The organism is Streptomyces sp. NBC_01520, from assembly GCF_045040375.1.
GTDB lineage: Bacteria > Actinomycetota > Actinomycetes > Streptomycetales > Streptomycetaceae > Streptomyces.
In genome coordinates this window covers 4,360,766-4,472,845 of the sequence record NZ_CP109404.1, presented here as the reverse complement: position 1 = coordinate 4,472,845, position 112,080 = coordinate 4,360,766, and the positions used below count along the sequence as shown (strand labels likewise).

Below are 112,080 nucleotides of genomic sequence, written 5' to 3'. Positions count from 1 at the left end.
GCGCCTGCGCGTACGCATCGGGGTCGTGCCCCGGGATCAGGAAGCCGCTGACCCCGTCGCGCACCGCGACGGGAAGGCCGCCCACCGCCGCCGCGACCACCGGGGTGCCGGACGCCTGGGCCTCTATGGCGACCAGCCCGAAGGACTCGCTGTACGACGGCATGACCAGCACGGACGCGGCGCGGAACCAGTCGGCGAGCTGGTCCTGCCCGACCGGCGGGTGGAACCGCACGACGTCGGCGATGCCCAGCCGCGCGGCCAGTTTCTGCAGGCCCTCCGGCTTGGCGAGGCCGCTGCCGCTGGGGCCTCCGACGACCGGTACGACGATGCGGGAGCGCAGCGAGGGGTCGCGCTCCAGCAGGACGGCGACGGCACGCAGCAGCACGTCGGGGGCCTTCAGCGGCTGGATGCGGCCGGCGAAGAGGGGGATCAGCGCGTCCTGCGGCAGTCCCAGGCGGGCCCGGGCGGCGGCCCGGCCGTCGGCCGGACGGAAGCGCTCCAGGTTGACGCCGGGGTGGACGACGGCGACCGCGGCCGGGTTGGCGTCGTAGAAGCGGACGAGCTCGTCCGCCTCTTCCGCGGTGTTCGCGATGAGCCGGTCGGAAGCGTTCACGATCTGCGTCTCGCCGATGACGCGGGCGGCGGGCTCGGGGGTGTCGCCCTCGGCGAGCGCGGCGTTCTTGACCTTCGCCATGGTGTGCATGGCGTGGACGAGGGGGACGCCCCACCGCTGGGCGGCGAGCCAGCCGACCTGGCCGGAGAGCCAGTAGTGGGAGTGGACGAGGTCGTAGTAGCCGGGGCGCTGGCCTGCCCACGCCTGCATCACGCCGTGCGTGAAGGCACAGAGCTGGGCGGGCAGCTCCTCCTTGGCCAGGCCCTCGTACGGACCCGCGTCGACATGGCGGACCAGGACACCGGGCGCCAGTTCGACCGAGGGGGGCAGGGCGCCGGTAGTGGCCCGGGTGAAGATCTCGACCTCGACGTTGATCGCGGCGAGGCGCCTGGCCAGCTCCACGATGTAGACGTTCATACCGCCCGCGTCGCCGGTGCCCGGCTGGTGCAGGGGGGAGGTGTGCACGGAGAGCATCGCGACACGGCGCGGCTTGCGGTGACCGCCCGCGAAACCGCCCGGGAAGCGGATGCGGGGTGCCACACGACCGCTGCCGAGCCGAGAGACGTACTGGCTCACGTGGTCCGCTCCTCCTCCGCTCGGGCACGACGCGTCAGGGACACACGGCCCCTTGCAAGGGGAAAAACAGTGGAACCCAGCCTTTCATTTCCACTTTGCCAAATCATTGCGATCGCCTCGGCGTGCCGGGACGCCCCCGGCCGCCCCCCGCCCGCTGCGCATCGCCTCCTCCGGCGCTTCGCATACGCTCGCTGTCATGCACCAGCGCCCCATCGGCACCGTGACCCGCGGGACCACCAACCCCAACCGGCTGCGCCGCATGGACCGCTGGATCGCCGCCACCCACGGCCCCGCCCTGCGGCGTGCGGGCTCCCCCGTCGCGGTCGACCTCGGGTACGGGGCGGCCCCCTGGACCGCCGTCGAGCTGCTGCAACGACTGCGGGCCGCCGAACCGCGCACACAGGTCGTCGGCATCGAGATCGACCCGGCCCGGGTCGCCGCGGCGAAGCCGTACGAGCGCGAGGGCCTCACCTTCGTCCACGGCGGGTTCGAGATCCCGCTCGCCGGCCGCCCCTCCCTGATCCGGGCGGCGAACGTCCTGCGCCAGTACGACGAGGCCGAGGTCGCCGCGGTCTGGCAGCGGCTGTGCGCACGACTGGCCCCCGGAGGCCTTCTGGTGGAGGGCACCTGCGACGAGATCGGGCGCCGGCACGTCTGGGTGGCGCTCGGCCCCGAGGGTCCGCGCACGGTCACCTTCGCCACCCGGCTCGGCTCGCTGGAGCGTCCGTCGGACCTCGCGGAACGCCTCCCCAAGGCCCTGATCCACCGCAATGTCCCGGGCGAGCCCGTCCATGCCTTCCTGCGCGACCTCGACCGGGCGTGGGCCGCGGCCTCCCCCTACGCGTCGCTGGGGGCGCGGCAGCGCTGGATCACGACGGTGCGGGCGGTGTCCGCCGACTGGCCGCTGACGGACGACGTACGACGGTGGCGGCAGGGCGAGATCACGGTGCGGTGGTCCGCGCTGCGGCCGGCCGCGCACTGAGCGGGACCGGACGGGCGGCCTTCGACACGCATCGGCCGCCCCCCACGCGCATCTGCCGCCCGCTCGGCCGCCCCCCACGCGCTTCGGGCGCCCGCTCGGCCGCCCCCCACGCGCTTCGGGCGCCGGCGCTTTCGAACGCCGGCTGAACGCCGGACGTCGACCGGACTTCGGGCCCGGGAGCGGGAACACCGGCGGATCACCGTTCGTCCCCTGTGTGATGTGCCAGGTGGCGCGTGCCTCTGTTGTTTTACGGGGCGGCATGGCACGATCGCGTCGTCACCTGAAAGTTACTGACGGTAAGTCACATGTCCGCGATACGGCTTTCATTGCCTTTCGCCCGGAGGGGGAGCTTGTGAACCGACGCCACTGTGCCAGTGCCGCGATCACTCTGGTCTGCGCACTGGCCCTGCTGACCGCGCCGGTCCAGGCCATGGCCGCTCCGATTCCCGAGCCCTCCCCCACCTCCGCCGCGCCCGCCTCTCCTTCCGCTCCCGGGAAGAAGAGCCTCGCCGAGGTGCGCGAGGAGATCGACCTGCTCTACCGCAAGGCCGGGGCGGCCACGGACGCGTACAACCTCGCCGAGGAGCAGACGAAGAAGCAGTCCGGCGAGATCGTCCGGCTGGCCGAGTCGATCGCCGAGGGACAGGCACGGATCGCCGAGCTGAAGAGCAGGGCGGGCGCCGAGGCCCGCGAGCAGTACCGCAACGGCGGGCTCCCGCCGGGCGCGCAGCTGGTGCTCAGCGGCGACCCGGACCTCTTCCTGGACGGCGTGAACCAGTTCAGGCAGGGCCAGCAGGCGAGCAAGGGGATGCTCGTCGAACTCGAACAGGCCCAGGAGGACTTGGAGACGTACACCAAGGACGCCAGCCTCAACTGGGCGAAGCTCGAAGCCAATCGCGTCAAGCAGGCGAAGGCCAGGAAGAGCATCAACGCGCAGATCGCGACGGCGAAGAAGCTCGAATCGCAGCTGGAGAAGACGGAGCTGGCCCGGCTCCTCCAGATGGAGAAGGACGCGGCGTCCACCGCGCAGAGCGCCTGGCTCTCCTCCGGAGCACTCCAGGACATCAACCGCGAGGCGAGCGCGAGCGGCAAGCAGGCGGTGGCCTTCGCGACCGCCCAGATCGGCAAGCCGTATGTCTGGGGCGCCGAAGGTCCCGGCTCGTACGACTGCTCGGGGCTGACCTCGCAGGCCTGGGCCGCGGCGAAGCGGCCGATCCCCCGGACCTCCCAGGAGCAGTGGCGGCAGCTGTCACGCATCCAGATCCAGGACATGCGCCCCGGCGACCTGATCATCTACCACGACGACGCCAGCCACGTCGGGATGTACGTCGGCGACGGCATGATCGTGCACGCGCCCCGGCCCGGCCGCCACGTCACACTGGCGGGCGCGGGCTCGATGGAGATCCTCGGAGTCGTCCGCCCGGACAAGTAGTCCCCGCGGACCGTCGCCCACGAGCGGCCCCGCAAGCCCGGCCGCCCCTCGCCCGCTCCGATGGCGGAGGGGCGGGGGCCGCGGCGGACGATCCGGGAGCCGCCTACACGTGCGGAGCGGGCTGCGGGGAGACGACGTACCGGGCGGCGGGCTCGTCGGCCACGGCGGCGGCGATCCGGCCGCGCATGTCGTCGGACATGGGAGGCAGGTCGTCCAGCGGGAACCAGCGGGTGTCCGTGTTCTCACCGTCGGCCGGATACGGGTCACCGGACTGCCAGCGGAACCGGAAGACGAGGTCGAGGTACTGCGCCTGGTCCCCGTTCCCGTAGACGACCGGACCCGTGACGTGCACCAGGACCAGGCGCTCGGGAACCGCGTCGACGCCCGTCTCCTCCAGGACCTCCCGGGCCGCGGCGTCCGCCGGCTGTTCCCCGGGGTCGATGATCCCGGTCACGGACGTCCACGCGCCGTTGTCCGCACGCTTCACCAGGAGGACGCGTCCCTCCCTGAGGACGACCGCAGTCACCCCCGACAGCCACAGCGGGTCGTTCCCGATCTTCTCTCGCAGCGCGAGGATGAAATCTGGTGTCGCCATCGGGCCAGGATAGGAACCCGCCACGGCACACGCACCGCTCCCCGCCGCCCGCCCCGGGGCCGCGTGATGTTTGTCATGGCTCCCCTGTCCGCTTCGTCCGCGCACATCGGTCCGGATCCGTGACAGGAAGCGGCTTTTGGCCACGCATATGCCAGGTGCCGATCTTCGAACACCATTCCGCTCCCCCGCTCCGGCCGCTATCGTCCCCGTCTGGCAGGTCGTCGATCGTCGCCCCGCCGCGCCCTCGGGGGGAGGGAAGGAACCCGAACCGATGCCCGTACCCGTACCGCAGCAACGCGCTGTCCCCGCTGCGGAGACCACTCATGGCGCCGACCTCACCCTCCTGGTGATCGAGGACGACCCTGCGGGCACCTTCACCGTCCCCGAGCTGCCGTCCGCCGCCGGGACCCGGATCCGTGTCCGTACCGCGCGCAATCTCACCGAGGCCGGCCGGCTGCTCACCGACGACGTCGACTGCATCCTGCTCGACCTCGACCTGGCCCTGCCCACCGGCGCCCGCGCCGACGGCACGGCGGACGCCCCCGCCCACGACGAGCTCGCCACCCTCGAACACGTCCTGCGCATCGCACCTCGCCACGCCGTCCTCGCCCTCACGGCGGAGGACGACGCCGAGCGGGCCGCCGAAGCGGTACGGGTCGGCGCACAGGACTACCTCTTCCGCGGGGAACTCGACGGACGCCTCCTCAGCCGCGCCATCCGGTACGCCGTGGAGCGCAAGCGCGCGGACATCGCCCAGCACCAGCTGACCGAGTCCCGGCTGCGCGCCCAGGAGAACGCCCGGCTGGAACGCGGACTGCTGCCCACACCGCTCCTCGACGGCTCCGACCTGGCCTTCGCCGCCCGCTACCGGCCGGGCCGCAGCCGCGCCCTGCTCGGCGGGGATTTCTACGACACGGTCCGCACACCCGACGGCACGGTCCACGCGATGATCGGCGACGTCTGCGGGCACGGCCCCGACGAGGCGGCGCTCGGCGTCGAACTGCGCATCGCCTGGCGGGCACTGACCCTGGCCGGGCTCTGCGGCGACGCCCTGCTCTCGACGCTGCAACAGGTCCTGGAGCACGAACGGCAGAGCGAGGAGATCTTCGCGACGCTCTGCACCGTCGACATCGCCCCCGACGGCCGCCGCGCCGGACTCTGCATCGCGGGCCACCCCGCACCGCTGATCGCCCGCCGGGGAAGGGCTGCGCAACTGCTCCCGCACGAGGACGGCGGCCCGGCGCTCGGTCTGCTCCCGCACGCCCGCTGGCCGCGCAGGCAGGTCCAGCTGGGCGGCTCCTGGAGCCTGATGATGTACACCGACGGGCTGATCGAGGGGCGTGTCGGGCCGGTCGGGACGCAGCGGCTCGGCCAGGACGGCATGGTCGCCATGGTCAACGGCCAGCTGGACCGGGGGCTCGGCGGCGAGGCACTGCTGGAGGCCGCGGTCGCCCAGGCGCAGGAGCTGAACGGCGGCGAGCTGACCGACGACGTGGCGGTCCTGCTGCTCGAACGCGACGAGGCCCGGATACGACGACGGGACGGGAGCGCGATGCGCTCCCGTCCCGTCTCGGCCCCACCGGCAGGCGCTCAGCGCCCGCCGTTGTAGGGACCGTAGGGTCCGTCGCTGCTGGAACCGCCCCGGCTGCCGCCGCCACCGCCCGATACCGCCTTGAGCGCCGGCCGGACGTCCACCATGAAGACGATGGACGCGATGACGCCCGCGATCTGCAGGAACAGGATCGGAATGACGAGGTTCACCACGACGGTCACGCCGAGGATGATCAGCCAGAACGACTTCTTCTGCTTGTCCGCGGCCAGGTAGGCGTCCTCGCGCGCTGTCGCCGCGAAGACCAGCGCGACCACGGCCAGGACGAGCATGGCCAGGAACAGCAGCTGGAGGAACGAGCCGAATGCTGCGAGCAACATGGTGAGCACCGCCTAGTCAGTGGATGAGCGCCTCGCGGCCAAGGTACCGGGACAACGACCCGGCCACCCCCAAGGTGCCCGGACCGTTCCTCCCGTTCCCGCCCGTCCCGCTACTTCGCGGACGGCGGGGTCGTCTTCTTCGCCGCGGGCTTGCGGACCGGCGTGGGCTTCTTGGCGGGCGCGGCGGGCGTGGGCTTCTTCGCCGTCGCGGTCGGCGCGGGCTTCACGGCCGGCGCGGGCTTCGCCGGGGACGGAGCCGCGTCGGACTTCTGCTTCGGCACGGACTTCGGCTCCGCCTCGACGACGGCGGCGACCTCGACGATCTCCTCGGCCGTCTCGCCGCGCCACGTCCGTACGCTCTGCTCGCCGCGCTCGGCGACCTTCTCGTACGTCTCCCGGGCACGGACCGCGTACTCGGCGGCCACACCGACGCTCCGCAGCGCCAGGTCCTGGGCGGTCTCGCCCCACTTCTTCAGGTCGGTGTCCAGCGACCCGAAGACCTCGCTCACCTTCGCCTGCACGGTGGCCTGGGCCTCCTTGGCCTGCGTGGTCACCCGCTCCTGCACGGCCTTGGGGTCGGTGTTGCGCACGGCTTCGATCCGCTCGGGCGCCTCGGCCCGCAGCTGGTCGATCAGCGCCGGGAACTTGCGCGCCTGCTCCACGGCAAGATCGGCCGTGCCGGCGGCGAAGTAGAGGGGGGTCGGGTCGGTGAGGGTCTTGCGCAGGTCATCGGTGATGGCCATGACTGTGGTCCTCCCGGATCATCAGAAATCAGTTCAGGGGTGTGTCTGCATCACTGCCGCCGGCCGTGCGGGGGCCGCGGGCATCCGTGCCGGCACCGTTCTCGTCACCGGCACCGCTTTCCACGTCGGCATCGATTGTGCTCTCCGCATCCGGCGCACCGTGGACCTCGGCGCCGGTGTCGGGCACGACGTCGAAACCGTTCTCCTTGCGGAAGGAGTCGTAGATCTGCAGCAGTACGTTCTTCTGCCGCTCGTTGATCGACGGATCGGCCAATATGACCGCCCGCGTCTCCAGTTCCTCCCGCTCCCGCTCGTCAAGGATCCCGGCGCGCACGTACAGCGTCTCGGCCGAGATCCGCAGGGCCTTGGCGACCTGCTGCAGCACCTCGGCGCTCGGCTTGCGCAGACCGCGTTCGATCTGGCTCAGATACGGGTTGGACACTCCGGCGGCGTCGGCGAGCTGCCGCAGGGAGAGCTGCGCGGTACGCCGCTGCTCTCGCAGGTACTCACCGAGATTGCCGACGTTGAGTGATGCCATGCCTCGATACTGCATCACCCTTGCTAACTATTGCAAGCGCCCGCTTGCAAAAGTGTTCCGCGCCATGCGGGAGGCGGGCTTCGCGCGCGGCGGCGACCGGTCCTCCCGGCCGGGTCGTCCGATCCTCCTGACCCGGCGAACCCGTCGTCCTATGGTTGGCCGATGCGCGCACACCGTATCGACCGCCCAGCCGATCTCGACGTGGTCCGTGAGTCCTACGACCGGGTGGCCGACAACTACGCCCACATGGTGACGACGACGGGATTCGGCGACATCCGCAGGCATCCATGGCTCAAGGCGTCGGTCGACGCCTTCGCCGACACGGTGGGGGAGCTCGGGCCCGTCCTCGACGTCGGGTGCGGGCCCGGGACGGTGACCGCCTACCTCGACGAACGCGGGCTCGACGTGTCCGGGGTCGACCTCTCGCCCCGCATGATCGAGAACGCGCGCCGCCTCCATCCGCAATGCCGCTTCGGTGTGGCCTCCGCAACCGACCTCGCCTTGGAGGAAGCGTCCCTCGGCGGCGTGCTCGGCTGGTGGTCGCTGTTCAACCTCCCCCGTGACGTCCTTCCCCAGGTCCTCGCACAGTTCGCGCGCGCCCTGAAGCCGGGCGGTCACTTCATCACCGCGACGCACGTCGGGGACGAGGACGCGGTGCGGACCGAGGCCTACGGAGGGGTGCCCGTCCGCTGGACGACGCACAAATGGCGGCCGGAACAGCTCGTGGACCTGATCGAGCGGGCCGGGCTGCGCCCGGTCGCCGAACTCCGGCTCCCCGCGGACGAGCGGACCGGGCCGGGGCTGGTCGTCATGGCCGAGCGCCCCGCCTGAGCGGCGAATGCCGGAGGCGGGGTGAGGGGCCCGCGCGGGCCCCTCACCCCGCCGCATCACCGACCGGCGGGGCTGCCGGATTTCCGCTGTGCCCGTTCCGACGGCCCGTACGGGCGTTAGCGTTGGTCCCATGATCGTATGGCTCAACGGCACCCACGGAGCGGGCAAGACCACGACCAGCGCACTCGTGCAGCAACTGATCCCGGACTCACGGGTGTTCGACGCCGAGAAGGTCGGCGAGACACTCATGGACATCACGCCGGGGCTGCCCTGGACGGGCAACTTCCAGCACTGGCCGCCGTGGCGGCCGCTCGTGGTCGAGACCGCCCGCCACGTACTCGACTACACCGGCGGCACCCTGGTGATGCCCATGACCGTCCTGGTCGAGCAGTACTGGCGTGAGATCAGCACCGGCCTCGACCGGCACGGGATTCCCGTACGGCACTTCGTGCTCCACGCCGACCAGGACACGCTCCGCGGGCGCATCGAGGGGGACGCCCATCTCGGCCCCTCCACCTTCCGTCTCGAATACCTCGAGCCCTACGCCGAGGCGGCCCGCACCTGGCTGCACGACGAGGCCGAGGTCGTCGACACCACCCACCTCACGCCCGCACAGGCCGCCCTGCGGATCGCGGAGGCGGTCAAGGGCTGAGGCGGGCCCTCCCGTCCTGGGCGGCGGATCGCCGATCCCGGATGCCGGATGCCGGATATCCCCGGTCCCGGGTCGCCGTCGGCCGCAGGGGATCACCGCACCGACGGGCGCTCGTGCGTGGCCCAGTACTCGGCGGCGGTGATACCGAGGAGCACGACGTCGTGGTAGCCGCCGGCGAAGAACTCGTGCTGGCGGAGCCGCCCCTCCTCGACGAAGCCCAGCCTGCGGTAGAGGGCGAGGGACGCGTCGTTGAAGGCGTAGACCTCCACCTCGCACTTGTTGTGGCGCTGCTCGGCGAACATGTAGGTGAGGACGAGTTCGGCCGCCTCGGCCGCGTACCCCCGGCGACGGTGTTCGCGGGCGATCTCGACACCGGTCCTGAACCGTCCCGCACGGCTGTCGGTCTCCCCGACGGTCACAGCACCCGCGAACGCGTGGTCGGCCAGCGTCTCGACCACCAGCCGGAACGCCTCACCTCCCGGCGGACGACCCGCCCGCTCGGCTGTCCAGGAACGGAAGCTCTCGGCGGAGCGCGGAGGCTCGACGTGGTCGGCGTCGCGGACGTCGGAGGTGTTCCGGGCCAGGTCGCGAAAGCCCGTCCAGTCCTCGGGCTCGACGCCTCGCAGGCGCACCTTCCCACCGGTCCACATGTCGCTCACGACGCCCCCACTTCCGTATCCACTGCAGGCGCTGACGGCCGTGCACGTCAAAACCGACACAGTAACGGCGGCAGGCGACGGGCAGGTGCGCAACTGTGCCGATTCCCCTCTGCCCTCGTCTGTGGCCAGGTGGAGGTGCACCCGTTGCCGTCGGGCCATCCGCGGTAGCCACTTTTTTGTGGGTACTTGGCGGCGTCCGGTGACGGACCGATCCTGGTGAAGGGGCAGAGATCCCCGGGTCCGGGAAGCGTGGAGGGCTGTGCGATACGTCAGGAGACCGGCCGGGCATCCGTGAGCGTCTCCAAGCGGCGGTGGCCCCAGTCGGAGAGGGGCGCCAGCAAGTCGGAGAGCTCCCGGCCGAACGGGGTCAGGGAGTACATGGTCTTCAGCGGACGTACGTCGTGCACCTCCCGGTGTACGAGACCGTCGGCCTCCATCTCGCGGAGTGCCTGAGTCAGCACCTTCTCGCTGAGACCCGGCAGCCTCCGCCGCAGCTCGCCAGGGCGCTGCGGACCGGACTCCAGCAGCCAGAGCAGAGCCGTCTTCCACTTCCCGTCGATCACGGCGATCGCGGCGGTGACCCCGCAGACATTCGGATCCTGGGCACGCCCGCGCGTCATCTTCACTCCATTCATCACATGTCGCCTGTATTTCGGAGGAGTTCAACCATGTCCCTGCACACCGAACAGTCTGCCGTGACCGTCCTCGGCCTGGGGCCGATGGGCAGATCCCTGGCGGGGGCGTTCCTGGACGGCGGTCTGCGGACCACGGTCTGGAACCGGACACCGGGCCGGGACCGGGAGCTGGTCGCCCGGGGCGCGGTCGGCGCCGGTTCGGTCGAGGAAGCCGTCGCCGCGAGCACGCTCACCGTGGTCTGCGTGGTGAACTACGACGCGGTGGACACCCTCCTGCGGCGGGAGGAGGTCACCGGCGCGCTCAAGGGACGCACGGTGGTCAACCTGACCGCGGACACTCCGGACCGGGCCCGGGACACCGCGGCATGGGCGGCCGGGCACGGAGTCCGCTACCTGGACGGTGCGATCATGACGCCGACCACGACCATCGGCACTCCGGCCGCGGTGTTCATCCACAGCGGCCCGGAGGATCTGTACCGCGAGCACCGGCCCGTGCTCGCGGCGCTGGGCGGCACCCACACCCATCTCGGCGAGGAGTTCGGCCGGGCAGCGGCGTACGACATCGCTCTGCTCGACATCTTCTGGACCGCCATGGCCGGTTACGCCCACGCCCTGGCCGTGGCGCGAGCGGAAGGGATCACCGCGCGGCAGCTGGCGCCGTTCGCCAAGGGGATCGGCGGCATTCTCCCGCCGCTCTTCGAGGAGCTCGCCGAGGAGGTGGACGGCGGGACCTTCTCCGGCGAGGGCAACCCGCTCACCTCGGCGGCATCGTCCATGGCCCACATCGTCCACACCTCGGAAGCCCATGGCATCGACGCGGGCGTGATGCGTGCGGCGGAAGGCATGGCGCGCCGGGCCGTCGAACAGGGCCACGGCACCGACGGGTTCATCCGGATCGCCGAGCTGCTGGGACGCCGCTGAGGCAGCCCCGTCGTCCCGCTTCCACCGGTACGGGCCACGTCCGGGCAGCCGTCGGGCGGAGCCGTGGAACCATCGGGTGCCGAAGGGGCACGGATCCGTGGGAAGGCGGTGGCGGGCGTGGTGGCCGGATGGGAGTGGGACGACACGTTGTTCGCGGGTACGGCGCCCTACTACCGGCGCGGGAGGCTTCCCTACGCTCCCGGGCTCGTGGACGTACTCGCCGGGGTGCTGAAGCCCGACGGGCAGGGGCGCCTCATCGACGTGGGCTGCGGACCCGGCACCCTCGCCCTGGACCTGGCGCCCCTCTTCGGCGAGACCGTCGGAGTGGACCCGGACGAGGGAATGATCGCCGAGGCCGGACGTGAGGCCGCGGAGCGCGCGGTGGCCGGGAGGACGCGGTGGGTACGGGCGCGGGCCGAGGATCTGCCCGCGGGGCTCGGCACGTTCACCGTCGCGACCTTCGGCCAGTCCTTCCACTGGATGGATCAAGTCCTGGTGGCGGCGGCCATCCGGGAGATGCTCCGGCCGGGAGGGGCGCTGGTGCACGTCGCCGACGTGAAGGCGCAGGACCCCGCCGGCGGCCTGCCGTATCCGGCGGTGCCCCATGCGGCCATGGAGGCCCTGGTGCGGCGCTACCTGGGACCGGTCCGACGCGCCGGCCGGGGTGTGCTGCCGCAGGGAACACCCGGTGGTGAGGCGAAGGTGCTCGCCCGGGCCGGTTTCTCCGGCCCGCAGCACCATGTCGTTCCCGGCGGACAGCCGTTGGTACGCACGGCCGACGATGTCGTCGCAGGGATGTTCTCGATGTCGTACTCCGCCCCGCACCTCTTCGGCCCACGCCGCGAGGCCTTCGAGGCGGACCTGCGGCGGTTGCTGCGGGAGGTCTCGGCGTCGGGCCGGTTCTCCGGACGTCAGCCGGGCACCGAGGTCTTCGTCTGGGGAAAGGGAAACGCCGACGCGACGCCGCCTGCCGTGTGAACCCCTCCCGCCCAGGCAGGCTCGCCCGGTGGTGCTTCCGGGCCGTACTGCTTCAGGTGTCAGGCCAGGGGGTAACCGATCGCTTCGGCTGCCGCCCGAGGACGACCAGCGCGCGATCGAGGTCATGTTCCAGCTGCTGGACGAGTTCACCGCAGAACGCGAAGCGGCACAGGATCCCTGACTTCCCCTTCGCCCCCGCCCCCGCCCCCGCCGAGCATCTGGCCGATGGGCGCTCCACCGGGAGCACCCGCCGACCGAAGCGACACGGAGTGAGCTGTTCCGTGCGCGGTCGATGTGACGGAACGGCCACGGGCCTGGGAAACAGCCGCCAAACCAGTCGTAGGGCGGCAACCATCGTGCGGTGAAAGCAACCCCCCGAACCGCCGCCGTGCTCGCCTGCGCCGGAGTCGTCCTCGTGCTGTCCGGCTGCACCAGGACCACGGACGCCGACCACGCTCCCGCCACGGCCGGACCCACGGCCACGACCACCGTCGCACCCGCCGACGCCGCCCGGACGGCCGGGCGCTACACGCGGTCCGGCGGCGCCCAGGAGGTGTACGGGATCCAGCAGGGCACCGGTCCCGGGGGCGTCCCGCTGCTGACCGTGTGGACGCGTGATCCGGATGGGAGCGCGGATACGTTCGACCGGCTGAAGGTGTCGGTCACGGGATTCCTGGAGCGCGAGGAAGGGATCCGCCTGAACCGGGGCTATCTGCTGGACGTCTTCGGCCCGGACGGTTCCCTGCAACACCGCCTCGACGCCCGCCTGTGAGCCCGTAGCCGGCCATGAGTGAGCTCGTACCGCTCCTGGTCCCCGCGGGGTGCCCTCGCGATCGTGCCGGCCTTCTTCGACGTGGCCGGCCTCCCGTGCCCGACGCCGCGGTGTGGCCGGCTCGGCGATACGCGCCGCCATGGCCTCGTACGACGAGGTGTTCCGCGTGGCCGCTCACGACGCCCACTACGAGATCCTGGCCCAGGCGTAGCGCCAGGTGCCGATGGTGTCGCCCGACGCCCCGTGGGGCGTGGGCGTCCGGGGACGCCGAGGCCTCCGGCCCCGCGTCGGTCGGCTGCAACCTGCCGCTGAGCCGGCCGTCCCCGCGGAAATCCGCTCGCAGAGGCCCGCCTCGACTCCTACGCTGACCTCCATGCCCCACGCGAAGACCGCCTACGTCTGCCTGCCGTGCCGGGCCTCGTACAAGCAGCCGTACGACCGGGACCGCGACCGCGTCTGCCCCCGGTGCGCCGGGGCGCTGATCCATGTGGGGTCCGCCTTCGCGCCGCCGCGGAGGCGTGACACCGCAGCCTGGCGCACGCTCTCGGTGCTGCTGCACGCGGGCGTGCGCTTCCACAAGGGCTGCTGTTCCGGCCCCGGCTACCGCCCGCGCACGCTGCACGAGGTGCGGGAGCGGATGGCGTACGCCGAGGCCACCGGTGAGCCGATCGCCCGTGCCCTCGTCCGGGCCGAGTTGCCATAACCGACCGGGAGCACGTGGGGGTTCGGCCGTGAGTGCGAACGGGCCAGGGCCATCGCCGTGTTCTCGTTCACCGGGGCGGCTCGTCACCGCCTTCGCGGTGGCCTTCCTCGTCCTTCGCCCCGCCCTCTCGGCCACCACCCGCTCCTGAAGGCCCGCCCCCATGAACACCACCGTCGAGACGAGGAGCGGTCCCGCGCCCGGCGGCCCGGCCGGCCGTGAACCGCTTTCCCTCACACCGGGTTTCGACGATCCGGCGGAGGAGCAGGCTTCCCTGGCACAGGCGGTGGCCGACCTGCACGGCCCTTCGCGCCCGCTCCCTCGAAGGCGTGAGCGGGGAGACACGCGAGCGGAAGGTCAGCGCCCGGCGGGTCCGGAGCGCTCCAGCCCGTTCCTCAGCTGTACGAAGGCGAGTTCGGCCGAGGTCACCGCGTCCCCGTACACCTGCCCGGCGCTCTCCCCCGCGTCGATCCGCCGCCAGTTCTCCTCGGCCAGGATCCGCAGGACGGCGACGATCTGCCCCGCCGCGAGTCGCGCCGGCACCGAGATCCCGGCGTCCGGACCCCCGTTGCCCCGGCTGCCGTCCGCCGTGGCCCCTCGGCTCAGGGCCAGGGCGAGCGCCGCCTCGGAGCGGCCCTGGTAGGCGTACAACCGGGCGACGAGGGACGGAGTCCCGTACAGCAGCCGGTGGAAGGCCAGCACGGCCGGGACGTCGCAGAGCCCGGTCACCGGGTCGCCCCGTTCCAGGCCGTCCAGGTGGTGCCGGTGCAGCGCGTCCAGCGGCGACGTTCCGTCCGGCCGGGCGGCGACCACCCGGGCGGGCTCTTCCTCGTGGTCGGCGAACCGGTGCAGCACCAGGTCCTCCTTGGCCGGGAAGTACCGGAACAGCGTCGGCTTGGAGATCTCGGCCGCCGCCGCCACCTCGGCCACCGAGACCTTGTCGAAGCCCCGTTCGAGGAACAACGAGATCGCGGCGTCGGAGACGGCCTGATAGGTCCGCCGCTTCTTGCGTTCCCGCAGTCCGGGCCGGGGCGCCACGGTCTGCCCGGGTCCGGCCTCCGCCCCGCTCATGACGGGGTGCCCTTCCGGATGAGCGCCTCGGTCCCGTCGAGGATCCGTTCGAGGCCGAACACGAACTCGTAGTCGGCCTCGTCCGGCTCGCTCATGTTCTCGGTCTCCAGCAGCCTGGTCAGCGCCGGATGCCGTACGGGGTCGGCGAGCCGTCTCAGCGTCCGCTCCCACCGCGCCATGACCTCCTGGGCGGGGACGCCCTTCGCCTCGACGGCCGCGGCGAGGTCGCTCATCAGCAGCGCCTCGTTCCTCACGAAGCCCGAGATCAGCAGGATGACGGAGATCTTGTCGCCCTCGCTCAGCCCGCTCCCCGCCAGGGACTGGAGGCCCTGCTCCCACCAGGCGACCGAATTCGGGCTGGCGGGCGGGCCGGAGATCGGGATGCGCAGCGCCCACAGATTGCGGTGGAACATCTCCCGCTGGGCCCACGCCCACTGGCTGATCGCCTCCCGCCAGCCGGCCCCGGTCTCCAGCGCGGGCAGCCGGTGCGGCTGCCCCATGGCCGCCTCCTGCATCAGGACGTACAGCTCCTCCTTGGCGGAGACGTAACGGTAGAGCGCCATCGTCGACGCGCCCAGGTCCTTGGCGACCCGTCCCATCGAGACGGCCGACAGCCCCTCGGACGCGGCCAGCGCCACGGCCGCCGCGACGATGCGGTCCAGCGTGAGCCCCGGCTTCGGACCCTTGACCGGACGGTCCCTCAGCCCCCAGGCGGCCTCGATGCTGGCCGGGAGGCCCGTACCGCCCGACGCGCCGTTCTTCTCCGTCACGCGAAGCCGCCTTCCGCAGGGGACCGTCTTGACCACCATCCTAGGTTTGCGTAACACTTACGCAGTAACGCGTATCCCATACGCAGAACGGGGAACCTCATGCCCGACGTGATGATCGAGGCACACGGCCTCACCAAGTCCTACGGAAAACCCTCCGCCCGGGTCCGCGTCCTGGACGGCATCGGCCTCCAGGTGGCCCGCGCGGGCGTCTTCGCCCTGCTCGGCCCCAACGGCGCGGGCAAGACCACCACGGTCCGCATCCTCGCCACCCTCACCACGGCCGACTCCGGCACGGCGCGCGTCGCCGGGTACGACGTCGTCGCCGACCGGCGCCGGGTGCGCCGCGCGATCAGCCTGACCGGCCAGTTCGCAGCCGTCGACGAGACCCTGACCGGCGAGGAGAACCTGCGGATGATGGCGCGGCTGACGGGCCTGAGCCGCGCCCGGGCACGGGAGCGGGCCGAGGAGCTCCTCGACCGCTTCGGCCTCACCGACGCCGCCCGCCGCCAGGCCCGCACCTACTCCGGAGGGATGCGGCGGCGCCTCGACCTCGCGGCGGGACTCGTCGGCTCACCCGAGCCCGGCGTCTTCTTCCTCGACGAACCCACCACCGGTCTCGACCCGCGCAGCCGCCGCGAACTCTGGCAGGTGGTCCGCGACCTCGCCGGCCGCGGCGCGACGGTGCTGCTCACCACGCAGTACCTGGAGGAGGCCGACCAGCTGGCCGACCGCATCGCCGTCCTGGACAAGGGCCGGATCGCCGCCGAAGGCACCCCGGCCGAACTGAAAGCCCGCGCCGCCGGCCATCGCCTGGACCTGGTCCTCACCACCCAAGAGGCCTACCTCCGCCTCGCCACCCGGGCCGTCCACCACTCCCCCGGGTCGCTCACCCTGGGCCTGCCCACGGACGGCACGGCGGCCCACGTCCGTGCCCTGCTCGACGAGATCGACCCGCGCCGCACCGACGTGGACCGCTTCTCACTGCACAGCGCGACCCTCGACGACGTGTTCCTGACCCTCACCGCGGAGACCGCGGAACCCGCAGACACCACAGAGGTACCCACCCATGTCTGACACCGCCACAACGACACCCGGATTCCTCACCCACGCCACGGTCATGACCGGCCGCAGCCTGCGCATCAGCCGCCGCAACATCGACGCCGTCATCACCTCGATGATGCTGCCGGTCATGCTGATGCTGATCTTCGTCTACTTCTTCGGCGGCGCGATCGAGACGGGACCCGCCTACGACTCCTACGTCATGTACGTCGTCCCGGGCGTCCTGCTGCTGTGCGCCGGATTCGGCTCGGCCACCACGGCGGTGGCAGTGAGCGAGGACATGAAGGGCGGCATCATCGACCGCTTCCGCTCCCTGGACATCGGCGGTACACCGGTCCTGGCCGGCCATGTCGCGGCGAGCGTCGTACGCAACCTGGTCTCCACCACCCTGGTCTTCGGCGTGGCCCTCCTCATCGGCTTCCGCCCCGCCGCCACCCCCGGCGGCTGGCTCGCCGTCACCGGAGTGCTCCTCGCCTACATCACGGCCCTGTCCTGGATCTCGGCCGCCATCGGTCTCCTCGCCCGCACCCCGGAGGCGGCCGGCGGGTTCACCTTCTTCATGTCGTTCCTGCCCTACCCGAGCAGCGCGTTCGTCCCGGTGGACTCGATGCCCGGCTGGCTCCACGGCTTCGCCGAACACCAGCCGGTCACCCCGGCCATCGAGTCGCTCCGCGGACTCCTGCTGGACCAGCCGGTGGGCGACACACCGTGGATCGCGCTCGCGTGGGCCGCGGGCATCCTGACCGTGGCGGTGGCGGCCTCGGGGGTGCTGTTCGGACTGCGGACACGGTGACGGCGGGGCCCGACCCGGACCACCGGCCACCCCAGGGAGCATCCGCCGGTGGGCCTCGCTCAGAACACGTCCGGGCACCAGGCCCGGCCACCGGCCCGGAACAGGGCGTCCGCCGAGGACGCGGCACCCGCCCGCAGCTCCTCGACCGGGCCGAGGGCGGCGAGCCGCACCGCCGACTCGTCGCCCATGTACAGCGATCCCAGCTCCCGGACGTCCAGGGCCAGGTCGGCGCTCCGCGTCGTCGGGGTGCAGGAGGCACCGTCCGGGGAGGCGTCCAGCAGGAAGCGGCCGGCCGTCAGGCCCGTCCCGTCGCGGACGTCCAGGACCAGGGACGCGGCAATCCCGTACGTGCGGGCCTCCAGGGCCCGGGGGATGTCCAGGACGCGCAGCCACAGCCAGTCCGCCTGCGTCACGATGTGCGCGGCACGGGGGTCCGGGAGGAAGAGGGGGAGCAGGTCGTCGGTGGACCGGTGTCCCGTACGGACCGTCGCGATCCAGTCGATCGAGCAGACGAACCGCCACAACGAGCGCTCCGCCGCCGGGGTCACGGCGATCATCCCCTGGACGGTCGCCTTGTCCAGCGGCTGCTTCGCGTCGCTCCACTTCGAGTCGGTCCGGTAGGGCATCAGCCCGTCGACCTGCCCGTCCGCCGAGCGGTACACCGCGTAGAACGGCTCCGTCCACTTCTCGTGCGCCGGTACGTCGACGCCGGTGTTCCGCTCCCACCAGCGGGTGTCCCGGCTGACCACACCGTGCTGCCGGGCCGCCAGGCGCGCGTGCAGCTCGGGTCCGATCTTCCGTACCTCCGCACCGTCCACCAGGTCGATCCGGCCCCCGTCCTCCTCGGAGGGGACGCGCCCGCGCGGGTCCAGGCCGGCCCGGGGGACGTCGATCTCCCACTCCGAGGTCCAGGTCGCCGGACCGAATCCGTACCGCCCGTAGATCGGGTACTCGGCCGCGATCAGCGAGGCGACCACGTCACCGCGCTCCTTCGCCGCCGCCAGGTCCGCGGCCATCATCCGGCTGAGCAGCCCGCGACGGCGGTGCGTGGCCGTCACCGTGACCGCGCTGATCGCGTCGGCCCGTACGGTGGCACCGCCCACGACGGTCAGTTCCTGGGGGAACGAACGGAAGGTCGCCACGCAGCGCCCGGCGTCGAACACGCCCTGGGTGCGGTCCAGGTCGATGTGGGCCAGGCGCACCGCGATCTCCTCGTCCGTCGCCTCGTACGGCATCAGGAACCCGGTGCACACGGCGCGCAGCCACTCGGGGTACTCGGAGGCGGTGACATGACGCAGATCAGAACTCATGTGCCCACGCTAGGCAGAGCCTCTCCGGAATGTCTCGCGGATATCGGCGGCAGCCCCGTTTCAGAACGCCGCACGGATCACACCCACCTCCCGGGTCCCGCCCAGCAGCGGCGCCCGGCCGATGCGGGACACCACCGGGGCGTCGATGCCCAGCAGTTCCAGGGAGCGGGCCAGCACCGGGCCCAGGGCGCGCGTCGAGCCGTCGTCGATCTTGAAGGCCAGCGCCCTGCCGTCCGCGAGCGCCACCGCCTGGACCGCCTCGGCACCCATCTTCGAGAGCGTGCCCGGCACCTCCCGCATCAGCCAGGTGTCCGGTCGGCGCGTGCCCGCCACGTACTCCGGGTGCGCCCGCATCGCGTCGGCGACCCGGCGCTCCGCGGTGCCCGGCTCCGCCAGCACGAACGAACGGAACGCCCGGGCCAGGCCCACCAGCCCGATCGCCATCAGCGGCGCCCCGCAGCCGTCCGTGCCCACCGCAGCGACCGGCTCCCCCGCCGCCTCCGCGACCACCTGGCCGACCAGCTGCTGCAACGGGTGAGCCGGGTCGAGGTACGTGGCCGTGTCCCAGCCGTTGCGCAGGCAGACGGCGAGCATCGCCGCGTGCTTCCCGGAGCAGTTCATGGTGAGCGGCTCCCGCACCCGCCCCGCGGCGAGATACGCCTCCGCCTCCACCGGGTCCATCGGGAGGTCCGGCGGGGTCTGCAGGTCGTCCGGCTTCAGCCCGTGCTCGGCGAGCATCGTGCGGACCAGGTCGAGGTGGAAGTCCTCCCCGGAATGGCTCGCGGCGGCCAGGGCCAGCCGCTCCCCCGAGAGGTCCAGCCCGGCCCGCAGCACCGCCGCCGCCTGCATCGGCTTGTTGGACGAGCGCGGGAAGACCGGGGCCGCCGGGTCGCCGAGCGCGTGTTCCACGCTGCCGTCGGCGGCCAGGACGACCAGCGACCCCCGGTGGTGTCCCTCGGTGAAACCGGACCGTACGACCTCGGCCAGGACCGGGTGCGCGGGGGACGCGGAGGGGGATATGGAGGTCATGGCGGTCGGCCTTCCGGGGACGGGCGGAACCCGCCCCCGGAAGGATCGCTTCAGGCGAGCAGGTCGTCTACTTGTGCTTCCCCGTCACGGTACCTGCGGGCGATCTCCGCACTGCAATCGTCGACGGTCCGCTGGAGCCGGTGACGACGCCGCGACACCTGCTGCTCGTAGCGCACCAGCCGCCCCATGGCCGTCAGCAGCTCCTCGTCCGTCCGGGCGTCGAGGTCGGAGAGCTCGACCTCGGCGAGCGTGTCCGCGGCCAGCTGTCGGTACTCGTCGCTGCGCGGCGTGGTGAGGGTGACGTGCCGCACCGAGGAACGGTGGACGGAGGGGGTGTCGGTGAGGATCTCCGAGAGCCGGTCCACGACCGGTGACGCCGGTCTCGCACGGCCGGCGAGCTCCGCCCGCAGGATGTCGATCCGGCCCTGCACCAGCCGGCGTACGTAGCTGAGGTCCGCCTCGTCGCGTCGCGCGTCCCGGCGCAGTGTGCGCAGCTCCGGCAGCCGCAGTCCGCGGAATCCGGCCTGCGGACGCACCGCGGCCAGCGCCTCCCCTGCCCCGGCGGCGCCCGTCTGCCCCGGCACGGACAACGGGCCGGACGACGGGCCGGACGACGTCCCCGGCAGCGACGCGGGCAGCGGCCCCTGCGGCGAGGCACCGGTCCGTTGCACGGGCGGTCGCAGCGCACCGGCTGTACGCGTCACCGGTACGGCACCGGGTGATGGCCCGGTTCCATGTGTACTCATGATGTTCCGTCCCCTCGACCGGTGCGTCGGCACACCGACATCGTGCATGGTGCCACTACGCACGGTGTTCACGCAGGTGCTCTGTACCCGTTCAGCCCAAGATAGGTTGGTCTGTATGCGTGCAGTGATACAGAGAGTGGACGGCGCGAGCGTCACCGTGGCAGGCGCCGCGGACGACCCGTCGGGGACCGGAATCGTCGGCGAGATCGTCAGCGAAGGACTGTGTGTGCTGGTGGGGGTCACTCACGGGGACACCGCGGAGAAGGCGGCACAGCTCGCCCGCAAGCTGTGGACCCTGCGGATCCTGGAGGGTGAGAAGTCCTGCTCGGACGTGAATGCACCGCTTTTGGTCATTTCGCAGTTCACCCTCTACGGGGACGCGAGGAAGGGCCGCAGGCCCACCTGGAACGCCGCCGCGCCGGGCGACGTCGCCGAGCCGCTGGTCGACGAGGTCGTGGCACAACTGCGCGCGCTCGGCGCGCAGGTGGGGACGGGCCGGTTCGGGGCGGACATGCGCGTATCACTCACGAACCACGGCCCGTTCACCGTACTGATCGAGGTATAGCGGGGCGTCCGGTCCGGGTGGACGGCCGCGCGCAGGTGATCCGGGCCCGCTTCTGTGGTGCGGAACCGGATCCGGACCGCAGGCCCGGCACGGAGGCCGCACTACGGCTCGACGACCGTCTCCTGGGCCGCCGCCGTGTCCCCGGCGATCAGTTCCGCGTCCACGGCCACGTTCCGCTTGACCAGCGCCAGGGCGATCGGGCCCAGCTCGTGGTGGCGGGCCGACGTGGTGATGAAACCGAGCTGGCGGCCCTCCTCACCGTCGGCGGCGAGCCGTACCGGCGTCCCGTGGCCGGGCAGGTGCACCTCGCTGCCGTCCAGGTGGAGGAAGACGAGCCGGCGCGGCGGCTTCCCCAGGTTGTGGACACGGGCGACCGTCTCCTGCCCCCGGTAGCAGCCCTTCTGGAGGTGGACGGCGGTGCCGATCCAGCCCAGCTCGTGCGGGATGGTGCGGTGGTCGGTCTCGAAGCCGACACGCGGCCGGTGCGTCTCGACGCGCAGCGCCTCGTACGCCAGGATGCCGACCGCCGGCCCGTGCCCGGCGGCATACGCCTCCAGGTCCGCGCGGGGCAGGAAGAGGTCACGGCCGTGCGCCGTCTCCCGTACGACGACACCGTCCGGCACCTCGGCGATGGAACCGGCCGGCAGGTGCACGACGGCGATGTCCTCCGTGCGGTCGGCGACCTCCACCCGGTAGAAGAACTTCATCGACTCCAGGTAAGCGATCAGCTCGCCCTGCGTCTCCGGCTCGACGTGCATCCAGACCGTCGTGCCGTCGTCGACCAGATAGAGGGCGTGCTCGATGTGCCCGTTGGAGGAGAGGATCAGCGCTTCGGTCGCCTGGTTCGGCGCCAGGTCGCTGACGTGCTGGGTGAGCAGCAGGTGCAGCCAGGCCAGCCGGTCGTCGCCGGTGACCGCGACGACGCCGCGGTGCGAGAGGTCGACGAGGCCGTTGCCGTCGGCGAGTGCGCGCTGCTCGCGGAACAGGTCACCGTAGTGCGCGGCGACGCCTTCGTCGCGCCCTTCGGCGGGAACGGCGCCGGGCAGGGACAGCAGGGGGCTCTTCATGCGACCAGCGTACGACTCGGCCCGGGGCCTCTAACGTTCGCTACCGGCAGCCCGGTCCGGACCGGACTTCTCCGCGGCCTTCGCCGTGCAGTCGGCACACCGGCCGAAGATCGCGAAGTGCTTCATGTCGGTCTCGAAGCCGAACGTACCGCGCAGCTTGTCGGTGAAGTCGGCGACCATGTCGACATCCGCCTCTATGACGTTCGTGCAGTCCCGGCAGACGAGGTGGATGTGGTGGTGGCGGTCCGCCAGGTGGTACGTCGGTGCGCCGTGCCCCAGATGGGCATGACTGACGAGTCCGAGCTCCTCCAGGAGCTCCAGGGTCCGGTAGACGGTGGAGATGTTCACCCCCGACGCGGTCCTGCGCACCTCGCAGAGGATGTCGTCGGGCGTCGCGTGCTCCAGCGTGTCGACGGCCTCCAGGACAAGCTGTCGCTGAGGCGTCAGCCGGTAGCCGCGCTGCCGAAGATCGGTCTTCCAGTCGGTGCTCACCACAGCCCCAGTGTAGGGCGGAGCGAGCACCGGTACGCCGGTCCGACGGCGAAGGTCCGCCTTGTCCGGACAGGGCGGACCGCCCCTCGGGGGCCGGACCGCCCGGAAGCGGACTACTTGAAGAACGCGATGCCGTCGTCCGGCATGTCACCGAGGCTCTTCGCCATCTCGGCGACCTCTTCGGGCGTGACGACCTTCTTGAGGTGCGCGGACATGTACGGCCGCAGCTCCACGTCGGGGGTGGCCTTCTCGCCGACCCACATCAGGTCGCTGTTCACATAGCCGTAGAGGCGCTTGCCCCCGCTGTACGGGCCGGAGGCCGCGGTGCGCGCCACCGCGTCGGTGACCACGTCGATCTGCGGCTTCTGCTTCGCCAGCTCGCCGTACCAGACCTCGACGATGCCCTGGTCACGGACCATGACGATCTCGACCTTGCGGTCCTTGTCGATGCGCCAGTAGCCGGACTCGGACTCCAGGGGCTTGACCTGGTTGCCCTCGGCGTCGAGCACCCAGGAGTGCGAGACGTACTCGAGGAAGTCCCGGCCGTCGTGGCTGAAGGTGACTTCCTGGCCGAAGTTGCACTTCTCGGCGCCGGGGAAGTCGGAAACGCCCGCACCCGCCCAGTTGCCGAGGAGGAAGGCCAGCGGCACGAGGTCCGGGTGGAGGTCGGACGGAATCTCGATCATGAACGGCTCAGACGATCTGTGAGGGTGTGCGGGCAGGAGTTCGGCGAGGGTCAGCGCTGGCCCTGGTACAGCTTCTTCACGGCCACGGCCGCGAAGGCGAGCACGCCGACGCAGACCAGGACCAGCAGGGCGGAGAAGAATGCCTCAAGCACGGGTGCTCCTCGGGACGAACGACATGACGGCAGTACAGGGCCGGGGCCCCAGCCTAATGGGTGGGGCCCCGGCCCGCGGGCCCGGGGTTTCCCCCGGGCCCGGTCAGCCCAGCAGCTGGTTCTGCAGAACCACCGTCTGGTGGAACGGAACGGTTTCCGTGCCCGCCGCGCCCTTCCGCGACTGGACGATCAGGGCCACGGTGTCCCCGGCCAGCACGTACGCGTGGCGGACCTGCTCCGCCCCGTAGGGCTTCGCCTCGGTGTAGACGCGGGTCGTCGTGTACTCCGGCCCGCCCGTGCCCGGCCAGTCGTCGTCGGACGCGGGCTCGGCCGCACCGACCAGCGGTGTCGGGAACGACTCCAGCCCGAAGAGCTCGTCCTGGAACGCGGTGGCGTACGCCACCGAGTTGAACCGGAGCAGATAGACCCGGGACGACGTGCCGTCCGGCATGGTCCAGCCGCGGGCCGCGATGTGCCGCAGGGCGGAGTCGTCCAGCCGTTGGGTGAGCTCGGCGCGCTCGGACTTCCCGTACTCGGTGGCGTACCGCGCTCCGGTCACCCAGCCGCCGTCGAGCTCCTTGTCCGGGCTCGCTCCGGCCGGGGCCGGCAGCAGCAGGCGCCGCAGGTCGGCGTGGTGGACCTCCGCCTCGTTGGCGTCGGCGAACGGGCGGGGCGCGCCGGCCGGGAGCGCGGGCAGCGACAGCTGGGGGTAGTCCCAGCGCCCGTCGTCCTCGGTGGCCAGGCCAGGCACGTCGGTGCGCTCCATCGACGCGATGCCGACGGCGGTGCCCGCGCCGAGCCCACCGAGGACGAGCACGGCGACCGTCCAGCGGGCGACGGCCCGCAGTACGCGGCGCGGCGGGGTCGGCGGGGTCGGCGGCCAGGGCTCCACCGGCGCACCGGGATCGCCTGTCGCGGCCTCCCCTGCCGTGGACTCCCCGGCCGCCAGGGGCAAAAGGAGCGGGACCGGCGGGACGGCAGGCGGCGCGAACGGGTTGGGGGCGGCGACGACCTCGCCGGCCGGCTCCACCGTCTTCTCGGTCATACGTACTCCCCCGGGGACGTGATGTGGTCCAGCTGGTCCTTCAGGAGGCCGGCCACGGCCGCCCCGTCGAAGGGCTTGGCGCCGAACGCCGTGTAGGTGATGCTCAGTTCGCCGTCGTACGCGCTGCACACCAGGGTCTCGAGCTTGCTCTTGCTGTCCTTGGGCGGCAGGTGGCAGGTGGCCTTCCGGGTGTAGCCGGTGACCTTCGGACCGTCGCGGAAGACACCGATGGCGTCGAACAGCTCGGTCCGGAAGGTGTAGAAGTCCCGGACCGCCTTCTTGTCCTTCATCCGCATGACCTCGGCGTTCACCACGAGATCGTTCTCCTGCGAGACGTACGAACGGACGGCGAGACCCTGCACCCGGAGCTTATCGATCCGCTTGTCGTACTCGCGGCGCTCCTTGCCCGCGAGCCCGCGGTTGGACTCCTTCATCGTCGCGGTGGCCTGCTTGCCGCTGACCTCGCCGTCGTTGCCCAGTTCCCTGATGTCCGGGCCGAGCCGGTAGTCGTCGGGCACGGGCAGCAGCAGTTCGGCGAGCGGGGTGTCGGCCCGGCCCGCGCCGGTGTCCCCGGCGGGGTCCTTGCCGGGCTCGCTCCCGGAGAACGACCAGACGGTCGTCGTGACCGTGCGGTCGGCGTCGTCCACCGTGATCTTCGTGTACGCGGCCGCGCCGCCGATGGCACCGATCACCAGGACGGCGGGGAGCGCGGTGAGGAGGATCCGGCGGACCTTCCCGGAGCGCGCCGGGGCGGGCGCGTCCGGGAGCACGGCCGACGGCTCCGGGGTGGGGTCGACCGCGGGCGGCTCCGGGGCGGGGGCGGCCGGCTCGGGGACCACGGCGCTCGATTCCGGGGCGGACCCGGCCTCCGGGGCCGGGGCGGACGGCTCCGAGGCCGGACCGGACGGTTCCGAGGCCGGACCGGACGGTTCCGAGGCGGACGGTTCCGAGGCCGGACCGGACAGTTCCGAGGCGGACGGTTCCGAGGCCGGACCGGACAGTTCCGGGGCGGACGGTTCCGAGGCCGGACCGGACAGTTCCGGGGCGGACGGTTCCGGGGCGGACGGTTCCGGGGCGGACGGGATGACGTCGTTCACAGTCGCTCCAGCTGTCGCTCGGCCATCGTCCGGATGTCCTTCTTGCTGATCGGCTCGGTGTCGAACATGTTGACCTCGATCATGATGTCGCCACGCTGAACGACCGCCCTGGCCCGGTACGAGGGCATGTAGCCGGGCTCCCGGACGACGTCGTAGACGTAGTAACGGCCGTTCCCGCTGCCCGCGACCGGGTCGCCCTCGTTGCCGGCACCGTCCTTCGTCCCCGGCATGTACGAGAGCTGGCCCTCGGCGTGTTCCACGGCCCCCGCGCCCGCCCCGGAGCCGAACTGGACGAGCCAGACGTTGGCCTCGCGGTACTGGCCCTTCTTCCAGGCGGCACCCGCGACGCGGCGCACGTCGGTCTCCAGGAGGTACGTGAGCATGGAGTCTTCGCTCTTGAAGTCCCGCGCGTAGTCGTCCAGGCCGATCCACCCGTCGCTCAGCCAGGTCACCGACTTGTTGTCGCTCCAGCCCGCCGGCCGGTCCATGAGCAGCTTGCGCAGATCCCCGTCCGTCCGTACCTGGCGGTCCTGCGAGGCGGGCAGCGGGTCCGGCGCCCTGTCCGCGGGAAGCGCCTTCGCCGGGTACACCAGATCCGCCTGCGACAGCGCGGGCAGCGGCGTCGGCGGTCGCTCCGCCTGGATGCCGTAGCCGACGGCCGTACCGCCCGCGATGCCGAGCAGCGCGGCGGCGGCGACGATCAGCGCCGTACGGCCACGCGGTCGCGCGCGTACCGGGGACGGCGTGACGGCAGGCGGCGCGACGGCAGGCGGTATGACCGGAGGCGGCGTGACCGGCGGCTCCGCCGGAACACCAGGAATGGTGTCGTTCGGTTCCAAAAGGGGTCCCCCCAAAGAGACCTGAGGCGCAGGTTCCATTACCTGTGCACACAACTGACCCACAGGTCACAGGGGAGGTTGTTCACCGGAGGATTACAGTTCGGTACATGTCTAAGAAGCTCGTGATCAAGGTGACCGCCGGTGCCGATTCCGCCGAGCGCTGCTCACAGGCGTTCACCGTGGCCGCCGTGGCCGTGGCGAGCGGGGTCGAGGTCTCCCTCTGGCTGACCGGCGAATCCGCCTGGTTCGCGCTGCCGGGGCGCGCCGCCGAATTCGAACTGCCGCACTCCGCGCCCCTGCCCGACCTGATCGAGTCGATCCAGGCGGGCGGCCGGATCACGCTCTGCACCCAGTGCGCGGCACGGCGCGGCATCACGGAGAAGGACGTCCTGGAAGGCGTACGGATCGCCGGCGCCCAGGTGTTCGTGCAGGAGGCCATGGCGGACGGCGCACAGGCACTCGTCTACTGATCCGTCCGGCACACAGGGCGGCGGCTACCTGCGGCGCCGCTTGCCGTCGAGCTCGTCCCACCACTCGTCGGACTTCGGATCGCCGGAGGGGTCGTCCCACCAGCGGTCCTCCGGCCCCCGCCGGTTGGCGACGATCGCCGCTATCGGCGGGATGACCATGGCGACCACACACATCGCCACCGCCGCGGGGACCGACCACAGGCGCACGAAGGCCCAGGCGGACACGAAGAGTACGAGGCATCCGCCCATCAGCAGGAAATAGGCGCGTCTGCGCCGGGCGTACATACCCCCAGCGTAGAACCGGACTGCCCGTCGTGTCCGCGTGGAACGGCACGGAGGGCCGCACCCTGCTCAGGTGGCGTCCAACCCCCTGGGGTGCGGCCCTCCGGCCGAATCCGCGTGGAACTACACGGCGATGGCGACCTCGGCGAGACCACCGGTCTGCGCCACGACCGTACGGTCGGCGGTGCCGCCCGGGACCAGGGCGCGGAGCGTCCAGGTGCCCTCGGCCGCGTAGAAGCGGAACTGTCCGGTCGCCGAGGTCGGGACCTCGGCGGTGAACTCACCGGTCGAATCCAGCAGACGGACGTAGCCGGTGACGGGCTCGCCGTTGCGGGTCACGCTGCCCTGGATGGTCGTCTCGCCCGGCTTGATCGTCGAAGCGTCGGGGCCGCCGGCCTGTGCTCCACACATGGTTCTGTCCTTCTGGTCGGGGTCCTGCTGATGTGTGCTGATCGGGTCGTACGGGGTTACTTGTTGGCGCCGAGCTCGATCGGCACACCCACGAGGGAGCCGTACTCGGTCCACGAACCGTCGTAGTTCTTGACGTTGTCGACACCGAGCAGCTCGTGCAGCACGAACCAGGTCAGGGCCGAACGCTCACCGATGCGGCAGAGCGCGATGGTGTCCTTCGACAGGTCGACCTGCTCGTCCTCGTAGAGGGCCTTGAGCTCGTCGTCCGACTTGAAGGTGCCGTCGTCGTTGGCGTTCTTCGACCACGGGATGTTGCGCGAGCTCGGCACGTGGCCGGGGCGCTGCGACTGCTCCTGCGGGAGGTGCGCCGGGGCGAGCAGCTTGCCGCTGAACTCGTCGGGCGAACGCACGTCGACGATGTTCTGGTTGCCGATCGCGGCGACGACGTCGTCACGGAAGGCGCGGAGCGACGCGTCCTGCGGCTGGGCCTTGTACGCGGTGGCCGGGCGGGACGGGATCTGGTCGCCGTCCACCAGGTCGCGGGAGTCGAGCTCCCACTTCTTGCGGCCGCCGTCGAGCAGGCGGACGTCCTGGTGGCCGTAGAGCTTGAAGTACCAGAAGGCGTAGGACGCGAACCAGTTGTTGTTGCCGCCATAGAGGACGACCGTGGTGTCGTTCCCGATGCCCTTGTCGGACAGGAGCTTCTCGAAGCCGACCTGGTCGATGAAGTCACGACGGACCGGGTCCTGGAGGTCCTTCGTCCAGTCGATCCGGATCGCGTTCTTGATGTGGTTCTTCTCGTACGCCGAGGTGTCCTCGTCGACCTCGACGATGGCGACCTGCGGGTCGTCGATGCGGGCCTCGACCCAGTCGGCGTCGACCAGAACGTCTGCGCGGCTCATGTTGTTTCTCCTCCGGGGCAGTCTGCGGCGGGGTGGTGCGAGGTGCGGGATGTACGCGCAGGTGCTTGAGCGGAACGCGTACGGGCGGCACGGTTCGGCCCTGACTTCGTCGAAGGGCCGGGGAAACGGGAGAAGGTCCCGCTCAGAAGGTGCGACAGAGCATGGCGGCGACGCGGCACAGGTCTACTGCCCGCCGCTTCGTGAGGTCCGCCTGTCGCTTCATGTGTCCGATCGTAGGGAGGTACGGGCGGAGATGTCACCGTCGTGTCGAATGATGAGACACGATCGTCCGACATGCGAGACGCGCATCAGGTCACCCCGTGCCGGACCTCGGGATCCGGGGGGTCGGCGCCTCGGAACCATCTACAGGCCGGACCGACCCGTCTCACTATCTGGATCAGGCGTCCGGACCGCCTCCGCGCACCCCTGCCCCGCCGCGCGGGAGATCAGCCGCCGCCGCACCAGGTGCCTCGGTCACCCGGCGAGTTCGATGCCCGAGCCCGTCATCGAGATCTCCAGGCCGCCCGGAGTCACCTCGATCTTCTCCATCTTCAGGCCTTCCGGCAGGCCGCCGATCTCACGCCGGAAGTCGGTCTTCTTGCGGACCAGGTCCTCCAGGCCGGGGATGCCCTCACCCGGTACCTCGTCCGCGCGCACCTTCACCGTGTCGCCGTCGACCAGGGTGACCGTGGAGAGCACGCTCCGCGTGACCGCCTTGCCCAGCAGCGGGATCGCGACCGAACCGGTGACCTTGACCTTGCCGTCGCCGCCGTAGGCGACCGTGACGCCGTCGTCCGCCACCTCGGTGAGGTCCGCGTACGAGATGACGGCCGTCCCGGTGGCCCGGGAGGCCGTCGCGCTCGTGTATCCGGCACCGAGCGTCACCTGCTCCAGCCGCGCCCGCACCTCGCTGATCCGGATCGAACGGCCGGCCGCGCTCGCCTCGATGTCCTTGACCGTGACATCGACCTGGTCGAGCTCGGATCCGGCGACCTGGGTCAGGAAGGGGAAGCCCTTGATCGAGACTTCGGTCGAACCGGTCTCGGCGCCGCCGAAGCGGACCCGGCCCTCGGCCTCGGACTCCGCGAAATACACGGCAGCGCGGTCGACGGCGACGAAGACACCGCCCAGAACCACAGCGATGATCAGCAGTATTCGCAGTGCACGCATGCCTGTTGCTCCCCCACTCCCACTGACTGGACCTCTGGTGCCCGTGAGCCTAGTGCCGCCGCGCGGCGCGCCCTGAGTGATCGACGAGCAGGAGGTCCTGCCGGTTCCCTCCGCGGAGGAGGAATGCGGGACGGGGGCGGCGGGACGGGGTGCCGGGCGTCAGGCGATCGCCCGGCCGATGAGATAGACGGCGGGGGCCGCGGCGGTGAGCGGCAGGGCCACCCCGGCCGTCATGTGCACGAAGCGGGACGGGTAGTCGTAGCTCGCCACCCGGAGCCCGATCAGCGCGCAGCCGCCGGCCGCGATGCCGAGGAACGCCGCCTGAGCGCCGAAGTCCGTGAATCCGCCCGCCAGCGCACCCGCGCCCGCCGAGGCGAGCAGGGCCAGGACGACCGAGACGGCACCGGGCAGCGGAAGCGCCCGGACGAGCACGGCCACCGCGACCGCGATCCCGCCGACCGTCACCGCGTCCGGGACCGCCGCCAGATGTCCGGCGGCCAGTACCGCGAGCGCGGCCGACGCGACGGTGGCCGTCAGGCCGTACAGCCGCTCGTCGGCCCCGGCGTGGCTGCGCAGCTGCAGTACGACGGTGAGCAGCACCCAGATCCCGAGCGTGCCGAGGATGGCCGCCGGGGCGTTGCCGCGGCCGGCCACGAGCAGGACGACGTCGGCGACGAATCCACCGGCGAAGGCGAGGGCGATGCCCTGCCTGGCCGGCCACATGCCGTTGAGCCGGAACCAGCCGGCGGCCGTCACGGCCTGGAGCAGGACCAGCGGCACGAGCAGGGCGTACTGCCCGAGTGCGGCACCGAGCGCGAGGAGCAGGCCGAGGCCCGCCGTGATCGCGGCCGGCTGCATCCCGGGCGCGATGATCGGCGAGCGGCCCTCGGCGCGGGCCCGCTGGGCATCGGTGATCCGGCTGTTGCCCACGGTCGTGGGCGAGCTGTACCCGGAGTCGGCCGCGGCCGGGCCTCCCGGGGCGGCGGGGGCCACCGTCGCGACAGGCGCCTCGGGCGGCAGCGGGTACGAGCCGGAGGCGGCGTACGGGGCGGCCCGGTGCTGCGGGGCCTGGTGAGCCTGCGGGGCCGCCCGGTGCTGCGGGGCCTGCTGGTACGCGGGCTGGTGCTCGTGCTGCGGAGTCTGTCGGTACGCGGGCTGCTGGTACGCCTCCTGCGGGTTCTGCTGGTACGCGGCCTGCTGCGGCTGCTGGGCCTGCTGCGGCTGGATCGTCGGCTGGTACTGGGTGTCCCAGGTCTGGCCCTGCCACGTCTGGGTAGCACCCTGATCGGCCTGCCCCCGACCGTGGCCCTGCCGCTGGTACGCGGCCTCCGGGGCTGCCTGCCCGTCGGCCGGCCAGGCAGCCGCGTCGGGGGCGGCGGGGTACGCGTCGTACGGCGCGTCGGGGGCGGCGTACGGGGCCTGGTCACCGTAGGGCGGCTGCGGCTGCCCGTACGGCTGCTGCCCCGCCCCGTGCCCGTACTGCTGCCCGTGCCCGTGGTCGTCGTACGGATACCGCTGCTCGTTGTCGCTCATGGTCTCGTCACCCTCCTGCGAACGGCGGGAGCACCTCGACCGTGCCGCCCTCGGCAAGCCGTACGGTCTCATGTCCGCGGGTGCCCACGGGATCGCCGTCGATCAGGAACGAACATCTCTTCAGTACCCGCGTCAGCTCACCGGGGTGCCTCTCGCGCACCTCGTCGAGCGCCTCGGCGAGCGTCGCCGCCGCGTACGGCTCCTCCGCGGTCCCGGCGGCGGCCTTGGCCGCGGCCCAGTAGCGGATCGTCCCCGCTGCCATGGCGGGACCCCTTTCGTCGTGCGTCAGCTGTCCATCATGAGTCACGCCGACGCCGTCCAGTCGGCGATGCGGGTCAGCAGGGCCTCGTCCGCCGCGTTCTCGGCGTGCCCCATCCCGCGCTCCAGCCACAGCTCGGCCCCGCCCCCGGCCGCACCGGCCAGCATCCGCGGGTGGTCGAGCGGGAAGTACGGGTCCCGGTCGCCGTGCACGATCAGCAGCGGCGCAGTGATCAGCGGGACCGCCTCGACCGGGGACAGCGGGACGGGGTTCCAGTCCTCGCGGTCGATGCGGGTACGGAAGCCGTAGCGGCCGACGAGCCGCCCGGCCGGCCGGGTGACGACCCAGTGCAGGCGCCGCATCGGGGCCGTCCCCCGGTAGTACCAGCGGGCCGGCGCGCTGACGGCGACCACCACATCCGTATGCGCGTCCGTGCGCCCCTCGTGCGCCCCGATGCGCTCACCCACCCGTTCGTCGGCGAATTTCCGTGGGTCCGGCGCCGTATACAGAGCCGCGTGCCGGAGCACCACGGAACCGCCCATCGAGAAGCCGACCGTAACGATGCGGCGGTGTCCCAGCGACCGTGCCCAGGCCACCGCGGCGGCCAGATCCAGCACCTCACGATCGCCCACCGTGGACCGCCCGCCGGACCGTCCGTGGCCCCGGAACGAGAACGTGATCACCGCCGCACGCTGGGCGAACACCCCGGCGGCGCGCCTGACGGCCGGCCGGTCGACGGCGCCGGTGAAGCCGTGTGCGAGGACGACGGCCGTACCGCCGGACGCCCCGTCACCGCCGGCCTCCGAACCCGCCGTACACGGGGTGTACACCGCCTCGATACGGACCCCGTCACCGGCCGGCAATGTGGTGCGGCGGGGGATCGGCGTGATCGAGGGAACAAAAGAACTCAGGAAACAACCCTCGGACACAGAACTCATGTGGGCTATTCTCCTGTGAAGAGGATCCGGGCAACGCAGCCCCCGGGTCCTTTTGTGCTTTCCGCGCGTTGTTACGACGACGTTTCGACAAGCTCAGCGACCCCCCGGAGTGGGGCCGCACAGTAAAAACCGTATGACGGCCGCCCAGGCGGACGGCCGTACGGGAGTACGAGGCACTGCCGCACTACTCCCCCGGGTCCGACCCGGGAGTGCCCCTCTCGCAGGGAACGAGGAGGACCGACGTAATGGGCGAGCGAACCGTGCACGATCGACCGACGACCCAGACAGGTGGGCGGCGATGAGTTCACTGCTGCTTCTGACCAATGCCCTTCAACCGTCGACGGAGGTGCTCCCCGCCCTCGGCCTCCTGCTGCACAGCGTGCGGGTGGCCCCCGCCGAGGGACCCGCGCTCGTCGACACCCCAGGTGCCGACGTCATTCTCATCGACGGCCGCCGCGACCTGCCCCAGGTGCGCTCGCTGTGCCAGCTGCTGCGGTCCACCGGACCCGGCTGTCCGCTGATCCTCGTCGTGACCGAGGGCGGCCTCGCGGCCGTCACCGCCGACTGGGGCATCGACGACGTCCTGCTGGACACCGCGGGCCCCGCCGAGGTCGAGGCCCGGCTGCGACTGGCCACCGGCCGCCAGCAGATCACCGCCGACGACTCCCCCATGGAGATCCGCAACGGCGACCTGTCGGTGGACGAGGCGACCTACAGCGCCAAGCTGAAGGGCCGGGTCCTGGACCTGACCTTCAAGGAGTTCGAACTGCTCAAGTACCTCGCGCAGCACCCCGGCCGGGTCTTCACCCGCGCCCAGCTGCTGCAGGAGGTCTGGGGCTACGACTACTTCGGCGGTACCCGGACGGTCGACGTCCACGTACGGCGGCTGCGCGCCAAGCTCGGCCCCGAGCACGAGTCGCTGATCGGGACCGTGCGCAACGTCGGCTACCGGTTCGTCACCCCCGAGAAGGTGGAGCGGGCTGCCGAGGAGGCCAAGGCCAAGGCGGCGCCGAAGCCCGTCGAGGAGGCCGTCACCCGTTCGGAGCAGCCCGCGGAAGCCGAGATCCCGGAAGAAGCCCCGGTCCGACCTGCCACGAGGTAGGTCGATCCGCGTAGACTGCCGCGCGTGGCCAAGGTGACGCGGGACGATGTGGCGAGACTGGCGGGGACCTCGACAGCGGTCGTCAGCTACGTCATCAACAACGGACCCAGGCCGGTTGCCCCGGCCACGCGCGAGCGGGTGCTCGCCGCGATCAAGGAGCTGGGCTACCGGCCCGACCGGGTCGCCCAGGCCATGGCCTCACGGCGTACCGATCTCATAGGCATGATCGTGCCGGACGCCCGTCAGCCCTTCTTCGCGGAAATGGCGCACGCGGTCGAACAGGCCGCAGCCGAGCGCGGAAAGATGGTGCTCGTCGGCAACTCCGACTACCGCGACGAGCGCGAGGTCCACTACCTGCGGGCCTTCCTCGGCATGCGGGTCTCCGGGCTGATCCTGGTCAGCCAGGGCCCCAGCGAGCGGGCGGCGGCCGAGATAGAGGCCTGGGACGCCCGGGTCGTCCTGCTGCACGAGCGGCCCGAGGCGATCGACGACGTCGCGGTCGTCACGGACGACATCGGCGGCGCGCAGCTCGCCACCCGTCACCTCCTGGAGCACGGCAACGCCTACGTGGCGTGCCTCGGCGGCACGGAGTCCACCCCGGTGGTCGGTGACCCGGTCGCCGACCACATCGAGGGCTGGCGCCGGGCGATGCACGAGGCGGGACGGTCGACGGACGGCCGGCTCTTCCACGCCCCGTACAACCGCTACGACGCCTACCAGGTCGCCCTGAAGCTGCTGGCCGGGCCGGACAGGCCCCCGGCGATCTTCTGCTCGACGGACGACCAGGCCATCGGGGTGCTGCGGGCCGCGCGTGAGCTGCGGATCGACGTGCCCCAGGAGCTCGCGGTCGCGGGCTTCGACGACGTGAAGGAAGCGGGCCTCACCGATCCGCCGCTGACGACGGTCTTCTCGGACCGTCCGGCGATGGCACGGGCGGCCGTGGACCTGGTCCTCGACGACTCGCTGCGGGTCTCGGGGTCGCGGCGCGAGCGTCTGAAGCAGTTCCCGTCCGCGCTCGTGGTGCGGCGTTCGTGCGGCTGCGGGGCACCGAACGTCACCGGACGGTAGCCCTCCGTCCTTATATGGGGCATACACGGTTCTGTCGGGCTTCTCAGGGACCGCTCAGGTCCTTCTCATGTTGGTCGCCCACTCTCGTAGACATGACCGACAGCCACCGCCCGAGCGGCGAGTACCCGATGTACCCCTCGTACGGCAACGGCGAGGCGGCCTACCCGCCGCCGCCGGCGTACGAACCCGCACCGCAGACCGGCGTGGCGGCCGGCGCCCCCGCCTGGCCCGCACCCGAGCCCGCCCCCGAACCGGCCGCGGCCCCGGCCCGGGAGCGCCGGGCCCGGCGTCCCGTCGCCCTGCTGGCCGCCGTGGCGATCGCCGCGGCAGTGATCGGCGGCGGCACCGCCACCCTCCTCGGTGAGCTCACCGACGGCGGCTCGAACAGCACCGGCTCCGGCAGCGTCGTCAGCGGCACCACCGTCTCGCAGAGCAGCGCGGGCACCGTCTCCGGCGTGGCGGCGGCGGTGGCCCCGGCGATCGTGGAGATCAGCGCGACGTCCTCGGCGGGGGACGCCACCGGTTCCGGTGTCGTCATCACCTCGGACGGCGAGATCGTCACCAACAACCACGTGATCGCGGGGGCCACGCAGATCGAGGTGGCCCTGAGCACCGGCAAGACGTACACCGCCGACGTCGTGGGCACCGACGCCGACAAGGACCTGGCCCTCATCAAGCTCCAGGACGCGAGCGGACTGAAGACGGCCTCCCTCGGCGACTCCTCCGCGGTCGAGGTCGGGGACCAGGTCGTGGCGATCGGCTCGCCCGAGGGCCTCACCGGCACCGTCACCAGCGGCATCGTCTCGGCGCTGGACCGCGACGTCACGATCGCCAAGAACGACGACAGCTCCGGCTCCGGACAGGGACAGCAGCAACAGGGCGGCGGGAACTGGCCGTTCGAGTTCGGCGGACAGCAGTTCAACGGCGACACGGGCACGTCCAAGACCACCTACAAGGCCATCCAGACCGACGCCTCGCTCAACCCCGGCAACTCCGGCGGCGCGCTCATCAACATGAACGGCGAGATCATCGGCATCAACTCCGCGATGTACTCGCCCAGTTCGTCCAGCGCCTCCGGCAGCTCCACAGCGGGCAGCGTGGGCCTCGGATTCGCCATCCCGGTCGACACCGTCAAGGCCGACCTGGACACCCTGCGCGCCGGCAACGGCTCCTGACGAGAAGGTCACGATGCACGACGAGGAGGTCACGATGAACCACACCCCCGACACCGCCGGCCCGTCCGGCCTGGCCCTCCCGCTCGCCCTGGCAGCCGAACTGGCCGGCCCCGCCCCCACCGCGGCCGGCCCACGCCCCCCGGAGGTCCGCACCACAGCCACCGGCCGCAGGCGCCGTGCCGCGCGACGCCGCGCGACGGCCGTGCGAGGCTGAGGGCACAGCACGCAGCACCTGTCGCACGAAGGAAGAGGACGAAGCGATGAGCCCCGCCGAAGACGATCCGCAGCGCGTACTGATCGTCGACGACGAGCCCGCCGTGCGCGAGGCCCTCCAGCGCAGTCTCGCCTTCGAGGGCTACGGCACCGAAGTGGCCGTAGACGGCTACGACGCCCTCACCAGGGCGGAGTCGTACGCCCCCGACCTGATCGTCCTGGACATCCAGATGCCCCGCATGGACGGCCTCACCGCCGCCCGCCGCATCCGGTCCACCGGCTCCACCACCCCCATCCTGATGCTCACCGCCCGCGACACCGTCGGCGACCGGGTCACCGGTCTCGACGCGGGCGCCGACGACTACCTCGTCAAGCCCTTCGAGCTGGACGAGCTCTTCGCCCGCATCCGGGCCCTGCTGCGCCGCAGCTCGTACGCGGTCGGGGCGGGCGGGGCCGTCCCCGACGACGTCCTGTCCTTCGCCGACCTCCGCATGGACCTGAACACCCGCGATGTCACCCGCGGCACGCGCCGCGTCGAGCTGACGCGCACGGAGTTCACCCTTCTGGAGATGTTCCTGGCCCACCCCCGGCAGGTGCTGACCCGCGAGCAGATCCTCAAGGCCGTCTGGGGCTTCGACTTCGAACCCAGCTCCAACTCCCTGGACGTGTACGTGATGTACCTGCGCCGCAAGACCGAGGCGGGCGGCGAGCCGCGGCTCGTCCACACGGTGCGGGGCGTGGGGTACGCGCTGCGTTCCGGGGGCGGTGACGGGTGACCGGACTGCCGCGCCGGCTGCGCGCCCTGCCGATCCGCTCCCGGCTCGCCCTGCTGGTCGCCACAGCTGTGGCGATCGCGGTGGCGGTGGTGGCCGCGGCCTGCTGGTTCGTGACGCGTGATCAGCTGGAGAGCCAGCTGGACGAGACGCTGAGCGGTTCCAAGGTCGACCAGCGCTACCTGACGGATCTGTACACGTACTGCAAGGGCAACACCGCGCAGACGCCCCCGCGCTTCGTCGGACTGACGGTCCAGCTCGTCGACTCCCAGGGCACGGTCTGCATCGCTCCCGACGCCGCGTCGTCCAAGGTTCCGGTGAGCGACAAGGACCTGGAGGTGGCGAAGCGGGAGCGGCACTACGCCCTGCACTCCACGACGGCCGAGAACGGCACGGACGTGCGGGTCTACACCTACCCGCTGGGCGTCTTCGGGGCCCCCGGCTCGGAGTCGGGGAACCTCGCCGTCTCCATCGCCCGCCCGATGAGCGAGATCACCGACTCCCTGTCCACCCTCGCCTGGGTCCTGCTCCTCGTCTCCGGCATCGGTGTCGTCGGCGCCGGAGTGGCCGGACTCTGGGTCGCCCGTACCGGTCTGCGTCCCGTCGACGAACTCACCGACGCCGTCGAGCACGTCGCCCGCACCGAGGACCTCACCGTCCGGATCCCGGTCGAGGGCGAGGACGAGATCGCCCGCCTCTCCCGCTCCTTCAACTCGATGACCGGCTCGCTGGCCACCTCGCGCGACCGCCAGTCCCAGCTCATCGCGGACGCCGGGCACGAGCTGCGCACCCCGCTCACCTCACTCCGTACGAACATCGAGCTGCTCGCCCGCAGCGACGAGACGGGCCGGGCCATCCCGCCCGACGACCGCAGGGCCCTGATGACGTCGGTCAAGGCCCAGATGACCGAGCTGGCCGCCCTCATCGGCGACCTCCAGGAGCTCTCCCGCCCCGACGCCGCCCAGCCGGGCCCGCTGCGGGTCGTCGCCCTGCACGACATCACCCGTACCGCTCTGCAGCGCGCGAGGCTGCGCGGCCCCGAGCTGACCATCACGGCCGAGCTGGCCCCGTGGTACGTACGCGCCGAGCCGGCCGCGCTGGAGCGGGCCGTGGTCAACGTGCTGGACAACGCGGTGAAGTTCAGCCCGTCCGGCGGCTCGATCGAGGTGAACCTGCACCGCGGCGAGCTGACGGTCCAGGACCACGGCCCCGGCATCCCGGCCGAGGAGCTCCCGCACGTCTTCGAACGCTTCTGGCGCTCCCCCTCGGCCCGCCAGCTCCCCGGCTCCGGCCTCGGACTGTCCATCGTGGCCCGCACGGTCCAGCAGGCGGGCGGCGAGATCGCCCTGCGCCCGGCTTCCGGCGGCGAGGGCACGGTGGCCTCGATCCGTCTGCCGGGCGCACCGCAGCCGCCGCCGGAGCTGTGAGCGCGCCTCAGGCCGCGGGGTTGTGCCGGATCAGCGACTCGACCAGGCCGGAGCGGGTCGCCGGGTAGTCCAGCGGGACGATGCCGAGCCCGCTCCAGCCCGCCGCCTCCGCCCCGTCGAGGAACGAGTGGACCTGCGGGTTGAGCCGGTCGGAGTTCCAGCGCGGCGGCATCAGTGCGGCGGTGCTGACGTAGTTCATGAACAGTTTGCCGGGCTGCTGGGCGGCCTTGCGGAACTGCGCCTCGATCTTGGGGTACTTGCCGAACGGTTCGGCCATGTAGTCGTCCTGGATGTCGAAGACCGCCGGGTCGGCGTACCGGACCCCCGGCAGCCCGCCGTTGTCGGCGAGCACCACGACCTTGCCCCGGGCCCCGCCGAGGTCCGGGAGCGCGGGGTCCAGGCGCAGGAGCGGGCGCCAGCCCTTGCCGTCGAGGTAGAGGTCGAAGATCCGCCGGAACGCGGCGTCGCTCTCCTCCGAGTACTCCTGCTTGACCCTCATCAGTACGGTCTCCGAGGGCCGCTGGGCCAGGAAGTCCCGGCAGGCGCCGAGCACGTCGTCGAAGTTCAGGTTCTGGTACGAGGCCCCGTGATGGATGGCGTACGCGTCGCCGCTGATCCGGCAGCGTATGTCGAGGAAGCGGATGCCGCTGTTGAGCTGCTCGGCGACCGTGGTGTTCTGGCAGGCCGTCCAGGGGCCGCCGTAGCGCGCCCCGGAGTTGTGCGTTCCCGGGATCGTGAGGCGTTGCAGCGGGGTGGCGTCGGCGATGCCGGCCATCCAGTCCTGGGTACCGAGGGCCCGCTCGGCGGCTGCGCCGGCGGGCGTCGCTCCGACGAGGACACCGGCGGTGGCGGCGAGGGCACCGGTGAGGAAGGTCCGGCGGCTGGCGGTGTACGGGCTCATGCGGGGAGGCCTCCGTCGGCTGTGGGGGGAGGCCTGAAATTATGTCGGGTACACCTCAATTCGGGAACAGGGCCCACCCTCAGAGCCGCCGCCGGAACTCCGCCGCGAACTGCGGAGCACCCCCCGCATCCAGCCGGTCCAGCAATCCATGCAGATCACGTGGCTCGCGACGGTACCTCTCGGTCTGGCTGCGCAGGACTGCGTGCACATCCACCGGAGCTAGATCGAGCATGTCCAGGAGGAAGTCATCCGGCCTCAGCACCTCGATCTCGTACGGATTCGCCGCCTCCGGCGGGAAGTCCTTCACATTGAGTGTGACGACGGCATGCGCTTGACCACGAACGGCCGCCGCCAGCACATGGCGGTCCTTCTCGTCGTTCGTCATCGCCGGTACGAGTGCGGCGTAACCCGCCACCGCACTGTCGGGAAACGCCCCCGCCATGGCCTCGACGAGCTGCTTCGCCCTGGCAGGGTCCAGCCGCGCCGAGATATTGCGCCTCAGCTCCTCAAGGATGTCCGCCGACCACAGCGGCTCATAGAGCTCCGCCTCGGCCAGGCGCAGCAACGTGTCCCTGAGGTAGTTCGGAAAGAGAACGCAGGTGTCCAGGACCACGCGCTGCACATCGCTCCAAGTGCCTTGGCTGTCATGGGGTCTCAGGCGTCGTAGAGGCCGGAATCCTCGGTCAGCTCGACCAGCTCATCCAGGCCTTGACGCCTTCGGGTGCGGCGCTGCTCCTTGTAGGCGAGCACATCCGCCAGCAGCACTCTGCGATGCCGTCCGGGGCGGGAGAAAGAGATCCCGCCCTCGTCCAGAATCTTGACCAGGGTGGGCCGGCTGACACCGAGCAGATCTGCGGCTTCCTGGGTCGTCAGTGTTGTGTTCACCGGGGCGACTGTGACGGCCTTGCCCTCGGACAGGGCGCGCACGACCACCATCAGGGCTTCGTAGACCTCGGAGGGCAGTGTTCTCGTCGTACCGTCCGGTCCGCGGAGCAGTGCAGGCTCCACGGCCTGCGGGGTCCGGTCGAGGAACTCGCAGAGCTCAGCGATCTCCGCACGGTGCTCGGGTAGCAGAGTCCGGTCTTCAGCGGTGCCGTGCATAGCTCTGTCTCCTTTGAGAGTCAGCCCAGCATCGCACAATTCGAAAGAAACGCAAGCCGCGAAAACGGCAGGAGCGGGGCGGTAGGCCCTTCCGGCCCGCCTCCCCGCTCCCGTTCGCCGCTGCCGCTGACTACTGGATGACCGTGATCCGGTCCGTGGCCGGGGGGGCCAGGGGGGCGGCGGCCGTGGAGTGGGCTGCCAGGTAGGTGTTGAACAGGTCCAGGTCGGACGCGCCGACCAGCTTGTTCGTGCCCTGTCCGAGGGCCGCGAAGCCGTCGCCGCCGCCCGCGAGGAACTCGTTCATCGCGACGCGGTACGTCTTCGCCGGGTCGATCGCCTCACCGTTCAGCAGGATCGAGGCGGCGACCACCCGGTCGGCGCCCGACTTCGTGAGGTCGAGCGTGTAGGTCAGGCCCTTCGAGACCTGGAGGATCTTCGGGCTGGCCTCGTTGGAACCGCTGACCTGCTGCTGGAGCGCGGCGACGAGCTGCGCGCCGGTCAGGTCGACGACGTTCATCATGTTGGTGAACGGCTGGACGGTGAACGCCTCGCCGTACGTCACCACTCCGGCGCCCTCGCTGCCGGACGCGGCGTACACGAGGTCGGAGCGGATGCCGCCCGGGTTCATGAACGCGACGACCGCACCGCCCTTGTCCGCCGGGGCCAGACCCTCCAGCTGGGCGTCGGCGATCAGGTTGCCGAGCGGCTTCTCGGGGGCCGTGGAGCCCCGGCCGTTGATGTCGGCGGAGATGAAGCCCTGCGGCCGGTTGGAGATCGGCGCAGCGAGGGTGTTCCAACGGGCGATCAGGGCCGTCATGTCGGTGGCCTTGGCCTGGTCGCGGCGGACGACGTGATTCTCCGACGTCACGGACTTCACCGACGTACGGACGATGTCCTTGGTACGGCGGTCGTAGGTGAGGGTCGTGTCCGTGTAGATCTTGCCGAACGACGAGGCCGAGGTGACCATGCGCGGCTTGCCGGACGGGTCCGGGACCGTGCACACGTACGCCTGGTGGGTGTGACCCGTGACCAGGGCGTCGACCTTCGGCGTGATGCCCTTGGCGATGTCGGCGATCGGCCCGGAGATGCCGTCACCGGCGCCGGGGCTGTCGCAGTCGTAGTTGTACGAGGTGGAGGCCGGGGCCCCGCCCTCGTGGATCAGGGCCACGATGGACTTGACGCCCTTGCGGTCCAGCTCCTTGGCGTACTTGTTGACCGTCTCGATCTCGTCGTGGAACTTCAGGCCCTTGACGCCGTTGGCGGTGACGATGTTCGGCGTGCCCTCCAGGGTCACCCCGATGAAGCCGATCTTGACGCCGTTCTTCTTCCACACCGTGTACGGCTTGAGGATCGGCTTGCCGGTCTTCTCGTTCGTCACGTTGGCCGCGAGGTACGGGAAGTCGGCGCCCTCGAACGTCTTGCCCTGCTCGTAACAGCCCTCGACCGCGTGGCAGCCGCCGTTCTGGAGGCGGCCCAGCTCCGTGGCGCCCTCGTCGAACTCGTGGTTGCCGACGGCCGTCACATCGAGGTCGAGCCCGTTGAGCGCCTCGATGGTGGGCTCGTCGTGGAAGAGCCCGGAAAGCAGCGGGCTCGCGCCCACCATGTCTCCACCGGCCGCGGTGACGGAGTACGGGTGGCCCTGGCGCGCGGTGCGCAGCGAGGTCGCCAGGTACTCGACGCCACCGGCCGGAATCGACTTCACGGTGCCGTCGGCCTGGATCTCGCTCACCGAACCGGCGGAACCGGCCGGCGGCTCCAGGTTGCCGTGCAGGTCGTTGAAGGAGAGCAGCTGGACGTCGACCGTAGAGGGCTGGTGACCGTGCCCCCGGTCGTGGGCGCCAGCCGGCATCGCGGCGACGAGCGCGCCGACGGTGGCCAGTCCGGCCGCGGCGGCGAGCACCCGCCTGGACGCGCGGTTCTTCTGCGGAGTCGCTGACATCGTTCCCCTTGTGCGTTCAGCGGAGGGTGGTGAATTGGGATCACATGCGTGCCGCAGCCTAGAGTCAACGCGCGTAGCGCGACAGGGTGTCGGGGTTACGAGCTGGTTGCTTCCTTGCCGGAAAGTGGCATATCCGCCGATATGCCACCGTCACTGACGGTGCGTCACTGCTACGGTTGGTTCACAGCAGTGCCACAGGTCGAGAAGGGCGACTGCCCGATACGGCGGATCAGGCGCCGGATCGAGCCATTTCCGCCCTGACATGTCCCGTGATTCTCACCGAACACCTCTCGGGACCTGCCGCCCGCATTCGGCGTGTCAGTGGCGGCCGTTACTCTCTGCCCATGAGAAATTCAAAGGTTCTGATCGTCATGATCGCGGCCGGACTGCTCACCGCCGGCTGCGGCTCGGACGACAGCTCCTCCGGGTCCGGCGGAGACAAGGCGCAGAAGGCCCTTCCGGTCGCCATCGACGGCCCGCAGAAGGATGTGCGCCGACGCGGCGAGGACAACATCAAGGTCACCCCGGCGCCCAAGTTCGGCGCCCCGCTGGACGAGCAGGTGGTGCACCGGCTGCGCGAGGCGATCCTCCTCGACGCCAGGGTGCCGGGCGAGACCAGCGCGACGTGCCCTGACGGTGTGACGCAGAAGGCCGGCGCCGTCAGCCAGTGCGTCGTGACGTACGAAGGGGCGGAGGTCCCCTACGAGGTCAAGATCAGCGATTCGCACACCGAGGGCGACACGATCACCTCGTACACCATCACGCCCAAGAAGGCACTGCTGGTGGCGACGTCCGTGTACGACCTGCTGAACGAGCAGTACGGGAAGGACTCGGGACGCACCGACGCGAGCAAGCTCGCCTGCCAGGAACTGCCCGTCGCGAAGACCATCGAGTGGGATTCCGACAGCGGCTACACCTGCCAGTACTGGGGCGAGCACGCGATCGACGGTGGAGAGGGCTACAAGACCTTGAAGATCACACAGGGCTCGCAGGGCTACTCCCTCGGCTTCGAGGAAGTCGCCTGACACACTTGGGCCGGACAGCTGATCCCCTGTTCCCGGGTGGGGGCGCCCCTTCGTGACAAGGGAACGCCCCACCCCACGCCGTACGCTCGTACCCATGACGACTGACGTACCCCTCCCCGCCCCCGGCCGTGCGATCGAGACCCTCGACGCGCTCACCACCGAGCAGGCCGACGCCGTCCTCGCCCTCCTCGGCGAGGCCGCCGGGACCGACGGCAGGCAGGCGGTCTCCGAGCAGGGCCGGCTCCAGCTGCGGGGCGGGCACCGCGAGGGCGTCCGGCACTTCCTCCTCACCGCCGACGGCGTGCTGGCCGGCTACGCGCAACTGGAGGACACCGACCCCGTCGAGGCCCCCGCCGCCGAGCTCGTCGTGCATCCTGCCCACCGCGGCCACGGGCACGGCCGGGCCCTTGGCGCCGCGCTCCTCGCCGCGACCGGCAAGCGGCTGCGGGTCTGGGCGCACGGCGGCAAGTCGGCGGCCCGGCACCTCGCCCAGGTCCTCGGCCTCTCCCTCTTCCGTGAACTGCGCCAGCTCCGCCGCCCACTGGACTCGCTCGACATCGCCGAGCCGGTCCTGCCCCCGGGCGTCACCGTCCGGACCTTCGTACCCGGACAGGACGACGCGGCCTGGCTCGCGGTCAACAGCGCCGCCTTCGCCCACCACCCCGAGCAGGGCTCCCTCACCCAGCGGGACCTGGACGACCGCAAGGCCGAGCCGTGGTTCGACCCGAAGGGCTTCTTCCTGGCCGAGCGCGACGGCGCGCTCGTCGGCTTCCACTGGACGAAGGTGCACGCCGCGGAGCAGCTCGGCGAGGTGTACGTCGTCGGTGTCCTGCCCGAGGCCCAGGGAGGCGGCCTCGGCAAGGCCCTCACCGCGATCGGGCTGCGCCACCTGGCCGCCGGTGGCGTGCCCACCGCGATGCTCTACGTCGACGCGGACAACCCGGCCGCCCTGTCGGTGTACGAGCGGATGGGCTTCGCCACGCACGAGGTCGACCTGATGTACCGCACGGAGTCCTGACACCGGGTCAGCACAGGCCGGGGCGGCGTCGCTTGACGCCGCCCCTTCTTTGCGACACCCTTTCACTACTCAATTAGTGAAAGGGTGTCGGACATGGCAGAGTCCGCAGCGGTCGAGTTCCGCATCGACCGGCGCAGCGGCGTCGCCACCTACCTCCAGATCGTGCAGCAGACCAAGCAGGCGCTCCGCCTGGGTGTGCTGGAGCCGGGCGACCGGCTGCCCACGGCCCGCGAGGTCGTCGAGGCCACGGCCATCAATCCCAACACCGTGCTCAAGGCCTACCGCGAACTGGAGCGCGAAGGGCTCGTCGAGGCCCGCCGCGGCCTCGGCACCTTCGTCCGCCGCACCCTCGGCAGCGCGGCCGTCGCCACCGACGCACCGCTGCGCGCCGAACTCGCCGGGTGGACCCGCAGGGCACGCGCGGCCGGACTCGACAAGGACGACGTGAGCGCGCTCTTCACCGCCGTACTGGACAGCACATTCAAGGGGGACCAGGACTCATGACAGGCGCCGCGATCGAGGCGAACCGCCTCGGTATGAAGTACGGGCGAAGGGCCGGGTGGGCGCTGCGCGACTGCTCGTTCCGGCTGCCCGCAGGGCGGGTGTGCGCCCTCGTCGGGCCCAACGGTGCCGGGAAGTCCACCCTGCTCACCCTCGCGGCGGGCCTGCTCAGGCCCACCGAGGGCTCGGTGCGGGTCCTCGGCACGGACCCGGGTGAGGCACGGCACCGCATCGCGTACGTCTCCCAGGACAAGCCGCTGTACCCGCAGCTCACCGTGGCCGACACCCTGTGGGCCGGCCGGGAGCTCAACCCCGCCACCTGGGACACCGCGACCGCCGACCGGATAGCCGGACCGCTCCGGCAGGACGCGAAGGTCCGCACCCTCTCCGGTGGGCAGCGCACCCGGCTCGCCCTCGCCCTCGCCCTGGGCAAGCGGCCCGAACTGATGCTGCTGGACGAGCCGATGGCGGACCTCGACCCGCTTGCCAGGCATCAGCTGATGGGCGCCCTGATGGCCGAGGCCGCCGAGCACGCCACCACCATCGTGATGTCCTCGCACATCCTCACCGAGCTGGAGGGCTCCTGCGACTACCTCCTGCTCGTCGACGGCGGCTCGGTCCGGCTCGGCGGCGAGAGCGAGGACATCGTCACCGCGCACGCCGTGGTCACCGGCCAGGTCCGCGACCTCGCCCCGCACACCGTCGTCGAGTCCCGCACGACGGGACGTCAGCTCACCGCACTCGTACGGAAGGAAGGCCCGGTGGACCTCACCGCCTGGGACGTCACGGAGCCCTCGCTGGAGGAGCTCCTGCTGGCCCACCTCCGCTCACCGGAGGCTCCCCCGCTGCTCACACCGAGCGCGACCGGCCGACCCAGCACCACGGGCGGGCCGAGCCGGACGGAGGCCGCCGTATGAGCACCCTCACCACCCTGCGCGGCCCCGCCCGCGTGGCCGTACGCCAGCACCGCCGCACCCTGCAGATCGCGGGCCTCCTCGCCCTGGCGGGAGCCCTCGCCGTCATCGGCTTCGCACTGTGGACGACCCACCTCATCGACGGCTTCGAGGCGGGCCCCTGCCAGGCCTCGGGCGTCTCAGGACGCGCCTGCGACCAGCGGATCGTGGACTTCCAGGGGTCGATGCACCTGTACGGCAGCGTGCTCATGTACGCGGGACTGGCAGTGACGGCCCTTCCCGTGATCGTGAGCGCGTTCGTCGCCGGCCCCTTGATCGCCCGGGAGCTGGAGAGCGGTACCTACCGCGTGGCCTGGACCCAGTCCGTGACGCCCGCCCGCTGGCTGGCGGCCAAGCTCGCCGTACCCGCCGTGCTGCTCGTCGCCGGTGTGACCGTGCTGTCCGTCGTGCTCGCCTGGGCACAGACACGGACGGCCACCGGCCACACGGTCGACTGGTTCGACCCCCAGGTCTTCGGCACGACGATCCCCGTGGTCATCGGCTACACCCTGCTCGGCATCGCGGTGGGCGCGCTCACGGGCCTGCTGGTGCACCGCACCGTGGCCGCGATCTCGGTGGCCGCACTCGCCACCGGCACGGTGATGGTCGCTCTCGGCACCTTCCGGAGCGACCTCTGGCCCCTGCGGATCTCGACCAGCACGACGGACGGGCCCTCGGGCGTACCCCTGGATTCCTGGGTCGTCGACGTCGGGCGTGTCACCAGCAGCGGTGAACGGCTGCCGATGGACGTGTGCCGGCCGTCGGGCAGTGCGGCCGAGGAGGCCCGGTGCCTGGCCGGTCGCGACATCACCGGCATGTTCGTCGACCACCACCCCGCCTCGCACCTCTGGCCCCTCCAGCTCGTCGAGACCGGCATCGTGCTCGCCCTCGCCGCCCTGGCCCTCACCCTCACCTTCCGGGTGCTGCGCCGCCACCACGGCTGACCGACGTCCCCGTCCGGGCTCCGGGGGGAGCCCGGACAGGGACCGGGCGTACGGTGGAAGGGACCGGCGGACACCGAAGAGGTACCGGCCCGGCCGAAAAGGGACGTCGCCGCAGCCACACCGCTTCCTGCACGTCATGTCGTCGTTACCGGCCATTCAGACGCGCTTGCGACCCTCACGGGATGCAGCCAGCTGTGCCCACCCCCCGCAACGGGCGAAACCCCGGCAGAGACCAGGGTTCGCTGCCCGCTCCTTCCGCGATCTTTAACGGCTCCGACGCGCCTCAGGGCCCGGATGCGCGGAACAATAGGTCCATGAGCCAGCAGCCCAGCTCCGAGGTCCCGGTCCAGCCCGCCCAGCCGTCCGTCGGCTCGCTCGCCGCACACCGGCCGAAGGCCGTCGCCGGATCCCCGTCCGCGCCCGCCGGCCTCGCCACGGCCGCCGACCTGGACCCCGATCTGGACAACGACGCGGATGCGTACGAGCCCGAGCCGGACGGCGACGAACTGCCGCAGGGACGCTTCCTCGACCGGGAGCGCAGTTGGCTCGCGTTCAACGAACGGGTGCTGGAACTGGCCGAGGACCCCACCACCCCCCTCCTCGAACGGGCTAATTTCCTCGCCATCTTCGCGTCGAACCTGGACGAGTTCTTCATGGTCCGGGTGGCCGGACTCAAGCGCCGTATCGCGACCGGCGTCGCCACCCGGTCCGCGTCCGGGCTCCAGCCCCGCGAGGTCCTCGACCTGATCTGGACCCGCTCGCGCGAACTCATGGCCCGGCACGCCGCCTGCTACCAGCAGGACATCGCGCCCGCCCTGTCCGACGAGGGCATACAGCTGATCCGCTGGCCCGATCTGACCGAGAAGGAGCAGGCCCGCCTGTTCACCTTCTTCCGGCAGCGGGTCTTCCCCGTCCTGACCCCGCTGGCCGTCGACCCGGCGCACCCCTTCCCGTACATCTCCGGCCTCTCGCTGAACCTCGCCGTCGTCGTACGCAACCCGGTCAGCGGCCACCGCCACTTCGCCCGGGTCAAGGTGCCGCCACTGCTCACCCGCTTCCTGGAGGCGTCCCCGCAGCGCTACGTCCCGATAGAGGACATCATCGCGGCCCACCTCGAAGAGCTCTTCCCGGGCATGGAGGTCCTCGCCCACCACATGTTCCGCGTCACCAGGAACGAGGACCTGGAGGTCGAGGAGGACGACGCCGAGAACCTGCTCCAGGCCCTGGAGAAGGAGCTCATGCGGCGCCGCTTCGGCCCGCCGGTCCGCCTGGAGGTCGAGGAGTCCATCGACCCGTACGTGCTGGACCTGCTCGTACGCGAGCTGAAGATCTCCGAGACCGAGCTCTACCCGCTGCCCGGCCCGCTCGACCTCACCGGACTGTTCGGCATAGCGTCCCTGGACCGGCCGGAACTGAAGTTCCCCAAGTTCATCGCCGGCACCCACCGCGATCTGGCCGAGGTCGAGTCCGCGTCCGCGCCCGACATCTTCGCCGCGCTGCGCGAACGCGACGTACTGCTCCACCACCCGTACGACTCGTTCTCCACCTCCGTCCAGGCCTTCCTGGAACAGGCGGCGGGCGACCCGGACGTCCTCGCGATCAAGCAGACCCTGTACCGGACCTCGGGCGACTCCCCGATAGTGGACGCCCTGATCGACGCCGCCGAGTCCGGCAAGCAGGTCCTCGTCCTCGTCGAGATCAAGGCACGCTTCGACGAGCAGGCCAACATCAAGTGGGCCCGCAAGCTGGAGGAGGCCGGCTGCCACGTCGTCTACGGCCTCGTCGGCCTCAAGACCCACTGCAAGCTGTCGCTCGTCGTCCGCCAGGAGGGCGACACCCTGCGCCGCTACTCGCACGTCGGCACCGGCAACTACCACCCCAAGACGGCCCGGCTGTACGAGGACCTCGGCCTGCTCACCGCGGACCCGCAGGTCGGCGCGGACCTCTCCGACCTCTTCAACCGGCTCTCCGGCTATTCCCGCCGCGAGACCTACCGCCGGCTGCTGGTCGCCCCGAAGTCCCTGCGCGACGGACTGATCGCCCGGATCAACAAGGAGATCACCCACCACCGCGCGGGCCGCCCCGCCTACGTCCGCATCAAGGTCAACTCGATGGTCGACGAAGCGATCATCGACGCCTGCTACCGGGCCGGACAGGCAGGCGTACCCGTCGACATCTGGGTGCGCGGGATCTGCGCGATCCGCCCCGGTGTCAGCGGACTCTCCGAGAACGTCCGGGTCCGCTCGGTACTGGGCCGCTTCCTGGAACACTCCCGGGTCTTCTCCTTCGGCAACGGCGGCGAGCCCGAAGTGTGGTTCGGCAGCGCCGACATGATGCACCGCAACCTCGACCGGCGGATCGAAGCACTGGTCCGCGTCACCGACCCCGCCCATCGCGCCGCCCTCAGCAGGCTCCTGGAAACAGGGATGTCCGACACCACCTCCTCCTGGCACCTGGGTCCCGACGGGAACTGGACCCGGCACGCCACGGACGCGGACGGCCAGCCGCTGCGGCACGTGCAAGAGATGCTCATCGACGCCCGGAGGCGCAGGCGTGCGACGCCCTGACCATCAGACGACCACGCTCTCCGCGGAAGCGGTCCTCGCGCCCTACCTGCGCGACCAGGCCGCCGAATTCCTGCGCAGCCTTCGTCTGCACCGCGAGCACAGCACCCCGACGGACGCCGGGACCCAGCGGGCCGAGGAGGCCGCCGGCGCGCTACGGCACGCGGCGCGCCGGATCAGCGGCACGCTGCACACCTTCCGGGCCTCGCTCGAACCCGGCTGGGCCGACCAGCTCCGCACGGAACTGGCCTGGCTCTCCGGCACCCTGGCCCGCGAACAGGCGTACGCCACCCGGCTGGGCCGTCTGCTGGAGGCCCTGCACCAGCTCTCCGGCGCCCCGCTGCCCGCCGCCCGGACGCCTGCCGTCACCACCGCGTCCACCGTCGCCGCCGCCCTCTCGGGGACGGCCGCCGCCGACAAGGAACGGGCGGCGCTCGGGGTCGGCGCGGCCCGCGCCGGGGCGCTGCTCGAACGCCAGCTGACCCTCGCCCGGACCCGCGCCCACTCCGCCGCGCTCCAGGCGCTCGGCTCCTCCCGCTTCCACGCGGTCGCCGACGCCGTGGCCCTCCTCGCCTCCGAGGTCCCGCTGTCGCCCACGGACCCGGCCGCCGAGGTGCTGCACGCCCCGGCCGGCCTGGCCGAGCAGCGGATGCTGGCCGCGGTGGCCGCGCTGCCGCCCGACGAGGCGCTGGAGCCGTACAACGAGGCGCAGGACGCCCTGTGGCACCAGGCCCGCCTGCTGCTGCGGCTGCACCGGTACGCGCACGAGGTGGTCCACGGAGCCCCCGATCCGGTCCTGGCCGGGGCGGGGCACGCGCTCGACCTGCACCGGGACGCGGCCGAGGCCGCCGCCGCCGCGGCCTCGGCGGCCCGCACCCCGCGGATCGCCCCGGCGACGGCGTACGCCCTGGGCGTGCTCCACGCCGACCAGCGGCACGAGGTCGAGGCCGCGCGCAGCGTGTTCCGGGAGACCTGGCCGTACGCGGCGGCCGTGACCGCACCATGAAAGACCTCGTACGGGCGGCGGGCTGCGTGCTGTGGCGCCGCTCCCCGTACGACGGCGGCGTCGAGATCTGTCTGGTCCACCGACCGCGCTACGACGACTGGTCCTTCCCCAAGGGCAAGCTGAAGCGGGGCGAGACGGCGCTGGAGGGCGCCCTGCGCGAGGTCCTGGAGGAAACCGGCCACCACTGCGCCCCCGGCGCCGCCCTGCCCACGGCCCGCTACCTCGTGAACGGCCGCCCCAAAGAGGTCAGCTACTGGGCCGCCGAGGCGACGGACGGCGCGTTCGCCGCCAACGACGAGGTCGACCGGCTGGCCTGGCTCTCCCCGCCTGCCGCCAGGGCCCTTCTGACCCGCCCAGGCGACCGCCGCCAGCTGGACGCGTTCCTGGGAACGGCGCCTTCCGGCGCCTGAGGCAACGCCCCGCACCCACAGGAACCAGCCCGCCCGACACGGTTCACCTTCCGTTCACTCTGCCCCGTAGGCGGCTTCACCTGTTCTGCCTAATTTCGGACTTACACGGTGCACGGCGCCAAGCCACCGCACCATTCCTCATCGCACGCCGCCTCGCATCACCTGCCGCGGCGGCTCCTGGAAGGAACACCCCGAAAGTGAAGCTTCAGCGCAAGAACCGGCTTCGTGCCACCGCGCTCGGTGCCCTCGCCGTCTCCGGCGCCCTGGTCCTCACGGCGTGCGGTTCGGACGACAACACCGGCGCAGACGCCGACGGCGGCAAGACGAGCGCGGCCGCGTCGGACATCAAGTGTGACGGTGCCGAGGGCCAGCTGCTCGCCTCCGGGTCCAGTGCGCAGAAGAACGCCATGGACCTGTGGGTCAAGAACTACATGGCCGCCTGCTCCGGCGTGGAGATCAACTACAAGTCCTCCTCCTCCGGTGAGGGCATCATCGCCTTCAACCAGGGCACCGTCGGCTTCGCCGGCTCCGACTCGGCGCTGAAGCCCGAAGAGGTCGCCGACTCGAAGAAGATCTGCAAGACCGGCCAGGGCATCAACCTCCCGATGGTCGGCGGCCCCATCGCGATCGGCTTCCACCTCGAGGGTGTCGACAGCCTGACGCTGGACGCCTCCACGCTCGCCAAGATCTTCGACAACAAGATCAAGAAGTGGAACGACCCGGCGATCGCCGCGCTCAACGACGGCGCGAAGCTCCCGGACAAGGCCATCCAGGCCTTCCACCGCTCCGAGGACTCCGGCACCACCCAGAACCTGGGCAAGTACCTCGGCGCCGCGGCCGCGAAGGACTGGAAGTACGAAGCCGAGAAGAAGTGGCCGGCCCCCGGTGGCCAGGCCGCGTCCGGTTCCTCCGGCGTCGCCGCCCAGGTGAAGCAGGTCGACGGCTCCATCGGTTACTTCGAGCTGTCCTACGCCTCCTCGCAGTCCATCACCACCGTCGACATCAACACCGGTGGCGCCGCCCCGGTCAAGGCCACCTCGGAGAACGCCTCCAAGGCGATCGCCGCGGCCAAGGTCGTGGGCACCGGCAAGGACCTGGCCCTGGAGCTCGACTACACCACCAAGGCCGAGGGCGCCTACCCGCTCGTCCTGGTGACGTACGAGGTCGCCTGCGACACCGGCAACAAGGCCGACTCCCTCGGCACGGTCAAGTCCTTCCTGACCTACACCGCTTCCGAGGAGGGCCAGAAGGTCCTCACGGACGCCGGCTACGCGCCGATCCCCGCGGAGATCAACGCCAAGGTCCGCGAGACGATCGCCGGCCTCTCGTAACCCGCACCACTCACACGCACAAGGCGGGCCGGTCCGGCGCACCCCTCCGGACCGGCCCTGCCACCGTCCCCATCCGGTGCACCGCCGCCAGGGGAGCCGCCGCGCTCCCCCACACAGACCGGAAAGACCATGGCTTCCACCACACCCATTGACATCCCACCGGCACCGCCGGCCCAACGACAGCGCGCCAGGTCGACCGGGCGCGCGGGCGACAAGATCTTCATCGGTCTGTCCCGCGGCTCGGGCATCCTGCTGCTCGTGATCATGGCGTCGATCGCCGTGTTCCTCAGCTACCGCGCCGCGCTCGCCCTCTCCGACAACGAGGGCAACTTCTTCACCACGTTCGACTGGAACCCGGCGGGCGACCCGCCGGTCTTCGGCATCGCGGTCCTGCTCTTCGGCACCGTCGTCAGCTCGATCATCGCGATGGCCATCGCGGTTCCGATCGCTGTCGGCATCGCCCTCTTCATCTCGCACTACGCGCCGCGCAAGCTCGCCGCGCCCCTCGCGTACGTCGTCGACCTGCTCGCCGCGGTACCGAGCATCATCTACGGCATCTGGGGCGCACTCGTCCTCGTGCCGTACCTGGAGGGCCTGAACCTCTGGCTCGACCAGTTCTTCGGCTGGACGTACATCTTCGAGAAGACCGAGGTCGGCGTCGCCCGCTCGCTCTTCACCGTCGGCATCCTGCTCGCGATCATGATCCTGCCGATCGTGACGAGCGTCAGCCGCGAGGTCTTCCTCCAGGTCCCGAAGATGAACGAGGAAGCCGCCCTGGCCCTCGGCGCCACCCGGTGGGAGGTCGTACGCCTCTCGGTCCTGCCGTTCGGACGCTCCGGCGTGATCTCCGCCTCGATGCTGGGCCTGGGCCGTGCGCTCGGCGAGACGATGGCCGTCGCCACGGTCCTGTCGCCGAGCTTCCTCATCTCGTTCCACGTGCTCAACCCGGGCGGCGGCACCTTCGCCCAGAACATCGCAGCGAAGTTCGACGAGGCGGACCAGTTCGGGCGTGACGCCCTGATCGCGTCCGGCCTCGTCCTCTTCGTGCTCACCCTGCTGGTCAACGGCGCGGCCCGGCTCATCATCGCCCGCCGCAAGGAGTACTCGGGGGCCAACGCATGAGCCACGCACCCACCACCGTGCAGGACCGGCCGGCTCCCGCCGTCGGCACCAAGAGCCTCAGCAGCCGGGCGCTGCCCCGCTGGGCCCCGCTCGGGTTCGCCGCCGTGGCGATCGTGCTCGGAGTCGGCCTGGGCGTGGTCGCCGGCTGGCAGAGCCGCATCCAGTGGGGTCTGCTCTCGGCCCTGTTCTTCGTGGCCATCTCGTACATCGTCACCACGGTCGTCGAGAACCAGCGCCAGGCCAAGGACCGTCTCGCCACCAGCGTCGTCTGGGTGTGCTTCGTCCTCGCCGTCGTGCCGCTCGCCTCGCTGACCTGGACGACGCTGAGCCGCGGTATCGGGGCCCTCGACGGCTACTTCCTGACGCACTCCATGGCCGGTGTGCTCGGCACGGAGCCGGGCGGCGGTGTCTACCACGCGCTGATCGGCACCCTGGAGCAGGTCGGGATCGCCACCGTGATCTCCGCCCCGATCGGCCTGCTGACAGCCGTCTACCTGGTGGAGTACGGCAAGGGCGCGCTCGCCAAGGCCGTCACCTTCTTCGTCGACGTGATGACGGGCATCCCGTCCATCGTCGCCGGTCTCTTCATCCTCTCGATCATGCTGATGGCCGACCTCGAACCGTCCGGCCTGATGGGCTCGCTGGCCCTGACGATCCTGATGATCCCGGTCGTGGTCCGCTCCACCGAGGAGATGCTCAAGCTCGTACCGAACGAGCTCCGCGAGGCCTCCCTCGCGCTCGGCATCCCGAAGTGGCGCACCATCCTGAAGGTGGTCCTCCCGACCGCGATCGGCGGCATCATGACGGGCGTCATGCTCGCCATCGCCCGTATCGCCGGTGAGACCGCGCCGATCATGCTGCTGGTCTTCGGCAGCCAGCTGATCAACTCCAACCCCTTCGAAGGCGCCCAGTCCTCGCTCCCCTTCTACATCTGGGAGCAGTACAAGGTCGGCAGCGAGTGGTCGTACGACCGCGCCTGGGGTGCTGCCCTGGTCCTGATCGCCTTCGTCATGATCCTCAATCTGGTGGCCCGCGGTATCGCCCGCTGGAAGGCCCCGAAGACCGGCCGCTGAGGCCACGCAGAAAGCAGTGATTCACATGGCCAAGCGCATCGACGTCGGCGGTCTCTCCGCCTTCTACGGCTCCCACAAAGCCATCGAGGACATCTCGATGACCGTGGAACCACGCTCCGTGACCGCCTTCATCGGCCCCTCCGGCTGCGGCAAGTCCACCTTCCTGCGCACCCTGAACCGCATGCACGAGGTCACCCCCGGCGGCCGTGTCGAGGGCAAGGTGCTGCTGGACGACGAGAACCTGTACGGATCCGGGGTCGACCCCGTCACCGTGCGTCGTACGGTCGGCATGGTCTTCCAGCGCCCGAACCCGTTCCCGACCATGTCGATCTTCGACAACGTCGCGGCGGGCCTGCGGCTGAACGGCTCGTACCGCAAGAACGAGCTGTCCGACGTCGTCGAGAAGTCCCTCAGGGGCGCCAACCTCTGGAACGAGGTCAAGGACCGCCTGAACAAGCCCGGCTCCGGTCTCTCCGGCGGCCAGCAGCAGCGTCTGTGCATCGCCCGCGCGATCGCGGTCGAGCCCGAGGTGCTGCTGATGGACGAGCCGTGCTCGGCCCTCGACCCGATCTCGACCCTCGCGATCGAGGACCTGATCGGCGAGCTGAAGGAGCGCTTCACGATCGTCATCGTGACGCACAACATGCAGCAGGCCGCCCGGGTCTCGGACCGTACGGCGTTCTTCAACCTCTCGGCGGTGGGCAAGCCCGGCCGGCTGATCGAGATCGACGAGACGGAGCGGATCTTCTCCAACCCGTCCGTGCAGGCGACCGAGGACTACATCTCGGGCCGGTTCGGATAACCACAGACGGCCTTGGGGTGCTGCATGGCGGTGCCACCACAAGGCAAAGGGTCCGCCCCCGCTCTCGGCAAGAGAGCTGGGGCGGACCCATTTCCGTACGAGGTCACCGGCCCGCCTGCGGGCCGGACGCCTTACGCCTCACCCGAAGAGCAGCACCACGAGGCCGTAGCTCAGCGCGGCGACGAGTGCCGCGGCAGGCATCGTGATGAACCACCCCAGGATGATGTTCTTGGCCACGCCCCAGCGCACCGCGTTCACCCGCTTCGTCGCGCCGACACCCATGATCGCCGAGGTGATCACATGAGTCGTGGAGATCGGGGCGTGGAACAGGAACGCCGAGCCGAACATGATCGACGCACCGGTCGTCTCGGCCGCGAAGCCCTGCGGCGGGTCGAGCTCGATGATCTTGCGGCCGAGGGTGCGCATGATGCGCCAGCCACCGGCGTACGTGCCCAGGGACAGCATCGCCGCACAGGCGATCTTCACCCAGACGGGGATCTCGTCGTTGGGGCCCTCGACATCGGCGATGACCAGCGCCATCACCACGATGCCCATCGTCTTCTGGGCGTCCTGCAGACCGTGCCCGAGCGCCATGCCCGCCGCCGAGACGGTCTGGGCGATGCGGAATCCGCGCTTGGCCTTGTGAGGGTTGGTCTTCCGGAATATCCACATGATCCCGACCATCACGAGATAGCCGACGATCAGGCCGATGACCGGGGAGAGGAACATCGGGATGACGATCTTCTCGAGCACCCCGTCCCAGTGCACCATCGTCCCGCCGGCCAGCGCCGCGCCGACCATTCCGCCGAACAGGGCGTGCGAGGACGAGGACGGCAGGCCGTAGTACCAGGTGACGAGGTTCCAGATGATCGCGCCGACCAGCGCCGCGAAGAGGATTCCCATCCCCTTCTGGCCCTCGGGTGTGGCGATCACCCCTTCACTGACGGTCTTGGCGACCCCCTGGCCCAGGAAGGCACCCGCGAGGTTCATCACCGCCGCCATCGCCAGAGCCGCACGCGGGGTCAGCGCCCGGGTGGAGACCGAGGTGGCGATGGCGTTCGCCGAGTCGTGGAAGCCGTTCGTATACGTGAAGCCGAGCGCGACACCGATGGTCACGATCAGCGCAAAGGTGTCCACGAGGTTCAGGACTCCTTGACCGCGATGGTCTCCACGGTGTTGGCGACGTGCTCGAACGCGTCAGCCGCCTCTTCCAGCACGTCCACGATCTGCTTGAGCTTCAGCACGTCCATGGCGTCGTACTTGCCGTTGAACAGATGGGCCAGCAGCTTGCGGTGGATCTGGTCGGCCTGGTTCTCCAGGCGGTTGACCTCGATCCAGTACTCGGTGAGGTTGTCCATGGTCCGCAGGCCCGGCATGGCCTCGGCGGTCAGTTCCGCCGCCCGGGCCAGCACCTCGATCTGCTGCTCCACACCCTTCGGGAGCTCGTCGATCTGGTACAGCACGACCAGGTCGACGGCCTCCTCCATGAAGTCCATGATGTCGTCGAGCGACGACGCGAGGTTGTAGATGTCCTCGCGGTCGAACGGCGTGATGAAGGAGGAGTTCAGCTGGTGGAAGATCGCGTGGGTGGCATCGTCCCCCGCGTGCTCCGCTGCCCGCATACGCTCCGCGATCTCGACTCGGGAGGCAGAGTCCGCCCCGAGCAGTTCCATCAGGAGTTTCGAGCCCGTGACGATGTTGTCCGCGGATGCGGAAAACATGTCGTAGAAGCTCGTCTCCCTGGGGGTCAGACGAAAGCGCACGTGGGGTCCTCGGGATGCTTTGGATTCGGTCAGGCTGATGCTAGGCGCATCATCCGGCCACGGCTAACCGGCATTCTTCAGTGTCGCGCATCGGGCACAGTGATCAGCACGGACCCCCGGTCACGTTTCGGCTGAATTCGTTACGCTATACCCGGCAGGGGTATACAGACGGCACAGACCGGTATACGGACCGCAGGACTCAGAGGACTACGGGAGGACCCCATGACCACCACCGAGGCAGGCGAGGCAGCCGGTACGGAAGCGGTCGTCACCGACCACGACCGCGGTATCCACGGCTACCACCACCAGAAGGACGAGCACCTCAAGCGCCTGCGCCGCATCGAGGGCCAGATCCGCGGGCTCCAGCGGATGGTGGACGAGGACGTCTACTGCATCGACATACTCACCCAGGTCTCGGCCTCCACCAAGGCCCTGCAGTCCTTCGCACTCCAGCTGTTGGAGGAGCATTTGCGCCACTGCGTCGCCGATGCCGCGGTCAAGGGCGGCGAGGAGATCGACGCGAAGGTCGAGGAGGCCACGAAGGCGATCGCCCGCCTGCTCCGTACGTGACGGCGCCGGCCCGGGCGGGGCGGCGGCGTGAGTCAGCCCCGGTGGTTGCACTGCCGGGGGATCCTGGCCGCGCGCTCGCCCCGTTCGTCACAGGCGCCACGCTCGTCGTGACCACCCCGCCCTTCACGGTCCGCGCCGGTGTCGGGAACGTCACGGCGCGACCTGGTGCCGGAAATGTCGTGGGTGTCACAACTCGCCCTGATGCCGGGCCTGTCATGGGGCTCGTCGCGGATGCCGCGGGCCACCGCCCTGACGTCGAGCACCTCGTCGATACGGTCCGGGCTGAGCCGGTCCTCCATCGCGGCCGACGCCGCGATCATCAGCTCGCCACACAGTTCGATCTCGGCGAGGGCCACACAGTCCTGAGCGTTCGGAGCGCTGAGCGTCGCCACCTTGCGTCACCTCTCTCTGCCGTCGCCGACTCCTGGCGCACCGACTTCCTAGCGTAGGGAGCGCACCACCCACCGCACATGGCACGGACGGACCATTTCGGCCCCCTCCCTACGGCGTTTCCGGGCCATTCCGCCCCTGCTGGATCCGCCCCGTGTAGATCTCCGCGTCGGGCGGCAGCCGCACGGAGACCGGAACCCCGAATCCGTACAGCAGCATCGTCGACACCACCGCCACCGCCGGCCCCTCCGTCGCGAAGGTGAAGCGGTGGCGGACCTTGCGCAGCAGGCCCTCGTCGTCCAGATACGCGTCGAACGGCACCGCGCCCGTGCTGAACCCTTTCGCCGCGGCGGTCAGCGCACCGCGCGACGACGGCGAGGCAGCCCGCGCCGCCCGCCCGATGTCCGCGACCCCCCGGTAGTGGCGGACCGCCACCCCGGCCAGCTCCGTCCGCCCCCGGTACGTCACCTCGCCCGCCCCGCGCAGGAGCTCGGCGGCGGCCATCGGGTCCGTCACACCACCGGTGACGAGATTGCCGTCCTCCAGGGCCGTCGTGTCGATCCTGACCCACTTGTCGTCGGGCACCCCGGCACCACGGTTCTTCATGTACAGCGCCCCGGGCGCCAGCAGCTCGGTGATCGGCCGGTGCCCCTCCGCCCCCGCGGCGCCCTTCGGAAGCACGACCTTGATCCGGCCCAGCTGTCTGCCGAAGTCGTACGCCCCCTCGCCCCGGATCGTCACCCGGGTCCCACCGGCCGCGGTCTCCATGGACGTACGCGTCTCGGCGCTGCCTGCTCCGGCCAGCTCGTCCGCGGCCCGCCGGACCACGGCCGCCGGGGCGTCGGCGCCGCCCGCCCCGGTCTGCCGGCCGGTCCCGGCGCCGCTCCCGTCCGGGCCCGTACCGGCGCATCCGGTGCCCACCGCCATCACACCCGCCACGGCCAGGGCGCACACAGCCAGAGCCCCGCCTCCGCACCTGTGCTGCCGCACCACCATCGCCTGCCTACCCCCAACGACGTACCCCTGACCGAGCTCCCGCCCGCCTCGCCTAACGACGGCGGGGGCGCGTCGTCACGCCACACACGCCCTGGGGGAAGCCGATCGGCCCACTCCGCCACGGCACCGCGCCGCCCGCAGTACCGTGGATCCGTGCATGAGGACCCCCCAGCCCACGCCCCGGCCCCGGCGCTCGCTCCGGCCTCCACGCCCCCCACCGCCCTCGCCCCGCCACACGGCATCACCATGGTCGAGCGCGGCTCGTTCTGCCTGGCCCGCTGTACCTGCGGCTGGTCGGGACCGGCCCGCCGCTCACGCGACCGGGCCCGCACCGACGCGGCGGAACACCGCGCGGCCACGGACGGCTGAGCCGGCGGACCGGCCCGGTCCGCTCGTACACGTCGAAGAACAGCACCACCCGCTCGCACCGGTCCGCGACGTCGGCCAGGTCCTCCAGGAAGACCGGGGCGAGGACCGCCACCGGATTCATCACCAGCTGCACATCGTCATGGCTGCGCAACCGCATGTTGAGGGCTGCCCGCACCCGGTCCGCGCCCAGCGCGACCTGCTGCGGATCGACCGCCCCGACGAATGCCCTGACCCCGGGCACCATGCCCAGCCCGACCAGTCCCACCTGCGCCGCCACGGTGCTCGACGGCGAGGCGGCCTGTACGGGTGCGGTCCGGTCGCCCAGCGGGTCCGGCTGCGGTGCGGGGACCGCGCTCTCGGCCTGGTGCCTGCGCTGGCGGTAGGTCGCCGGCTGCTTGTCGATTTTTTTCAGCGGGTGCCCCTGCCGGCCCAGCCGGGCACTGACCGCCTCCATCGCCTCGACCGTGTCGTGCACCTCGTCGTCCACGAACGCCGTGACGACGGAGGTCTGCTCACGGGCGGTGGACTCCCACTGCCGTACGAGGGTCGACTTGCCCACGCCGCCGTTGCCGCGTACGTGGAACAGGAACGGGAAGTCGGCCTCTTCCGGATCCCTGGCGAAGGTCTCCCGGAAGACCGCCAGCTCACCGCGACGCCCGACGAACCCCGCGCGCCCACGCCGCCGATTGACTTCCTGCCGTGACGGCCGCCGCCCAGCCACACACCCCACCCCCGGATAGGGAACATGATGCCTCGCCGTCGGGGCCGTGCGATCCGAAATCCGAAGTCGGCCGGCAGCCGTCGGCTGTCGGCCGGGGCGGGCTGCGGGGGTGTGGGGGTGGGCGCAGGTACACGGCTGGAGGGGGCGGCCCCGTGGGCCACCCCCTCCGGGTGTCGAGCTCCGTCACGTCCCTACGCGGCGAGGTCCTTCTCGTCCGGCGAGGCGCCCCGGCCCGAGCCCGGGCGCGGCTCGGGGATCCCGTGCGACTCGCCCGGCCCGTCGGCCAGGGCGGCGACCGGACGGCGCGAGCGGACGAGCCTGCCGACCGATCCGGCGCGGGCCACGGCCCCCACCAGCGGCGTCAGCATCATCATCGCGAGCGGCGCGAGCAGCAGCGCCACGGCCGTACCCAGGGCGAAGCCGCCGATCACATCGGTCGGGTAGTGCACGCCCATGTAGATGCGGCAGAAGCCTTCCAGCAGCGCCAGCGCGATCGCGTACAGGCCGAACTTCCGGTTGGCGACGAAGATCCCCACGCCGATCGCCATCGCCATCGTCGCGTGGTCACTGACGAAGGAGAAGTCGGTCTTGCCCGCCACCAGGACTTCGAGCCCTTCGTGGTCGTTGAACGGACGTGGCCGCTCGACGAACCCCCGGATCGGGATGTTGATGATCAACGCGATCCCGGCCGCGAGGGGTGCCCACACAAGCCCGGCGACTCCCGTCACCGAATCCTCGGTCGTCCCGCGTCGGCGAACGCTCCACCAGCACCACAGGCCCACCAGGACCATGCCGAGCATGATCCCGAATTCACCGACGAACCCCATGGCCTGGTCGAACCAGGTGGGAGCGGCCTTCGCCAGCCCATTGATGTCGTAGAGCAGGCTGACGTCGGGGTTCGACCCATCGAGTGCGAGTCCAGCCATCTGCTGCGGCCCCTTGCCTTGTCTGCTGCTGCGGCGCACAACGGTGTACGCCGCCTTGGTCGGACCCCCGTGGTCGGTTCGGATTCAGTACTGCGTGACGCTGTTCCGACGTGACGCGGTGACTGCCCTGGCCAGTGCTGCGTGGTCAGTGCGCATGCTGTCCCAGTCCAGGGAACGGCCTGCCGGCCGCGTACGTTCCGCTCTCCACCGAATGATCACCATGACGTTATCGAAGAGTGACTCATCGTCGCAGCTCAGGGCCCAGGCTTCACAGAGAGTTCCGGCCACGGCCGACTCACCGTCAGCTCAACCGGGCCCTCTCGCCGGCTCACCCGTCAGCTCCCCGGAAGCGCGGTCGGAAGGGCCTCGGCCCCGTCCTTCGTGACCCGCGTCGCACCGAAGTAGTCGGGCGTATCGATCTTGTCGAACCGGATGACTGCCCCGGTGAACGGCGCGTTGATCATGTACCCGCCTCCCACGTAGAGCCCTACGTGCCGGATGGCCCGCGAGTTGTTCAGGTCGTCCGAAAAGAACACCAGGTCGCCGGGGAGCAACTCGTCCCGCGAGGGGTGCGGACCCGCGTTGTACTGGTCGTTGGCCACCCGGGGCAGCTCGATGTCGACCGTCCGGTACGCGGCCTGCGTCAGCCCGGAACAGTCGAACCGCCCGCCCTGGTCGGCCGTTCCGTTCCCTCCCCAGAGGTAGGGCGTACCGAGCTTCTCCTGCGCGAAGTAGATCGCCCCGGCCGCCTGCCGTGACGGCTCCACCCGGCCGACCGGTTTGGCGAAGCTCTTCTCCAGGGACCGGATGATCTTCACGTAGTTCTGCGTCTCGCTGATCGCGGGCACCCCGCCCGACTGGATCACCCGGTAGGCCCCGGCGTTGTACGCCGCGAGCATGTTGTCCGTCGGATCGCCCGGGACCTTCTTGACGTACCCGGCGAGCTCACAGTCGTACGAGGCGGCGGACGGAATCGCGTCGGCCGGATCCCACACGTCCCGGTCCCCGTCGTCGTCCCCGTCGATCCCGTGCGAGGCCCAGGTCCCGGGGATGAACTGCGCGATGCCCTGCGCGGCGGCATGACTCTGGGCGCGCGGGTTCCAGCCGCTCTCCTGGTACAGCTGCGCGGCCAGCAGTGCGGGATTGATGGCCGGGCAGAGGTTGCCCCACTTCTCCACGAGCGGCTTGTACCGCGCGGGCACGGCCCCCTTGGCCAGCCCTACGGCCCCGCTCGCCCCGGAGATCCCGGCAGCGGCGGAGTACGTACCGACAACGAGCAAGGCCACGAAGCACATGGCCAGGCCTACGCCGAAGCCACCGACCACCCAGAATTTCCGCACCCCTCAACCATCCCCCATCGGGGACGGTTTCATGAGCGCTTTCGCGGGTGTGTGCGAATCATCCGAATCATCCGGGGCACCGGGGTCACTGACCGGTGCCCCGGCGCACTGACCGGACGTCAGGACGCTCCGGCGGACCAGTAGTCGGAGCGCACGTTCGGGCGGGGCAGAGGATAAACCCCCTTGTACGCGGGTCCGTTCGGCTCGGAGGCCGAATCGGCGACCTCCGACTCCTTCACACAGGGGCTGTCCGCCTCGAAGAACGCCTGCCCCTTCCCACGGAAACTCACGCTGATACCGAAGCCGGCCTTCGTCTGCGCGTAGATCGCAGGGAACACCTCGTCCTTGTTCTTCGCCTTGATGCGGTAGTCGCTTTCGAGCCAGAACTTCTCGACCTGGTCCAGGAAGCTCTGCCGACGCTCCGCGGACACGATGGTCATCACGGTGCGCCTGCGCGTCACATCGCAACTTCCCTTCGTCGTCGGGCCGTGCGCCCACTGCACCTCGGGGTCGATCTGCTTGAGTACGGCGTCGAGCATGCTGTCGGACCGCTCGGCGGCCTCCTGCATGTTCATGTCGCTGGTCTCCTTGCCGGTCTTCTTGCTGCTCCCGGCGGAGGCCTCCGCGCTGCCGCCCGCCACTCCGTCGACAGTGCCGCAGCCGGCCAGCGCGAAACCGACAGCCAGGGTCGCCGCGACGATCTGGAACCTTCGCTTCATCGCTGTTCCTCCATCTTGAGCCTGTCGGAGTGCCCCGACACGATCAGAGCGATGCCGTCCGCCGACATGGCGTCCCGTACCGGATCGAAGTAGTTGGAGTGCGCGTCGAAACTCACACCGCCCGTGCTGATCGCCGGCTGGCCGGGGGCCACCGGGAACCGTCGGGCACCGAAGGCCTCGCTCGCCGGGTCCTTGCCGAACCAGAGGTCGTCGTCGCCCGGATCGGCGAGGTCCCCGGCCAGGTAGCCACCGGCGGGACCACCCAGGATCGTACCCAGCGCGCCCACCACGACCTGCGTCTTGGACGGGAGTTTGGTCACCGGGTCGTTGGCCGCGGCACCGACGAAGACGTGCCCGCTGCCGACACCGAGGTCCACGGCGCGGTCCACACCCACGCCCGGGCTGCCGACCAGGATGATGTCGTCCACCCCCGGAATACCGCCCTCGCGCTGCGTCGCGGCACCCACGGTACGTGAACCGTAGGAGTGCCCGATCGCCGTGATGTGCGGGTCCTTGTTCTGGTTGGTGGCCGCGATGCCGCCCATGAAGTCGCCGTAGGCCACGCCGCCCTTCTTCGCACGGCCGGTGCCGGCGACCGCCAGGCTCTGCAGCCCGTCGGGCGTCTGCGGTGCGTCGTACCCGAGCCAGACGATCGACGCGGTGGACTCGTCGTACCCCTGGGCGCCGATCGCCGTGTCACGGGCACGCTTGAGGTCGTTCTTCGCGAACTCCTCGTCGAGGGAGGTGTTCAGCCCCGGCACATAGGCCGACACGTTCTTCGAGGTGTCGGGGTTCCCGTAGGAGACGATCGCCCGGCCGTTCCCCTCGTCACCGATGCCGAGCAGATACATCGGCGGCTGGCTCCCCTCCTTCAGCTGCCGGTCGATCTCCCGCAGGCCCGCCAGTTGGTTCTTCGACTTGGAGTCGGTCTTCCCCTCCAGCTTCGAGATCAGCGCCGGAAGGTTCTTCCGGTTGGCCGCGTCCCTGTCCGCCGCGGGGATGCCGTCGAGACCGCCGATCCGGTCCGGCGACAGCTCCAGGTACCGATCGCGCTGTTGCTGCGTCAGCCCGTTCCACCAGTCCTTGCGCTGGGCGGCGGTGGCATTGCTCGGGATGCGGTCGTTGAGGTAGTCGCGCTCCTCTTCCCGTACCGCCGCCTCGACGCGCGTACCGGAGCCGGGCAGCCCGGCAACCGCGCCGCCGCCCCCGCCGGACGCCTGGGCCATGTCCCATGCGGCCGAGACGTATTCGCCCTTGCCCCACTTGTACCCGGCGCCCTTCGCGGCCTGGGCGTACTGGTCGGCGACGTCCTTCGCGCTGTCGACGGGGTGGAGGACCGTGTCCACGACGCCGCTGACGTCCCCCCAGAGCCCGTCGCCGCCGACGAAGCCGGTGAGGAAGTCGCCGTCGGAGGGGCGGGAGGAGGACTGTTCCGGGGTTTGTCTACCCGCGTCGACCTGCGAAGAAGGAGAGCCGGTGGCTGAGCCGGAAGAAGAGGAGGAGGACGAGGCGGTGTCGTCGCCGCCGGTGGTTCCAGCACCGCCGGTCGTTCCGGACCCACCGGTTGAGCCGGACCCACCGGAAGCGGACCCACCGGTTGAGCTGGACCCACCAGAGGTTTCGGCTCCTCCTGCCCCGGTGCCACCGGTCACGGTCGAGCCTTCGTAGCCCGTACCACCGACGGAGGCGGTTCCGCCGGTCGAGGTGCCACCACCGCTACCCGCATCCGTGCCGTTGCCGGCGACCACGTCGACATCAGGTGCCGGGCAGGCGCTTCCGGTCAGCCGGCAGATGGCGTTCCGGATCTCCCCGGTCAGCTGCCCGCCGATGCCCGTTGCCACGAGCCCGCCGATGAGGGCCACGACCACGAGGATCATGCCCAGGTACTCCATCGCGGTCTGACCGGCGTCCCGACGCGACTTGATCAACCGCGCGATGGTGCTGAACGACCGGTGCTCCGCCCGCTGTTCAGGAGCAAGCCCGAACCATTCGCGCGAACCGGACCGCAGCAGCAGAACGACGACGACGACCGGCACCACCAGCTGCGCCACGCCTTGCCCATCGGTGCCCTCACCCAGCACCGCCAGGGCGCCGAGGATGAGCCAGGCATGTACGGCGAGGAGCCCACGCCGGATCCAGACGCCGCCGGTGCGCAGGTACAGCGAGAGTACGAATCCGGCGACGCCGGGCAGTGCGGCGTACAGCACCATGCCCAGGAGGTGACCGTCCATCGCGTCGATGGACGAGGCCACGAACAGCGCGTCGAACGCACCCACGACCGTGACGGCGAAGAGCAATCGCACGAGAATCAGCACGGCCTGCAGCGAACGCGACAACGACTGCCTGTCCGGACGGGCTTCGGCAGCACTCACATCAGCGCCACCCGGAACCGCTAATTCTCGTATGCCAGACACGACGAGTCTCCCAGCTTGGTGAGTGGGCGCAGCGATAGTTCGATCGGTGTCTGTATGCGACCACACCACCACAGGGCGCGGCATGGGTCCCAGGGCCCAATGTCAGGCTCAATGTCCCTGGTACCCGGCGCCTCTCCTACCCCCACCGAACGGCTGGTTACGGGTCATTGGGGACGATGAGACGTCAGGGGGCGCCGGCCGACCAGAAAGGGGAGCGGATGTTGGGGCGGGGGAGGGGGTAGACGCCCTCGTAGGCCGGGCCGTTCGGAGGGGTGGTGGACTCAGCCACGTCGGACTTCTCGACGCAGGGACTGTCCACCTGGAAGAAGGCTTGGCCTTTTCCTCCCACGCTCAGACTGACCCCGAAGCCGTCGTTTGTTCGCGCGTAGACCGCCGGAGCGTCTACATCATTATTGATGGCCTTGATCCGGTATCCATTCTTTCGCCAGAATCGTTCTACAACCCCGAGGAAACTACCTCGACGCTCTGCGGAAATTACTGTCATAACGGTGCGCCTGCGCGATACATCACACTTACCCGTGGTCGTCGGGTCATGCGCCCATTGCACCTCTGGTCGAATCCCCGCCAGCACCTCGTCAAGAATCTTGTCGGCACGGTCTGCCGCTCCTTGCATATCCACACTCGCACGCCGTCCCTCGTTCGAATGAACTGCCGAATCCACACAACCCGACAGCGTTACAATGAGCAGAGCAACAAGTACCGATCGACGCAGTGAAAACCTCAACGGGGCTCCTCCGTTTTAATCTTTCGCGAATTACCTGAAGCGATCAAAGCAATATTGTCTGCCGATACGTTGTCCCGCTCGGGATCAACGTCGAAGTATTGCGAGTGTGCGTCGATTGATAGCCCTCTGCCACTAACCAGCCGCGGCCCTTCGTCCACCTGGAAGCGCCTCGCGCCAAATGCGTCGCTGGCCGGGTCTTTGCCGAACCAGAGGTCGTCATCCCCCTGGTCAGCAACATCTCCCACTAGAAACGCCAGGGGACCTGACGCAGCACCAAGCGCTACTTGCTGCTTAGACGGGAGCTTCGACACAACATCATTTTCCGCTGCACCAACAAAAACGTGCCCCTTGCCTACCCCAAGATCCTCTGCACGATCCACCCCCACTCCAGGACTACCCACCAGAATGATGTCGTCCACTCCATGCATTCCATCCCCCTGTTGTGTCGCTGCACCAACTGTCCGCGAACCGTAAGAGTGACCAATGGCGGTCAAATGTGGATCCTCACGGTCATTCGTGGCCAACAGTCCACCCATGAATCCACGGAAAGCGCCCCCACCTTGATTGGCCCGATCCTCGCCCATAACCGCCAAACTCCCGAACCAGTCCGGTGCCTGTGGTGCGTCATAGCCAAGCCAGACAATCGCTGCACTGGACGAGTCATATCTCTGCGCGGTAATCGCCGTGTCCCGAGCGCGCTTGAGGTCGCCCTCCGCAAAATCCCTATCCAGTGACGTGTTCAACCCAGGCACATAGGCAGCCACGTTCCTCGCCGTATCGGGGTTGCCGTACGAGACGATCGCCCGCCCGTTCCCCTCATCGCCGATGCCGAGCAGAAACATCGGCGGCTGGGTCCCGGCCCCCAACTGCCGGTCGATCTCCCGCAGCCCCGCCAACTGCGTCACCGACAGCTCGTCGTCCCGCCCCGCCAGCTTCCCGATCAGCAGCTGCAAGTTGTCCCGGTTCGCCGCATCCCGTACCACCGCCGGGATCCCGTCCAGGTTGCCGATGCGGTCCGGGTACACCGCCAGGTACTCCTCGCGCTGTTCCTGGGTCAGGCCGGTCCACCACGCGTGCCGTTCCGCCGGGGTCGCATCGTGCGGGATCGCGTTCCTCAGGTACGCGCCCGCCGCACCCCGGACCGCTGCCGCGTCGCCCGCCGCGTCCGTCCAGGTCGAGACCGGGACTTTCAGGCCCTCCTCGGCCTTCAGCCGCCGCAGGATTCCCGCGTACCGCCAGTCGATCTCGGCCGCCGCCCGCACCGCCCCTGCCAGCCGGTCCGCGATGTCCTGCGCCTTAGCCAGGTTGGGGTTCGGCGCGACCAGCCCCGAGGGCGCCGACAGAGCCGGCAGGCCGCCCGATGACGCCGTACCGCCCTGGGGCGGCCGGTCGTCGATGATGCCGTCACCCGCCGCCGGGTACGACACCGAACCGTCCGCGTGCACCGTGAACTTCAGCGTCACCGCGTCGTCCAGCGCGCCCGTCAGCACCCGCTGCTGTGCCTTCAGCTCATGGGCCAGGCTGTTGAGCGTCGTCCGGAGCAGCCCGCACTCCGTGTACACGTACTGGAAGTTCCTGCCCAGTTGCCGCAGCCGGGCCACGGCCGAGGTGGCCGCCTCCCCCTGCTGCGTGTCGCGCAGCCCGTTCAGCAGCTCCTGTTCGACCCGGTCACGGGCCGCGTCGGCCCGGTTGGCGGCCGCGCCCCACCCGTCCGCCGCGCCCTCCAGCTCACCGCACTTCAGGTCCCGCAGCGCCGCCCAGGTCAGGCCCGGGGACCTCACCGCACCACCCCGGCCCTGTCCGCGACCGGCGCGAAGGACGACCGCACGGCCTCGTTCGTCTCCCCCTGGGCCCGCGCGACGGCCCGCAGCACGCCCGCGAGGCCCGCGCACTCGCCCCGTGCCGCCGCGATCCGCCGCTCCCAGGACGTCCGTACGGTGCCGAGTTCCGCGAGGGCCGAAAGGTCACCGGCCCCCGCCACCAGCCCCTCATGAGCCGTCGCCAGCTCCGACTGCACCGGCCCCAGGTGCGTACACAACGCCTGCGCACCTCCCGCAGCCCGCAGCCACGGCCCGTCGCTGTGCTTCAGCTCGTCCCGGCCGGCACCACCACCGCCCGCGGGACCTGCCAGGTCACTCAGCCTCCGCACCACTGCCACACCGCTCACCCCGTTCCCTTGTCACGGAGCGGCACTGTGCCAAATCCGGCGCACCCGACACGCCGGGCACACCGACGGCGAGGCCCCCCGCCCCCGCCGCACCAAGGCATCCCCCGCCCGCACGTTCACCCGTACGCGCGACACGGAACCGTCCCGCGCCTCCACGCCGTCCCTCCCGTCATCCGCAAGATCATCACGCGCCGAGGGGGATCCACCGTGACCGGCACCGCCACCCGTTACCTCTACGTCGCCCGGCACGGCCATGCCTCGCCGGACGAGACCGCGCTGACGGAGAGCGGCCGACGCCAGGCCACGCTGCTCGGCGAAAGGCTCCGGAGCAGCAACCTCTGCGCCGTCCACCACGGCCCCCTCCCCCGTGCCGCACAGACCGCCCAGCTCGCCCACAGCCGGCTCGGCGACATCCCGCTGCACGCGTCGGAAGAAGCCGGGGACTACATCCCGTACCTCCCACAGCGGGACGAGCTCCCACCGGACTCGGCGGACCGTCTGCTCGCGTTCGTGGAACAGTTCCCGCCGGAGGAACGCGAAGGCGGTCCCGCGCTGGCCCGCGCCGCGCTGGCGCGGTTCACCGGGCCGGTGGAAGGGGACGAGCCCCGCCACGAACTGGTCATCACCCACGCATTTCTGGCCGCCTGGCTGGTACGCGACGCCCTCGACGCCCCGGCCTGGCGCTGGATGGGCCTGAACCACGCCAACGCGGCACTGACCGTGATCCGTTACGCACCCGGCCGGCCCGCGGCAGTGGTCATGGTCAACGACATGGGCCACCTCCCCGCAGAGCTCCGCTGGACCGGCTTCCCACCGGAACTCCACGCCTGAACTCACATGCCTGAACACCGCGCCTGATCCCGGCGAACGGACATCCCAGGGTCCCCCGGACGGATGGTTTACGGAGCGCTGCGTACGCAGGACGGGGTGGCGAGCCGCGCTCTTCGTGATCATGCGAGGCGTGATCTCCGTACTCCGTAACTCATCGCACAGCCGCCGGTTGCTGCTGACCGTCGGCCTGGCCGCGGCGGCCCTCGTGTCGTCGCTGCCCGCCGGACCGCCCGCCCGAGCGGCCGCTGCCGTATCCGTACCGCCTCGGCCCATGACCGCCGCCGAGATCCGGACCGACGCATGGCTGGACGCACAGCGGCGGGGAGCAGTCGCCGCCGACCGTTTCTTCCGGGACCTGCCCAAGGGCGGTGACCTGCACAATCACCTCTCCGGTGCGGTACGGACCGAGTACCTCATCCAGCTCGCCGCCGACGACGGCCTCTGCATCGACGCCACCATGACCGCCGTCGCACCACCATGCGGCCCCGGCAAGCGTCCGGCCGCCGACGCCCTCACCGATGCCGCGTTCCGGCAGGCCGTCGTCCGGGCCTGGTCCATGCAGGACTTCCCGCAGGGCGAGTCGGGGCACGACCATTTCTTCGCCACGTTCGGCAAGTTCGGCGCCGCGACCGCGCACCGGGGGAAGATGCTCGCCGACGTGGCCCACACCGTGGCCGAGCAGAACCAGACGTACCTCGAAACCATGGTCACCCCCGCGTCGGACGGCGCCAAGAAGCTCGCCGCGGATGTCGGGTGGGACCCGGATCTCGCCGCCCTGCACCGCAAGCTGCTCGCCGGTGGCCGCCTGGACCAGTTGGTCGCGGACTCGAAGCAGGAAGCGGACACGGCGGACCGGGAGTTCCGTACGACCGCACGGTGTGCGAGTGCCGATCCCGACCCGGGCTGCCGGATCACGGTGCGCTGGATCTCCCAGGTGTCGCGCAACAGTGCTCCGGAGCGTGTCTTCACCCAGATCGCGCTGGGGCTGCGCCTGGCCGAGCGCGACCAGCGGTTCGTCGCGGTGAACCTGGTCCAGCCGGAGGACGGCGAGATCTCCCTGCGCGACTACCGCCTCCACATGCGCATGCTGGACTACCTGCACGGGGTCTACCCGCGCGCCCACATCACCCTGCACGCAGGTGAGCTGGTCCCCGGTCTCGTGAAGCCCGAGGACCTCACGTTCCACATCAACGACGCCGTACGCACCGGCCAGGCCGAACGCATCGGTCACGGCGTCGATCTCGTGCACGAGGACGACTGGCGAGGGCTGGCCCGCGACATGGCACGACGCCAGGTCGCCGTGGAAGTGCCGCTGACCAGCAACGCGCAGATCCTCCAGGTGGAGGGCAAGGAGCACCCGTTCCCGGTCTACCGGGCGTACGGCGTCCCGGTCGTGCTCTCCACGGACGACCCCGGGGTGTCGCGCGGCGACATCGGCCAGGAGTACGAGCGCGCCGCACGCACCTACGCACTCGGTTACGCCGAGCTGAAGGACCTCGCGCGGGCCTCCCTGGAGTACGCCTTCCTGCCGGGCCGCAGCCTGTGGCGCACCGACCCGGTGCGCAAGGGCTTCCGGCTCGTCGAGGAGTGCCGCATGCCGCAGTCGGCTCGCTGTGAGCGGCTGCTCGCACAGAGCCCGAAGGCCCTTCTGGAGTGGCGCCAGGAGCAGTCGTTCCGGACGTTCGAAGCCCGGTACGCCGGCTGATCAGGGCGGGGTGGGGCGGACTCCCGGTCTGCCTCGCCCCGCGTCAGGCCCCGGCTCCCGGCGCGGCGGTTCACCGGGGGTGCCGTACAGCGGAAACGAGTCCGTGGTCGCCGTCAGGGCGAGGGGCGACGGGAGGAAGACGGCTTCCCCGTACTTGCCGCGTCTCGATTCCTGGTAACTGCCGTTGCCTGGACGCGTGTGCAACGCCCAGCTGCCCTGCCGGGGATCCATGACGAGCAGCGACCGCACTCCTGCAACCGCGTACCAGTCGCTCTTCTGCGAGATGTCTCTGGCCTTCTCCGACTGGGAGATGACCTCAACGGCCAGCTCCACGTCCGCAGGATCGGCCAGCCAATTGTCGTCGTCGTCCCACGCCTCGGGCAGGACGACGAGATCCGGTGTGGCGTAGTCGTCGAGGTCGCCGGGCATGGCGACCGACGTCACCTCGTACGCCGCGAGTCCCGTCGGAAGCCCGGGGTCCAGCTGCAGACGCAGCCGCCTGATCGTCCCCGCGTGCTTGCCGCGCGGCGTCGGAGACATCACGAGACTTCCCCCCAGGACCTGCACGCGCAGGCCCGTCTCTTCTTCGATCTTCGCAGCGATTTCACGCAGGTTCCCCGGGCGCGGGCGCAAGGACGACTGACCGGACATGGCGTGTGGCCTCCGTCCCTGCGACGCGGATGCGGTGCCCGCACGAACGGACTCGGGGGGAGGGCCCGTGCCCCGTCCTGCGGCGATTCCACCGTACTGCCAGCCGTATCCGTACGCCTCAGACATGAGAGCCCCCCCCCCCCCCCCCCCCCCCCCCCCCCCCCCCGCCGATCCACCGAATAACTACACACCGTTACGATAGATCACCCCTCTGACACTCCGGCTTTCCCACGCATTCGACCCACAGCAGCTTCCCGCCCTGCCCCGGCAGCCCGCTCCTCATCGGGTACGCGCCCCAGCTCTCGGCCCAGAGCGTGATCAGGTGGAGCCCGCGCCCACGCTCGGCCAGGACCGACGGAGCCTCCGCACTCCAGCTGCAGGCGAACGGCGCCGGAATGTGCGGGTCGGTGTCCCAGACACTGAGCCTGACGCGCTGTCGCCCCGCCCCGCGCAGCCGGAGCGAATACGCGCCCTCGGAGTGCAGGTACGCGTTCGTGACCAGTTCGCTGGCCAGCAGTTCGGCGGTCTCGATGAGCTCCGACATGCCGTGCACCCGCAGGACGGCACGGAGGGTGGAGCGGGCCACGCCTGGTGCGCGGGGATCTCGCGGAAGTTGCAGGGTGTACACCCAGGGCGGCGTTACGGTGGCCATGGTCATGGAAGTCTCCGTTCACGGAGGGATGTTGGGGGCGATGTGATGCGTTGCCCAGTGACCAGGTCGCTCCGTCGAGCGGGGTTCTTCCGGGCGGGTGGCCTGAGTCCCAAGCTAGTGGCTGACCACATAAAGTATTTGCACTATCGCCAATTACTTGATGTATGCACTCTTGTGGGTGACAGCCCCATAAGCGTGTTCAGCAAGGAGGGTTGACGCGTGACCGCCAGAGCCACTCCGAACGTCCGCCGCCAGCGCCTCGGAACCGAACTCCGACGCCTGCGGGAACGAGCAGGGCTCTCTGCCACCGAAAGCGCACGCCTGATCGGCGTCAGCCAAGCGCAACTCAGCAACATCGAGGCGAGCCGCTTCGGAGTCAGCCCCGCGCGCCTCCAGGCCATGGCCCGCAACTACCACTGTTCGGACAGTGCCTACATTCAGGGCCTGCTCGACCTGGCCGGGGAACGCAAAGGCGGGTGGTGGGAAACCTTCCGGGAAGTGCTACCCACACCACTCCTGGACATCGCCGAGCTCGAACACCACGCCACCGCGCTGCGATCGGCCAACACCGCGCATATCCCGGGTCTGCTCCAGACCACGGACCATGCCCGTGAAATCTTTCGGCAGGTCGTTCCCGAGTTCTCACGTATGGACATCGAGCATCGGGTCAGCCACCGGCTCCAACGTCAGGCAGTCCTCGACCGCCCAGCTCCGCCGCCCTTCCAAGCGGTCATTCACGAGGCAGCCCTCCGCGTACCCGTCGGTGGCCACCGTGTCGCCAAGGCCCAGCTCCGTCACCTGGTGGAGCAGAGCGAGCGTGAGCACATCACGGTCCAGGTCATCCCGTTCCGAATCGGCGCCTATCCCGGATCAGGTCAGACGATCCTCTACATACAGGGCTCCGCACCCCGGCTCGACACCGTCTCCCTGGACCAGTCCCACGGCCCTGCACTCGTGGATGCCGAGGCCGAATTGGAGTCGTACCGTGTCCTGTTGGACCGCATGGCAGCAGTCGCTCTCACACCGTCGAAGTCCAGGGACTTCGTCATCGGCCTGACCAACGAACTGTGAAGGAGTCCCACATGTCCTCGTACCAGTGGCAGAAATCCTCGTACTGCGGTCAAGGGGAGTCCTGCGTACACGTCGCCGCCCGCCAAGGCTCGGTCCACCTGACCGAAAGCAGTGACCCCAGCGGCGCGATACTCAACACCACTCCTACCGCCTGGGCCGCCCTTATCCGTTCCGTCAAAACAGACACCGACCGAAGCTGACCGAAGGCCGGCTCACCGCGCCGCATCCTGTACCCCCACAGGTGCCCCAGCGAGGGGCCGGTGGCCAGAAGGTCAACTGGCCATCGGGGCGGGAGATGAGACCGAGGCGGCTGCCGACCAGAAATCGGAGCGGACATTGGGGCGGGGGATTTCGACACCCTCGTAAGCGGGGCCGTCAGGCTTGGCGGTGGGGGCAGCCACCTCGGATTTGTCGACACAGGGGGTGGCAACCTCGAAGAATGCCTGCCCTTTGAAGCCAATAATCAGAGAAATTCCAAATCCCTCAGGCGTCCTGGCGAAAACAGCAGGAGATTCTTCATTTGGATTTACCGAGGTAATTTCATAGCCACTCTTCTTCCAGAAACGTTCAACCAATCCCAGAAAATTTCCACGCCGCTCATCAGAGATGACAGTCATCACTGTCCGGCGCCGAGAAAGGTCGCAAATTCCGGTCGTCGTTTCATCGTGGGCCCACTGCACCGCCGGCTTGACAGCCCTCAGCGTTTTATCGAGCACCGTGTCCGAATACTCGGCAGCTTCTTGCATATTCATGCCGCCATCCCCTTTCCCCTCATTATCAAAAACTCCACATCCGGCGATCAGTACGCCGCCCATAACCATAAGGAGACTTCTCCTCACGCCCATGTCACCGCCATTCCTCCGCTTTAATTCTTTCGGGCTGCCCCGCAACGATTAGAGCAATATTATTTGCGGATACCTGATCCTTCTCCGGCGTGAAGTATTGGGAGTGAGCGTCGAAACCACCCGCCTCAAGGATAGGGTGCGGTCCTTCGTCGACCTCGAAACGACGGGCACCGAAAGCCGCGCTGGCCGGGTCCTTGCCGAAGTGGACATCGTCGTCCCCCGAGTCGGCGACGTCGCCCGCCACATACGAGATCAAAGGACCCGCACCCACGGCCATGACACCCACGACACTCTGCTGCTTCGACGGAAGCTGGGTCACCGGGTCGTTGTCTGCCGCTCCGACGTAGACATTTTCTTTACCCACGCCAAGATCCTCAGCCTTGTCGACACCGACGCCCGGGCTGCCCAGCAGGATGATGTCGTCTACGGCCGGAATTCCGCCATCCTGTCTAGCCGCTGTGCCGACGGTGAGCGAGCCGTAGGAATGGCCGATCGCCGTCACGTGTGGGTCATCGTGCCGATTTGTGGCTCCCAGCCCATCCATGAACTGATTGAAGGCTGGGGCTCCGGCCTCAGCGTTCCCCGTCATTCCGACAGTCACCAGATTCGGAGCATCGTAGCCGAGCCAGACGATTGCCGAACTGGATGGGTCATGCATCCGCGCACCCTTCGCAGTGTCCAACCCACGCTTCAGGGTTCCGTCGACGAATTCCTCGTCCAGCTTCGTCCCCAGCCCCGGCACATAGGCCGACACATTCCGCGACGTGTCAGGGTTGCCGTACGCCACAATGGCACGACCATTCCCCTCGTCCCCGACCCCCAACAGAAACATCGGAACCTTCGACGGTTCGCTCAGCTTCCCTTCGATCCCCCGGAGGGCATCCAGCTTCGTCCGGGCATCATTACCGTCCTGCCCCTCCAACTTATTGATGAGAACCGGAAGATAATTTCTGTTCGCCTCGTCGCGTGCCACGGCCGGAATTCCATCGAGACCGCCCACGAGTTCTGGGGCAACTTCCAGGTACTCCTGCTGCCGCTCGTCGGTCAGGCCGTCCCACCACTCCTTGCGCACGGCGGGCGATTCGTCCCACGGAACTCCCTGAGCCAGGTACGTGGACGCCGTCGAACGCACGCTCGCCGTGTCCTGGAACACGTCGGCCAGGGTCGCCTTGGTGACATCGAGCCCCTTGGCCGCCTTGAGCTTGTTCAGAACCTTCGCGTACCGGTCGTCGATCTCGGTGGCCGACCGCACCGCTCGCGCGATGAGGTCCGCGATGGCCTCCGCCTTCGCCGCGTTCGGATTGGGATTGAATTGGCCCCCGGGGAGACCAGGCCTCTCACCCAGCCCAGGCGCTTCCAGAGGGAGCCGCGCACTGCCCTGGACCGAGCCGCCCGGGTGATCCTGCTTACCCAGCAGCGTCTCCCCGACCGCCGCGGGATAGCTGACCGAACCGTCCGCATGAACCGTGAACTTCAGGCTCTCCGCATCCTCCAACGCCTGCGTCAGCTGCTTCTGCGGGCCGGCGAGTTCAGCGGCCAGACCGTTCAACGCCGTACGGATCAGCCCGGCCTCCGCGTGCACATACTGGAAATTGCGGCCCAGCCGCTCAAGCCTCTTGATGGCTGCTGCCGCCGAGTCACTCTCCTGAGTCTCGCGCAGCTTCGCCGTCATCGCCCTGTCGACCCTGGCACGATCAGAGTCCGCCCGAGCCGAGATCTCGTGCCAGCCATCGCCTGCAGCTTCGAACTCCGCACACGTCAGGGCCTGCAGTCGCTGCCAGGTCAGCGTCGCGCCGGTCACCGATGCTCACCCTTGCCCTTGCCCTTGTCCACAGACTTGAAGGACCTGTCCACAGCAGTCTCGGTCTCGCCCATCTCCTTGGCGACCTTCGACAGGGCACCCTCCAGGTAGTCGCACTCACCGCGTACGGCGCCCAGCCGCCCCTCCCAGGACTCCAGCACAGCGGTCAGCGTCGCAACGGATGCGAGCCCCACCGCGCCGGATGCAACGCCCTCGTGCGCGGGACGAAGACGGCTGCGGCTCGTCTGGGTATTGGTCCGCAGCGTGCCGGCAACACCGGATGCGCTGGTCCACGGCCCGCCGCTGTGCTTCAGGCCGTCCTTGCCGCCACCCCTGCCTGAACTGCTACCCGAAGACTCAGGCCCAACCCCGGCCAGCGACATCCGCCCTCCGGCCACTTGACCCTTGAGTTGTTCCCACTCATCCCAAACCACCGGTGATTCCGCCCCCGCGTACTCTCCGCAACGCGAATGCTCCGCGCTGTCACAGTGACGCTAGCGCACCGCTCTGTCCCGTAAACAAGTGCAAATGAGGTCGTGAGTAAACAGAGACAGGATCCCGTAGCACCTTTCGCACAGGGCGTGCAAGGGCAAACATCCTCAGATTCGCTCCCCCGGGCTGGTACGTGGTACGTACTGCAGGGCCCCATGCAGTGCGGAGGTCGATGACGAGCGCTGCGCCCCTGCAATGGCTGACCAGTCGACACAGGCAGGGCTCTGTACATCGATGCGTCCAGCGAGATACACAGGCACCGTTGTCGCCCGCGCTCAGCTTCAGCACCTGCTGGAGCTGAGCGAGCGCGCCCACGTGACGATCCGGGTGATCCCGTTCACCGCCCCGACTACCCGGGCTCGGGCCAATCCGTGTACTACGTACAAGCCCCTGTCCCGAACCTGGACACCGCACAGCTCGATCAGTCCCACGGCCCGGTGTTCATCGACGGCGAGGCCCAGCTGGCGCAGTACCGGCTGCTGTTCGACCGACTCGACGCCGTTGCGCTGACCTCCGCGCAATCGCGCGACCTGATCCACCGGATCGTCCAGGAACTGTGAAAGGAACGACGATGACCTCCTCCTGGCAGAAGTCCTCCTACTGTGCACAAGGCGAGGCATGCATACACGTCGCCGCACACCAAGGCGCGGTCCACGTGACCGAGAGCAGTGATCCCACCGGCGCCATGATCCACACCACGCCGGCCGCGTGGGCCGCCCTCGTCCGCAACGTCAAGACAACCCCGTCGCATGGCTGACATCCCCGCCGGCCTCACCTGGAACCGCGCCGCGCCTGAGGACGCGGAGGGCCCCGGGCCGTGGATCGAGATCGCGTTCGGGGCAGGGGACCTCGTCCACCTCCGCGAGACCGGCGACCCCGACACGGTGGTCACCACGACCCGCACCAAGTGGGACGCGTTCACACAAGGCGTCCGGGCCGGCGAGTTCGACCACTTCACCGAGGAAGCCCCGTGATCACCGGCCGCAAAGTGATCGCCAGCTACCACTGCCGTCGCGGGCCGGTGAAAGAATCCGATGATGACCTCATCCTCGGAAACGATCACCGCATCCGCAGCCGGCACCTGGAAGCTCGGCGACCTGACGGTCAACCGGATCGGCTTCGGCGCCATGCGTCTCCCGCAGAACGGACCGGCGTTCACCCACGGCGACTCCAGCGACCGGAGCCGGGCCGTACGGGTCCTGCGCCGCGCGATCGAGCTCGGCGTGAACCACATCGACACCGCCGCCTTCTACTTCTCGCCCCTGCGGTCCGCCAACGAGCTCATCAACACCGCGCTCGCCCCGTACGCCGACGACCTGGTCATCACCACCAAGGTCGGACCGGGCCGCGACCCCTCCGGTGAATGGACCTGGGCCGCCCCGGACCAGCTGCGCGGACAGGTCGAGGAGAACCTCCGCCAGCTCGGCCGCGACCACCTCGACGTGGTGAACCTGCGCATCGCCCGCAGCCACACGTCCTCGTCCGTCGCCGAGCACTTCGGAGCGCTCGCCGAGCTGCGCGAGGCCGGGCTGATCCGGCACCTGGGCATGTCCAACACGTCGCCGGAACAGCTCGCCGAGGCCCGGGCCATCGCCCCCGTGGTCTGCGTACAGAACATGTACGGCATCGACTCCCCGCCCGAGGACCTCGCGTTCCTGCGCCACTGCGGTGAGCAGGGCATCGCGTTCGTGCCGTTCTGGGCCATCGCCGGTGCCGGGCGCGAGGCGGGTGCGACCGCGACCGGGAGCGAGGCGGTGCTCACCGTCGCACGCGACCACGGCGCGACGCCCGCACAGGTGCGCCTGGCGTGGACGCTGCACCAGGGACCGCACGTGCTGGCCATCCCCGGCACGGGCAACCCGGACCACCTCGTCGAGAACGTGGCTGTCGGCGCGCTGAAGTTCACCGCCGACGAACTGGACCTGCTCGCCTCATGACCGGGCAGATCCTCCGCTGGAACCTCTTCATCGGTGGCCATCTGAGCTCCTCCGTCCCCGTACGTCTCGTCGAACGCACGGACGAGGCGCAGTTGGTGTGGCTGAAGACGGGCACCCCGATGTGGCGTACGGACCTGCCAGGCGGGACGCACCTCAGGGACATCCCGCCGCAGGACCGGCCAGTGGAGGGCTATCCCGCGAAGGCCGACCACTGGCCGCTGGGCAGCGCCCTCATCCACCAGCCGGCCGGCGCCGGGCACGCGGTGTTCTGGTTCTTCGGGCGGAGGCAGAAGTTCCGAGGCTGGTACGTGAACCTCGAACGCCGCGTCCACCACGGCGAGGACATCGACGTCGCCGACCACGAACTCGACATCGAGGTGGCGCCGGACCGTAACTGGCGATGGAAGGACGAGCGGTCGTTCGCCGAGAAGACGGGGCACCCGGCCTACTGGTCGGCCGACGAGGCGGCCGGCATCCGTACCGAGGGCGAGCGGGTGGCCCGGCTCGCCGACGCGGGAACCTTCCCGTTCGACGGCTCCTGGTGCGATTTCCGGCCACCCTCACACTGGACGACGCCGCCCTGCGCCGACGCCCCGGCACGGACGGTCCTCCGGCACCACGGGCCGGGAGGCCCTTCCCCGTCGGGCACCTGATGACGCATCCACCGGAAGCCACCGGCGCGCGCACGGCTCTCGAACAGCGCATACGAACACGCCAGGCCCCGCGAACGCTGCAACGGCATCCGGAACCCATGGCCACCGTCGTTGCTAGCGGTCACACACCGTGATACACAGAGTAACCATGCATATGCGTGCCGATGCCGACTCGAGTCGCGGGTCAGGGCGGCCTCCCCGGTCAAACGTGCGAGATCCGGGTAAAGAGACCCGGGAAGGCGTCGTGCGATGCCGGTTTCATCAGCGAAGATAGAGACCGACCCGTGTCGAACGGCGCGGGCGGCGAACTACCCAACAGGGGCGGTGACTTACATGATCCTGGCAGCCGAAAAGGGCGACATCACCACCATCATCGGCGGAATCGCCCCGAACTGGGGGCCGTTCGGGACCCTGGGCAACGAGGCGCGCATCATGATCGAGGTGGTGATGGCGGTAGCCATCCTGCTCTGCCTCGGCATCGCGATCTGGGGTGCGGCAAAGCAGCGCATCGGCGCGACGGCCCTGCGTGACACGTTCAGCGCCGAACAGGGCAAGGGCCTGATCGTGGCGGGGCTGACCGGCGTCTTCATCATCGGGTCACTGGGCACCCTGTTCACCATCGTGTACGGAATGGCTGTCTGACCTCCAGTCAGCCACTCTGCCCATGGCCAGACCCGTGCCCGCCCCCACACCATCCGTCCGTCGTGCCCACCGGCAGAGGTTGCGTCCCCTGATGTCGAGTCACCACACCGCGCCCACGCGGGAACCAGCACAGCTACCGTCGTACCACGCGGAACTGCACACGGCTGAGGGGGCGTACGCGGCATGAGCCAGGACGACGAGCGCGGCTACGGCAGTGAACCGGGCGGCCGCACGGATGATGCGTACAGCACCCTCGGCGGGACGCGCCAGACCCGCACGCGCCTGCCCGATGGTGACGAAGGCGACGGTTACGGGCGCCGGCCCGCCCGGAACTCCCGTTCGCTGATCATGGTGGTCGGTGTGGTCGTCCTGCTCGTCGCGGCTATCGCGTTCGCGAACCGGGGCGGAAGCGGGGACGAGGCCGAAAGCCCGGCCGAAGGCAAGGAATCGTCCGCCGCGGGCGCGGGCCCGACGGCTGCGACGGGCACGAAGCCGGTCCAGGGCAAGAACGGCACGATCGCGTCGGGGTTCGCGCATGACGAGCAGGGGGCGCAGAGCGCGGCGGCGAATTACGCGGTGGCGCTGGGGTCGGCGGAGATGTTCGACAAGACGAAGCGTGACGGGATCCTGCAGGTGACGCATGTCCCCGCCGTCGTCGCAAGACTCCAGGCCGACATGGCCGAAGCCTACTCTCCCGGCTTCCTTGCCAACGTCGGTTTGAACGAGGACGGCAGCACCCCCAGTGGGCTGACCTTCGTCTCCCGCACCGTGCCAGTGGGTACCAAGGTGACGGCCCGGAGCGAGGACGCCGCCACGGTGGAGGTGTGGTGCACCGGCCTCGTCGGTATGGCGGGGCAGGGCTCAACCAAGCCGGTCACCGCGACCTGGTTCACCATCACGGAGAAACTCAAGTGGGTCGACAACGACTGGAAGGTCGAGTCATCGACTCAAGCAGAGGGCCCGACGCCGGTCAACGGCGACAACCGGGCGTCCACTGCGGACGACATCGCTGATGCTGTTGAGGGATACGGAGGCTTCACCTATGCCCGATAGCCGTCGTCTCCGTGCGCTCCCACTCATGGGAGTGCTGGCGGGCCTGCCGACCACGGTAGTCCTGCTGCCATCCCGCGCGTACGCAGAGCCGTCGCCCACGCCCACTCCTTCCCCCAGCACCAGCAACAACCCCTGCGACCTCATCGTCGGGCTGGCCAAGGACTACTGCGAAGGCGGCGAGTCCAGCGGTGCCGCGCGCCGTTCCCCCACCGTCACCGACGACGCCCTCGACCCCCTCACCTCCCTCGCCCGCGGCTGCGCAGACGCCGCGTCCTGGACCGTCGGCAAGCTCAGCGAGGCCGTGGACGGCACCGCCACCGTCGACTTCACCAACGAGAGGTTCCTCCAGCAGTACGCCGTCGTCTTCGCCGCGTCGACCATCCTCACGCTCGTCCTCTGGCTGCTCGCCGTGGCCAAGCGTGCGATCCGTGGCGTACCGCTGACGACCGCGATCTCCGAAGCCATCGGCTTCCTCTGGCTGACCGTCCTGGCCTCCGCGTTCACCCCCCTCATCCTCTACACCGTCGTCTCCGCCACCGACGGCGTCACCGAGGGCATCTCGACCGCCACCGGGGGCCAGAGCGACGTCTTCTTCGGGTCGTTCGCCGAGGCGCTCAAGAAGGGCACCGACATCGGCGGCGGGCCGATCATGCTGATCGTCGTCTCGCTCGTGTCGATCGTCGCCGCCGGAATCCTGTGGCTGGAGCTCGTCATCCGGGCCGCCCTGCTCTACGTCGGCGCCCTGCTCGGCGTCGTCGTCTACGCCGGGCTCGTCGACAAGAACATGTGGGGCCACGTCCGCCGCTGGGCCGGCATCATGATCGCGGTGATCATGGTCAAGCCGGTCATCGTCATCGTGCTCGGGCTCGCCGGCGCGCTCTCCGAGGACGACGGCCCGAACGCCATGTCCGCCGTCGTGTCCGGCCTCGCCATCATCCTGCTGGCCATCTTCGCGTCCGCCATGATCTACCGCTTCGTCCCCGGCTTCGGCGACGAGATCCAGGGCGCCCGCACCAACCGCAAGCAGGCCACCGACGGCTCCCAGGCCGCCGCGATGATCAGCTCTCCTGCCGCGCTCGTCTCCCAGGGCATCAAGACCCACAGCGGGCGCGGCGGAGGCGGCGACAGCGGTGGCGGCGGCGCTCGCTCCACCAACTCGGTCAGTGGCGGCGTGGCCGCGCACAGCTCCCGCGGTTCCGGCGGGGGCGGCGGATCCATCCCCTCCGCCGCGCCTTCGCCCCGCAGCGGGTCCGGACCCACCTCCGGCACCCCCCACGGCAGCCGTCCCTCGCGGGGCGGTTCAGGCAGCACAGGTAACACGAGCTCAGGAGGTGGGGGGCGTTGACGACCCAGTCCCACACGATCGCGCCCCGCCGTACGTATCTCATCGGGCGCGCCCGGCCGAACGCGATCGTCGGCAAGAACCGCGAGACGGGCGAGATCGCGCTGATCATCGCCGGGGCGTTCCTCGGAATGATGAGCGGGCTCCTCATTCCGACGCTGTCCCTGCGGATCGTCGCACTCGTGGGCTTCCCGATGCTCGCCCTGGCCGTCGTGTACGTCCCCTACAAGGGCCGCACCTTCTACAAGTGGTTCGAGATCAACCGCAGCTTCAAGCGCACGGTGCGCCGCGGTACGGCGTACCGTTCCTCCGCCATGGAGGCCGGGGTCAGCGCCGACGGGCGTGAGGTGGAGATCGGCCCGCCGCCCGGCATCGGCCGGATCAGCTGGCTCGCGGCACCGTTCGGGCCGGACGAGATCGCCGTACTCCTGCACGCCGACCGCCGTACGGTCACCGCCGCCATCGAGATCGAGGGCCCCGGCGTCGGCCTGCGCGACAGCGAGGACCAGGAGGCCCTGGTCGACCGGTTCGGGACGCTGCTCAAGCACGTCGCCAACGGCGACGGATTCGTGACGCGCCTTCAGATGCTGGCGCGCACCCTCCCCGCCGACCCGGACGCGCACGCCAAGGACGTCGCCCAGCGCGGCGACAAGGCCGCCCCCGGCTGGCTGCAGGAGTCCTACGACCAGCTCCAGTCGATGGTCTCCACCTCCAGCGAGCAGCACCGCGCCTACCTCGTCGCGTGCATGCACTACAGCCGCGAGCTGGCAGCCGAGGCCAACGCCATGGCCCGGGCCGTACGCCCCCGGGGCACCCGCAAGATCGACCGCGACGCGGGGCTCGCCGTCGTCATGGCGCGTGAGCTCACCGACATCTGCGCGCGCCTCGCCGAGGCCGACATCCGGGTGCGCCAGCCGCTCGGACAGAGCAGGCTCGCCTCCCTCGTGCACTCGATGTACGACCCCGACCACCCGATCGACCACATCCAGGCGATGACGAAGCGCAACGCCTGGCCGGCCGAGCTGGACGCGGTCGAGCCGACGTTCCTGCAGGCCAAGACCCGTGAGTCGACGACCCGCGCCCCCTGGTGCCATGCCACGGCCTGGGTGAAGGAATGGCCGATGACGCCCGTCGGCGTGAACTTCCTGGCCCCGCTCCTGGTCCACACGCCCGACGTGATCCGTACGGTCGCGGTCTGCATGGACCTGGAACCCACCGAGGTCGCCATCGAGCGCATGCTCACGGAGAAGACGAACGACGACGCCGAGGCGAGCCGTCAGGCCAAGATGAACCGCACGGTCGACCCGCGCGACATCGCCGCCCACGGCCGGCTCGACCAGCGGGGTGAAGATCTGGCGAGCGGCGCGGCCGGGGTGAACCTGGTGGGGTACATCACCGTGTCGTCCCGGTCCCCCGAAGCCCTCGCCCGCGACAAGCGGACGATCCGGGCCTCGGCCGGCAAGTCGTACCTGAAGCTGGAGTGGTGCGACCGTGAGCACCACCGCGCCTTCGTGAACACCCTGCCGTTCGCCACCGGCATCCGTCGCTGACCACGTCGACCCACAACCGAGAGGGAGGGCAGTCACGCCATGCGAGACCCGCTGTCCGCATTGTCGGATGCCTTCACCGCCTTCCTCTTCGGAAAGGTGGAGACGACCCGGCTGCCGGTCCGTACGTCGACGGGCCAGGCCCAGGCCGTCTACCTGCCGACCGCCGCACCGGGCCTCGGCGACTCCGGTGTGATCATCGGGCGCGAGGTGTACTCCGGCAAGGGCTACATCTACGACCCCTTCCAGCTGTACGGGCAGCAGTTGCCCGCCCCGCACTGGCTGGTGCTCGGCGAGTCCGGCAACGGCAAGTCCGCGCTGGAGAAGACGTACGTGCTGCGCCAGCTCCGCTTCCGTGACCGGCAGGTCGTCGTCCTGGACGCCCAGGGTGAGGACGGCGTCGGCGAGTGGAACCTCATCGCCCAGGAGCTGGGCATAACCCCCATCCGTCTGGACCCGACCGCCGCGCTGAACGACGGGATCCGGCTCAACCCGCTCGACCCGACGATCACCACGACCGGTCAGCTCGCCCTCCTCCGCACGATCATCGAAGTGGCCATGGGCCATGGCCTGGACGAGCGGTCCGGCTTCGCGCTCAAGGTCGCCCACGCGTACGTGAACGTGACCATCACCGAGCGCCAGCCGGTCCTGATGGACATCGTGGAGCAGCTGCGCCACCCGAAGCCCGAATCCGCCGAGGCGATGAACGTCGACATAGACGACGTACGGGCCTGGGGCCTGGATGTCGCGCTCGTCCTGGACCGGCTGGTCGACGGTGACCTGCGCGGCATGTTCGACGGCCCGACGACGATCGGCATCGACCTCGACGCTCCGCTGATCGTCTTCGACCTGTCGCACATCGACCGCAACTCCATCGCGATGCCGATCCTGATGGCGATCGTCGGCGTGTGGCTGGAGCACACCTGGATCAGGCCCGACCGGAAGAAGCGCATCTTCCTCGTCGAGGAGGCCTGGCACATCATCAACTCGCCTTTCGTCGCCCAGCTCTTCCAGCGCCTGCTGAAGTTCGGGCGACGGCTCGGCCTGTCGTTCGTCGCGGTCGTCCACCACCTCAGCGACGTCGTCGACGGGGCCGCGGCAAAGGAAGCGGCGGCCATCCTGAAGATGGCCTCGACCCGGACGATCTACGCCCAGAAGGCCGACGAGGCCAGAGCGACGGGCAAGGTCATCGGCCTGCCCAGGTGGGCGGTCGAGATCATCCCGACGTTGACGCCGGGCATCGCGGTCTGGGACGTCAACGGCAACGTACAGGTCGTCAAACACCTGATCACCGAGGCGGAACGCCCCCTGGTCTTCACCGACCGGGCGATGACCGAGGGCTCCACGTCGGACATGCTCCCCGAGGACGTACGAGCCGCGGAGCTGGAGGCGGAGCAGCGGGCGGCGAGGATCGAGCACCAGCAACGGCTGAACGAGTCGTCCGAGTCAACGGTGGCATGACATGGCACGCCAGGCACCATCCCGTACGGAACGCGGCGGTGAGGGCCAGGGCGGCATCCCGGACGGGCTGCTGATCGGCCTCCTGGCCTTCCTGGCCGCGCTGACGGTCCTGGCCTGGACGGCCACGGGGCTGGCGGGCCTGTTCGCCCACGGGGCCTGGCCGGACGGTGTCACGTTCACCCGGACGCCCCTCGCGCTGCGCGCCCTGGTCACCGACCCGCAGGACCTCCCGGGCGCCTGGCCCGACACCCCCGCGGGTCAGCTCTCCGGATTCGGGCTGTTCTGGGGCCTGTTCATCGGCGAGCTGATGGTGCTGGTGGTCCTCGCCGTGTTCGTGATCGGTGTGGTGGCCCGCTGGCGCCTGGTACGGAAGCAACGGGGCACGGCGACGACTCCGACGCGGCGTGAACAGCCGGTGCAGGAGCCCCTGCGGGAGCCCGCGCAGGACACCGCGCGGCCCCCCGCACGCCTGCCCCCACGGTCCGGCGCGTACGCCGAGACCGCCGCACCCCCCGAGCCCGTATCCGTACCCGCACGTGAGCCCACCCCCGTACCCGAGCCCGGGACCTTTCCGGGTGTCCCCTCGCCCCGTGCCCCGTTCCTCCTCTACGACACGGCCGCCGGCCGCCGGCCCACCGTCGTCCAGGCCGTCCAGGACGCCGACGGCCCCGTCCTCGTCGTCACGTCCGACCCCACGGTCTGGGCCGACACGAAGGACGCGCGCGGCAAGCTCGGCCCGGTCCTCGTCTACGACCCCGGCCACCTCTGCGACACCCCGGCCCGCCTCCGCTGGTCCCCGACCGCCGGCTGCGAGGATCCCGCCACCGCCACCGCACGCGCCGCGGCACTCCTCGCCCCCGTCCGCCCGCAGGCCCGGATCGACGCGGCCGTCGCCGACACCGCCCAGACCCTGCTCCAGTGCTGGCTGCACGCCGCGGCCGTGGACGGCCGCCCCTTCCGCCAGGTCCACCGCTGGGCCTCTGGCGGCAGCGCGCACGAACCTGTACGCCTGCTCCGCACCCACCCCAAGGCCGCCTCCGGTCTCGCCGGGCTCCTGGAGTCCGCGCTCACCGGGTATCCCGAACGCCGCGAGATGGCGCAGGAACTGACCGTGCGGGCCTTCGCGGCCCTCTCCTCGGTCCACATCCGGGACGCCTGCACACCGAACCGAGCCGATTCGCTCGTACTGGAATCTTTTGCGCGGGAAGGGGGAACGCTCTATCTGGTCGGCGAACCCATCGAGGATCCCCGCCACCGCCCCGGTGCGATGCCCCTCCTCACCGCACTCGCCTCACACGTGGTCGAGCACGGCCGCCGCATGGCCGCACGGTCAACCGACGGTCGGCTCGACCCACCAATGACGCTCGTCCTCGACGACGTCGCGGCCGTGGCGCCCCTCCCCCAGCTCCCGGAACTGCTGACGGCCGGTCAGGATCTGGGTATGCCCGCCCTGGTGCTCCTGCGCTCCGAGGAGCAGGGCAGGGCGCGCTGGCGGGAACAGCTCACGGCCCCCGAACCGCCACTCCCCCGCTAGTCCGGGCGGCGCACCTCGAACTCCAGCTCACGGGCCACCGGATCACCCTCCAGCAGCACCGACCGCCCGGACGGGACGAAGCCGATCCGGCGGTAGAAGGCGGCGGCCCGCGGATTGGACTCGTGCACGTACAGCCGCACCCGCTCGACCGGCGGATCGGTCAGCGACCAGGACCAGTCGACCGCCTCCTGGAACAGGGCGTCCGCCACACCGCTCCCCCGGATCTCCGGCCGGACGAACACCCCGACCAGATGCGTCTGATCGACCTCCGCCGCTTCCCCGAAACGCACGCCTTCCGCAGGCCGCTCGACGAGCACGGTGACCGTGCCCACCCACTGACCGTCCGGCGCCACGGCGACGAACTGCCGGGTCCGCGTCCCCTCGGCGGCATCGGCAGCCCGCTGCTGCCAGAAGGCGTCGGGCCGGGCCAGCGACTGCTCGTACGTCTCCAGGAACGCGACCGAAGCGACCGGATCCTGCAGTGCGACCAGCCGGAGCTCCTTGGCACGGGCCCACTCGTCCGCCCGGACCGCATGTATGACGTAATCCATGGAGTGATGCTGCCCCGACGCGCTCACCAGGGCAATCGACTTCCGCCACCGTCCCTCACGCGGCCGGAACCAGTGCATGCCTGGAATGCGCCACAGAGGAGGGGCGCCCTAAGTGGTCTGCGCCGTAAGTCCTTCGGGGGTTGATCGGGCAGCCAGGGCGGCGGGGGATTTCTTCTTGTCGGTCGACGAGGGCGCCTCCAAAGCGGCTTCACGTTGATGAGGCGTCAGCGCGTGTCATGGCCGCGGGCTCAGGTGGTCGGCGAGGCGGTCGAGCGGCGAGTCTGCTGGATCAGGACGGTGGTGGCGCGTTCCAGAAGTTCGCAGAGTGAGGCGTGTTCGGAGGGCGTGAACGCGTCGGTGAGTGCGCGCTCAAGGATGATCACCTCCTGGTAGGCGCGGTCCAGCAGCGCCTGGCCCTCATCGGTGAGGGTGGCGATCTGCACCTTGGCGTGTACGGGGGACGTCTCGCGGCGGATGAGCTCCTTGGTCTCCATGTTGGTCAGCACGCTGCTCATGCTCTGCTGCGTCACCCCGCAGGAGCGGGCCAGCTGGGCGCCGGACAGGCCGCCTTCACGCAGGAGGATCAACAGCACGGTGTACTGCGTCATGGTCAGCCCGTAGGCACGCAGTACTGCCTCGTGGTGCGTCATCAGCGCCTGCTCCGACCGCCTGATCCGGGTGCAGATGTCGTTCTCGATCGGGGCTTCCACGGTGCACTCCCACTCCATTAACAGGTCCATGGATTGACTCAGGGACCTTATATATCTACAGTCCTCGACTATAAGGATACTGAGTCAACACAAAGGGCTGTAATCATGAAGGCTGTCGTTCTCGACACCGATGACCACTACCAGGTTGCCGAACTTGATGAGCCCACCGCCGGCCCCGGCCAGGTGGCGATCCGGGTCGCCTACGCCGGGATCCAGTGGGGCGACACCATGGTCCGGGACGGCCACTTCCCCGTGCCGCGCCCCTTCGTCCCCGGCTTCGAGGCGTCCGGGCACATCGCCGCGGTCGGCGAGGGTGTCGACGCAAGCCGTGTCGGTGAGCCCGTCACTGCGCTGACCATGGCAGGCGCCTACGCCGAGGTGGTCCTGGCGCCCGCAGTGCTCACGTTGAGCGTCGGCGACATGCCCCTACGGACGGCCGCAGGTCTCGGATGGGGCGCACCGACCGCCTACGACCTGATCAACACCACCGCACATGTGCGGCCCGGCGAGCGCGTGCTTGTCCACGCCGCCGCCGGCTCAGTAGGCACGCTCGCCACCCAGTTCGCCCGACTGGCCGGGGCCGACCGGATCGTCGGTGTAGTCGGTACTGCCGACAGGGCCGACTACGCCGCGCAGTTCGGGTACGACCAGCTCCTGCTGCGCGAGGAATTCCCGACCAAGCTCGGCGACGACAAGTTCGACGTGATCCTCGACCCCGTCGGTGGCTCGACCCGTTACGCCGGCTTCGAGCAACTCGCACCGCACGGCCGACTGGTGGCCTACGGCAATCTCGCCACGTACGAACCTGTCCTGGCCAACGCCAACGACCTGCTTACGCACGGCAAATCGCTCCTGACCTACAACAGCAACCTGCTCAGCCAGACCCATCCCGAGCGACTCGCCGACAGTGCCCGCCGTGCACTCGGCCTCATCGCCGGCGGCGAGGTCCGCACGGACATCACCGCCGAGTACGACCTCGGAGACTTGGCCACGGCCGTGCAACGCCTCGCCGAGGGCGCAACCCATGGCAAGAGCATCCTCCGCGTCGCCTGACGACATCAGTGCTGAGCAGCGGCCTTGGCCGCTGCTCAGCACGCCGTGCCCCACACAGCCACACCCCAAAAGATGGGCCGCCCTCCGTCCATGCCCGCATGGACCGCTGTGCCCGCGGAACTGACCGCCTCCGAGCGCCACCGGCTCAAGAAGATGGCCTACGGCCACAAAACCCCACACCAGACCCGCCAGCGGGCGACGATCGTGCTCCTGGCGGCACGAGGCCGCGGCAACGCCCGGATCGCCACCGAAACCCGCCTGCATGTGGACACCGTCCGCCGCTGGTGCGGCCGGTTCACGCTCGGCCGGGCGCCCGCCCTGGCCGACCGCAAGCGGTCGGGGCGGCCACCGACGTCTACCGTGCTACAGATCGCCGAAGTCAAGGCATTGGCCTGCCAGTTGCCGACCGAGTCCGGAACCCCGCTCTCGCGCTGGTCATGCCCCGAGCTCGCGCGCGAGGCCGTCACCCGGGCCATCACCGAGACGATCTCCGCCTCCACAGTGCGGCGCTGGCTCCGAGACGATGCACTCAAGCCCTGGCAGTACCGTTCCTGGATCTTCATTCGCGACCCAGACTTCCGCGTCACCGCTCAACGGGTCCTGGACCTGTACGCCCGCACCTTCGACGGCGCCCCGCTCGGCGAAGACGAGTACGTCATCTCCGCGGATGAGAAGACCTCCGTCCAGGCCCGCTGTCGCTGCCATCCCACACTGGCCCCGGGCCAGGCCCGAGCGATGCGCGTCAACCACGAGTACGGCCGCGGCGGCGCGTTGGCCTACCTCGCTGCCTACGACATCCACCCAGCCACGGTCTTCGGCCGCTGTGAACAGACCACCGGCATCGTGCCGTTCATGAAACTGGTCGAGCGAGTGATGACCAGCGAGCCTTACGCCAGCGCGAAACGCGTGTTCTGGATCGTCGACAACGGCTCCTCGCGTCGCGGCAAGAAAGCAGCCGACCGGCCGGCCTCCAGGTTCCCGAATGCCGTCATGGTCCACACGCCCGTCCACGCCTCCTGGCTGAACCAGATGGAGATCTTCTTCTCCATCGTGCAGCGCAAGGTCGTGTCACCCAACGACTTCACAGACCTCGATCAGGTCCGAAAACGGCTCCGCGCATTCGACGACCGCTACAACGCCACGGCACAGCCCTTCCAGTGGAAGTTCACCACCACCGACCTGGACGATCTACTGGCCGGACTCGACCGACACCAACCCGGCCGGCACGAAGAATCCTCCACCGCGCTCGCTGCCTGATCAACCCCCGAAGGACTTCCGGCGCCGACCACCAAGGGGGCGGTGAGGCCGGGGTTCCGTGGTTCGACCGCGACGCCGGGAAGGAGGAGAACCACTCCTTTCCACTCTCAACTTATAGCCCACCAGGGGGCTTGCGGCAAGGCCCCCGTGGTGCCGCAGAATGACCGACCGAAGTCAGGACCTGCGGTAATGGCAGATGCCGTACGGACGGCCGGCCGCACTCCAATCTCGTTGAATGGGCGTTCTGAATGATTGACGTGATCGTGGTCGGCGGCGGACCGACCGGCTTGATGCTGGCCGCGGAACTGCGGCTGCACAGTGTGCGGACGGTCGTGCTGGAGAAGCTGACCGAGCCGACCAAGGAGTCCCGCGGTCAGGGCCTGCACGCGCGCAGCGTCGAGTTGATGGATCAGCGCGGCCTGCTCGACCGGTTCCTCGCGGTCAGTGAGAAGTTCCAGGTCGGCGGGCTCTTCGGCGGCATCATGAAGCCGTGGCCCGACCGGTTGGACACGGCCCACCCGTACGGCGTCGCCACCCCCCAGCCGGTCACCGAACGGCTGCTGAACGAGCGCGCCCTCGAACTCGGTACGGAGATCCGGCGCGGCTGTGAGGTGGCCGGCCTGAGCCAGGACGAGAACGGTGAACGTCGAGCTCACAGACGGCACACATCTGCGCTCGCGCTACCTCGTCGGCTGCGACGGCGGACGCAGTCCGGTGCGCAAACAGCTCGGCGTCGGCTTTCCCGGCGAACCCGCAAGGGTCGAGACGCTGCTGGGCGACATGGAGGTGACGGCGGACCCGGCGACGATCGCCGCCGTCGTCGAGGAAGTACGCAAGACCCAGCTGCGGTTCGGCGTCGCCCCCGGCAGTGACGGGGTGGCCCGCATCGTCGTGCCCGCCGACGGGGTGTCCGAGGACCGCACGACCGCACCGACCCTCGACGACTTCAAGCAGCGGCTGCGGGCCGTCGCGGGCACCGACTTCGGCATCCACTCCCCGCGCTGGCTGTCCCGGTTCGGCGACGCCACCCGGCAGGCCGAACGCTACCGGGTCGGCCGGGTGCTGCTGGCCGGCGACGCGGCACACATCCACCCGCCGACCGGCGGACAGGGGATGAACCTCGGCGTGCAGGACGCCTTCAACCTCGGCTGGAAGCTGGCCGCCGCGGTCGCCGGCTGGGCCCCGGACGACCTCCTCGACAGCTACCACGCCGAACGGCACCCGGTGGGCGCCCGCGTACTGGCCAACACCCGCGCGCAGATGACACTGCTGGGGACCGACCCGGGTGCGACCGCGCTGCGGGAGCTGTTCACGAAGCTGCTGGACTTCGAGGAGGTGAACCGGTACGTGACCGGGATGATCACCGCGGTCGACGTGAGCTACGACTTCGGCGAAGGGCACGAACTGCTCGGCCGTCGGATGCGGGACGTACAGCTGAAGCAGGGGCGCCTCTACGAACTGATGCGCGAGGGCCGCGGACTGCTGCTCGACCGGACCGGCCGGCTCTCGGTGGCGGGCTGGACGGACCGGGTCGACCACGTCGCCGACGGCAGCGAGGACGTGGACGTACCGGCCGTACTGCTGCGGCCGGACGGCCATGTGGCGTGGGTCGGTGAGGACCAGCAGGACCTGCTCGAACGGCTGCCCCGGTGGTTCGGCACCGCCACCGGCTGAGCACACGGACGCGGCCTGAGAAGCCTCCGGTTCCCGCCGGGGCCTGGGGCCGGTGGGCATGCTGTCCCCCGGATCCCCCGGATCCAGGACGGCCACGCCGCCGGCCCTCCCCGTGCCGTGACGGCGTGGGGAATCACGGTGGAGAACCCGGCGGCCCGGTCGCCCCCGGGCCCCTGCGCCTCCTGCGTGAAGCTCAGCTCGGCGACAGTGGCCCCACTGCCGGCCGCCACCACCTACTACGCCACCCATCGGTCACGGCCGCTGCTTGACTTTGTCGACGACGGCCCAGCTGTCGAGATAGGACAGCTGCGTGTACGTGTTCCTGCCCTTGCCGTCACCCGAGCTGCGCTCGTCACGGAATCCGAGGAACCGGTACGTCTCCGGGTCGAAGACGAAGTAGCCACCGAAACCCGTGACCCCCTCCGGAAGCCTCGGGTCGTCATACGTGACGGCCACGCCCGTACGCCCCTTGGCGTCCTTCTGGTCCGGCACCACCTTGACCCCTGGCACCATGCCGAGCGCCTCGTACGCCGCCGGGCGCAGCCCCTCCGGCAGCACCGGGACCAGCTTGAGCAGGCCGGCGAGGCTGAAGTGGATGTCCGACCACTCCTCCTCGGTGACCTCGTCGAGCGAGTCGTTCCTGTCGTCCGGACCCGTCTTGTGCAGGAGCGAGAGGATCAGCTTCTCGGGCTCGGTCGGGAGGCCCTTCAGCGTCCCCCAGTCCTGCGGCGGCCATACGCTCTCGTCGTCCTGGAGCGGCGGCGCCCACCAGCCCTTGCCGATCTCCATGACCCAGGAGCGTTGCGAGCCGTCCACCGAGCGCCAGTTCTCGTCGACGTAGCGCTTCGTGACACCCGTCCGCTGGTTCGTCTCCTTGATGATCTCCTTCGTGTAGACGAACTGGTCGTCCCGCGGACTGACCACCCGTTCGTGCTTCCGCTCGTACGCTGCCGCACCGTTGAGCACGGTCTGCGCGCTCACGTTCCTCAGGTCGTGGGAAGCGGCCGGCGGTACCACGATCCGCCCACCACCGCCGTCGCCGTCCTGCACGGCGACCAGCACGCCGGCGGCCACCGCGGCCGCGACCGCACCGGTCAGGGCGATGCGCAGGACGGGGCGCCTGTGACGGCGTACGACCGGAGCGGTCCCGCTCCTTCCTGTCATCGCCACGAGCAGCCGGGCCCGTACCCGTCGCCGGGTCTCGTCGTCGAGCGGCGGCGCTCCCGCGTCGTAGTCCCGCAGTTCTCGCAGCTCGTCGATGTCACTCATGGGGAACTGCCTCTCGGAAAGCGGTCGGATCGGATCCGCCCAGTGCTTCGCGCAATCTGCCGCGAGCCCGGTGCAGCCGGGATCTGACGGTGCCGACAGGCACCCCGAGGGCCGTGGCCGCCTCCTCGTAGTCGAGGTCCGCCCACGCCACCAGCAGCACGACGTCGCGGTGCCGGGCGGACAGCCCGGCCAGCGCAGCCGCCAGGTCCCGGCGCACCCCCGTGGCACCGGCCCGGGCGACCGCACGGTCCGCGACCGGCTCCTCGTACTCCATCGGCTCCGGCACCTTCGCAAGCGCCTTGAAACGGCGCGCTTCGGCCCTGCGGTGCCGGCTCACGAGGTTGGTGGCGATGCCGAACAGCCACGGACGGGCATCGGTCCGCGTGAGGTCGTACGTGTGGCGTCGCTGGAAGGCGGTGGTGAACGTCTCCGCCATCAGATCCTCCGCCGCCTCAGGACCGAGCCGACGTGCCGCGTAACGGTGCACGGCACCGGCGTACCGGTCGAAGAGCGCGGCGAACAGCTCGGGCTCGTCCCGGGACCGCGCGATCACGCGGGCGTCGCTGTCCTCGCGATCCTCCTCGCGGGTGCGGGCGCCCGGCGGCACGACGGTCATCGGAGCTCCTCTCGTTCGTCCGAACACCTCGAAGGCCCGGGCTCGTTCGGATGGTTCACCTGTCCTTCGCCGGTCGGCGGGATCGAGTTCCATCCCGCTCCTGGCGTACGACACCCGTCGGGTGGACCCGCGACAGCCCCGGAATGGTCTCGGCTCGGCGATCGGAACGGGTCGTGAACGCAGAAAAGCCCCGTGCCACAAAGGGCACGGGGCTTTCCCGGAATAATTGTTCGGCGGCGTCCTACTCTCCCACAGGGTCCCCCCTGCAGTACCATCGGCGCTGAAAGGCTTAGCTTCCGGGTTCGGAATGTAACCGGGCGTTTCCCTAACGCAATGACCACCGAAACACTATGAAATTAACCAACACCGGACATAAACACAGCCGTTCGTTATTTCAGAACTAACACAGTGGACGCGAGCAACTGAGGACAAGCCCTCGGCCTATTAGTACCAGTCAGCTCCACCCGTTACCGGGCTTCCACATCTGGCCTATCAACCCAGTCGTCTACTGGGAGCCTTAACCACTCAAGGTGGTGGGAATACTCATCTCGAAGCAGGCTTCCCGCTTAGATGCTTTCAGCGGTTATCCTTTCCGAACGTAGCCAACCAGCCATGCCCTTGGCAGGACAACTGGCACACCAGAGGTTCGTCCGTCCCGGTCCTCTCGTACTAGGGACAGCCCTTCTCAATATTCCTACGCGCACAGCGGATAGGGACCGAACTGTCTCACGACGTTCTAAACCCAGCTCGCGTACCGCTTTAATGGGCGAACAGCCCAACCCTTGGGACCGACTCCAGCCCCAGGATGCGACGAGCCGACATCGAGGTGCCAAACCATCCCGTCGATATGGACTCTTGGGGAAGATCAGCCTGTTATCCCCGGGGTACCTTTTATCCGTTGAGCGACAGCGCTTCCACAAGCCACTGCCGGATCACTAGTCCCGACTTTCGTCCCTGCTCGACCCGTCGGTCTCACAGTCAAGCTCCCTTGTGCACTTACACTCAACACCTGATTGCCAACCAGGCTGAGGGAACCTTTGGGCGCCTCCGTTACTCTTTAGGAGGCAACCGCCCCAGTTAAACTACCCATCAGACACTGTCCCTGATCCGGATCACGGACCCAGGTTAGACATCCAGCACGACCAGAGTGGTATTTCAACGACGACTCCACAACCACTGGCGTGGCCGCTTCAAAGTCTCCCACCTATCCTACACAAGCCGAACCGAACACCAATATCAAACTATAGTAAAGGTCCCGGGGTCTTTCCGTCCTGCTGCGCGAAACGAGCATCTTTACTCGTAGTGCAATTTCACCGGGCCTATGGTTGAGACAGTCGAGAAGTCGTTACGCCATTCGTGCAGGTCGGAACTTACCCGACAAGGAATTTCGCTACCTTAGGATGGTTATAGTTACCACCGCCGTTTACTGGCGCTTAAGTTCTCAGCTTCGCACACCCGAAAGTGCACTAACCGGTCCCCTTAACGTTCCAGCACCGGGCAGGCGTCAGTCCGTATACATCGCCTTACGGCTTCGCACGGACCTGTGTTTTTAGTAAACAGTCGCTTCTCGCTGGTCTCTGCGGCCACCCCCAGCTCATGGAGTAAATCCAATCACCAGTGATGGCCCCCTTCTCCCGAAGTTACGGGGGCATTTTGCCGAGTTCCTTAACCATAGTTCACCCGAACGCCTCGGTATTCTCTACCTGACTACCTGAGTCGGTTTAGGGTACGGGCCGCCATGAAACTCGCTAGAGGCTTTTCTCGACAGCATAGGATCATCCACTTCACCACAATCGGCTCGGCATCAGGTCTCAGCCTTAACGTGTGACGGATTTACCTACCACACGGCCTACACCCTTACCCCGGGAACTACCACCGCCCGGGCTGGACTACCTTCCTGCGTCACCCCATCGCTTACCTAATACAAGTCTGGTTCATCGGCTCCACCACTACCCTCAACTCCGAAGAGATCGGGCCGGCTTCACGGACTTAGCATCGCCTGATTCAGTATTGGGCGTTTCAAAGCGGGTACCGGAATATCAACCGGTTGTCCATCGACTACGCCTGTCGGCCTCGCCTTAGGTCCCGACTTACCCTGGGCAGATCAGCTTGACCCAGGAACCCTTAGTCAATCGGCGCACACGTTTCTCACGTGTGTATCGCTACTCATGCCTGCATTCTCACTCGTGAACCGTCCACAACTCGCTTCCGCGGCTGCTTCACCCGGCACACGACGCTCCCCTACCCATCCATACTCCCGTTGGGGATATGTGTATGAATGACACGACTTCGGCGGTACGCTTGAGCCCCGCTACATTGTCGGCGCGGAATCACTTGACCAGTGAGCTATTACGCACTCTTTCAAGGGTGGCTGCTTCTAAGCCAACCTCCTGGTTGTCTCTGCGACTCCACATCCTTTCCCACTTAGCGTACGCTTAGGGGCCTTAGTCGATGCTCTGGGCTGTTTCCCTCTCGACCATGGAGCTTATCCCCCACAGTCTCACTGCCGTGCTCTCACTTACCGGCATTCGGAGTTTGGCTAAGGTCAGTAACCCGGTAGGGCCCATCGCCTATCCAGTGCTCTACCTCCGGCAAGAAACACACGACGCTGCACCTAAATGCATTTCGGGGAGAACCAGCTATCACGGAGTTTGATTGGCCTTTCACCCCTAACCACAGGTCATCCCCCAGGTTTTCAACCCTGGTGGGTTCGGTCCTCCACGAAGTCTTACCTCCGCTTCAACCTGCCCATGGCTAGATCACTCCGCTTCGGGTCTAGAGCGTGCAACTCAATCGCCCTATTCGGACTCGCTTTCGCTACGGCTTCCCCACACGGGTTAACCTCGCTACACACCGCTAACTCGCAGGCTCATTCTTCAAAAGGCACGCAGTCACGACTGTTGCTCCGAAGAACAACAGCGACGCTCCCACGGCTTGTAGGCACACGGTTTCAGGTACTATTTCACTCCGCTCCCGCGGTACTTTTCACCATTCCCTCACGGTACTATCCGCTATCGGTCACCAGGGAATATTTAGGCTTAGCGGGTGGTCCCGCCAGATTCACACGGGATTTCTCGGGCCCCGTGCTACTTGGGTGTCTCTCAAACGAGCCGTTGATGTTTCAGCTACGGGGGTCTTACCCTCTACGCCGGACCTTTCGCATGTCCTTCGCCTACACCAACGGTTTCTGACTCGTCTCACAGCCGGCAGACTATGAAAGAGAGATCCCACAACCCCGTATGCGCAACCCCTGCCGGGTATCACACACATACGGTTTGGCCTCATCCAGTTTCGCTCGCCACTACTCCCGGAATCACGGTTGTTTTCTCTTCCTGCGGGTACTGAGATGTTTCACTTCCCCGCGTTCCCTCCACACTGCCTATGTGTTCAGCAGCGGGTGACAGCCCATGACGACTGCCGGGTTTCCCCATTCGGAAACCCCCGGATCAAAGCTTGGTTGACAGCTCCCCGGGGACTATCGTGGCCTCCCACGTCCTTCATCGGTTCCTGGTGCCAAGGCATCCACCGTGCGCCCTTAAAAACTTGGCCACAGATGCTCGCGTCCACTGTGCAGTTCTCAAACAACGACCAGCCACCCATCACCCCACCCTTACAGGTGAGTGCACTGGGGCCGGCAACCGAAGATCCAGACTAAAAAAGCCCGCACCTTCAGATACCCAACAGCGTGCCCGACCCGACCGATCCCCTTCACTTTCCACGCCGAAGCAGTACTCATGAAAACAACCTGTCGTGCCGAATAGTCAACGTTCCACCCATGAGCAACCACCGTCGAACATTTGCCGACGTAATGGTCTCTGGACTCCTTGCGGAATCTAGATGCTCCTTAGAAAGGAGGTGATCCAGCCGCACCTTCCGGTACGGCTACCTTGTTACGACTTCGTCCCAATCGCCAGTCCCACCTTCGACAGCTCCCTCCCACAAGGGGTTGGGCCACCGGCTTCGGGTGTTACCGACTTTCGTGACGTGACGGGCGGTGTGTACAAGGCCCGGGAACGTATTCACCGCAGCAATGCTGATCTGCGATTACTAGCAACTCCGACTTCATGGGGTCGAGTTGCAGACCCCAATCCGAACTGAGACCGGCTTTTTGAGATTCGCTCCGCCTCGCGGCATCGCAGCTCATTGTACCGGCCATTGTAGCACGTGTGCAGCCCAAGACATAAGGGGCATGATGACTTGACGTCGTCCCCACCTTCCTCCGAGTTGACCCCGGCAGTCTCCTGTGAGTCCCCATCACCCCGAAGGGCATGCTGGCAACACAGAACAAGGGTTGCGCTCGTTGCGGGACTTAACCCAACATCTCACGACACGAGCTGACGACAGCCATGCACCACCTGTATACCGACCACAAGGGGGGCACCATCTCTGATGCTTTCCGGTATATGTCAAGCCTTGGTAAGGTTCTTCGCGTTGCGTCGAATTAAGCCACATGCTCCGCTGCTTGTGCGGGCCCCCGTCAATTCCTTTGAGTTTTAGCCTTGCGGCCGTACTCCCCAGGCGGGGAACTTAATGCGTTAGCTGCGGCACCGACGACGTGGAATGTCGCCAACACCTAGTTCCCAACGTTTACGGCGTGGACTACCAGGGTATCTAATCCTGTTCGCTCCCCACGCTTTCGCTCCTCAGCGTCAGTAATGGCCCAGAGATCCGCCTTCGCCACCGGTGTTCCTCCTGATATCTGCGCATTTCACCGCTACACCAGGAATTCCGATCTCCCCTACCACACTCTAGCTAGCCCGTATCGAATGCAGACTCGGGGTTAAGCCCCGAGCTTTCACATCCGACGTGACAAGCCGCCTACGAGCTCTTTACGCCCAATAATTCCGGACAACGCTTGCGCCCTACGTATTACCGCGGCTGCTGGCACGTAGTTAGCCGGCGCTTCTTCTGCAGGTACCGTCACTTTCGCTTCTTCCCTGCTGAAAGAGGTTTACAACCCGAAGGCCGTCATCCCTCACGCGGCGTCGCTGCATCAGGCTTTCGCCCATTGTGCAATATTCCCCACTGCTGCCTCCCGTAGGAGTCTGGGCCGTGTCTCAGTCCCAGTGTGGCCGGTCGCCCTCTCAGGCCGGCTACCCGTCGTCGCCTTGGTAGGCCATTACCCCACCAACAAGCTGATAGGCCGCGGGCTCATCCTTCACCGCCGGAGCTTTTAACTCCGCCCCATGAGGGACAGAGTGTTATCCGGTATTAGACCCCGTTTCCAGGGCTTGTCCCAGAGTGAAGGGCAGATTGCCCACGTGTTACTCACCCGTTCGCCACTAATCCACCCCGAAAGGCTTCATCGTTCGACTTGCATGTGTTAAGCACGCCGCCAGCGTTCGTCCTGAGCCAGGATCAAACTCTCCGTGAATGTTTTCCCGTAATCGGGATCACAACACGAGAGCGGAACGACCAGGTCGGAATAAGACCGGTCGTTCACAGCGTCCTCGCTGTTGTTGCCTACCAGACCCGAAGGACCGGCAGGACTTTTCAAAGGAACCACCAACCTGCCGAAGCAGGCCGGGGTATCAACATATCTGGCGTTGACTTTTGGCACGCTGTTGAGTTCTCAAGGAACGGACGCTTCCTTCGGTCCCGTTTCACCGGGGCCCTCCGGGCGCTTCCCTTCGTTCTTGCGTTTCCGACTCTATCAGACTCTTTCGTGTCCGATTCCCGGTCGAAGCGGGTTTCGCTTTCCAGTTCTTCGCTTTCGCGTTTCCCTTTCCGGCGAGTCCGACTCTATCAGATCCTTTCGGGCCTGATTCCCAGTCAGCGGGGTTTGTCTTCCCGGCTGTTGGGCCGTTCCGACGTCTCAAACTCTAGCGGAATCTCCCGGCGACTCATAATCGAGCCTTCGATTTGAATTCCGGCATGCCGAAATTCACCCCGATGGGAGGTCGTGCAGAGTTTTGGTTGCCGCATTCGCGGCGGATCGGTTGCCCCGGATCCGTACCGGCTCCGTGACAACTCGGAGAACTTTACGGATCGGGGAGGGGCGTGTCAACCCCTCCCCGGGAGGCCTCCCGGCACCATCAGTCCAGGTCGGTGAGCCGGCCACCGGCATCCGGCTGGGCATGTTCCACGCGGCGCAGGAGCCTGATCAGGATCTCGCCCAGGGCTCCACGCTCGTCGCCCGCCAGGTCCTGGAGGAGGTCCTCCTCGAAGTCCGTGGCCATACGCATCGCCTCGAGCCACTTCGTACGGCCCTTGTCGGTCAGCTCGACGATGACGCGGACCCTGTTGTTCTCGTCCCTGTCCCGCGTGACCAGGCCTTCACCGGCCATGCGGTCGATGCGGTGGGTCATGGCGGCCGGTGTGAGCCCGAGCCGCTTGGCGAGCTCACCCGGACCCAGTCGGTACGGGGCACCTGCCAGGACCAGGGTCTTGAGGACCTCCCATTCGGCATTGCTGATGCCCAGGGCCGCCAGCTGTCTGCCGTACGCGACGTTCATCCGGCGGTTCAGCCGGCCCAGGGCGGAGACGACCTGTTCGACCTGAGGGTCGAGGTCGCGGTACTCGCGCTGGTAGGCCGCGATCTGCTCGTCGAGGCTCGGCTCGTGGAGCTCGGGCCGCTCGGGGGTGTCAGACATGGCGGGCAGTATGGCACGCCGCCCATCGCCTTCGAAGTCCTTCGATCTGTAGTGTTGAACATCTAATTTTAATGCTAAAGTCTACCGGTCTGTGTTCTTCGATGTTCTTCAAGTCTTTGGGCAGGTGAGTGTGACCAGGGAGATGGGTGCAGCGCTGCGGCGGATCCAGGTGGGGAGCGCGCTGAGCGCGTTCGGCCTCGGTTTCACCGTCCCGTATCTGTACGTCTACGTGGCGCAGGTACGGGATCTCGGTGCCGGTACGGCAGGTGTCGTACTGGCTGTGTTCGCCATGGCAGCGCTGGCCGTCCTGCCGTTCACCGGGCGGACCATCGACCGGCGCGGGCCGCTGCCCGTGCTGATCGCCGCCGCGGGCACGGCTGCCGTGGGCGCTGCCGCGCTGGGTGTGTCGAGCAGCGTGACGACCGCGGTCCTCTCGGCCGCCGTCCTCGGAGCGGGTACGGCGGTCATGCAGCCGGCGCTCGCCACGATGCTGGTGTGGTGCACGAGCGCCTCCACCCGTACGCGCGCCTTCGCCACACAGTTCTTCCTGCAGAACCTCGGTCTCGGTATCGGCGGGCTGGCAGGCGGTCAGCTGGTCGACGTCGGCCGGCCGTCGAGCTTCACCCTCCTGTTCCTGATCGAAGCGGCGATGTTCGTCGTGCTCGGGGTGGTGACCGCCACCGTGCGTATGCCGCGTACGGCTTCCGTCCCCGGCGCCATGCCCACCGACGGCTCCGCGCCCAAGGGCGGACTGCGGGTGCTGCTCTCGCACAGGGCGATGGTGCAGCTGTGCGTCCTGGGCTTCGTGATCTTCTTCGCCTGCTACGGACAGTTCGAGTCCGGCCTCGCGGCCTACGGGACCGAGGCCGCCGGGATCGAGCCGTCGACCCTCGGCATCGCACTGGCTGCCAACACCGCGGTCATCGTCGCCGCCCAGTTCGTCGTGCTGCGGCTCGTGGAGCGCCGGCGGCGCAGCCGGGTCATCGCGTGCGTCGGTCTGATCTGGGCGTTCGCCTGGATCGTGGCGGGATACGCGGGCCTCGGGCACGGCAGCCAGACCATGGCGACGGCCGCGATGATCTCGACGTACGCGCTGTTCGGGCTCGGTGAGGCGATGCTGTCACCGACCGTCGCGCCGCTCGTCGCCGATCTGGCGCCGGAAGCCATGGTCGGTCAGTACAACTCGGCGTTCGCCCTGGTGAAGCAGCTGGCCCTGGCGGTCGGACCGGCCGTGGGCGGGCCCATGGGGGCGTCGCTGCACGGGCCGTACATCGTGACCTTCGTGCTGTTCTCGCTGGGCATCACCGTGGTGGCGCTGAAGCTGGGCCGTCAGCTCACCCCCGTACAGGACAAGCCGTCGCTCGTGGCGGCGCCCTCGCGGGTGGTGGCCGTGTCACTCCCGGAGAGCGAGCCGGAAAACAAGCCGGAGGGCGCGCCGGTCACCGCTCCCGCCGCCGCCCACTGAGGCGGCGCTCTCCCCGGCTCAGCCGGGGAGGGCGAATTCGCACCACACCGCCTTGCCGCCGCCCGGAGTACGACGGCTGCCCCAGGACGAGGCGATCGTCGCGACGATGGAGATACCGCGGCCCGCCTCGTCCGCCGGTTCGGCGCGGCGTCGGCGCGGCAGGTGGTCGTCCCCGTCCGTCACCTCGATGATCAGGCGGCGGTCGGTACGGCGCAGGCCGAGCCGCATGGGCGGGGTGCCGTGCTGGAGGGAGTTCGCCACGAGCTCGCTCGCGGCGAGGACGCCCAGGTCGCAGAGCTCCATGGGGAAGCGCCACGAGGCAAGGACCCCGGTGGCGAAGGCACGGGCCCTGGGCGCGGCCTCGATGCCGCCCAGCAGTTCGAGCGAGGCGTTGTGGAAGAGCTCCGCACTCGCACCCGTGCGGGCGGGATGCTGGACGACGAGCACCGCCACGTCGTCGTCGTGCTCCGCGGTCACCCCCAGGGAACGGATGAGCCGGTCGCAGACCACCTGGGGCGCCCCCTTGGCACCGGACAGCGCCCGCTCCAGGGACGCGACGCCCTCGTCGATGTCCTCGCTGCGGCGTTCGACCAGACCGTCCGTGTAGAGGACGGCCGTGGAACCGGGCGGCAGGGCGATCGTCCCGGAGGTGTGGACCCAGCCGCCGGTGCCGAGCGGCGGTCCGGTCGGGTCCTCGGCGCGGTGGACGGTGCCGTCCTCGTCGCACACGAGGATCGGGAGATGGCCGGCGGAGGAGTAGACGAGGTGGCCCTCGTTGGGATCGTGGACCGCGTAGACGCAGGTGGCGATCTGGCTGGCGTCGATCTCGGCCGCGAGGACGTCGAGGAGCTGCAGCACCTCGTGCGGCGGCAGATCGAGACGGGCGTAGGCGCGGACGGCGGTGCGCAGCTGGCCCATGACGGCGGCGGCCCGGACCCCGCGCCCCATCACGTCGCCGATGACGAGCGCGGTACGGCCCGCGCCGAGGGTGATGACGTCGTACCAGTCGCCGCCGACCGCCGCGTCCGTGCCGCCCGGCTGGTACGTGGCCGCGATCCGCAGGTCGTCGGGCTGTTCGAGCTCCTGCGGAAGAAGGGAGCGCTGGAGGGTGACGGCCGTTTCGCGGTGGCGGCGCTCGCTGGCCCGGAGACGCTCCGCCGCTTCGGCGTGGTCGGTGACGTCGGTCGCGTAGACGAGCACGCCCGCCTCACCCGCGCCGTCCCCGCTCTCCGGGTCGCCAACGGCGACCGGGGTGCAGGTCACGGTGTACGAGCTGCCCGCGAGGACCTTGCGGGACTTGACCGTACGGGGCGTACCGCTGCGCAGGACCTGGTCCATGAGGGGCAGCAGGCTGAGCTCGGACAGCTCCGGCATGGCCTCGGCGGCGGGTTCACCGCAGGGACGTGGGCCGAAGGCGGCCGTGTACGCGTCGTTGACGTAGGTGATGCGGTGCTCGGGGCCGTGGAGCAGCGCGACGGGGGCGGGGAGCCGGCCGAGGATCTCGGGGGCGGAGAGGGATTCCAGGGAGGGGGCGGCCGCGGAGGGTTCGGGTGTCCCGTCCGGCGGCGTGGGTGCGGTCCTGGGGCGTACGGATTCGGCGCGGGCGGCGGGTACGGACTTGTGGTCGTCCCGCGCGGCGGCTCGACGCTGCGTTCCGGGAAGGCGGGCGCTCCAGCGCGTGAAGTTCACGGAATTTCTGGCCTCGTGTGTCGGTCTGGTCCGCTCGGGCGAGCTGCTTCGTCGGCCGGTACCTGTGCCGGTCGTTGCCGTACGTCTGCCGGTCGGGGCACCGCGGCGGTCCCCCGGGAAGGCGCAGCCGGGTCTCTTCTTGCTGATGGTCGTCGCTGCCGGTCACTGTAGGTGACTGCCGAACGGGTCACTCTGTGCAGGCGTGGGCCCACCTATGGTCACACGCCCAGTGTGACCGACCGTACTGACAGTTGTCGTACGACTGCGGGTACAGCGGCCGAACCGCAGCCGTTCTCCGACCGTCGGCGGCAGTCGGAGGCCGTCGGCGGTGCTGGTCGGCGACGGCCCCAGGAGCGGCGGGCGCCGTTCCGTGGGCCGTGGACCAGGGGTTCAGCCGGATGTCTTCGGCGGGCCGTCTTCCTTCGGCGGGTTGTCGCCGGCGCGTCCGGCGTTCCCCTCGCTCCCGGGAGGTCCGGGGTGTGCGTGGCCGCCGGCCGCGAGCGCGAATTCGGCGCGCGGGTGTTCGAGAGAGCCGAGGGAGACAATCTCGCGCTTGAAGAGTCCGGCCAGTGTCCACTCGGCAAGGACGCGTGCCTTCCGGTTGAAGGTGGGCACCCGGCTGAGGTGGTACACGCGGTGCATCAGCCACGCGGGGTACCCCTTGAGCTTGCGGCCGTAGACATGGGCGACGCCCTTGTGGAGGCCCAGTGAGGCGACGGATCCGGCGTAGGAGTGCCGGTAGTCCTTGACGGGCTGTCCGGCAAGCGTGGCGAGGATGTTCTCCGCGAGGACCTTGGCCTGACGGACCGCGTGCTGGGCGTTCGGCGCGGTCTCCCTCCCGGGCTCCGAGGAGGTGAGGTCGGGGACGGCCGCCGCGTCCCCGGCCGCCCAGGCGTGCTCGACTCCGTCGACGCGGAGAGCGGCGGTACAGCGGAGCCGGCCGCGCTCGGTGAGGGGCAGGTCGGTCGCGGCGAGCAGCGGCGCGGGTTTGACGCCCGCGGTCCACACCAGGGTGCGGGTCGGGAAGCGGGAGCCGTCGCTGAGGACCGCGATCCGGCCCTCGCAGCTGTCGAGACGGGTGTCGAGCCGTACGTCGATGTTGCGGCCCCGCAGTTCCCGGACGGCGTACCTGCCCATCGCCTCGCCGACCTCCGGCAGGATGCGGCCGGTCGCCTCGACCAGGATCCATCGCAGGTCCGTGGGCTTGATGTTGTGGTAGTACCGCGCGGTGTAGCGGGCCATGTCCTCCAGCTCGGCAAGCGCCTCGACACCCGCGTACCCGCCGCCGACGAAGACGAAGGTGAGGGCCGCGTCGCGGATGGACGGGTCCCGGGTCGCGGAGGCGATGTCCATCTGTTCGATGACGTGGTTGCGGAGCCCGATGGCCTCCTCGACGGTCTTGAAGCCGATGCCGAAGTCGGCGAGGCCGGGGACCGGGAGGGTGCGCGAGACGGATCCGGGTGCGATGACGATCTCGTCGTAGGGGATCTCGACGGCGCCGGTGCCGTCCTCGCCGGTCGCGAGCGTCGTGACGGTCGCGGTGCGTTTGGCGTGGTCGACGCGTTCCGCCTCGCCGATGACGATCGTGCAGTACTTCAGGACCCGGCGCAGCGGTACGACGACATGGCGCGGCGAGATCGAACCGGCCGCGGCCTCGGGCAGGAACGGCTGGTACGTCATATAGGGCTCCGGCGTGACCACCACGATCTCGGCCTCACCGCTCTTCAGTCTCTGCCTCAGCTTCCGCTGGAGACGCAGTGCGGTGTACATCCCGACGTAACCGCCGCCGACGACGAGAATGCGTACACGCGGCCTGGTGCCGGGGGTCGTCCCCCGGGAATCTGGAGCCATCACCATCCCATGACGCACCGGAGTCCGGAGTTTGTCCACAGGCCCGGCAAATTGTGTGACCGGAGCTCTTCGATCACCCGTCGGGGAGCAATCACCGTGTATCCCGGCAGCGGTGCAGGTCAGGCATGGCGGGAGGGGGTGCGGGCATGGGGCGAATCAGGGTTCAACCGGTCCTTGCTCCGATCGGGGGGCGCTCCGTGCGGAACTACCCTCTTCTGAATTGAGCCGGGCTCAACTATGTTCGTACCCCGTCGGGGTGTCTGAGTCGGACGATGATCCGCACACCGGCTGACACGGCGGGGAAGTCTCCGGGGGGAGACGTCATAACCGGGGGAAGTTATGCACATTCAGGATTTGCATGGGCAGAGCACTGTCACCTCTGCTTCGGAGGGCCACGGGCGGCTGAGCCCGGTGGGAGCGGTCGCGACGGTCGCCGGGGGCGGGCCCGTGGGGAACGCGGCCCGCACGGCGCCGCTCCGCGTGGACGCGCAGCGCAATCTGGAACACGTCCTGCGCGCCGCACGTGAGGTGTTCGGCGAGCTGGGGTACGGCGCGCCGATGGAGGACGTGGCACGCCGCGCCCGGGTCGGTGTCGGTACGGTCTACCGGCGTTTCCCGAGCAAGGACGTGCTGGTGCGCCGGATAGCCGAGGAGGAGACCTCACGGCTCACCGACCAGGCGCGGTCCGCTCTGGGGCAGGAGGACGAGCCGTGGTCGGCGCTGTCCCGTTTCCTGCGGACATCGGTGGCCTCGGGAGCGGGCCGGCTGCTGCCGCCGCAGGTGCTGCGGGTCGGGGCCGATCCGGAGGATTCGGCCGCCGTGCCGGGTTCGGCCGACGGCGAGACGCGAGTTCCGCATCAGCGGCAGATGGCACAGCCCGATCTCCGGGTGGTCGCACCGCGCTCCGCCGAGGAGGGCATGGACGACGACTCCGGCGCGGGCGAGTTGCTGGAGGTCGTGGGCCGACTGGTCGACCGTGCGCGGGAGTCGGGGGAGCTTCGGGGCGATGTGACGGTGGCGGACGTGCTGTTGGTCATCGCCACCGCGGCACCGGCACTGCCGGATCCCGTTCATCAGGCGGCCGCGTCCGCGCGGCTGCTGGACATCCTGCTGGAGGGCCTGCGTTCCCGGCCCGTCTAGGCGTGTGCCCCGCCTTCCGGCCGGGGTCCGGCCCCGCGCGGGCGGTTGTCCGTCCCTGCGGGACGGGCGTGCCGGGCGGACCTGCCGGGCGGGGCGGACACCCTTACGGCTGCGGGGTGTGGGGTGTGGGGTGTGGGGACTCCCTCGATGGGGTGATATCTCGCGCCTCATGTGCGGGAAGACACCTCGGACGAGTGGTTGCCCGGGCTGAGGGTTCGCCGCGGCAGGGCTCTGTGACACTCTGGCCCCGGTATTACGGGTCCGAAGGTGCATACGGGGGCTTCCGCGATGAGCGGTGACGCGCAGCAGGAGGAACCGGCCGACGGCATCACGGACGGCGGCATCACGGACGGCGGCACGGAGACCGGCGAGCCGTTCACCGGCCAGGTCCCGAGCCAGGCCGGCTCGGGACGGTCGGGCGGTGGCCGGGCCGAGGGCGGCACCGTGCTGCCCGGCCCCTGGGCGGCGCCCACCGACGACGCGGGTGCCACGTACGCCGTCCCTCTCCAGCGGGAGGGCCGCGCGGGCTCCGCCGATCTCGGGCCCTCCGACGCCAAGTTGATCCAGGGCATGCGGGCCGGCGACGACCGGGCCTACGAGGAGCTGTTCCGGCGCCACTCCGGGGCGGTGCGCCGCTACGCCCGCACCTGCTGCCGCGACGCCCACACCGCCGACGACCTGACGGCCGAGGTGTTCGCACGGACCCTCCAGGCGGTACGGGGCGGGAAGGGGCCGGAGGAAGCCGTCCGGGCCTACCTGATGACCGCTGTCCGGCATGTCGCCGCCGCGTGGACGAGGAGCGCGAAGCGGGAGCATCTCGTCGACGACTTCGCGGTGTTCGCCGCGCAGGCCACGCGTGCCTCCGAGCTCGCGGAGGCCGACACCCTCGATCTCGGAGCCGATGTGCTGGCCATGCACGAGGCGGACCGTTCCATGGCCATGGAGGCGTTCCGCAGTCTGCCGGAGCGCTGGCAGGCCGTGCTGTGGCACACCACCGTGGAGGAGGAGTCGCCGAGCGAGGTCGCCCCGCTGTTCGGCCTGACCGCCAACGCCACGGCGGTGCTGGCCGTCCGGGCCCGCGAAGGGCTCAAGCAGGCCTATCTCCAGGCCCATGTGAGCCAGGCGCTGACGGCGGGCGGAGACTGCGCCCAGTACGCCGACCGGCTGGGTGCCCATGCCCGGGGCGGGCTGCGGAGCCGGGCCGAGCGCGGGCTGCGCAAGCATCTGGACGAGTGCGCGAAGTGCCGGATCGCCGTCGGTGAGTTGAAGCATGTGAACGCCGGGATCCCGGCGCTGCTTCCGGTCGCCGTCATCGGCTGGTTCGCCGCGGGCTACGCGGTCAAGGCCGCGGGAGTCGTGGCGGGCGGGGCGGCAGGCGCGGCGGGTGCCGGGGCGGCCGCCGCCGCGACGGGCGGTGCCGCCTCCGGGAACACGGCAGGTGGAGCCGCCGCGGCCGAGGGACTCGGCGCGCCGGTGAAGGCGGGCATCGTGGCCACGGTGGCCGTGGCGGCCGCGGCCGGGCTGGTGTGGGCCCTGGTCGGCGACGACCGGCCGGTCCCCGAGCCGAAACCGGCCGCCGAGCCGCCGGTGGCGGCCCTCGCCGTGCCGACACCCACTCCTCCGCAGGCTCCGCCGGCCCCCGCGCCGCCGCCCGCGCCCGAACCGACACCCGAGCCCGAGCCGACCCCCACCCCCACGCCGGCACCGCCCGCGCCGGAGCCGGCCCCCGAGCCCACACGGCCGGAACCGCCCGCACCCGCACCGCCGGAGCCCAGCCCGGAGCCGCCCGCTCGGAGCACCCCGCCGCCTCCGCCTCCGCCTCCGCCCGAGATCTACCAGGTCAACGAACTGGCGTACTCGGTGGCAGGGGATCACACCGGGCCGGAGATCCTCCTCGGTGAGACCCGGGGGGTGGTCTGGCAGCGCACCGAACTGTCGATCGGCTCGACGACGTACGCCCACGGCGTCACCGTCCACGCCCGCTCGTCGGTCGCGATCCAGCTCAACCGCCCATGCACCCGCTACCAGGCGATGGTCGGCGTGGACGACCTGACGGAGATGCTCGGCCCGGTGCGCTTCTCCGTGGTCGGCGGTGACGGGGCGCGGCTGTGGGAGTCGCCCGTGATGCGGGGCGGAGACCCGGCGGTGGCGACGAGCGTCGGCATCGAGGGGCAGGGCACGATCCGGCTCGTGGTGGAGCCCGCGGGCCCGCTCGGCGGGCTGACGCTGGCCGACTGGGCGGAATCCCGGATCAGCTGTCGCTGAGCTCCGCGAGGAGGCGGCTGAGGAGGACCAGGACGTCGTCCACGGTGAGGGGGCGTCCCGCCGCGCACTGCGCTTCGTACGCCTCGGGGGTCAGCTCGTCCCGGAGCTGTTCCAGGACCGCCGCCACCTCTCTCTCCTCGACCACCGACCGGGGGCCGTTCACCCGCCAGGTCCCTGCCGCCGCGAGGACGCGTGCGGACTCGGCGAACAGTCCGAGCCGCGGCAGGATGGTCCCGGCCGCCTCAGCGAGATGGGCCGTGAACACCTCCGCGCATCCGGCCGCCGCGGCCGTGCCCAGCGCCCCGGTCACCCCGCGGAGTCCGGCGGCCGGGCCCCCCGACGGTTCGAACACGCTGATGCGCGCCGAGAGACCCTCGACCGCGGCCTCGAACTGGGGCGGCCGGCTGCCGTACACCTGGGAGTTCCGCGCCGAGTCGATGAACCGTCGCGCGTCCTGCACCTCCCCGGCCGTCAGCGCGACGCAGGCCCGCAGGAAGCCCACGTACGCCTGGGCGTCCAGCACCTGCTGCCGTCCGGCCTCCGTCTCCGCCTCGTCCAGGCCCTTCCTGGCCGCGTCCAGGTCGCCGGTCCGGTAGGCGAGTTCGGCGAGGCGTCCGATGAGGAACGGTGCTTCCGCGTGGGCGCCGACCTCCCGGGCGAGCTCCAGTGCCTCCCGGTAGGCCGTCCGCGCCTCCTCGTACCGCCCCTGCATCATTCCGGCCTCGGCGGACGCGCTCGCGACCTGGGCGCGCAGGTAGCGGTCGCCCACACGGCGGCTCAGGACGCGCAGTTCGGCCAGGTCCTCGTCGATGCCCGTGATGCCCCGGGGCGTGTCCACCAGCATGTGGGTGCGGAACATCAGGGTGAAGCCGTACTCCCAGTCGCCGCCGTGGGCACGGGTGCGGGCGACGGCCTCGTCGAATTGCGTGTGCACGTCGGCCGTGTACTCGCGGTGCATGCACGCGGTCATCGGCCAGAGCATTCCGGGGAAGCGCGTGGACTCCGGGCCCCCCGCGCCGAAGGCCGCCGACACCCGGACCACCAGGTCCTGGAACTCCTCGTCCTCGTGGAGGTTGTCGGCCGGCCGGCTCTCCACCGCGAGGAAGAACCGCAGCATGTGCAGGTGCATGCGGGGCCAGTGGCGGGGGTCGGCCGGTTCCTCGGGGTCCTCGCCGAGGGCGACGGTACGGTCGGCCCAGACCAGGCCCTCCGTACGGAAGTTGCGCAGCCACCAGAACCAGCCCATGCCGAGCACCAGGCGCAGTGCCTCCGGCTCGGAGCTCCCGCCCGCGGTGGTGCGGTGCAGGGCGGCGCGGATGTTGTCGAGTTCCGTCTCCAGCCTTCCGATCCAAGGCAGTTGTTCCCCGGAGCGGAGCAGCGGGTCGGCCTCCTCGACGAGCGCGGTGAAGTGCGCGGTGTGGGCCGTGGCGGCGGCAGCCCGTACGCCCGGGGCCTCGGCGGCCCGCTCGGAGGCGTACTCGTGGATGGTCTCCAGGAGGCGGTAGCGCATGTCCCCGGCATCGGTGGGGGTCGCGACGACGAGGGACCTGTCGACGAGCGCGCCGAGGAGGGAAGCCGCCTCGGGTCCGGCGGTCACCGCTTCGGCCGCGGCCAGGTCCCAGCCGCCCGCGAACACCGAGACCTGGCGCAGGACCGTGCGCTCGTCCTCCGCCAGCAGGTCCCAGGACCAGTCCACGACCGCGCGCAGGGTCTGCTGGCGGGGCAGCACGGTGCGGCTCCCATGGGTGAGCAGCCGGAACCTGTCGTCCAGCCGGTCCGCGATCTGGCGCGGGGTGAGCACCCGGAGCCGGGCGGCGGCCAGTTCGATGGCGAGCGGCAGGCCGTCGAGCCGCCGGCAGATCTCGGCGACGGCCCGCGGAGTGTCGGCCGCTCCCGTCGCCTCCGGGTCGAAGTCCGGCCGTACGGCGCGGGCGCGCTCGGCGAAGAGGCGGTGCGCGGGGTCCGGCGGGAGCGGCCCGACGGGCCGCACGGCCTCGCCGGGTACGCCGAGTGGTTCACGGCTGGTGGCGAGGACGCGGAGTCCCGGACAGTGCGTGAGGAGGGTCTCCGCGAGGGCCGCCGCCGCGTCGATGACGTGCTCGCAGTTGTCGAGCACGAGGAGGAACGGCCGGTGGCGTGAGCGGTGCGCGAGGTGTTCGACCAGCCGCTCGGTGGGGTCGACGGGTGCGGCGGACCCGTCCCGGGTGCTGTCGCGCAGCAGTGCCGTCTCGCGCAGGCCGAGCGCGGAGAGTACGGCTCCGGGTACGGCGGAGGGGTCGTCGAGCGGGGCGAGTTCGGCGATCCAGGCGGCGCCTTGTCCGGTGGTGGCCTCCTCGGCCAGCCGGGTCTTGCCCGAGCCGCCGGGGCCGGTGAGGGTGACCAGGCGTGCGCGGGTCAGATCGGCGCGGATGGAACGGAGTTCGGCTTCGCGTCCGACGAAGGAGGTGAGCCGGGGGCGGATGTTGCCCTCGGCGGGGTGCGGGTCGTGCGCAGCGGCCGGCGGTACGTGGTGGTCCGCGGCATGCGGTACATGCTCCGTGGCATGCGGTACGGAGTGTTCCGTGGCGTGTCCGTGCTGGTCGAGGAGTTCCCTGTGGAGAGCGGTGAGTTCCGGTCCGGGATCGGTGCCCAGGCCGTCGGCGAGTGCCCGGCGGGCCTCCTCGTACGCGACGAGCGCGTCGGCCTGTCTGCCTTCGGCGCGCAGCGCCCGGAGCAGTTGGGCGTGCAGGGGTTCGTGGTACGGGTGGGCGGCCGTGAGCTCCCGGAGCTCGGGTACGAGTCCCGCCCGGTCCCCGCGCCGGAGGTCGGCCTCGACGCGCTGCTGGACTGCGGTGAGCCGGTGGGCCTCCGCCCGTATCCCCTGGTCCCGTTCGCGTTCGGGGAGGTCGGCGAGGGCGGGCCCGCGCCAGAGGTCCAGCGCGGTGCGCAGGGTGTGGGCGGCGGACTCGGGGTCTCCGTCGGCCAGTTCCCGGGCGCCTTGGCGGGCGAGCCGCTCGAAGACGTACAGGTCGATGTCGTCGGGGCCCGCGTCGAGCCGGTAGCCGGCGGGATCCCCGGCGACCGCCGCCCTGCCGAGGGCGCGGCGCAGCCGGCCGACGAGTGCCTGGAGGGCGGCGGGGGCGTCCTGCGGCGGATCACCGCCCCATACGTCGTCGACGAGCGCGGCGACGGTGACGGGGCGGCCCGCGCGCAGGGCGAGCGCCGCGAGGAGGGCACGCAGCCGGGGGCCGCCGACGGGCAGCGCACCGCCGTCCCCGTCTCGCGCCTCGGTGACGCCCAGGATCAGATACCGCACGGAGCCATTGTGTCCCGGGCGGGCCGCACCCGGCCCGGCCGTCTGCCGAGGGCGGAACCCGGTCCGCGGGCGCGGGAAGGCGGGGAACGGGGGCCGTCACGGCTGAGGGGTGCGGGTCCGGGGCCTCCCCGTACGGCTACGGCTACGGCTACGGCTACGGCTGAAGCGTCCGGCGGGCCGGGACCACGCCGCCCGCCACCGCCCGCTGCCGCGGGGCCGCCGTGCCCGTCCAGCAGGTGCCCCGGCGGGTGATCAGGCGGCGGAGCCAGAGTTCCGTGGAGGCGAGGGCGGCCAGGCCGTCCAGGGGCAGCGGTTCACCCTCGGAGGCCGCGCGCAGCGCCTTCCGTACGACGCGGGCCTCGATCAGGCCCGCGTCGGCGAGCAGCGGGGCGTCGAAGAGGGCGATCAGCTCCGGGAGAGCCGTGCGCAGGCCGATGCGGCCCGCCGCGTCCGAGGTGGCCTGGGACGGGGTGCCCCAGCCGGGCGGCAGTTCCTGGATGCCCGCACCCGCGAGGACCCGGCGCAGGATCGCGGCCCGGGCGCCCGGCTGGACGCGCAGCGACTCGGGGAGGGCCCTGGCCGCCCGTACGACCTGGTTGTCGAGGAACGGGGCGTGCAGGCGCTG

Annotated in this window: 108 protein-coding genes, 3 rRNA genes and 2 pseudogenes (2 of these 113 only partly in view); 54 read left to right on the top strand and 59 right to left on the bottom strand. The window is 69.8% G+C overall.

The window, feature by feature from the left end; all coding sequences use genetic code 11:
* On the bottom strand, window positions 1-1,189 hold the 5' portion of the coding sequence (mshA, locus tag OG524_RS20275) for a D-inositol-3-phosphate glycosyltransferase (RefSeq protein WP_405811420.1). Its footprint begins 164 nt before the window's first position; only the first 1,189 of its 1,353 coding nucleotides appear in the window; its start codon is at window positions 1,187-1,189; its stop codon lies off the left edge, out of view.
* A 196-nt stretch (window positions 1,190-1,385) separates the two neighbouring features.
* Here mshA and OG524_RS20270 point away from each other — a divergent pair, with 196 nt between their 5' ends.
* Together OG524_RS20270 and OG524_RS20265 are read left to right on the top strand one after the other, a co-directional pair.
* On the top strand, window positions 1,386-2,171 hold the full coding sequence (locus tag OG524_RS20270) for a class I SAM-dependent methyltransferase (protein WP_405389441.1): 786 nt from the start codon (window positions 1,386-1,388) through the stop codon (window positions 2,169-2,171).
* Between the two features lie 352 nt (window positions 2,172-2,523).
* Complete coding sequence (locus OG524_RS20265; RefSeq protein WP_405389443.1) at window positions 2,524-3,603, top strand: C40 family peptidase; 1,080 nt, start codon at window positions 2,524-2,526, stop codon at window positions 3,601-3,603.
* 103 nt (window positions 3,604-3,706) lie between these two features.
* On the opposite strand, the gene OG524_RS20260 is transcribed toward OG524_RS20265, so the two are convergent.
* Window positions 3,707-4,198 (bottom strand): NUDIX hydrolase, encoded by a 492-nt coding sequence (locus tag OG524_RS20260; protein ID WP_405389444.1) that lies wholly within the window; start codon window positions 4,196-4,198, stop codon window positions 3,707-3,709.
* 271 nt (window positions 4,199-4,469) lie between these two features.
* Here OG524_RS20260 and OG524_RS20255 point away from each other — a divergent pair, with 271 nt between their 5' ends.
* Entirely contained in the window at window positions 4,470-5,807 is a 1,338-nt protein-coding gene (locus OG524_RS20255) for a PP2C family protein-serine/threonine phosphatase (protein ID WP_405389445.1), read from the top strand.
* Here the strand turns inward: OG524_RS20255 and OG524_RS20250 are convergent.
* From OG524_RS20250 to OG524_RS20240, 3 genes are all read right to left on the bottom strand, one after another.
* Window positions 5,789-6,127 carry a DUF2516 family protein gene (locus OG524_RS20250; RefSeq protein WP_405389446.1) on the bottom strand — a complete coding sequence of 113 codons (339 nt, stop codon included), beginning with the start codon at window positions 6,125-6,127 and terminating at the stop codon, window positions 5,789-5,791. The genes OG524_RS20255 and OG524_RS20250 overlap by 19 nt on opposite strands.
* A gap of 110 nt (window positions 6,128-6,237) precedes the next feature.
* Complete coding sequence (locus OG524_RS20245) at window positions 6,238-6,870, bottom strand: hypothetical protein (RefSeq protein WP_405811416.1); 633 nt, start codon at window positions 6,868-6,870, stop codon at window positions 6,238-6,240.
* A gap of 28 nt (window positions 6,871-6,898) precedes the next feature.
* Window positions 6,899-7,408 (bottom strand): helix-turn-helix domain-containing protein, encoded by a 510-nt coding sequence (locus tag OG524_RS20240; RefSeq protein WP_405389448.1) that lies wholly within the window; start codon window positions 7,406-7,408, stop codon window positions 6,899-6,901.
* A 162-nt stretch (window positions 7,409-7,570) separates the two neighbouring features.
* Between OG524_RS20240 and OG524_RS20235 the strand changes: the two genes are divergently transcribed.
* Window positions 7,571-8,239: a class I SAM-dependent DNA methyltransferase gene (locus OG524_RS20235; protein ID WP_405811414.1), complete on the top strand. Its 669-nt coding sequence runs from the start codon at window positions 7,571-7,573 to the stop codon at window positions 8,237-8,239.
* Window positions 8,240-8,369: 130 nt separating this feature from the next.
* Entirely contained in the window at window positions 8,370-8,891 is a 522-nt protein-coding gene (locus OG524_RS20230) for an ATP-binding protein (protein ID WP_405389450.1), read from the top strand.
* A gap of 92 nt (window positions 8,892-8,983) precedes the next feature.
* Here OG524_RS20230 and OG524_RS20225 read toward each other — a convergent pair whose 3' ends face one another.
* Together OG524_RS20225 and OG524_RS20220 are read right to left on the bottom strand one after the other, a co-directional pair.
* Complete coding sequence (locus OG524_RS20225; RefSeq protein ID WP_405389451.1) at window positions 8,984-9,550, bottom strand: GNAT family N-acetyltransferase; 567 nt, start codon at window positions 9,548-9,550, stop codon at window positions 8,984-8,986.
* 269 nt (window positions 9,551-9,819) lie between these two features.
* Window positions 9,820-10,170, bottom strand: coding sequence for a winged helix-turn-helix transcriptional regulator (locus OG524_RS20220; RefSeq protein ID WP_405389452.1), 351 nt, complete (start codon window positions 10,168-10,170; stop codon window positions 9,820-9,822).
* A gap of 48 nt (window positions 10,171-10,218) precedes the next feature.
* Between OG524_RS20220 and OG524_RS20215 the strand changes: the two genes are divergently transcribed.
* From OG524_RS20215 to OG524_RS20200, 4 genes are all read left to right on the top strand, one after another.
* The gene (locus OG524_RS20215) at window positions 10,219-11,106 is read left to right on the top strand and encodes an NAD(P)-dependent oxidoreductase (protein ID WP_405389453.1); all 888 of its coding nucleotides are present in this window, start codon (window positions 10,219-10,221) and stop codon (window positions 11,104-11,106) included.
* A gap of 117 nt (window positions 11,107-11,223) precedes the next feature.
* On the top strand, window positions 11,224-12,084 hold the full coding sequence (locus OG524_RS20210) for a class I SAM-dependent methyltransferase (RefSeq protein ID WP_405393143.1): 861 nt from the start codon (window positions 11,224-11,226) through the stop codon (window positions 12,082-12,084).
* A gap of 361 nt (window positions 12,085-12,445) precedes the next feature.
* Window positions 12,446-12,856, top strand: a complete 411-nt coding sequence (locus OG524_RS20205) for a hypothetical protein (protein WP_405811411.1) — start codon at window positions 12,446-12,448, stop codon at window positions 12,854-12,856.
* Between the two features lie 373 nt (window positions 12,857-13,229).
* Entirely contained in the window at window positions 13,230-13,559 is a 330-nt protein-coding gene (locus tag OG524_RS20200; RefSeq protein WP_405389455.1) for a deoxyxylulose-5-phosphate synthase, read from the top strand.
* Window positions 13,560-13,913: 354 nt separating this feature from the next.
* On the opposite strand, the gene OG524_RS20195 is transcribed toward OG524_RS20200, so the two are convergent.
* Both OG524_RS20195 and OG524_RS20190 read right to left on the bottom strand, forming a co-directional pair.
* Window positions 13,914-14,627, bottom strand: a complete 714-nt coding sequence (locus OG524_RS20195; protein ID WP_405811409.1) for a TetR family transcriptional regulator — start codon at window positions 14,625-14,627, stop codon at window positions 13,914-13,916.
* Window positions 14,624-15,397 (bottom strand): TetR/AcrR family transcriptional regulator, encoded by a 774-nt coding sequence (locus OG524_RS20190; protein ID WP_405389457.1) that lies wholly within the window; start codon window positions 15,395-15,397, stop codon window positions 14,624-14,626. Before OG524_RS20190 ends, OG524_RS20195 begins: the two co-directional genes overlap by 4 nt.
* 99 nt (window positions 15,398-15,496) lie before the next feature.
* Here OG524_RS20190 and OG524_RS20185 point away from each other — a divergent pair, with 99 nt between their 5' ends.
* On the top strand, window positions 15,497-16,471 hold the full coding sequence (locus OG524_RS20185) for an ATP-binding cassette domain-containing protein (RefSeq protein WP_405811407.1): 975 nt from the start codon (window positions 15,497-15,499) through the stop codon (window positions 16,469-16,471).
* Window positions 16,464-17,249 carry an ABC transporter permease gene (locus tag OG524_RS20180; protein WP_405389459.1) on the top strand — a complete coding sequence of 262 codons (786 nt, stop codon included), beginning with the start codon at window positions 16,464-16,466 and terminating at the stop codon, window positions 17,247-17,249. The genes OG524_RS20185 and OG524_RS20180 overlap by 8 nt, the downstream gene beginning before the upstream one ends.
* Before the next feature lie 59 nt (window positions 17,250-17,308).
* On the opposite strand, the gene OG524_RS20175 is transcribed toward OG524_RS20180, so the two are convergent.
* Genes OG524_RS20175 through OG524_RS20165 form a run of 3 tightly spaced genes read right to left on the bottom strand, consistent with a single transcriptional unit; the run spans window position 17,309 to window position 20,334 of the window.
* Entirely contained in the window at window positions 17,309-18,559 is a 1,251-nt protein-coding gene (locus OG524_RS20175) for a GNAT family N-acetyltransferase (protein WP_405811404.1), read from the bottom strand.
* Between the two features lie 60 nt (window positions 18,560-18,619).
* A complete protein-coding gene (locus tag OG524_RS20170) occupies window positions 18,620-19,588 on the bottom strand; it encodes an asparaginase (RefSeq protein WP_405389461.1) in 969 nt (322 codons plus the stop codon).
* Between the two features lie 50 nt (window positions 19,589-19,638).
* Window positions 19,639-20,334 carry an ABC transporter substrate-binding protein gene (locus OG524_RS20165; protein ID WP_405811403.1) on the bottom strand — a complete coding sequence of 232 codons (696 nt, stop codon included), beginning with the start codon at window positions 20,332-20,334 and terminating at the stop codon, window positions 19,639-19,641.
* A gap of 115 nt (window positions 20,335-20,449) precedes the next feature.
* Between OG524_RS20165 and dtd the strand changes: the two genes are divergently transcribed.
* The gene (gene dtd / locus OG524_RS20160; RefSeq protein ID WP_405811401.1) at window positions 20,450-20,899 is read left to right on the top strand and encodes a D-aminoacyl-tRNA deacylase; all 450 of its coding nucleotides are present in this window, start codon (window positions 20,450-20,452) and stop codon (window positions 20,897-20,899) included.
* 101 nt (window positions 20,900-21,000) lie between these two features.
* On the opposite strand, the gene OG524_RS20155 is transcribed toward dtd, so the two are convergent.
* From OG524_RS20155 to OG524_RS20130, 6 genes are all read right to left on the bottom strand, one after another.
* Window positions 21,001-21,966 (bottom strand): YgfZ/GcvT domain-containing protein, encoded by a 966-nt coding sequence (locus tag OG524_RS20155; protein WP_405389464.1) that lies wholly within the window; start codon window positions 21,964-21,966, stop codon window positions 21,001-21,003.
* 30 nt (window positions 21,967-21,996) lie between these two features.
* Window positions 21,997-22,461 carry a Fur family transcriptional regulator gene (locus OG524_RS20150; protein WP_405389465.1) on the bottom strand — a complete coding sequence of 155 codons (465 nt, stop codon included), beginning with the start codon at window positions 22,459-22,461 and terminating at the stop codon, window positions 21,997-21,999.
* Window positions 22,462-22,571: 110 nt separating this feature from the next.
* Window positions 22,572-23,144: an FABP family protein gene (locus tag OG524_RS20145; protein ID WP_405389466.1), complete on the bottom strand. Its 573-nt coding sequence runs from the start codon at window positions 23,142-23,144 to the stop codon at window positions 22,572-22,574.
* Window positions 23,145-23,399: 255 nt separating this feature from the next.
* Complete coding sequence (locus tag OG524_RS20140) at window positions 23,400-24,341, bottom strand: hypothetical protein (RefSeq protein WP_405811398.1); 942 nt, start codon at window positions 24,339-24,341, stop codon at window positions 23,400-23,402.
* On the bottom strand, window positions 24,338-25,438 hold the full coding sequence (locus tag OG524_RS20135) for a hypothetical protein (RefSeq protein WP_405811396.1): 1,101 nt from the start codon (window positions 25,436-25,438) through the stop codon (window positions 24,338-24,340). The genes OG524_RS20140 and OG524_RS20135 overlap by 4 nt, the downstream gene beginning before the upstream one ends.
* Window positions 25,435-26,277, bottom strand: a complete 843-nt coding sequence (locus OG524_RS20130; RefSeq protein WP_405389469.1) for a hypothetical protein — start codon at window positions 26,275-26,277, stop codon at window positions 25,435-25,437. Before OG524_RS20130 ends, OG524_RS20135 begins: the two co-directional genes overlap by 4 nt.
* A gap of 107 nt (window positions 26,278-26,384) precedes the next feature.
* On the opposite strand from OG524_RS20130, the gene OG524_RS20125 reads away from it, so the two are divergent.
* The gene (locus OG524_RS20125; protein WP_405389470.1) at window positions 26,385-26,747 is read left to right on the top strand and encodes a DsrE family protein; all 363 of its coding nucleotides are present in this window, start codon (window positions 26,385-26,387) and stop codon (window positions 26,745-26,747) included.
* A 24-nt stretch (window positions 26,748-26,771) separates the two neighbouring features.
* Here OG524_RS20125 and OG524_RS20120 read toward each other — a convergent pair whose 3' ends face one another.
* From OG524_RS20120 to OG524_RS20085, 8 genes are all read right to left on the bottom strand, one after another.
* Window positions 26,772-27,032 carry a DUF3099 domain-containing protein gene (locus OG524_RS20120; protein ID WP_405389471.1) on the bottom strand — a complete coding sequence of 87 codons (261 nt, stop codon included), beginning with the start codon at window positions 27,030-27,032 and terminating at the stop codon, window positions 26,772-26,774.
* A 120-nt stretch (window positions 27,033-27,152) separates the two neighbouring features.
* Complete coding sequence (locus OG524_RS20115; protein ID WP_405389472.1) at window positions 27,153-27,440, bottom strand: DUF1416 domain-containing protein; 288 nt, start codon at window positions 27,438-27,440, stop codon at window positions 27,153-27,155.
* A gap of 56 nt (window positions 27,441-27,496) precedes the next feature.
* Window positions 27,497-28,342, bottom strand: a complete 846-nt coding sequence (locus tag OG524_RS20110) for a sulfurtransferase (RefSeq protein WP_405811393.1) — start codon at window positions 28,340-28,342, stop codon at window positions 27,497-27,499.
* A gap of 142 nt (window positions 28,343-28,484) precedes the next feature.
* Complete coding sequence (locus OG524_RS20105) at window positions 28,485-28,565, bottom strand: putative leader peptide (protein WP_350310325.1); 81 nt, start codon at window positions 28,563-28,565, stop codon at window positions 28,485-28,487.
* A 251-nt stretch (window positions 28,566-28,816) separates the two neighbouring features.
* The gene (locus OG524_RS20100) at window positions 28,817-29,512 is read right to left on the bottom strand and encodes a DUF2993 domain-containing protein (RefSeq protein ID WP_405389474.1); all 696 of its coding nucleotides are present in this window, start codon (window positions 29,510-29,512) and stop codon (window positions 28,817-28,819) included.
* 159 nt (window positions 29,513-29,671) lie between these two features.
* On the bottom strand, window positions 29,672-31,045 hold the full coding sequence (locus OG524_RS20095; RefSeq protein ID WP_405389475.1) for a hypothetical protein: 1,374 nt from the start codon (window positions 31,043-31,045) through the stop codon (window positions 29,672-29,674).
* A 7-nt stretch (window positions 31,046-31,052) separates the two neighbouring features.
* Complete coding sequence (locus OG524_RS20090; RefSeq protein WP_405389476.1) at window positions 31,053-31,307, bottom strand: MoaD/ThiS family protein; 255 nt, start codon at window positions 31,305-31,307, stop codon at window positions 31,053-31,055.
* Window positions 31,308-31,348: 41 nt separating this feature from the next.
* The gene (locus OG524_RS20085) at window positions 31,349-32,242 is read right to left on the bottom strand and encodes an alpha/beta hydrolase (protein WP_405389477.1); all 894 of its coding nucleotides are present in this window, start codon (window positions 32,240-32,242) and stop codon (window positions 31,349-31,351) included.
* A gap of 298 nt (window positions 32,243-32,540) precedes the next feature.
* Here OG524_RS20085 and OG524_RS20080 point away from each other — a divergent pair, with 298 nt between their 5' ends.
* The 6 genes from OG524_RS20080 to OG524_RS20055 all read left to right on the top strand — a co-directional run bounded on the left by OG524_RS20080 (window position 32,541) and on the right by OG524_RS20055 (window position 38,000).
* Window positions 32,541-33,344, top strand: a complete 804-nt coding sequence (locus OG524_RS20080; protein WP_405389478.1) for a response regulator transcription factor — start codon at window positions 32,541-32,543, stop codon at window positions 33,342-33,344.
* A gap of 24 nt (window positions 33,345-33,368) precedes the next feature.
* Window positions 33,369-34,412 carry a LacI family DNA-binding transcriptional regulator gene (locus OG524_RS20075; RefSeq protein ID WP_405389479.1) on the top strand — a complete coding sequence of 348 codons (1,044 nt, stop codon included), beginning with the start codon at window positions 33,369-33,371 and terminating at the stop codon, window positions 34,410-34,412.
* A 92-nt stretch (window positions 34,413-34,504) separates the two neighbouring features.
* Window positions 34,505-35,587, top strand: a complete 1,083-nt coding sequence (locus tag OG524_RS20070) for a S1C family serine protease (RefSeq protein WP_405811390.1) — start codon at window positions 34,505-34,507, stop codon at window positions 35,585-35,587.
* A 13-nt stretch (window positions 35,588-35,600) separates the two neighbouring features.
* Entirely contained in the window at window positions 35,601-35,801 is a 201-nt protein-coding gene (locus OG524_RS20065) for a hypothetical protein (protein WP_405811388.1), read from the top strand.
* Window positions 35,802-35,847: 46 nt separating this feature from the next.
* Window positions 35,848-36,576 (top strand): response regulator transcription factor, encoded by a 729-nt coding sequence (locus tag OG524_RS20060; RefSeq protein WP_405389482.1) that lies wholly within the window; start codon window positions 35,848-35,850, stop codon window positions 36,574-36,576.
* On the top strand, window positions 36,573-38,000 hold the full coding sequence (locus OG524_RS20055; protein WP_405811386.1) for a sensor histidine kinase: 1,428 nt from the start codon (window positions 36,573-36,575) through the stop codon (window positions 37,998-38,000). The genes OG524_RS20060 and OG524_RS20055 overlap by 4 nt, the downstream gene beginning before the upstream one ends.
* Window positions 38,001-38,007: 7 nt before the next feature.
* Here the strand turns inward: OG524_RS20055 and OG524_RS20050 are convergent, their stop codons facing one another.
* From OG524_RS20050 to OG524_RS20035, 4 genes are all read right to left on the bottom strand, one after another.
* Entirely contained in the window at window positions 38,008-38,901 is an 894-nt protein-coding gene (locus tag OG524_RS20050) for a phosphatidylinositol-specific phospholipase C (RefSeq protein ID WP_405389484.1), read from the bottom strand.
* 79 nt (window positions 38,902-38,980) lie between these two features.
* Window positions 38,981-39,514 carry a putative toxin-antitoxin system toxin component, PIN family gene (locus OG524_RS20045; protein ID WP_405811384.1) on the bottom strand — a complete coding sequence of 178 codons (534 nt, stop codon included), beginning with the start codon at window positions 39,512-39,514 and terminating at the stop codon, window positions 38,981-38,983.
* A 41-nt stretch (window positions 39,515-39,555) separates the two neighbouring features.
* Window positions 39,556-40,002 carry a helix-turn-helix domain-containing protein gene (locus OG524_RS20040; RefSeq protein ID WP_405389487.1) on the bottom strand — a complete coding sequence of 149 codons (447 nt, stop codon included), beginning with the start codon at window positions 40,000-40,002 and terminating at the stop codon, window positions 39,556-39,558.
* Window positions 40,003-40,132: 130 nt separating this feature from the next.
* Complete coding sequence (locus OG524_RS20035) at window positions 40,133-41,941, bottom strand: bifunctional metallophosphatase/5'-nucleotidase (RefSeq protein WP_405811382.1); 1,809 nt, start codon at window positions 41,939-41,941, stop codon at window positions 40,133-40,135.
* 344 nt (window positions 41,942-42,285) lie between these two features.
* Between OG524_RS20035 and OG524_RS20030 the strand changes: the two genes are divergently transcribed.
* From OG524_RS20030 to pstB, 12 genes are all read left to right on the top strand, one after another.
* Window positions 42,286-42,966, top strand: coding sequence for a hypothetical protein (locus tag OG524_RS20030; protein ID WP_405389489.1), 681 nt, complete (start codon window positions 42,286-42,288; stop codon window positions 42,964-42,966).
* Between the two features lie 94 nt (window positions 42,967-43,060).
* On the top strand, window positions 43,061-43,984 hold the full coding sequence (mshD, locus tag OG524_RS20025; RefSeq protein ID WP_405389491.1) for a mycothiol synthase: 924 nt from the start codon (window positions 43,061-43,063) through the stop codon (window positions 43,982-43,984).
* Window positions 43,985-44,077: 93 nt separating this feature from the next.
* Complete coding sequence (locus OG524_RS20020; RefSeq protein ID WP_405389493.1) at window positions 44,078-44,488, top strand: GntR family transcriptional regulator; 411 nt, start codon at window positions 44,078-44,080, stop codon at window positions 44,486-44,488.
* On the top strand, window positions 44,485-45,402 hold the full coding sequence (locus OG524_RS20015) for an ABC transporter ATP-binding protein (protein ID WP_405811379.1): 918 nt from the start codon (window positions 44,485-44,487) through the stop codon (window positions 45,400-45,402). Before OG524_RS20020 ends, OG524_RS20015 begins: the two co-directional genes overlap by 4 nt.
* Entirely contained in the window at window positions 45,399-46,382 is a 984-nt protein-coding gene (locus OG524_RS20010; protein WP_405389495.1) for a hypothetical protein, read from the top strand. The genes OG524_RS20015 and OG524_RS20010 overlap by 4 nt, the downstream gene beginning before the upstream one ends.
* A 314-nt stretch (window positions 46,383-46,696) precedes the next feature.
* Window positions 46,697-48,949 (top strand): RNA degradosome polyphosphate kinase, encoded by a 2,253-nt coding sequence (locus OG524_RS20005; protein ID WP_405389496.1) that lies wholly within the window; start codon window positions 46,697-46,699, stop codon window positions 48,947-48,949.
* The gene (locus OG524_RS20000) at window positions 48,936-49,952 is read left to right on the top strand and encodes a CHAD domain-containing protein (RefSeq protein ID WP_405389497.1); all 1,017 of its coding nucleotides are present in this window, start codon (window positions 48,936-48,938) and stop codon (window positions 49,950-49,952) included. The genes OG524_RS20005 and OG524_RS20000 overlap by 14 nt, the downstream gene beginning before the upstream one ends.
* Complete coding sequence (locus OG524_RS19995; protein WP_405389498.1) at window positions 49,949-50,362, top strand: NUDIX hydrolase; 414 nt, start codon at window positions 49,949-49,951, stop codon at window positions 50,360-50,362. Before OG524_RS20000 ends, OG524_RS19995 begins: the two co-directional genes overlap by 4 nt.
* A 197-nt stretch (window positions 50,363-50,559) precedes the next feature.
* Entirely contained in the window at window positions 50,560-51,693 is a 1,134-nt protein-coding gene (gene pstS, locus OG524_RS19990; protein WP_405389499.1) for a phosphate ABC transporter substrate-binding protein PstS, read from the top strand.
* Between the two features lie 129 nt (window positions 51,694-51,822).
* Window positions 51,823-52,815, top strand: coding sequence for a phosphate ABC transporter permease subunit PstC (gene pstC, locus OG524_RS19985; RefSeq protein WP_405389500.1), 993 nt, complete (start codon window positions 51,823-51,825; stop codon window positions 52,813-52,815).
* The gene (gene pstA, locus OG524_RS19980) at window positions 52,812-53,888 is read left to right on the top strand and encodes a phosphate ABC transporter permease PstA (RefSeq protein ID WP_405389501.1); all 1,077 of its coding nucleotides are present in this window, start codon (window positions 52,812-52,814) and stop codon (window positions 53,886-53,888) included. The genes pstC and pstA overlap by 4 nt, the downstream gene beginning before the upstream one ends.
* Window positions 53,889-53,913: 25 nt before the next feature.
* Entirely contained in the window at window positions 53,914-54,690 is a 777-nt protein-coding gene (gene pstB, locus OG524_RS19975) for a phosphate ABC transporter ATP-binding protein PstB (protein WP_384499449.1), read from the top strand.
* 138 nt (window positions 54,691-54,828) lie between these two features.
* On the opposite strand, the gene OG524_RS19970 is transcribed toward pstB, so the two are convergent.
* Together OG524_RS19970 and OG524_RS19965 are read right to left on the bottom strand one after the other, a co-directional pair.
* On the bottom strand, window positions 54,829-55,827 hold the full coding sequence (locus OG524_RS19970; RefSeq protein WP_405389502.1) for an anion permease: 999 nt from the start codon (window positions 55,825-55,827) through the stop codon (window positions 54,829-54,831).
* 5 nt (window positions 55,828-55,832) lie between these two features.
* Entirely contained in the window at window positions 55,833-56,453 is a 621-nt protein-coding gene (locus OG524_RS19965; RefSeq protein ID WP_361899296.1) for a DUF47 family protein, read from the bottom strand.
* Between the two features lie 222 nt (window positions 56,454-56,675).
* On the opposite strand from OG524_RS19965, the gene OG524_RS19960 reads away from it, so the two are divergent.
* A complete protein-coding gene (locus OG524_RS19960) occupies window positions 56,676-57,023 on the top strand; it encodes a metal-sensitive transcriptional regulator (protein WP_361899293.1) in 348 nt (115 codons plus the stop codon).
* A 32-nt stretch (window positions 57,024-57,055) separates the two neighbouring features.
* On the opposite strand, the gene OG524_RS19955 is transcribed toward OG524_RS19960, so the two are convergent.
* The 10 genes from OG524_RS19955 to OG524_RS19910 form a co-directional block, all read right to left on the bottom strand.
* On the bottom strand, window positions 57,056-57,415 hold the full coding sequence (locus tag OG524_RS19955) for a hypothetical protein (protein WP_405393421.1): 360 nt from the start codon (window positions 57,413-57,415) through the stop codon (window positions 57,056-57,058).
* 109 nt (window positions 57,416-57,524) lie between these two features.
* The gene (locus OG524_RS19950; protein ID WP_405389503.1) at window positions 57,525-58,409 is read right to left on the bottom strand and encodes a hypothetical protein; all 885 of its coding nucleotides are present in this window, start codon (window positions 58,407-58,409) and stop codon (window positions 57,525-57,527) included.
* 241 nt (window positions 58,410-58,650) lie between these two features.
* The gene (locus OG524_RS19945) at window positions 58,651-59,499 is read right to left on the bottom strand and encodes a hypothetical protein (protein WP_405389504.1); all 849 of its coding nucleotides are present in this window, start codon (window positions 59,497-59,499) and stop codon (window positions 58,651-58,653) included.
* 191 nt (window positions 59,500-59,690) lie between these two features.
* Complete coding sequence (locus OG524_RS19940) at window positions 59,691-60,425, bottom strand: phosphatase PAP2 family protein (protein WP_405389505.1); 735 nt, start codon at window positions 60,423-60,425, stop codon at window positions 59,691-59,693.
* Window positions 60,426-60,760: 335 nt separating this feature from the next.
* Window positions 60,761-61,765: an NlpC/P60 family protein gene (locus OG524_RS19935; protein WP_405389506.1), complete on the bottom strand. Its 1,005-nt coding sequence runs from the start codon at window positions 61,763-61,765 to the stop codon at window positions 60,761-60,763.
* Window positions 61,766-61,884: 119 nt separating this feature from the next.
* A complete protein-coding gene (locus OG524_RS19930) occupies window positions 61,885-62,484 on the bottom strand; it encodes a hypothetical protein (protein ID WP_405389507.1) in 600 nt (199 codons plus the stop codon).
* Window positions 62,481-64,799 carry an alpha/beta hydrolase gene (locus OG524_RS19925; protein ID WP_405811373.1) on the bottom strand — a complete coding sequence of 773 codons (2,319 nt, stop codon included), beginning with the start codon at window positions 64,797-64,799 and terminating at the stop codon, window positions 62,481-62,483. Before OG524_RS19925 ends, OG524_RS19930 begins: the two co-directional genes overlap by 4 nt.
* Window positions 64,800-65,082: 283 nt before the next feature.
* Window positions 65,083-65,532 carry a hypothetical protein gene (locus OG524_RS19920; protein ID WP_405812480.1) on the bottom strand — a complete coding sequence of 150 codons (450 nt, stop codon included), beginning with the start codon at window positions 65,530-65,532 and terminating at the stop codon, window positions 65,083-65,085.
* Between the two features lie 107 nt (window positions 65,533-65,639).
* Complete coding sequence (locus OG524_RS19915) at window positions 65,640-67,424, bottom strand: alpha/beta hydrolase (RefSeq protein ID WP_405811371.1); 1,785 nt, start codon at window positions 67,422-67,424, stop codon at window positions 65,640-65,642.
* On the bottom strand, window positions 67,421-67,810 hold the full coding sequence (locus tag OG524_RS19910; RefSeq protein WP_405389511.1) for a hypothetical protein: 390 nt from the start codon (window positions 67,808-67,810) through the stop codon (window positions 67,421-67,423). Before OG524_RS19910 ends, OG524_RS19915 begins: the two co-directional genes overlap by 4 nt.
* Window positions 67,811-68,017: 207 nt before the next feature.
* Between OG524_RS19910 and OG524_RS19905 the strand changes: the two genes are divergently transcribed.
* Together OG524_RS19905 and OG524_RS19900 are read left to right on the top strand one after the other, a co-directional pair.
* A complete protein-coding gene (locus tag OG524_RS19905) occupies window positions 68,018-68,641 on the top strand; it encodes a histidine phosphatase family protein (protein WP_405811368.1) in 624 nt (207 codons plus the stop codon).
* Window positions 68,642-68,762: 121 nt separating this feature from the next.
* Window positions 68,763-70,346, top strand: coding sequence for an adenosine deaminase (locus tag OG524_RS19900; protein ID WP_405811367.1), 1,584 nt, complete (start codon window positions 68,763-68,765; stop codon window positions 70,344-70,346).
* On the opposite strand, the gene OG524_RS19895 is transcribed toward OG524_RS19900, so the two are convergent.
* Both OG524_RS19895 and OG524_RS19890 read right to left on the bottom strand, forming a co-directional pair.
* Entirely contained in the window at window positions 70,347-70,997 is a 651-nt protein-coding gene (locus OG524_RS19895; protein ID WP_405389514.1) for a Uma2 family endonuclease, read from the bottom strand. It abuts the gene before it with no gap.
* A gap of 193 nt (window positions 70,998-71,190) precedes the next feature.
* Complete coding sequence (locus tag OG524_RS19890) at window positions 71,191-71,655, bottom strand: ATP-binding protein (RefSeq protein WP_405389515.1); 465 nt, start codon at window positions 71,653-71,655, stop codon at window positions 71,191-71,193.
* Between the two features lie 213 nt (window positions 71,656-71,868).
* Between OG524_RS19890 and OG524_RS19885 the strand changes: the two genes are divergently transcribed.
* Together OG524_RS19885 and OG524_RS19880 are read left to right on the top strand one after the other, a co-directional pair.
* Complete coding sequence (locus tag OG524_RS19885; protein ID WP_405811364.1) at window positions 71,869-72,720, top strand: helix-turn-helix transcriptional regulator; 852 nt, start codon at window positions 71,869-71,871, stop codon at window positions 72,718-72,720.
* An 11-nt stretch (window positions 72,721-72,731) separates the two neighbouring features.
* Window positions 72,732-72,920 (top strand): DUF397 domain-containing protein, encoded by a 189-nt coding sequence (locus OG524_RS19880; protein WP_405389517.1) that lies wholly within the window; start codon window positions 72,732-72,734, stop codon window positions 72,918-72,920.
* 72 nt (window positions 72,921-72,992) lie between these two features.
* Here OG524_RS19880 and OG524_RS19875 read toward each other — a convergent pair whose 3' ends face one another.
* Genes OG524_RS19875 through OG524_RS19865 form a run of 3 tightly spaced genes read right to left on the bottom strand, consistent with a single transcriptional unit; the run spans window position 72,993 to window position 75,560 of the window.
* Window positions 72,993-73,535 (bottom strand): hypothetical protein, encoded by a 543-nt coding sequence (locus OG524_RS19875; protein ID WP_405811362.1) that lies wholly within the window; start codon window positions 73,533-73,535, stop codon window positions 72,993-72,995.
* A 31-nt stretch (window positions 73,536-73,566) separates the two neighbouring features.
* The gene (locus tag OG524_RS19870; RefSeq protein WP_405389519.1) at window positions 73,567-75,366 is read right to left on the bottom strand and encodes an alpha/beta hydrolase; all 1,800 of its coding nucleotides are present in this window, start codon (window positions 75,364-75,366) and stop codon (window positions 73,567-73,569) included.
* Window positions 75,363-75,560, bottom strand: coding sequence for a hypothetical protein (locus OG524_RS19865; RefSeq protein WP_405389520.1), 198 nt, complete (start codon window positions 75,558-75,560; stop codon window positions 75,363-75,365). The genes OG524_RS19870 and OG524_RS19865 overlap by 4 nt, the downstream gene beginning before the upstream one ends.
* 493 nt (window positions 75,561-76,053) lie before the next feature.
* Between OG524_RS19865 and OG524_RS19860 the strand changes: the two are divergent.
* The 11 genes and pseudogenes from OG524_RS19860 to OG524_RS19810 all read left to right on the top strand — a co-directional run bounded on the left by OG524_RS19860 (window position 76,054) and on the right by OG524_RS19810 (window position 86,027).
* Window positions 76,054-76,418, top strand: a pseudogene (locus OG524_RS19860) (Scr1 family TA system antitoxin-like transcriptional regulator).
* Between the two features lie 11 nt (window positions 76,419-76,429).
* A complete protein-coding gene (locus OG524_RS19855; RefSeq protein WP_405811360.1) occupies window positions 76,430-76,615 on the top strand; it encodes a DUF397 domain-containing protein in 186 nt (61 codons plus the stop codon).
* Entirely contained in the window at window positions 76,608-76,832 is a 225-nt protein-coding gene (locus tag OG524_RS19850) for a DUF397 domain-containing protein (protein ID WP_405811358.1), read from the top strand. The genes OG524_RS19855 and OG524_RS19850 overlap by 8 nt, the downstream gene beginning before the upstream one ends.
* A gap of 60 nt (window positions 76,833-76,892) precedes the next feature.
* Window positions 76,893-77,795, top strand: a complete 903-nt coding sequence (locus tag OG524_RS19845; protein WP_405811356.1) for an aldo/keto reductase — start codon at window positions 76,893-76,895, stop codon at window positions 77,793-77,795.
* Window positions 77,792-78,448 (top strand): DUF402 domain-containing protein, encoded by a 657-nt coding sequence (locus OG524_RS19840; RefSeq protein ID WP_405811354.1) that lies wholly within the window; start codon window positions 77,792-77,794, stop codon window positions 78,446-78,448. The genes OG524_RS19845 and OG524_RS19840 overlap by 4 nt, the downstream gene beginning before the upstream one ends.
* A 333-nt stretch (window positions 78,449-78,781) precedes the next feature.
* Window positions 78,782-79,090 carry a hypothetical protein gene (locus tag OG524_RS19835; protein ID WP_014047394.1) on the top strand — a complete coding sequence of 103 codons (309 nt, stop codon included), beginning with the start codon at window positions 78,782-78,784 and terminating at the stop codon, window positions 79,088-79,090.
* A gap of 183 nt (window positions 79,091-79,273) precedes the next feature.
* A complete protein-coding gene (locus tag OG524_RS19830; RefSeq protein ID WP_405811353.1) occupies window positions 79,274-80,143 on the top strand; it encodes a hypothetical protein in 870 nt (289 codons plus the stop codon).
* Entirely contained in the window at window positions 80,133-81,488 is a 1,356-nt protein-coding gene (locus tag OG524_RS19825) for a hypothetical protein (RefSeq protein ID WP_405811351.1), read from the top strand. Before OG524_RS19830 ends, OG524_RS19825 begins: the two co-directional genes overlap by 11 nt.
* A complete protein-coding gene (locus tag OG524_RS19820) occupies window positions 81,485-83,035 on the top strand; it encodes an SCO6880 family protein (RefSeq protein ID WP_405389527.1) in 1,551 nt (516 codons plus the stop codon). The genes OG524_RS19825 and OG524_RS19820 overlap by 4 nt, the downstream gene beginning before the upstream one ends.
* A gap of 39 nt (window positions 83,036-83,074) precedes the next feature.
* On the top strand, window positions 83,075-84,493 hold the full coding sequence (locus OG524_RS19815) for an ATP-binding protein (protein ID WP_384499409.1): 1,419 nt from the start codon (window positions 83,075-83,077) through the stop codon (window positions 84,491-84,493).
* Window position 84,494: 1 nt separating this feature from the next.
* Entirely contained in the window at window positions 84,495-86,027 is a 1,533-nt protein-coding gene (locus tag OG524_RS19810; RefSeq protein ID WP_405811349.1) for a type VI secretion protein, read from the top strand.
* Here OG524_RS19810 and OG524_RS19805 read toward each other — a convergent pair.
* Both OG524_RS19805 and OG524_RS19800 read right to left on the bottom strand, forming a co-directional pair.
* The gene (locus OG524_RS19805; RefSeq protein WP_405811347.1) at window positions 86,024-86,578 is read right to left on the bottom strand and encodes a GNAT family N-acetyltransferase; all 555 of its coding nucleotides are present in this window, start codon (window positions 86,576-86,578) and stop codon (window positions 86,024-86,026) included. The genes OG524_RS19810 and OG524_RS19805 overlap by 4 nt on opposite strands.
* 248 nt (window positions 86,579-86,826) lie before the next feature.
* Window positions 86,827-87,318, bottom strand: a complete 492-nt coding sequence (locus OG524_RS19800) for a MarR family winged helix-turn-helix transcriptional regulator (protein ID WP_405811345.1) — start codon at window positions 87,316-87,318, stop codon at window positions 86,827-86,829.
* 75 nt (window positions 87,319-87,393) lie between these two features.
* On the opposite strand from OG524_RS19800, the gene OG524_RS19795 reads away from it, so the two are divergent.
* The 4 genes and pseudogenes from OG524_RS19795 to OG524_RS19780 all read left to right on the top strand — a co-directional run bounded on the left by OG524_RS19795 (window position 87,394) and on the right by OG524_RS19780 (window position 91,272).
* Complete coding sequence (locus OG524_RS19795; RefSeq protein ID WP_405389531.1) at window positions 87,394-88,341, top strand: zinc-binding alcohol dehydrogenase family protein; 948 nt, start codon at window positions 87,394-87,396, stop codon at window positions 88,339-88,341.
* Between the two features lie 90 nt (window positions 88,342-88,431).
* Window positions 88,432-89,598, top strand: coding sequence for an IS630 family transposase (locus OG524_RS19790; protein ID WP_405811343.1), 1,167 nt, complete (start codon window positions 88,432-88,434; stop codon window positions 89,596-89,598).
* Between the two features lie 248 nt (window positions 89,599-89,846).
* A pseudogene (locus tag OG524_RS19785) lies at window positions 89,847-90,786 on the top strand (FAD-dependent monooxygenase); the annotation flags it as partial.
* Between the two features lie 72 nt (window positions 90,787-90,858).
* Window positions 90,859-91,272, top strand: a complete 414-nt coding sequence (locus tag OG524_RS19780; protein WP_405812479.1) for a hypothetical protein — start codon at window positions 90,859-90,861, stop codon at window positions 91,270-91,272.
* 252 nt (window positions 91,273-91,524) lie between these two features.
* Here the strand turns inward: OG524_RS19780 and OG524_RS19775 are convergent, their stop codons facing one another.
* The 6 genes from OG524_RS19775 to OG524_RS19750 all read right to left on the bottom strand — a co-directional run bounded on the left by OG524_RS19775 (window position 91,525) and on the right by OG524_RS19750 (window position 99,750).
* Window positions 91,525-92,541 (bottom strand): CU044_5270 family protein, encoded by a 1,017-nt coding sequence (locus OG524_RS19775; protein WP_405389535.1) that lies wholly within the window; start codon window positions 92,539-92,541, stop codon window positions 91,525-91,527.
* Window positions 92,534-93,157, bottom strand: a complete 624-nt coding sequence (locus OG524_RS19770; RefSeq protein ID WP_405389536.1) for an RNA polymerase sigma factor — start codon at window positions 93,155-93,157, stop codon at window positions 92,534-92,536. The genes OG524_RS19775 and OG524_RS19770 overlap by 8 nt, the downstream gene beginning before the upstream one ends.
* A 228-nt stretch (window positions 93,158-93,385) precedes the next feature.
* Window positions 93,386-93,502, bottom strand: a 5S ribosomal RNA gene (gene rrf, locus OG524_RS19765).
* Between the two features lie 79 nt (window positions 93,503-93,581).
* Window positions 93,582-96,706, bottom strand: a 23S ribosomal RNA gene (locus OG524_RS19760).
* Window positions 96,707-97,005: 299 nt separating this feature from the next.
* Window positions 97,006-98,531 (bottom strand): 16S ribosomal RNA (locus OG524_RS19755).
* The 16S, 23S and 5S rRNA genes sit together here, the layout of an rRNA operon.
* A 661-nt stretch (window positions 98,532-99,192) precedes the next feature.
* Window positions 99,193-99,750 (bottom strand): MarR family winged helix-turn-helix transcriptional regulator, encoded by a 558-nt coding sequence (locus OG524_RS19750; protein ID WP_405389537.1) that lies wholly within the window; start codon window positions 99,748-99,750, stop codon window positions 99,193-99,195.
* A gap of 142 nt (window positions 99,751-99,892) precedes the next feature.
* Between OG524_RS19750 and OG524_RS19745 the strand changes: the two genes are divergently transcribed.
* The gene (locus OG524_RS19745) at window positions 99,893-101,215 is read left to right on the top strand and encodes an MFS transporter (protein ID WP_405393144.1); all 1,323 of its coding nucleotides are present in this window, start codon (window positions 99,893-99,895) and stop codon (window positions 101,213-101,215) included.
* Between the two features lie 18 nt (window positions 101,216-101,233).
* Here OG524_RS19745 and OG524_RS19740 read toward each other — a convergent pair whose 3' ends face one another.
* Both OG524_RS19740 and OG524_RS19735 read right to left on the bottom strand, forming a co-directional pair.
* Window positions 101,234-102,904: a SpoIIE family protein phosphatase gene (locus tag OG524_RS19740; protein WP_405389538.1), complete on the bottom strand. Its 1,671-nt coding sequence runs from the start codon at window positions 102,902-102,904 to the stop codon at window positions 101,234-101,236.
* A 390-nt stretch (window positions 102,905-103,294) separates the two neighbouring features.
* Window positions 103,295-104,755, bottom strand: coding sequence for an NAD(P)/FAD-dependent oxidoreductase (locus OG524_RS19735; RefSeq protein ID WP_405389539.1), 1,461 nt, complete (start codon window positions 104,753-104,755; stop codon window positions 103,295-103,297).
* Window positions 104,756-105,094: 339 nt separating this feature from the next.
* Between OG524_RS19735 and OG524_RS19730 the strand changes: the two genes are divergently transcribed.
* Both OG524_RS19730 and OG524_RS19725 read left to right on the top strand, forming a co-directional pair.
* Window positions 105,095-105,895 (top strand): TetR/AcrR family transcriptional regulator, encoded by an 801-nt coding sequence (locus tag OG524_RS19730; protein ID WP_405389540.1) that lies wholly within the window; start codon window positions 105,095-105,097, stop codon window positions 105,893-105,895.
* Window positions 105,896-106,183: 288 nt separating this feature from the next.
* Window positions 106,184-108,160, top strand: coding sequence for a sigma-70 family RNA polymerase sigma factor (locus tag OG524_RS19725; protein WP_405811340.1), 1,977 nt, complete (start codon window positions 106,184-106,186; stop codon window positions 108,158-108,160).
* Here OG524_RS19725 and OG524_RS19720 read toward each other — a convergent pair.
* Complete coding sequence (locus OG524_RS19720; RefSeq protein ID WP_405811338.1) at window positions 108,147-111,455, bottom strand: AfsR/SARP family transcriptional regulator; 3,309 nt, start codon at window positions 111,453-111,455, stop codon at window positions 108,147-108,149. The genes OG524_RS19725 and OG524_RS19720 overlap by 14 nt on opposite strands.
* 154 nt (window positions 111,456-111,609) lie before the next feature.
* Window positions 111,610-112,080, bottom strand: partial view of an asparagine synthase-related protein gene (locus OG524_RS19715; protein ID WP_405389543.1) — the end only. Its footprint extends 1,641 nt past the window's final position; the window shows 471 of its 2,112 coding nt (coding positions 1,642-2,112); its start codon lies beyond the right edge, outside the window; its stop codon occupies window positions 111,610-111,612.

What these genes read in the sequence shown, in the direction of transcription:
- OG524_RS20200 (WP_405389455.1), top strand. Translation starts at nt 13,230, where the DNA reads ATGCCCCACGCGAAGACCGCCTACGTCTGCCTGCCGTGCCGGGCCTCG.
- OG524_RS20020 (WP_405389493.1), top strand. Translation starts at nt 44,078, where the DNA reads ATGGCAGAGTCCGCAGCGGTCGAGTTCCGCATCGACCGGCGCAGCGGC.
- OG524_RS19815 (WP_384499409.1), top strand. Translation starts at nt 83,075, where the DNA reads ATGCGAGACCCGCTGTCCGCATTGTCGGATGCCTTCACCGCCTTCCTC.
- OG524_RS19825 (WP_405811351.1), top strand. Translation starts at nt 80,133, where the DNA reads ATGCCCGATAGCCGTCGTCTCCGTGCGCTCCCACTCATGGGAGTGCTG.
- OG524_RS20015 (WP_405811379.1), top strand. Translation starts at nt 44,485, where the DNA reads ATGACAGGCGCCGCGATCGAGGCGAACCGCCTCGGTATGAAGTACGGG.
- OG524_RS20060 (WP_405389482.1), top strand. Translation starts at nt 35,848, where the DNA reads ATGAGCCCCGCCGAAGACGATCCGCAGCGCGTACTGATCGTCGACGAC.
- OG524_RS20170 (WP_405389461.1), bottom strand. Translation starts at nt 19,588, where the DNA reads ATGACCTCCATATCCCCCTCCGCGTCCCCCGCGCACCCGGTCCTGGCC.
- mshD (WP_405389491.1), top strand. Translation starts at nt 43,061, where the DNA reads ATGACGACTGACGTACCCCTCCCCGCCCCCGGCCGTGCGATCGAGACC.
- OG524_RS20120 (WP_405389471.1), bottom strand. Translation starts at nt 27,032, where the DNA reads ATGTACGCCCGGCGCAGACGCGCCTATTTCCTGCTGATGGGCGGATGC.
- OG524_RS19895 (WP_405389514.1), bottom strand. Translation starts at nt 70,997, where the DNA reads ATGTCCGGTCAGTCGTCCTTGCGCCCGCGCCCGGGGAACCTGCGTGAA.
- OG524_RS19790 (WP_405811343.1), top strand. Translation starts at nt 88,432, where the DNA reads ATGCCCGCATGGACCGCTGTGCCCGCGGAACTGACCGCCTCCGAGCGC.
- OG524_RS20040 (WP_405389487.1), bottom strand. Translation starts at nt 40,002, where the DNA reads ATGCACGGCACCGCTGAAGACCGGACTCTGCTACCCGAGCACCGTGCG.
- OG524_RS20250 (WP_405389446.1), bottom strand. Translation starts at nt 6,127, where the DNA reads ATGTTGCTCGCAGCATTCGGCTCGTTCCTCCAGCTGCTGTTCCTGGCC.
- pstB (WP_384499449.1), top strand. Translation starts at nt 53,914, where the DNA reads ATGGCCAAGCGCATCGACGTCGGCGGTCTCTCCGCCTTCTACGGCTCC.
- OG524_RS20215 (WP_405389453.1), top strand. Translation starts at nt 10,219, where the DNA reads ATGTCCCTGCACACCGAACAGTCTGCCGTGACCGTCCTCGGCCTGGGG.
- OG524_RS20235 (WP_405811414.1), top strand. Translation starts at nt 7,571, where the DNA reads ATGCGCGCACACCGTATCGACCGCCCAGCCGATCTCGACGTGGTCCGT.
- OG524_RS20270 (WP_405389441.1), top strand. Translation starts at nt 1,386, where the DNA reads ATGCACCAGCGCCCCATCGGCACCGTGACCCGCGGGACCACCAACCCC.
- OG524_RS19830 (WP_405811353.1), top strand. Translation starts at nt 79,274, where the DNA reads ATGAGCCAGGACGACGAGCGCGGCTACGGCAGTGAACCGGGCGGCCGC.
- OG524_RS20065 (WP_405811388.1), top strand. Translation starts at nt 35,601, where the DNA reads ATGCACGACGAGGAGGTCACGATGAACCACACCCCCGACACCGCCGGC.
- OG524_RS20220 (WP_405389452.1), bottom strand. Translation starts at nt 10,170, where the DNA reads ATGACGCGCGGGCGTGCCCAGGATCCGAATGTCTGCGGGGTCACCGCC.
- OG524_RS20105 (WP_350310325.1), bottom strand. Translation starts at nt 28,565, where the DNA reads ATGAAGCGACAGGCGGACCTCACGAAGCGGCGGGCAGTAGACCTGTGC.
- OG524_RS19805 (WP_405811347.1), bottom strand. Translation starts at nt 86,578, where the DNA reads ATGGATTACGTCATACATGCGGTCCGGGCGGACGAGTGGGCCCGTGCC.
- dtd (WP_405811401.1), top strand. Translation starts at nt 20,450, where the DNA reads ATGCGTGCAGTGATACAGAGAGTGGACGGCGCGAGCGTCACCGTGGCA.
- OG524_RS19730 (WP_405389540.1), top strand. Translation starts at nt 105,095, where the DNA reads ATGCACATTCAGGATTTGCATGGGCAGAGCACTGTCACCTCTGCTTCG.
- OG524_RS19880 (WP_405389517.1), top strand. Translation starts at nt 72,732, where the DNA reads ATGTCCTCGTACCAGTGGCAGAAATCCTCGTACTGCGGTCAAGGGGAG.
- OG524_RS20185 (WP_405811407.1), top strand. Translation starts at nt 15,497, where the DNA reads ATGCCCGACGTGATGATCGAGGCACACGGCCTCACCAAGTCCTACGGA.
- OG524_RS20240 (WP_405389448.1), bottom strand. Translation starts at nt 7,408, where the DNA reads ATGGCATCACTCAACGTCGGCAATCTCGGTGAGTACCTGCGAGAGCAG.
- OG524_RS20155 (WP_405389464.1), bottom strand. Translation starts at nt 21,966, where the DNA reads ATGAAGAGCCCCCTGCTGTCCCTGCCCGGCGCCGTTCCCGCCGAAGGG.
- OG524_RS20050 (WP_405389484.1), bottom strand. Translation starts at nt 38,901, where the DNA reads ATGAGCCCGTACACCGCCAGCCGCCGGACCTTCCTCACCGGTGCCCTC.
- OG524_RS20165 (WP_405811403.1), bottom strand. Translation starts at nt 20,334, where the DNA reads ATGAGTACACATGGAACCGGGCCATCACCCGGTGCCGTACCGGTGACG.
- OG524_RS19800 (WP_405811345.1), bottom strand. Translation starts at nt 87,318, where the DNA reads ATGGACCTGTTAATGGAGTGGGAGTGCACCGTGGAAGCCCCGATCGAG.
- OG524_RS19900 (WP_405811367.1), top strand. Translation starts at nt 68,763, where the DNA reads ATGCGAGGCGTGATCTCCGTACTCCGTAACTCATCGCACAGCCGCCGG.
- OG524_RS20110 (WP_405811393.1), bottom strand. Translation starts at nt 28,342, where the DNA reads ATGAGCCGCGCAGACGTTCTGGTCGACGCCGACTGGGTCGAGGCCCGC.
- OG524_RS19750 (WP_405389537.1), bottom strand. Translation starts at nt 99,750, where the DNA reads ATGTCTGACACCCCCGAGCGGCCCGAGCTCCACGAGCCGAGCCTCGAC.
- OG524_RS19995 (WP_405389498.1), top strand. Translation starts at nt 49,949, where the DNA reads ATGAAAGACCTCGTACGGGCGGCGGGCTGCGTGCTGTGGCGCCGCTCC.
- OG524_RS19920 (WP_405812480.1), bottom strand. Translation starts at nt 65,532, where the DNA reads ATGCAAGGAGCGGCAGACCGTGCCGACAAGATTCTTGACGAGGTGCTG.
- OG524_RS19960 (WP_361899293.1), top strand. Translation starts at nt 56,676, where the DNA reads ATGACCACCACCGAGGCAGGCGAGGCAGCCGGTACGGAAGCGGTCGTC.
- OG524_RS20030 (WP_405389489.1), top strand. Translation starts at nt 42,286, where the DNA reads ATGAGAAATTCAAAGGTTCTGATCGTCATGATCGCGGCCGGACTGCTC.
- OG524_RS20255 (WP_405389445.1), top strand. Translation starts at nt 4,470, where the DNA reads ATGCCCGTACCCGTACCGCAGCAACGCGCTGTCCCCGCTGCGGAGACC.
- OG524_RS20175 (WP_405811404.1), bottom strand. Translation starts at nt 18,559, where the DNA reads ATGAGTTCTGATCTGCGTCATGTCACCGCCTCCGAGTACCCCGAGTGG.
- OG524_RS19735 (WP_405389539.1), bottom strand. Translation starts at nt 104,755, where the DNA reads ATGGCTCCAGATTCCCGGGGGACGACCCCCGGCACCAGGCCGCGTGTA.
- OG524_RS19810 (WP_405811349.1), top strand. Translation starts at nt 84,495, where the DNA reads ATGGCACGCCAGGCACCATCCCGTACGGAACGCGGCGGTGAGGGCCAG.
- OG524_RS20245 (WP_405811416.1), bottom strand. Translation starts at nt 6,870, where the DNA reads ATGGCCATCACCGATGACCTGCGCAAGACCCTCACCGACCCGACCCCC.
- OG524_RS20180 (WP_405389459.1), top strand. Translation starts at nt 16,464, where the DNA reads ATGTCTGACACCGCCACAACGACACCCGGATTCCTCACCCACGCCACG.
- OG524_RS20145 (WP_405389466.1), bottom strand. Translation starts at nt 23,144, where the DNA reads ATGATCGAGATTCCGTCCGACCTCCACCCGGACCTCGTGCCGCTGGCC.
- OG524_RS19845 (WP_405811356.1), top strand. Translation starts at nt 76,893, where the DNA reads ATGATGACCTCATCCTCGGAAACGATCACCGCATCCGCAGCCGGCACC.
- OG524_RS20095 (WP_405389475.1), bottom strand. Translation starts at nt 31,045, where the DNA reads ATGAGCGACAACGAGCAGCGGTATCCGTACGACGACCACGGGCACGGG.
- OG524_RS20035 (WP_405811382.1), bottom strand. Translation starts at nt 41,941, where the DNA reads ATGTCAGCGACTCCGCAGAAGAACCGCGCGTCCAGGCGGGTGCTCGCC.
- OG524_RS19745 (WP_405393144.1), top strand. Translation starts at nt 99,893, where the DNA reads ATGGGTGCAGCGCTGCGGCGGATCCAGGTGGGGAGCGCGCTGAGCGCG.
- pstA (WP_405389501.1), top strand. Translation starts at nt 52,812, where the DNA reads ATGAGCCACGCACCCACCACCGTGCAGGACCGGCCGGCTCCCGCCGTC.
- OG524_RS19855 (WP_405811360.1), top strand. Translation starts at nt 76,430, where the DNA reads ATGACCTCCTCCTGGCAGAAGTCCTCCTACTGTGCACAAGGCGAGGCA.
- OG524_RS20195 (WP_405811409.1), bottom strand. Translation starts at nt 14,627, where the DNA reads ATGAGCGGGGCGGAGGCCGGACCCGGGCAGACCGTGGCGCCCCGGCCC.
- OG524_RS20125 (WP_405389470.1), top strand. Translation starts at nt 26,385, where the DNA reads ATGTCTAAGAAGCTCGTGATCAAGGTGACCGCCGGTGCCGATTCCGCC.
- OG524_RS20085 (WP_405389477.1), bottom strand. Translation starts at nt 32,242, where the DNA reads ATGAGTTCTGTGTCCGAGGGTTGTTTCCTGAGTTCTTTTGTTCCCTCG.
- OG524_RS20010 (WP_405389495.1), top strand. Translation starts at nt 45,399, where the DNA reads ATGAGCACCCTCACCACCCTGCGCGGCCCCGCCCGCGTGGCCGTACGC.
- OG524_RS20090 (WP_405389476.1), bottom strand. Translation starts at nt 31,307, where the DNA reads ATGGCAGCGGGGACGATCCGCTACTGGGCCGCGGCCAAGGCCGCCGCC.
- OG524_RS19835 (WP_014047394.1), top strand. Translation starts at nt 78,782, where the DNA reads ATGATCCTGGCAGCCGAAAAGGGCGACATCACCACCATCATCGGCGGA.
- OG524_RS19795 (WP_405389531.1), top strand. Translation starts at nt 87,394, where the DNA reads ATGAAGGCTGTCGTTCTCGACACCGATGACCACTACCAGGTTGCCGAA.
- OG524_RS20100 (WP_405389474.1), bottom strand. Translation starts at nt 29,512, where the DNA reads ATGCGTGCACTGCGAATACTGCTGATCATCGCTGTGGTTCTGGGCGGT.
- OG524_RS19940 (WP_405389505.1), bottom strand. Translation starts at nt 60,425, where the DNA reads ATGGCTGGACTCGCACTCGATGGGTCGAACCCCGACGTCAGCCTGCTC.
- OG524_RS19725 (WP_405811340.1), top strand. Translation starts at nt 106,184, where the DNA reads ATGAGCGGTGACGCGCAGCAGGAGGAACCGGCCGACGGCATCACGGAC.
- OG524_RS20005 (WP_405389496.1), top strand. Translation starts at nt 46,697, where the DNA reads ATGAGCCAGCAGCCCAGCTCCGAGGTCCCGGTCCAGCCCGCCCAGCCG.
- OG524_RS20080 (WP_405389478.1), top strand. Translation starts at nt 32,541, where the DNA reads ATGAGTTCACTGCTGCTTCTGACCAATGCCCTTCAACCGTCGACGGAG.
- OG524_RS19850 (WP_405811358.1), top strand. Translation starts at nt 76,608, where the DNA reads ATGGCTGACATCCCCGCCGGCCTCACCTGGAACCGCGCCGCGCCTGAG.
- OG524_RS19875 (WP_405811362.1), bottom strand. Translation starts at nt 73,535, where the DNA reads ATGGGCGGCGTACTGATCGCCGGATGTGGAGTTTTTGATAATGAGGGG.
- pstC (WP_405389500.1), top strand. Translation starts at nt 51,823, where the DNA reads ATGGCTTCCACCACACCCATTGACATCCCACCGGCACCGCCGGCCCAA.
- OG524_RS20140 (WP_405811398.1), bottom strand. Translation starts at nt 24,341, where the DNA reads ATGACCGAGAAGACGGTGGAGCCGGCCGGCGAGGTCGTCGCCGCCCCC.
- OG524_RS19890 (WP_405389515.1), bottom strand. Translation starts at nt 71,655, where the DNA reads ATGACCATGGCCACCGTAACGCCGCCCTGGGTGTACACCCTGCAACTT.
- OG524_RS19840 (WP_405811354.1), top strand. Translation starts at nt 77,792, where the DNA reads ATGACCGGGCAGATCCTCCGCTGGAACCTCTTCATCGGTGGCCATCTG.
- OG524_RS19930 (WP_405389507.1), bottom strand. Translation starts at nt 62,484, where the DNA reads ATGAAGCGAAGGTTCCAGATCGTCGCGGCGACCCTGGCTGTCGGTTTC.
- OG524_RS19770 (WP_405389536.1), bottom strand. Translation starts at nt 93,157, where the DNA reads ATGACCGTCGTGCCGCCGGGCGCCCGCACCCGCGAGGAGGATCGCGAG.
- OG524_RS20260 (WP_405389444.1), bottom strand. Translation starts at nt 4,198, where the DNA reads ATGGCGACACCAGATTTCATCCTCGCGCTGCGAGAGAAGATCGGGAAC.
- OG524_RS20230 (WP_405389450.1), top strand. Translation starts at nt 8,370, where the DNA reads ATGATCGTATGGCTCAACGGCACCCACGGAGCGGGCAAGACCACGACC.
- OG524_RS19780 (WP_405812479.1), top strand. Translation starts at nt 90,859, where the DNA reads ATGACACTGCTGGGGACCGACCCGGGTGCGACCGCGCTGCGGGAGCTG.
- OG524_RS20115 (WP_405389472.1), bottom strand. Translation starts at nt 27,440, where the DNA reads ATGTGTGGAGCACAGGCCGGCGGCCCCGACGCTTCGACGATCAAGCCG.
- OG524_RS19950 (WP_405389503.1), bottom strand. Translation starts at nt 58,409, where the DNA reads ATGGTGGTGCGGCAGCACAGGTGCGGAGGCGGGGCTCTGGCTGTGTGC.
- OG524_RS20070 (WP_405811390.1), top strand. Translation starts at nt 34,505, where the DNA reads ATGACCGACAGCCACCGCCCGAGCGGCGAGTACCCGATGTACCCCTCG.
- OG524_RS19775 (WP_405389535.1), bottom strand. Translation starts at nt 92,541, where the DNA reads ATGAGTGACATCGACGAGCTGCGAGAACTGCGGGACTACGACGCGGGA.